We start from the raw sequence: 115,343 nt of genomic DNA, 5'->3' as shown, positions 1-115,343 counted from the left end.
GTATAGGTTAAAAAAAGTTATGTTATTTACTATAGCGTATCTGGTGATGACATTTTTAATAGTTCCATATATTGCTCCGATTTTTGGTAGAGAAAAGATAAAAGATACCAAACAAATAGAATCACATCGTTTTATTACAAAACTATTGAATAGAAATTACGTAAACCCGGAATTATATAACGTTATAAAGAGTATTTCTAATTCACTTCGGCAATCCAATAGAGATATTTCATTAATATATCTGGATGCTAATTTTCCTTTCATAGATGGGTTTCCACTGTTTCCACATTTAAGCCATACTGATGGAAAAAAAATTGATATCTCTTTTATTTATAAAGATTCAATTAATAAAATTACTAATCAGAAACCTTCAATTAGTGGTTATGGAGTATTTGAAGCTCCTATAAAACAAGAATACAACCAAATACAAATCTGTAAAAAAAAAGGGTATTGGTATTATGATTTCACAAAATATATAACTCTAGGGACAGTAAACAATACACTAAAGATTTCTGAAAAAGCTACAAAAGATTTACTTTTGGCAATTATAGCACAACCACAGATTGGTAAGATTTTTATAGAGCCACATCTTAAAAACCGGTTAAAAATACACAACCCAAAAATACGATTTCATGGATGCCAAGCAGTTAGACATGATGATCATATCCATTTACAATTAAAATAAAATTATGCAAGTCAAGACATTATCTTTATATCACATTATTAAAGAACCAACTATAAAAAAAGAAAAAACTCCAGTAATTTTCTTGTTTCATGGATACGGTAGTGATGAAAATGATCTTTTTTCTTTTGCTCCAGAATTACCTGAGGAATTATGTATCATATCAGTACGAGCACCATACCCTATGCAGCCTTCTGGAAATGCATGGTATGCTATTTATTTTGATACTGCCCAAGGTAAGTTTAGTGATGATGAACAGGCTATAGAATCCAGAGATAAAATTGCTGTTTTTATTGATGAAGCAGTACAGGAGTATAATCTAGATGCAGATAATGTTACCCTTCTAGGATTTAGTCAAGGCACTATTTTAAGCTATGCTGTAGCTTTATCTTATCCTCAAAAAATAAAAAATGTCATCGCGTTAAGTGGATATCTTAATGAAGATATCTTAGCTGATGAGTACACTACAAACGATTTTTCAGGTCTTAATATATATTGCTCTCATGGTAGTGTAGATCAAGTAATTCCTGTAGATTGGGCTCGTAAAGCTCCTGTTTCATTAAAAAAACTTGGAATTACAACTTCTTTAAACGAGTTTCCTGTAGGTCATGGTGTAGCCCCACAAAACTTTTATCAGTTTAAAGAATGGTTAAGTTCTAGAATTTAAAATAGTTTGTTCAAACAACTTAACTTTGTAAAATAAGTAATTGATATTCTTCATATTGCTGTAGGAATAAGTATAATGCCTTATTAGCCTAGGTTCGCTATAAGATATACCCTTTAAAAAAGCATCAATTCGAGTGGTCATTCAGAATAAAATAAGGAAAAATTGTATCGAGGGTAGTCTTTTTTGAATAAAAATCACTATTCTCGGTATTAATTCTATTTTGTCGGATAACTCTAATTAATATGATTTTTTTACATCGAAATAAAATTTAATACAACCTTCATAAAGTCATTTAAAACGAGTTTTAAATTCTTCTTTACACCAGTGATTCCACAATATTGTTTTTTTAGCTTTGAGTTTAGGATGATTAGGTGGTTGAGTTATTTCTTTCATAAAATAAATAGAGAAACTTTCTAACTCATTAGGGGTATTGATATATTTTATATTCCAACTATTACAATAATACCTTCCCATTGTTTGGAGATATTTTTCATTGTTTTGATTCCTTACAATAGTGGTCAAATATTTTTGCCAACGTTCATTTTTATAAGTCGCATTAACATTTTTTGGTTTACGATACACAACAGTATCCTTATTATTTAAAATATCAATATGCTTACCGTTTCTAAGTTGCGCATCCATTACAAACCAACCGTCAATTTTCATTGGTGATGCGGCAAACATATTCCATTTTTGCCATGTTCCCGTTATTCTAATCACTTTTTTAAAGAATTCAGGGCAATTGTATCCTACATTAATAGTACTCATATTCCATAAAAATACACTTACTCCTATGAGAATCAAAAACAATGATGATATACCATTTCTTTTTGTATTAAAAACTTGTTCTGTTATTTTTAAATTAAAAACAGGTAAGGCTATCGTTTTTCTAATTTGATTTCTTATTAAAATAAGATGAGAGTATATTTTATATTTAGTACAATGTTTTTCAATAAAGTCAGGAACTAATGGAGGTAGTACAACTATCCACATGATCAATGCTGCCCAAGGGAAATTTCCTAATGCCATAAATAAAAAGAAAGAAAAATGAAGCATTGCAAATAAAAACACTCCTATCAGTCTAAAGTATTTCCAAAAAACTGGAATAAAAAGAAGTATACAACCAAATTTTTCTAAATAGATTGTAACATTTGTTAGAAATTGCATAAGCTCTGGCATATTTTTAAGATATGCTGCCAGAGGTTTGCTAAATATATCTAACTCTAAAGCGTAATATATTGCTGTACCATTTGACCATTCTACACCTGTTTTTAGAATTCCTGAACATACATATATATATACGATTTGTAATATATAAATTACTGTTGCTACAGAGACTATTTTATTAGATTTAGGTAATGAAGATTCTTTAAATTTATCTACTGCATACCTTGCATTAATGGGTAAAAATATAGCGTAAAAAACAAGTAATTTAATAACTAAATCACCTCCGTGAACTATGTATGGATTCCGAACATGAATAGATATTATCAAGAAGTATAAGGAAATTAAGAAAAATTTTGTTCTAAAACCTATTGTTACCATTAGAGCACACAAAATTGTAACTAAAAAAATTATAATTTGACCTTCATAACTACCTGTTATCATGTTAATAGAAAAATTCCAGAGATTCCAGTCATTCTGTAACAAAAGCGCTCTTGGATATATCCCTTGGTCTGTATAAAAGATAGTTAAATCCTGAGAACGATTTATAATGTCAATAATAATTAAAATACCTAATAGTATTCTAAAAACTCCAAGTAGCCGTAAATCGAAGCTAAATATATTTTGTATTTTTTGATGCATCAAATACGATTTAATCCTGATTATATTATTTTATAATGGTATAATATATCTTTGAATAAAATGAGTTTTGAGTTTTTTTAGGATGCTTAGTAGGGGCTCTAGATAGATCTACTTTTATACATTAATGGGTTTTGTAGAACAACATTAATTAGAAAAACAATAGTAATGAATGTCTCGAGTTTATATCTAAAAACTCTACTTTGGATTAGTGTATAACAATATACTTCAAGGTATTTTTAATATTCATATAATAACTTGCATTACTAAAACAAAAAAACTGATCTTATAAGATAATAAAGAAAAATAAAATCATCCTCAGATATATACCTAAGGATGATAATTTATATATCAATAGTCTAAATATGTAAAACCTGATAACATCTAATTCCACATATTCATAGTATCTTGGTATTACTATTTTCCACCATTTCCACCATTTCCGCCATTGTCTCCACCGTTTCCACCGTTATTGCCTCCATTTCCACCATTGTCTCCGCCGTTTCCACCGTTGTTACCTCCATTTCCGCCATTGTCTCCACCGTTTCCACCGTTATTGCCTCCATTTCCGCCATTGTCTCCACCGTTTCCACCGTTATTGCCTCCATTTCCGCCATTGTTTCCGCCGTTTCCACCGTTACTACAAGTACCTATATATCTCCACCCTGAAGATGTTTTTTCAAACAGATCACCTCTATATGTTACTTTATCTCCTATAGCGTAATCAATTCCCGAGGACCATTCATAAAATTGATCACAAGAAATACCTAGATCTGACTTAGAAAAATCAATCAAATTTGTATCAGGCGGTGTTGTACCTTTTTCGATGTTATTAGCTTCACAAGCGATTAAAAAACAAGCTAATAAAAGAGTAAGTGTTAAATGAATTGTTTTCATAATAAATTCTAATTAAAAGTTTTAGTTAATAAATATTTAAGTTTATTGTTATATGAGAAACGTATGTGTTCTTTTTTTTAAACGATTCTCATATTTAATTGATATCTAACAAATACCTATGTAACCCATTTACTTCAGTTTTAATAAGATTTTAGTATTTTACCCTAAAACATTGCATTCTTTTAACATTTTTAAATAAATATCAAAAATCAACACTAGTTTTATAAAAATCTTGTGATATAGGGGTGTATCAAAAATCTATATGCTTTTTTTCATTTTAAAAATCAGATTAGTAGAAACTGTTACCTAGAATAATTCCATTTTTATAAACATTTTAAAAAAAAGCATAGTAACACTAGAATAAATTAAAATATTTCTATAAAAAGATATTGTAGCAGTAGGATGATTTCAATTTAATAGTTTTATAGTGTTCTAAAATTACAATGAAAACAAGGAGTACAAGAAAAAAACATAAATTACAACATCCCATTATTTTTTTAAATCAAAATATATTATGCTTAAAATAGGATGTAATTAAACAAAAAGACTACCTTATAAGGCAGTCTGTTTAGTATATATAGGTTCCATTTTTGCAATAAAGAACTACATTTAAAGGTTGTCATTATTTATATTCTCTATTTTATGAATCATGGTTTTAGCATTTTCATTAGAAGTATTCAATGCTAATGATTTTTTATAGTTTTGGAGAGCTAGATCATATTGCTTATTTTCAAAATATCCTTCTCCTAAACTATCATATGGATTAGAGGATGAAGGAAATTCTGATACTGCCAATTCAAAAATCTTAATAGCATCTTCTATTTTTCCTTTTCTTAGCAGCTTATAACCAATTGTATTGAGTTCTGATTCATCTTTAAAATTATATGTATTTATATGATCTTTTTTTAACTTATTATAATGCGCTATTCCTTGATCTATAGTATCTAAACATTTATAAAAAATAGCTCTTCCTATTGATTTTTTTCCAAATGGTTTTATATCATCTAACACTCCTTCAAATACTTCTCGTATTACCGTGCTCCCTTCTACTCCACCAGAATTAGTAGTTACTGAAATTCCCATTTTAAACTCGGGATATACAAAAAAATATGTATTCATCCCAAATGCTCCTCCATGATGATTATAATTAACACCATCTTCATTATGGTCTATTCTCCAAAAATAACCGATCTCCTCACTTTGGTCAAACGTATAAAGGCTTTTATGAGATTCTTTAACAACTTGCTGTGTCGTATCTAACTGAAACTGCATATACTTAACTAAATCAGGCATTGTTGATTTTAGACCACCCTCTGCTCCCCATAACGTTTTTGATAAAGGAAGGTGAGGTACTAAAACCCCTTTATTATATGCATTTGCCAATTGATCATGTTCTTGGCTATTAAGTTTCATTTTAGTATTTGTCATACCTGATTTCTTAAAGATATAATCTTCTAGTAGTGTCGTATATGATTTTTCATAAACAGTTTCTAATACATGTCCCATCAAATTTGCTCCCATATTAGAATATCGGTATATTGTCCCAGGGAGTGTGTCTATAACAACCTCCTTTAAATGGTTAAAGTATTTCTCTTTGGTATACTGTTTTTCTATTTCATTTAATTTAAAAAATATACTATCATTTTTATGTTTAAATAATTCATCAATTCCTTTATTATTAGATGGTAAACGAGAAGTATGTGTAAGAATATGCCTTATCAAAATAGGGTTACCTTTATATTCTAAATTAGGAAATTCTCCATCAAGGTACTTTCTAATATCATCATCTAAACTTAGTTTATTATCTAATACAGCTTGTGCTATTAGAGTACCTGTCAATGTTTTGGTAAGAGAAGCTATTTCATAAAAAGTGTTGTTTGTGGGAGAATTTTTTTTCCCCTTATCTAACTCTCCATAATGTTCTATATAGGTTTTTCCATCTTTATAAACTCCTATAGATAATGACGTAATAGCTGAATCTTGCAGAGATAAAATCGCATTAGCATCCATTGATATCTTTACAGAATCGATTTCTGTTTTTTGAATAACCTTGTTGTTTGTGTCGTTAGTTTCTTTTTTACAACTTATTAAAAATACAACAATCAGAATAAGGATAAGCTCAGTTTTCATTTTAATGATTTAATATAGTCTTATAGATATTATTTTTTGAGAATTGTTACAGTAACATCGGTTAAATCTTTTTAAAATAGAAACAATCAATATTAAAATATTATCAATTATACTACTTATTAATTAAATAAATCTTAGTTATTTTACATTTAAATTAAGAATAATAAAGTAAATATTAACAAAAGTAACGTCATCACACTTGTAAAAAAGCAAAATATTTTAGAAAAAAAATAGTTATTACTATGTACAATATTTTATTTATTTAAAAAAATAGTTATGAAAATAATATTGAAATCGGTTAGTATTTTATTAGTTTCATTGTCTCTTTCTTTTTGTTCAAGTGATGACAATACTACTTCTCCAAAACCAGATCCTGATGGTGGTGAACCTGTTGAAGCAATAATTACTCTAACGAGTACACTTAGTGTTCCCTGGGAATTAGTATGGGGACCAGATAATTTTCTTTGGGTAACAGAAAGAAACGGAAAGATTAGTAGAATAAATCCTGACAGTAAAGAACAACAATTACTATATACAATCCCTAATGTAGCTCAAGTAGGTGAAAGTGGATTACTAGGTATGGTTCATCATCCCGATTTTGACAAAAACCCTTACTTATATCTTGTCTATACATATACTGGAGATCATGGACTACTAGAACGATTAGTTCGTTTTACTTATACTAATAATAGATTAGCTAATGAAACTATACTCATTGATAAAATTCCCGCTAATTCTAATCACAATGGATCTCGTATACTTATCACTCCTGATATGCATCTTATTATGACTACAGGAGATGCCGGAAATACAAATTTTTCTCAAGACATGAAATCTCTAAGTGGTAAAGTTCTAAGATTAAATTTAGATGGAAGTATTCCTGATGATAATCCTTTTAAAGGAAGTTATATTTATAGTCTAGGACATAGAAATGCACAAGGCCTAGCATTACATCCTAATGGTACTCTATATAGTTCAGAACATGGACCAAGTTCTGATGATGAAATAAATATTATAAAACCAGGCAAAAATTATGGGTGGTCAGAAGTAAAAGGTATAATAGATACCCCTAATGAAAAAGCATTTGCAGCAAATACAGAAGTGATTGAATCTATTTTTGATTGGACTCCTACAATTGCTCCTTCAGATCTTATATACTATACAGGAGATCGAATTCCTGAATGGACTAATAAACTTCTTGTATCTGTTTTAAAAGACCAAAAGATAATTGCACTTACTCTAAGTAAAGATGGAACAAAAATTATCGAAGAAAAAGCATTTTTTGACAAACAATTTGGGCGTATTAGAGATATTGCAATATCTCCAAAAGGGCGTGTTTTCATCGCTACTAATGGTAATTCTTATGGAGATACAAGTAATACTCATCGTATCATAGAAATTAATAAAATTAAATGATTCTATAGTTTATATTATTAAATCAGATGTTCTAATTGTTTGAATGCAATTATGTAACAGAATACAATAAACACTGTATCTCAGCATTTTATAATTCTTAAATTTGCATATATTACGGAAAAACCGTAATATTGTGATGCCCATTTCTTAAAATTGATAAAACCTATGCATAAAATTACTTCAGAACAGCAGTTTAATTCCAAGCAATTAGAACATAAATATAAAGATATCTGGGATCGAGGTATTCACCTATTTACTGTAGATGACAAAAACCGCGATTTTTACTATTCCTTCTTTTATGTAGACTTACTATTTGTGCAAGTAATTTACAATAAAATCACAGGAGATATTATTGCTATTAAAAGTTTTACTGATAAAGGCAAATTGATGTTTTATCTTAAAGAAGATTTTTCTTAAAAACTCCTATATACTTCATGTAATTGGAAGAAAATGTAAATTTAGGATTTCTACTTTTTGCTTTTTTAAATTGGTTTATAAATTCGAATAGATCTAAAACTAACCTTGGTTATATAAGACAAAACGATATATCCATTTGACTACCTACGATACCATGTATTAAGGATCAACCCTAAAATGACTAATAAGGTTCCTAGAATACTCATAATAGGATAGATATCAGAAAACCATAAGAAACCAGTAATCATAGTAAAAACAACTTCAATATATTTTAGAGATACAATTCTATTTGTTGCTTGTGATTGAAATGCTTTAGTCATGAATAACTGTCCAAAATATCCAAAAACCCCAAGACTAAATAACAATATCCACTCTACTCCAATAGGCGTAATCCAATTAAAAATTGAAAGAACACCACCTAGCATCACCGAAATCCACATAAAATAATTTACAATTACAACAGGATGATCTCTCCGACCTATTTTATTAATCAAAACATAAACCATTCCACTAAAAAATGCAGAACCTAAAACTAATAATAATCCAAAAGAATCAATGTTAACGTCAAATCCTTTTATCATTAAAACGCCTATAAAAGCCATTAAAATAAATAACCACTGTATTGGTTTTACTTTTTCTTTAAGAAAGAAAACTGCAAAAATAGTAGCAAAGATTGGTGATAAATACCGTAATGACACTGCAGAGCCAATAGGAAGGTAATGTACTGATGTAAAAAACAATCCCATAGAAGTGACTCCCACTAATCCACGATAGATCAATAGTTTTTTCTGGTTTCCTAATATTGGGATATTATACCATAATAAATAACTCATTGTGAAAATCAATGAACCAAAGGCCCTAAAGAGTACTAATTGAGGACCTCCAAAGCGTACTAAATATTTGACAAGTAAATTCATGGCTGTAAAACAAACAGCACTGAAAAGCATAAAATAGAGTGCTTTCTTCATTTATTTAGTTTAAGCTTTTCTCTATAAAAAACTAACAGCTCCAAAGTAAACTCATGAAGTATGCTCTTTATAAAAAAGGGTTGATTATGAGGCAAAATTTAGTAATTTAATGTTTTTCAATGAAGGATTAAATATAATAAACCATAAGTCTAATCAAGGTAGTTTTTATGATCAATTATTCTTATCATTAGAAATAATATCATCTATTTTTCGTAGAATATTAAAATAAATTATTTGGCATGATAATAGTTCTTATTATAAAAAATCAGTTAGCGTTTTTCTGAGATTATAAATTAACAATATTAGAAAATAGTCTATCAAAAGTTTTTTTAGTATTTTAGATAATTAAAACCCCAAATTACCCTAATGAAAAAGCTGTCATACCTACTACTGCTTTTTTTAGCACAAAGTGTCTATTCACAAACCTATACTGTTTTAGATTCTCTACATAATACTCCAGTATCATATGCTACTATCTCTTTTGGAAATGGAAAAGGTACGTTTGCAGATGGCGATGGTAATTTTAGATTCTCAAAAAAATGGTACCCTGATATAGATTCTCTATACATTTCAGCAGTTGGATATAAGGAAGTTTTACTTTCAACAACTTCATTACCGAATAAAATAATATTAGTTCAAAATATTGCTGAACTTAAAGAAGTATATATAACTGCTGAGAAAAAAAGAAAATACAAAACTAAGAAAATTCCATCCGAAGTACATAATGATTATTTTAAAAGTTGGCTTCCTACCGTAGAATCTGAAATTGCAGTTTTTTTCTCTAAAGATTCTGATAAATCTACCAAAATTGCTTCTGTATATTTACCTATAAAGACAGAATCTTCAAACCGAAATTCCAAAAGAACACAATCATTTTCTACAATATTCAAAATGCAATTTTATAGCAATCATGATAGCTATCCTGATAAAAGACTACCTTATGAAGATATCATATTTAAAGTAACCAATAATGATAAGTCTAATTATGAATTGGATATATCAGAATACAAAATTTTTATCCCAAAAAATGGTATTTTTGTCTCAATACAAGTAATGGGATACACTGATAAAGAAGGTAAATTATTGCAAACTAAAAAATATAGTGAGATTGAAACTAAAAAAGGTATAGTTAAAATTTCTACTACCTTTAGACCACTACTCCCCTTCACAAATAAGATAAGTAAATATAAAACTTTTACTCGCAGAATATTCTTCAAAAATAGAGCTTGGCAACGTTTTGATAAAGAATATAGTACCAATAATAATTTAATTAAAAACAATAATACCAATTATGGTATGGGCTTAAAATTGCATTTATATGATAATGATTAACAATAAATAATTTAGAAATAAAAAAAACATTTGATACGTTCGTTATATTATCATTCTAAAAAAGATCTTCTTTTTGTATTAAACTGTACAGCAGCTTTATGTATTTCTTTATGCTTCGTTCTTTTTTCTGCATAATCAACCGCGTCAGAAATCGTAAGATAATAATGATTCATTCCTAATTCATCAGTAAAACCTGATCGCTTTAAGAAATCTCGCACCGGACCAATTGTTCCCACCATCAATAATTGAATATTTAAACCATCAAGATATTGCTGAATATCTTCTAGAACATGCAGCCCTGTACTATCTATATCATGCATATTAGTATTATCAAGAATCAAAAAAATTGGTAATCGTTTACGCTCAGAAAGATATGTCAAAACAGCATCTTTAAAATAACCTGAATTCCCAAAATACAATTGATTATCAAACCTAATAATCAAATACACATCTGATTGAGTAGCATTCGGAAATCTATTTATATTTCTATAATATTTAGTATCTGGTATGTTTACTAACTCTGCAATATGCGGGCGAGCACTATAATATTGTAAAAAAACAAAAGACAATAAAACTCCTATAAAAATTCCTTTTTCTACTCCAAAAATTAATGTGCCAAAAAAAGTAATTAACATTACAATAAAATCACGTCTTCTAAGCCTAAACAAATAGACCGCTTCACTAAAGTTAATCAATCCAAACACAGAAACCAATATAATTGCTGCTAAAACTGTTTTAGGTATATAATAGAAAAATGATGTTAAGAATAATAAAGAAAGTATCACCATTATTGCTGCTATAATAGATGAAACAGCTGTCTTCCCTCCTGCTTCATCATTAATTGCTGTTCTACTATAACTTCCCGAAGACGGAACTGCCTGAAAAAAAGACCCTATAATTTTAGAAATACCTAAAGCAAATAACTCTTGATTGGGGCGTATAACATGATCTCTATTCTTCATTTCCATCGATTTGGCAATACCTATACTTCCTACATACCCTATAAATGTAACAGTTAATACTGATGGTATAAGAGTAATCAGTGTATCATAGTCCATATTAGGAATACTAAAAGATGGTAACCCACTAGGAACATCTTTAATAACAGACAATCCTTTTGTGTGTAACCCAAAAACATAAGTTGCTAAAGTCATAACAACCAAAACTACAAGTGCTCCTGGAAAAGATTTTTTCCACTTTTTTAATATAATAATAACAGCAATAGAAGATAAACAAATTCCAAATGTAACCCAGTTCACTTCCATAAAATGACTAAGAACATACCAAATTGTTTGATGTGTGTATTTAAAATCAGGAATGGCAATTCCCATACCTTGTTCTAATTGAGAAACGATAATTATAATTGCTGCAGCAGATATAAATCCAGAAATAACAGGTTGAGAAATAAGGTTTACCAAAAAACCCATCCGTAGCACACTCATAATAATTTGCAACACTCCTATAAGGAATCCAGAAAACACAACCAGTTCTATAAACCGTTGCGTAAACGGATCAGCTAACTGGCTTACTCCACTCATTACCAAAATTGCAGTAACAGCTACTGGACCAATACTTAATTGCTTAGATGTACCAAAAAATGCATAAAGTAATAAAGGAACTAAGCAAGCATATAATCCATAAATTGGAGGAACCCCCATAAGTAATGCATAAGCAATAGCTTGTGGTATGAGCACTACTCCTACTGTAATACCAGCAATAGTATCTGATTTAAATAAAGAAGTAGTATACTCCTTATCCTTAAAAATCGTAAGAAACGGAATTATTTTATGTAGTGTTTTAACGCTTGTAGTTATTTTTGATTTATAATGTAAATCTACGATAGTTTAATAAGTTATACCAAAAGAATTTAAAATCACATCAATTTAAACACAAAAATGGCATACATACTCTTCATTAATTTATTTTAAGATCTCATTTTAGTACTGCCGTTACGTATAAAATTTGATCGATTTTAATTTTGATCGAGAAAAATGTATTTTAATTAAGTAATTTAGCTAATGCAATACGATTATGTAGTATTTAAATCCATTGTACATGCCAAATATCTCACTTTTTTTAACATATAGAAAAAATTCTGATGAATGAAATTATACTTCTCTGTATTCTAGCAGTAATCGGTTTTATAGCTGGTGTAATTAATACTATCGCTGGTGGTGGTTCTTTACTTACATTACCTATGCTAATTTTTATGGGATTACCTCCTGCTGTTGCCAATGGAACAAATCGTATAGGTATTTTTATTCAGTCTATTTTTTCTATCGCTGGATTTAGAAGTAAAGGCATCAAACCCAAACTTTTCGGGCTTTATATAGGTATATGTGCACTTATAGGCTCATTGATCGGTGCTCAAATAGCAGTTGACATAAAAGGAGAGACGTTTAATAGAATCCTAGCAATAGTAATGGTAGCTGTAGTGCTTTTTATGGTCTTTAAACCTAAAATGAATGTTCTAGAACTAACCGAAAGAATTACTGGAAAACATCTATGGCTATCGTGTATTGCTTTTTTCTTTATTGGAATTTATGGTGGATTTATACAAGCTGGTGTTGGAATGCTTATATTATTAGCTTTAACTTCTATTAATCATCTAAACTTGGTATCATCCAATGCTGTTAAGGTATTGGTAGTTTTCATATATACTATTGGAGCATTAGCTATTTTTGCATATACTAATCAAATCGATTATCTATATGGGTTCATTCTTGCAATAGGAAATGCTACAGGAGGGTGGTTTGCTAGTAGATGGGCAGTTAAAAAAGGAGATGGACTAGTAAAAATATTCTTAATTATTATGGTCATCGCTATGGCTATTAAATTATGGGTAGATAATTAAGTACACCCCATTAATACTAAGAAACCAAATAAAAATCTTACCTAAGAATGCAAACTTTCTGAATTTACTTTATAGTTGAATTGTATCATTAAGTAAAAGGTTCTTGTATATTTGAAAATTTTTAAATAAATTTTTATAATTAATGACAAATAAAACATTCGGAGCTCATTACTTTCATACAGATATCTCTGATGTTTATGAAAGTGACCTTGATCAACTTTATTTTTTCAAAACCTATATTGGAAATCACAAAATTAATGTAGAAAAAGGAGATTCTATATTCTTTTTTGATGATCAGTTAAAGAACGCTAAAGTTCTAAAAGGACCTTGTTTAATAGAATCTAATCATTTAGCTACTGTTATAAGAGGATATATGCATCCAGAGGCAAGTTCTTCATTACGTGGAGTAACTACGCTTCCTTATGTAAATGGGTGCTCTACTAAACAAATTTTTCACCCAATACGATTAGGAGATCCTACATTGCAGTATTTAAAGATGCCACCTTTTAGTAAAGAGCAAGAACATCATATCCATTCTACCTTTAGAGTAGTACTAATTCTTGATGGATTTGGAAAAAGTATTGTGGGAATTGAGAATAACAATATGGTTACTGATTTAAAACCTGGAACAATATGTATTCTAGAACCAATGTGTCCTCATCATTTCGAAACAAATACAGAAAAACCACTAATAGCAATACCTCTTCATATCTTTTCTTCTGTTGGAAGTCTTGAAAAAAATCACCCTATGTTTAATGGTACAGTAATTATCTAGTCATATGAAAAATGAAAATATCAATCGCATTATAGAAACATTTCTTAGTGATTTTAATGAAATGTGTAAAACCAATCGCAAAGATTTTCTCTTAAGAGAACGTATGGTTACTTATGAATCTGGTTCTTTTATAAAAAAATATAATGTTACCTATAGGTTAAAGCAAAAAAATAACAGTTGGCTTATTGAAGCTGTTAGCAGCGGTTTTTGGATTTTCAAAAAAAGGTTTTTACTGCTGCGAATTACTAAAACTAATAACAAAATAAATTTTTCAGGCCTATATACCTCTTCAATACCTGATTTTGAAGAATCATTAATCGAAGAAAAATTAAAAAAATACATAGAAATCTGTAAATCCTTACCTCAGAATGCCTTTGTTAACTCCTAATAAAAATATTCACTATATCTCCAAAAAAAAGCTTTTTAGCAATAGAATATGGACTAAAAATGCTAATCCAATATATTTAAAAAGCTGTTTGTTTTTTGGAACTACATTAATTGATAGAACAAACACCTTAGATACGGGCATTAATTTTTCAATTATAGACAGTATTCCTATAACTTCAGGCTTCTCTCTTTCTTTCGAAGAATTATGTAATGAAAGAGCCAAAGAAATTATCAATACTACTAATTCTAAAATTAAAATTTTATGGTCTGGAGGAATTGATTCTACTGTAGCGCTTGTTTCTTTAATTAATAACCTAAAAGAAATTAATGAAATTGATCGATTAAAAATAGTATTATCTAAAGAATCAATACTAGAATATCCTACTTTTTATCAAAAAATTATCAAAGATCAACTAGATGTAGAGTTTATACAAACAACTATCTTAAACCATATACACTCCCATGAGGTAATTGTTACAGGCGAACATGGAGATCAGATATTTGGTAGTGATAAGCTTAAACATACTATAATAACAAAAGAAGCATTTAGACCATATGAAGAAATTTTAGAATTCATTATTTCTAGAAAATTAGGTACTGATAAATTTAGTGCTTCAATTATAGATTTTATAGAACCCCAACTAAAAAAATCTCCTATTAAAATTATTACACTATATGACTATCTATGGTGGCTAAATTTTTCCTTAAAATGGCAAACAGTATCTATGAGACTAGTACATGGAATTAATAGAACAGCTATCGATTTAGAATCTAATGTATTTCATTTTTTTAAAAGTGATGGTTTTCAGAAATGGTCAATTTCTAACCACTCTTCTAAAATTAAGAATGAATGGAAATCTTATAAATATGTTGCCAAAGAATATATTTATAAGTTCCATAAAGATGAAAATTATTTAATAAATAAAGAAAAAGAACAATCTTTAAAAGAAGTGTTAGTTACTAAAACTAATTTCTCCTTGCTAAATTACTCAAAAAACTGGATGAACAGAGTAAAATCATACCGCTAGAGAACCCGTAAATCTCTTAGGAGAATATCATTATATAAAATGTTTAAGAAACAAGCATACTGTATAAATCAATAGATCATAAACATCTAAACATACCACCTAATCTTCAATTTACATTATATATTCCATTCATTATTCTTATCTTTTACATCTAATTAAATACTAAAACCAAAATATCATGAAATTCCTACCCCTATATTTTACATTGGTTTGCCTCTTTTTTTTGAATTGTAAATCACAAAAAAAAGAAGAAATAGATATAAGTAACGAAACCATTATAGAAATCCCTAAAAAAACTATAAAAAAACCAGTAAGTGATATCAAAATTGATCCAATACAACATGCTTCGACAATTTTAGAATGGAAAGGAAAAACAATCTATATTGATCCTTCAGGAGGGTTTAAGGCTTTTGAAGAAAAAAAACCTCCAAATTTGGTACTCATTACGGATATTCATAGTGATCATATGGATATAGAGACTTTAGATAGTCTTGACTTATCAAAAGCAGAGATTATTGTTCCCCAAGCTGTTGCCGAAAAGCTCCCTGCAAAATATACTGATCATTTGGTTATTATAAATAATGAAGAAACAAAAGAAGTACAAGGCATATCTATTGAAGCTATTCCTATGTATAATCTCCGTGAAGAAGCTTTAAAATTTCATAATAAAGGAAGAGGTAATGGATATGTAATTACTTTAGGGAAAAAACGTCTCTATTTTTCAGGAGATACAGAAGATATTCCAGAAATGAGAGCTTTAAAATATATTGATATGGCTTTTGTATGTATGAACTTACCCTACACTATGACTGTAGAAAGTGCTGCAAATGCTGTTCTTGAATTTAAACCAAAACAAGTATACCCTTATCATTATCGTGGAACAGAAGGGTATAGTGATATTGTAAAATTTAAAAAACTTGTCTCTAAAGATACAACTATTGAAGTAGTACAATTAGAATGGTATCCTAGTATCGATCATAATGCAGAAAAAAACTAAAATCACACCCAGCTAGAATCAACCCCCTTAGCAAGTCTATAAGATTCCTTAAAAGCGGTAATCTTAATAAATTAAGAATCTATGGGGTATTAAAAAAGGTCTGTAAAAATACAGACCTTTTTTAATTATAATCATTTATAAAATATAGTTATACTTTTTTAACTCGAACTGCATTCATTCCTTTCTGACCTCTCTCTAGTTCAAAAGTAACTTTATCATTTTCTTTAACATCTTGCATCAAACCATTAACGTGTACAAAATATCTTTCTTGGGTCTCTTCATCGTTAATAAAACCATATCCCTTAGAATCATTAAAAAAAGCAACTTTTCCTCTTCTAACCGGATCAAATTCTTCTTTTTCTCTCTTTGGGATTCCGATCTCTATATTTTCAGCTTTAATTTTTCTTTTCTTCGTTGGATCTGGAGGAGTATCAGTGGTGTAACCATTTTCATCAACATAAGCAATCATACTATCTAGTCCATTACCCTTATTAGAATTTGCTTTACGTTCTATCCTCTTTTTCTGCTTTTCTTCGCGCTTTTTTAATTTCTTTTTTTCTTTTTCAATTTTACTAAAAGTCTGTTGTGATTTTGCCATTCGTTTTTATACACTTTTTTATTAAATTTATTTTGCATCTATGAATACCATAAATGTTGTCATTGAAATACTAAACGAACGATTGGAAAACTACAATTTATAAGATTGATTTACCGAATAATTTACCCAGTTGTTGCAATAACCAGAAGATATATACAATATCGTATATACTTCAACCTTTTATACAAAGATAAGTTTTCATTTTTGAATAAAAAAAACTCTTTGCTAAATTAAGAGTTATCCACATAAATATAATGGATTCATCATTAATATTAGTGCTGAAATAAAATGTTAAGTTTTTTTGTTAAAAAATATTTTTTGGATATCATAATATATATACTCAAAACAAATTTAATTATTGATAAAACTTAATTTGTAGATTTGTCAATTATTTTTTTTTCTTAAAGAAATTAACTTTTCTATAAATTTGTAAATGGAACATACTACTGAAAGAAATCATCATAAACATTTTGCTATTTACAAACCATATGGTTATTTAAGTCAGTTCATTAATAATGGTCAAAAACAAAATTCAAAAAAACTCTTAGGAGAATTATATAATTTTCCAAAAAAAATGATGGCTATTGGTAGATTAGATGAGAAATCAGAAGGTTTATTATTATTAACTACAGATGGAAAAACCAGTAATCATATTTGTAGTAGCAAAATAGAAAAAGAATATTATGCTCAAGTAAATGGAGATATTACATCAGAAGCAATTGAACTACTAAAACAAGGGGTTGAAATTGGTTTTGATGGAAAAAAATACACTACTTCCCCTTGCAAAGCTTACAAATTAGATCCATTTCCAAAGTTTCCAGAAAGATCAAAAAAAATACGGGATGATAGACATGGTCCTACAAGTTGGGTTTCTATTACGCTAAGAGAAGGTAAATTTCGTCAAGTACGAAAAATGACTTCGGCCGTTGGGTTTCCTACATTAAGATTGATAAGAATCCGAATAGGAGATATTTACTTAAAAAATATGGAAATTGGAGAGGTTAGAGCGTTAGATCTTACATTTATTTAGCTCGTTTGCTGTAAACTCTCCTTCTTATACTTTTAATAAGCTTATTATAATTTAGTTCATCATAAGATAAATGATTTAAGACCACAGCTCTATTCTATAAAAACATTCAAAAACAATAAAAAATAGGTTCGCCCTCTACTCAATAGTCTTGTTAGTAACTTCGCTATGCATATCCCTTAAAAATCATTAAATTCGCAAAATAACAATACACACATTTTTAAAACATACATAATGAGTAAAGAAGTAGTAATCGTGTCTGCAGCACGCACACCAATTGGAAGTTTTATGGGTAGTTTATCTACTGTTCCTGCGACTCAATTAGGAGCTACTGCAATTAAAGGCGCACTAGATAAAATAAATTTAGATCCTTCTCTAGTAGAAGAAGTATTTATGGGTAATGTTGTACAAGCAGGAAATGGGCAAGCTCCGGCTAGACAAGCAGCATTAGCTGCTGGGGTCAATGAAAATGTTCCTTGTACCACTATAAATAAAGTGTGTGCCAGCGGTATGAAAGCTGTTATGCATGCTGCTCAGGCTATTGCTTTGGGTGATGCCGATATTATTGTTGCCGGAGGAATGGAGAATATGAGTCTGATACCTCATTACGTACGATTAAGAGCTGGGCATAAGTTCGGACCTCAGACTATGGAAGATGGTATGCAAAAAGATGGATTAGTAGACGCATATGATCAAAATGCAATGGGAGTTTGTGCTGATCTTTGTGCAAAAGAATATGATTTTAGTAGAGAAGACCAAGATGCTTTTGCTGTACAATCATATGAGCGTTCTGCTAAAGCTTGGGCAGAAGGTAAATTTGATAATGAAGTTGTTCCTGTCTCAGTTCCACAACGTCGTGGTGAACCAATTTTGGTTACAGAAGATGAAGAATACAAAAATGTAAAAATAGAAAAAATCCCTGCTCTTAGACCTGCTTTTTCTAAAGATGGATCAGTAACCGCAGCAAATGCATCAACTATCAATGATGGAGCTGGAGCAGTTGTAGTGATGAGTGCAGAAAAAGCAGCAGAACTAGGTTTACAACCTCTTGTAAAAATAACTGGGTATGCAGATGCTGCACAAGAACCTAAATGGTTTACTACAGCTCCTGCAAAAGCACTCCCAAAAGCGTTAAATAAAGCAGGAATTACTATTGATGATGTAGATTTTTTTGAATTTAATGAAGCTTTCTCTGTTGTAGGGTTAGCAAATTTGAAAATTCTAGGTCTTAACGACACTAATACTAATATAAATGGAGGAGCTGTTTCTTTAGGGCATCCATTAGGATGTTCTGGCGTACGAATACTAATTACATTGATGAACGTATTAGAGCAAAATAACGCAAAAACAGGTGCTGCAGCCATCTGTAATGGTGGCGGTGGTGCATCAGCTATGGTAATTGAACGTCTATAAATTATATGTTAGAATATAAGGTTTAGATTTTTATATTTCTAAACCTTATACTTTCTATCTTATTTCTTACAATCTTATTGTCTAACATCTAGTGTATAATTAGCTAGTTTCTATAAAAAATCCATGCAATACGGTATTTGCAATCTAAGTATTGTCCCATTACGTTTTGAACCAAAAGATCCTAGTGAAATGGTTTCTCAGGTATTATATGGTGAGCATTTTAAAATACTAGAGCAACGAAAAAAATGGAGTAAAATACGTTTAGCTTTTGACAGCTATGAAGGTTGGATCGATAACAAGCAGTATATAGAAATTACTGAATTAGAGTACCAAAAATTTGAAGGATACTCCCCTTCTATGGTAGGAGATATGGTAGAATTTGTAAGTTGTAAAGATAATCAACTAATGCCAATTCCATTAGGGGCTTCTTTAACAGCATTAGATTTTTTTAAACATCAATATGAAGGAACCAAAATTGTAGAAAAACAAACAAAGGAAAACATTGTTTCTACTGCATTTTTATTCCTTAATGCCCCATATTTATGGGGTGGAAAAACAAATTTCGGCATTGACTGTAGTGGTTTTTCCCAAATGGTATACAAACTTAATGGATATCGACTATTAAGAGATGCCTCGCAACAAGCAACACAGGGTGATCCATTAAGTTTTATTGAAGAAAGTGAACCTGGAGACTTAGCTTTTTTTGATAATGATGAAGGAGTAATCACTCATGTAGGTATTATGATGAAAGATAATTATATTATTCATGCGCATGGTAAAGTGCGAGTGGATCGTATAGATCATACTGGGATTTATAATGTCGAAAAAAGAACTCATACGCATAAATTAAGGGTGATTAAAAAGATTATCTAAGATTTTAACTTATGTAGTAATGATTTCCAAAAAAAATCGAACATACAGGTACAACTTGCGGATAGCCTAAAATTATTAAATATAGGTCGTTAAACATTTTATGATGCTTTTGGCACTCCTCATAATACAGAATAAAATACCAGAGTGATTGAGTTTTATAAAAAAATGGCTATAAAGCTTTTGATAAACACTTGTTTACACTAGGAATAGATATTCAAACAGACTTACGGAAGGAACTATTTTTATAAACTTTATGATTTTAATAACATTACTTACCTTAGTTTTATGTAATTTTGAAACGATCATTTCATTTTAATTATGCCAAAAACAGAAACTTTTAATAGAAGCCAAGTTTTACAACAAGCAACAGAAGTATTTCATAAAAAGGGATATAACGGTACTTCTATGCAAGATTTAGTAGATGCCACTAAACTGAATAGATCTAGTATATATAACTCTTTTGGGAGTAAATTGAATATGTTTCTAGAAGTTTTATCACACTATCAGTCAATACATAATCATAATTTTAGTCAAGGAATAGCAAAATCATACAATGCTTCAAAAGCTATTGAAACAATTTTTGACTTACATCTACAGGAAATTGTAAATGATCAAGATCATAAAGGTTGTATGGTTATAAATTGTAAATCAGAAATGACAAACCAAGAACCTTCAATTAACTCTTTTATGGAAAAGAATCAGGATAAAATGATTGTTATGCTAGAAGATATTGTAAGCAATGGACAAATGGAAAAAATCTTTAATCAAAAACAAACAGCAAACCAATATGCACTATACTTATTTTCATCTATCCAAGGGTTTAGAATGACAGGCATATTAAATAAAAATAAAGAAGAACTTAAAAACCTTATAAACATTATACTTAAGGTATTATATTAATTTTTTTTAACTTAATCTGGAACGATTGTTCCAAATAAATAATTTGAACACAAAAAATAATACAATGAAAAAACTAGAAAACAAAGTAGCTGTTATCACTGGAGCTAATAGTGGAATAGGATTAGCAACAGCTAAGTTGTACCTACAAGAAGGAGCCAAAGTCGTTCTTTCTGGAAGACGACAGGAAGCATTGGATGAAATAACTGCTGAACTCAAAGGGGATTTTATCGCAGTTAAAGCTGATGTAGCTAAACCAGAAGATAACAAAAGATTAATTGAAGAAGCAACCAATGCTTATGGAAAAATTGATATTCTTTTTCTTAATGCAGGTATTGCACCTGTAGCTCCAGCTCACGAAATATCTGAAGAACATTATGATACATTATTTAATACTAATGTAAAAGGACCAATATTAGCAACTAAAGAGGCATTACCACATCTAAATGATGGAGGTACTATATTATTTACCAATTCTATCGTTAGTCAAAAAGGTTTTGATGGATTGGGAGTTTATTCTGCTACTAAAGGTGCATTACGTGCATATCAAAGAGTATTAACTTCGGAAGTAAAATCTAGAAAAATAAGAGTGAATTCTATTGCTCCAGGACCTATTGACACACCTATTTATGGTAAAATGGGACTTCCTACAGATGTTGTAGAAGAAATGGGTAAAGGTTTTGCACAACAAGTACCCTTAGGTCGTTTTGGAACTTCTGAAGAAATTGCTAAATCAGCATTATTCTTAGCCTCAGATGACGCTTCTTACATCAACGGCGTAGAATTAGAGATTGATGGTGGATTAAGTCAGATATAATCTATTAGAGGAGTATCAATATTATTTACCTTTAAAATCAAAAATTCTCACTAATTTTTATGATTAGTGAGAATTTTTTTGCCTGTAATATAATTTAATATTTTTAAATATATTAATAATTTTAAAACTGGGATATTTAATTTGATAATGATGTATTATACAAGATCTATATTATATAAATCCTCTTTTTCGCGCCTCTTCTAATAACATTTGATCATCTGCCTTAGCTATAGAAAACATCTCCTTAATCTGATTTTTTCTCTTCTCTATTGCACTTAATGATAAACTTACATAATTGGGTAAGTTTTTAGTCTTAACACCACGAGATAAATGATATAGAATTTTTAAATTTTTCTCATCTAGAGAAAACTTATTAGTCATCATTTTTCTAAAATGATCATTTACAGTAGCACTATAATATGCTTTACCTTTAATAATATTATTAAACGCCAATAGCAATTCACTAGAAGTCAAATCACTTTTAATCAAAAAACCTGCAGGATTAATATTCTTAAGAATATTATGAATTCTGTGATCCTCTCTGTGCATGGTTAGTATAATAATTTTTGACTTAGGCAGTAATTCTTTAGCATGTTTTGCCAGATCTTCTCCAGAAGTAATAGCTCCGTCTGTAGAAGGGGGTAATTTAATATCGACAAAAAGCATATCATAAGGAACCGTCTCCGAGGATTTTACAATACTTGCGTATGCATCATCACAATTAGATGCGATGTCTATCTTAATTTGATATTCTCTTTGATTTTCTCCTAATAAGGTATTCTTATACCCCTCGATGATCATAGGGTGATCATCAATCATAAGAACTTTTAGCTTTTTCTTCATCTTAAAAATTTATTGTTTTTAGGTTTTAAAATTGTATTCTCATAATATCACTGATATAACATTACGAGTATACATTATTTTTAGTGTAATTCTACTATTTTTGTATGTAATGGCACACTAACTGACACAGTAGTACCTGATTCATTATCACTTACAAAACTAACTACCCCATTCATCTGTTCTACTCTAGATGCAATGTTTTTTAACCCAATTCCTTTTTTAACCTTACCTGTTCTAAATCCTATTCCATCATCTAAAATAGTAAGATTTATGGTATCATCGACATAATCGAAATTAATTTTTATAATCTCAGCACTGGCATGCTTAAAAATATTCTGCATAGATTCTTGTAAAATCCTAAAAAAATTAACCTTTTTCTGGTCATCTATGCCCTCCCAATCAATATCCTCATCATTACTAAATTCGAATTCTATACCATGTACATTACATAAATCCTTAATTAAATTTTCTACTGCATCAATATATGCTACATCAGACGGTAAGGTCTCTGCTCCCAGATCATGGGAGATCAATCGTATTTCTTTTTCTATTGATTTTAGTTCATCTATATATTTATTTCTGGTTTCTGTAAATCCATCATTAGCACGCTGATTGATACCATCTAAGCTTAATCGCACTCCAAATAGCCTCCCCAAAACTCCATCATGCAATTCTTCTGACATACGTTTTTGTTCTAATTGCCTTCCTTCTTCTAGTTTTACCTGCTGATTAAGTAGTAATCGATAAATCTCTTCATTAGACTCTTGCTGGGTCTGCGCAAATAGTAGTTCTTTATTACTTTGTTGTTGCCTAAAAATAATATATCCTAATAAAAACAACGTAGTTAACCCTAATATCGCAATTATTAGAATTTGATTTTCTTTACTGATTTGCTCATTTTTCTCTACAATTTCATCAGTTTCATAACGGATACGAGCAAATTTATCTCTAAACAAACGTTCTTCTTTGACCAAACTATCATTAAGTGCAATATATGTATTGGCATATACTAATCCTTTATCACTATCTGATATTTCTGATAGTAATTGATATGCTTGTAATAATTCTTCATTATTATGTAATTCTAATGATACATCACGAGATTGTTCTGCATACATTCTAGCAGTTTTATAATCATCAATATACCTATAATACTCTGCTAAATGTAAAGTATTCGTAGCAATACCATATCTATCATTGATACTATCTCTTATATTTAATGCTTTATAAAAAAGATCTGGAATATTTGCCATATCGTTTGACAAAAAGTTAACATAAGCTAGATTATCTAATAATTGAGAGTGTCGCTTTGGCTTAGTACTTAAATAATCAGTATAGGACAATGCCTTATGATAATATTCTTTTGCTTTATCATAGTTCTTCTGAGATTTATATATAGTACCTATATTGTTATAAGATATTAAAGTTTGTAATATTTCATTACTTGTACCTTTAGCATAGTCTATAGCTTTTAATTGATAGTCTACCGCTTCATCATATCGCTCCAAATATTTTGCTAATATTCCTAAATTAGTATAACATAAATACAAGAATTTTATATTCTTAGATAATTCAAATTTTTCTATTGATCTTATAGTTAGCGCCTCGCTTTCACTATAATCTTTTGTTTTTTGTAAAATACGAGCCATGTCAAGTAGTACTTTTCCTTGCTCATAATCATTTCCTGAAACTTTTGAATAAATTTGTTTTGCTTGATCAAAATAATAATATGCACTATCAATTTTAGAAGTTCTATAATATATCCCTAAGTTCCTATATGATTTAGCTATACCCAAAGAGTCATTAATTGAACTGGCTATCTTCATTGCCTTCATGTTCATTTTTTTATAACTCCGATAATCTTTTAAAATGTAATAACTAGTTGAAATATCATGAATTTTATTTCTCTTATAAATCCCATCTTCAAACGTAGAACAAATGTTGTATGCTTTTTCTAAGTTTTTTTTCCTTTCATCAATAGGAAGATAATTATTCTGAGAATTTTTTATATAAGATATTATCAAATTAGATTTCAACTCTTTATCATCAACCTTATCGGATTGTCCACATCCAAAAAATATTAGTATAAAAAATAAACTTAAAAACTTACATAAATTAATAATCATAAAAAAACTGTTTATTATCTAAATTAAGGAATTCTACTTCAACAAAAAAGAACTTTAAGTTTAAAGTTCTTTTTTGTTGAAGTAGAATTATTAAGCACATAATTTTATACTACTCTGGAGGAATTTCATCAGCAGCATCTTCTCCTCCTATAATATCTGTTTGTTCTTCAATACCAACTTGCTCATCTACAGAATCTGCTTCACAAGCAATAAATAATGGACTTAATAGTAATACGGCGAATATTATTTTTATAGTTTTCATAATAGTTGTTTTTTTTAGTTATTAGTTTTTTTCTTTTTAATACCTAATATCTTTACTAGGGGATTATTTAATTTATTTTTTCGGGACTATGATGCGCTGCGACTTTATTTTCTTAAGAATACCAACACCTAACTGTTGTTTGGGTTAGTAGTTCTAATTGTACACTACAAATGTAGAATCTTTATCCCCTCGCACCTAATATATTATAGTACATTTAGTAGATAGACCTCTATCAAATGTACATTAACCGATTATACGAGTAAATGAACGGATTTTAGGGATCTTTATATTTGTAGGAAATCATGTACTAAGAGTTTTATAATATTAGTTATTGTTCTTTTTTATAAAACCAATAAGTTATAATAAGATATTGGCTAGTATTTATCAGGTATCAAATTTATATATATATCAAACTTTTCTTGGCTAATGCATCTTTGATCTCTTCTACATTATTTTTATATGATTTAGAAAAAGGGATCATATCATCTATATTTTTAATTGCACATTTTGCTTTTCCAAAATGTATTCTGGATACATAATCCGTATTGATAATATAACTATTATGAATCCGTACAAAATGATCTGGTAATAAATGTTGAAAATGCTTTAAAGTTTTGAACGCTTCTACCTTACTACCATCACTCATTATAAAATCAGTAGTATTGTTATCAGCTTTGAGATACAAGATTTCATCTACATCTACAAATCGATAATCTCCATAGGATCTAAAACACAATGTATTCTCTCCTATCTGATCAAAATCTTTTTTAAACCGCATTAATGTTTTATTAATCTGATTTTTATTAAATGGTTTAAGAATATAATCCATAATTCTGTTACGTATACCCTCTATCGCATATTCTGATGTTTTAGTAATCACTACAAACTCTGGTAATCGAACCATATATTTAGCCAACTCCACCATTAAAGAATACCTTGTAGTAGTACAATACATTCCTGGTACTTCGGGCTCTAAGAAAACAATACGAGGTCTTCTTTCTAAAATTAAATCTAATGCTTCTTGTTCATTTTCTGCTATTCCTGTACAGATGTAATCTGTTTGTTCTTCTAAAAATATTTGAATAGAATCTGCAATTTTATGATCATTATCAATAACAACATAAGGGTATTTCATAGGGTATCTGATTAGTAATTTTGGTGCCGGTCAATAGCTACGATATATTCTATCTACAAGATAATGCATTTGCTCTTTCTCTTGTATGCGGTAAAACCATAATATTAATATGGGTAAACTTTAGTGTAAAAATTTACAAAAACCCCACTTAGCGATGATTATCAGCATTTTATCGAAAAAAAAGCCAAAACAGATTAAATCTATAGATTTAACACTACCCATATAGTTTTGTTAAAAAAGATTAAAAAAGCAATTTAGCAACCAAAAAATCATAATAAAAAAACCTTTTTATATTTTTTTTATTGTATATAGGTAATGTTTTTATTAACCTTAATACTCTAATTAGATTGATATTAAAAAAATATCTGTTAAACAATATTTTACAATAAATAGCACCTCTTTTTTCAATCTTAAAAATGGTTTAGCATATACATTACTTATGGTTATCCCTATCGTATTTATTATTTTCAAAAAAAACACAATTCAACTATTTAATTTACAGTCAATTGAATATTTTTCACATATAAAAGAAATAGCAACTATCTTATCTAGTTACTATATAAGTAGATTTTTAAATATATTTATTGCTACGTATAGACTCGTAAGAAAACACTGTATTGAATTAAACACAATACTACTTTTTATGAATTAGTAAAAACGACTAATAACAGTAAATTTTATGCAAAATATAGTTGTACTCACAGGGGCAGGAATTAGTGCAGAAAGTGGTATTAATACCTTTAGAGGGGCAGATGGATTATGGGAAGGTCATGACATTATGGAAGTTGCTTCTCCGCAAGGGTGGAAAAATAATCCAGAACTAGTATTAGATTTTTACAATAAGAGACGTAGCCAATTACATACTGTAAGCCCTAATAGTGCACATCTTAACTTGGTTACTTTAGAAAAACAATATAATGTAACTATTATAACCCAGAATGTAGATGATCTACATGAAAGAGCGGGTAGTACTACAGTAGTTCACTTACATGGTGAATTACTAAAAGTGAGAAGTCAGTTTGATAAAGAATTAATCTTAGATTGGAAAAAAGATCTTTTATTAGGTGATCATTGTGAGCATAATTCTCAATTACGACCTCATATTGTCTGGTTTGGTGAAGCTGTACCTATGCTAGATACTGCTATTACGATTACAGAACAAGCAGATATTCTGATCATCATAGGTACTTCTATGCAGGTATATCCTGCTGCAAGCTTATTACAGTATGCACGTCCTGAAATTCCTATCTATTTTATTGATCCAAACCCTGCTATATCTCCTTCAAAAAAACTTACCATACTCCCAGAAAAAGCAACAATAGGTGTAGCAAAAATTGTAAAAAAATTAGTGAATTAGAATAGAATCAAAATAATGTATTTCATATGACATTGCTTAATGAAGTGTTAGATAAGGTTAATCATTCTCGCGAAAAAAGAGCATCTTTTGCTAATTTGATTCTTGATAATCCAGCACTACTACCAGATTTACTTACTATTTGTTCACAAGTAGATAATGAAAAATCATGTAAAGCCTCATGGGGGCTCGAGTTTTTATGCAAACATACTCTTGAGGCTATTTTTCCATATCTTGATGAACTTATAGGCATCATCCCAAAAGTTTATCAACACCCTGCTGTAAGACCTATGGCTAAAATAGTAGAATATCTTACAATTGCTTATTATCAAGAAAAGGAAACTAAAATAAGGAAATTTCTAACACTAAAACATCGAGAGAAAATTACCGAAACCTGTTTTGACTGGCTTATTACTGATCAAAAAGTTGCTCCAAAGGCATATTCTATAACATCTTTATACTTATTAGGAACTGAGTTTGATTGGATACACCCTGAACTTAAGACAATACTAGAAAATAATTATAATATTGGTAGTGCTGCATATCAAGCAAGAGCCAGAATGACTTTAAAGAAATTAAGATAACATAATATCACTTTTATTTTCATACAAATCTATAACTTAGAAAGTTCTTGTATAATGGATAAAAAACATTAGTTTATATAAGAAAAAAAGCTTTGGTTTAAAAATCGTAAATCGTAAATCAAAAATCAAAACATATACTTTATATTTGCTTGTTTAAAAAATAAAAGTATGTCATTATTTTCCTTGCAAGCAATCTCTCCTATAGATGGACGTTATGCGTCAAAAACCAAATCCCTTAGTTCGTTTTTTAGTGAAGAGGCTTTAATTAAGTATCGTGTACTTGTAGAAATTGAATATTTTATTGCATTATGCGAATTACCATTACCTCAACTAGAAAATGTTGATACTGCATTATTTGATAAACTAAGAGAAATCTACACTTCTTTTTCTAGTGAAGATGCTAAGGCCATAAAAGACATTGAAAGTGTAACTAATCACGATGTAAAAGCGGTAGAATATTTTATAAAAGAAAAATTTAATACACTCGGATTACAACAATATAAAGAATTTATTCATTTTGGGTTAACATCTCAGGATATTAACAATACTGCTGTACCATTAAGTATTAAAGAAGCTATCACTAGTGTTTATATACCAGAGTATACTGTTCTTTTAGAAAAATTAAAATCTTTGGTTACTGAATGGGCCACTATACCAATGCTTGCACGTACACATGGACAACCTGCATCCCCTACTCGATTAGGAAAAGAGTTTCAGGTATATGTAACCAGAATCGAGGCTCAATTTGATTTGCTTAAAGATATCCCTAGTGCTGCTAAATTCGGAGGAGCTACAGGGAATTATAATGCTCATAAAGTAGCTTACCCTACTATTGACTGGAAAGCTTTTGGAACTCATTTTGTACAAGAGAAATTAGGATTACATCATTCTTTTCCTACAACACAGATTGAGCATTATGACCATATGGCTGCTCTATTTGATGGGCTCAAAAGAATAAATACAATACTATTAGACCTTGATAGAGATATATGGACGTATGTATCTATGGATTATTTTAAGCAAAAAATTAAAAAGGGAGAAGTTGGATCTTCGGCAATGCCACATAAAGTAAATCCTATTGATTTTGAAAATAGTGAAGGGAACTTAGGGATAGCCAACGCACTATTTGAGCATCTTTCTGCAAAATTACCTGTAAGCAGACTACAACGTGATCTTACTGATAGTACTGTACTTAGAAATATCGGAGTTCCATTTGGACATACATTGATTGCTTTTCAGGCTACATTAAAGGGACTAAATAAACTATTACTTAATGAAGAAAAATTTGCTCAGGACCTAGAAAACAACTGGGCAGTAGTAGCAGAAGCAATACAAACAATACTAAGACGAGAGGGATATCCTAATCCATATGAAGCACTAAAAGGTCTTACTCGTACTAATGAAAAAATAAATCAACAATCTATTGCTAATTTTATCGAAACTCTAGAGATTTCTGATTCTATAAAATCTGAATTAAAACAGATCACTCCTTCTAATTACACTGGTATATAGAGATCGTTAATACAGTTTACTTAATAAAAAAAGTGGTTTTGATTCTAAGAATCAAAACCACTTTTTTTATTAAACGTTTTCTTTGAATAAAGAAGAAGCTTAATTAAGCTCTATAGTATTTTCTAGTTTTTTTAAAGCTTCAATATTAATTTTTCCTTTTTCTATTGATTGCATTAATACTGCTATTTTCTCAGGCTTCATATTATCACCTAATATACGTAATAATGCTAATCCTTTTTCTTGATGTGTCGCAAAAATAATAGCTTCGTCGATATCATCATCTTCTCCTTGATATTTAAGTATTGCTTTTATTCCATGAAAGTTAAATCTCATTAAACTTTCGTAATCATCAGAAGCTATTATTTTTTTTATGGCTGCTTGTTCTTTTTCAAATCTACTTTGGTTATCTCCATTAAGGGGTAATGCTAAAAAATTTATCTTTTTTATGCTCTCTAATGCTTCTTGTTCTTCTTCTGTAAGTTTTATCGTTTCTTTACTTAAAAGACTAGATGGTATATCTACTGCTATAAACTCAGCATCATTCTGATGATCTACAAAATACTTTTGTAACGAGGGTTCTTTAGTACAACTTGTTATTAATGATAGACCAATTATTCCTATAATTATAATCACATTCTTCATCTCTATTATTTTTTGATTGACTGTCTTTTGATTGATATTACTTTTAAGTCAAACGTCTTCTCATAGAAAAATAAGAAGACGTAAAAACCTTATATATTTACTATTCTAATTCCCTTTTTTTACATGCTTTAGCTCTTCACTACCAGGAACATTAAGGTGATTTGCTATTTTAGAAACTTGTTTTAGATCAATATTTCCTGTAATAGTAAGTACAACTGTACTAGGTCCTTCTCCTTTATCATTTATCCCATCAAGAAACATAAACAATTCACTCACATGGTCTTCATCTTTCCCTGGCTTAGAGTAAAACTTAACATTTTTGCCTTCACTATTCACTCTCATTAACTCTTCCATTGAAGAATTTTTAAGATATGTTTCTACATCTGTTTTTATCTGTTGTCCTATTCCTTTATTTTCTGTTGCAAAAACTTTTATATTTCTTATATTTTCTACAAGATCCATATATTCTTTTACCTCACTATCTTTACTTTCTAGATCTATCTTACTTAGAAGTTTAAACATTTTACTAGTTACTACAACAGAGGATACATCTTTCATGTTTTCATACTTATCAAAAGTATTTTGTGCATTTGATATATACGGTAGCATTGCTAATACTATAATAATTGTTATTTTTTTCATACTATTCAATTTTAATTCCTTTTATACTATTGTTTAACCAATACTTTTTTAGGATGTATATTTTACTTTAATAATTTATTAGTAGTGTTTTCAAATTCGTTTAGGTACACTAACTCTTGTTTTCCTTCATTCATATATTTTGAAACCATGTTAAGGATTTTCTTGGTTTCTTGTAATGCTATTTCAGGATCCTCAAAAGTATCTTTCGGTTCAGATATCGTAGGTTGTGTTAAAAATATTCCTACAATCAACACTACTGATGCAGCCACACCAACCCACGCATATTTGCTTTTCTTATTCCTTTTAAATTTTAGATCCTTAGCAGCCATTATAGTACTCTCTTCAGAAAAATACTGAAATAAATCTTTATATTTCTCTAGATGTGACGGCACAGTTTCTCTGGTAAAATAAACCTTTAATTCTTTTTCTTCAGAAATGGTCGTTTCGCCTTCGAAATACTTTTCCAGTAATTTTTCAATATTAGACAACTCCATAATTGTGTTTTTTTAATAATTCTTCTCTAATTTTTTTTCTTCCTCTTGATAATGCTACTCTTACTGCTGTTTCATTAATTCCCAGCACTTTTGCTACTTCTGCATTATTATACTGTTCTATATCCCTAAGTTGGATAATCATTCGTTGCTGCTCTGGTAAGTTATCCATAATCTTGCCAACCCAATCTAAACTATCCTTAGCCTCTACTTGTTTTTGTAATGACGTTCGTTCATCTCTATAATTACTATGTACTATCTTTAGATTCTTAGTTTCCTTAGCCTTAAGTTTATCATAGCAATAATTCTTGGTCATTGTCATTGCAAACGCTTCTATATTATTATACTCAGCCATTTTATTTTTATTCCTCCATAGTCTTAATAAGATCTCTTGTGTCGCATCTTCTGCTTCTTCATTACTTACAAGTAAACGTTTAGCCATCCTAAAAAGCTTGTCTTTAAATCCATTTGTCAGTATTATAAATGCTCTTTCTTTCATTATTGGTTGGTGGTTATTCATAAAACTTTGTCAGCTTTATATAAGGGAGACGACTATCTATATAATTTGTTACAATTTTTTTTAAATTACAATAAAGTAGTTACATTTATCGCTATATACTTATTATGGGATATATTTTATTTAGTTTTCCGATATTAAATCGGAATACTTATTGATGGATTTCATGTAACAAATAAAAACAATAAATACGAAATAGATGAAGTACATAAAGTATTTTACACTATTATTAGTTATCATAAGCTCTTTTACAGCATGCTTTAATGATAATGATGATGTAAGACGTGTATCTGATAATACAGAAATTAATAGTTTTATATGGAAAGGTATGAATACTTTCTATTTATATAAGGAAGAGGTGCCTAACTTAGCGAATAATCGTTTTTCTTCTACCCAAAAGTTTCAGGAGTTTTTAAGAAGCTTTGCGTCTCCAGAGGCTATTTTTGAAGCTTTGCAAACTCAAAGAACAGTAGCGGTAGGTACCGAACAAAAAAAAGCTGATGAGTTTAGCTTTTTAGTTAATGACTATGTGAAATTAGAGCAAGCTTTTGATGGTATTACAAGAAATAATGGTATGGAATATCGATTGATACGATACCCAAATAATGCCTCTAATGTATTTGGATATGTGAGATACGTCCTTCCTGACACTGATGCTGAAGCTAAAGGGATAAAAAGAGGAGATATTTTTACTACTATAAATGGTACACAGATAACAGATAAAAATTTTAAACAACTATTAGAACCTGATAACTATACAATAGGACTAGCTACTTTTGATGGTAGTAATTTTACATCGACAGGAGCTTCTCTTTCTCTGACTAAGGTACAATATACAGAAAATCCTATTTTTATATCAAAAACTATTGATGTAGGGGGTAATCCTGTTGGATATCTTATGTATAATTCCTTTACTGGAGATTTTGATCAACAACTTAATGCTGCTTTTGGTAAGTTTTCTTCAGATAAAGTTACTGATTTGATATTAGATTTACGCTATAACGGTGGAGGTGCTGTTACATCTGCAATTGATTTATCTAGTATGATTACAGGACAGTTTAAAGGTAAAGTTTTTTCTACAGAACAATGGAATTCTGATCGCCAAGATGCTCTTGGGAATACCAACTTATTTGATGATAAAATTAGAAATAATGATGCTATTAACAGTCTTAATTTAACAAGAGTATATGTGTTAACATCAAGAAGTTCTGCCTCTGCAAGTGAATTAGTTATTAATGGACTTAATCCATACATAAATGTTATACAGATAGGTGCCACTACAAGAGGAAAATTTCAGGCTTCGATAACATTATATGATTCTAAGAATTTTAGACGTAAAGATGCTAATACAGGACATACCTATGCTATGCAACCTTTAGTTCTTAAATCACTCAATTCTGTTGGTTTTACAGATTATTATAGTGGTTTTACTCCTAGTGTAGAAGTCAAAGAAGATATTTCTAATCCTGGAGGTGTTTCTAACCTCGGAGTTTTAGGTGATCCTAATGAACCTATGTTAAAAGCTGCTATAAATCATATTTTAGGTATTAAAAGTCTCAAAAAGAATAGTATTGCTTTAGAGTTAGAAAGTATTGGTGATAGTAAAATGTTTTCTCCTACTTATGAGCGTATGTATCAAGATCTAGATGTAACCACTATAGAACAATCTGATTTTTAATTCTGTTTCTCAAATTGATTTTAAAAAACTGAGGTTAGATCTAAGGAAAGGATATAGAACAACAATGCTGATTACTGTAAATTAGATGTTTAAACGTTTAGTTTTACATATTCTTTTTCAGGAAAAGAATATGTAAAATCGATGACATCAGAGTAATATGACGAGATATGCTTCTGAAAAATGATATTTTGATTTTAGATTGTTTTCTGGGGAATTACTCCGTCTAAGAAAGATTAAACTAGTAATCTGTTTAGTCATGATCACCAAAATTTCTATCTGTATCATTACATTTAGAATGTATCAAACGGTAAAAAACAGATTATCTGCTTCTTTAGAAGTTAAAAGTTGTTGTAAATAAGCATTACTAATATAATCGAATCATATATCTTGTTAGGTTTTGCTACGCTATTTTCTATACAATTACAATGATCTCGGGAAACTCGTGACAATTCTAATTGCATAGAAAAACGTCCTAGGAAATCTAGGACGTTTTTTATTTTGATAAAATTATTCTAAATAACAATGGTTTAATTTAATAAAACCTATGTCAGTTATTATGATTTTCGACACAATCTGGTCTTTTTTTTTGAGCTAAAATCTTAGATCAAATCTAGATTAAAAACCTCTAAAATTTTAAATTAAATCCTATTCTTACATTTCTTCCTCGGGTATTAAACCCAAAAATTTCTTGATAATCTTCATTAGTAATATTATCCATAGTGCCATAAATACTCAGGTTATCCATCAATTGATGACTGATATAAAAATTTAACAAACCATAATCAGTTAGCGAAACAGGAGTCGAAGTTGCAAAATTAGTATCCTTACGTTCTGTATTATATTGATAGCTTAATGATGTATAGGTTTTTTTATCCAATTGATATCCTAAACTTGCATTTATCATATGTTCAGGAATTCTAATCCCATTATCAATCTTATGGATATTGGTATAAGTGTAATTACCATTTAGGGATACTTTATCATCCAAAAACTTTGTATCAAACACTACTTCTACTCCATCAATATTAATATCCTTAGGAGAATTAAAATTAGCAAAAGTTTTAGGATTAAAGGTGATAAAATTCTCTGATTTACGATTAAAGTAGATAGCACTCATTGTAAATTTTTTATCATAAGAAACCTCTATTCCTCCTTCTATAGTAGCACTCTCTTCTGGTTTTAAATTTGGATTTCCAGAAAGAAATGCTGTATCATATAATTGAAATAATGATGGAGTTATATACGCGGTACTATAAGATGCTAAACTTTTTATATAACTATTACCAAATGTATGGGTATAAGATGGATTTATACTATACACAAAATGATTATCATAAGCACTATGAATATTCAGTCTCGCTCCTGCATTAATATTAAACCCAAAACCTGAAGTATATACAATATTAGCATAAGGGTCAATAATATCAAATTCTGCATCATCTGATTTTATAACTTCTGTTAAAGCAGCTCCATTTTCTAAGCTAAAATCACTATATGAACCATTTGCACCAATAACCGTATACAATACTTCATTAATAGTATACTTATTAAATGCATCAAATGTATGTACCTTACCTTTATATATTGAAGGAAAAGCTGATTTAGTAAGATCTCTTTCTAAGGAGGCATAACTATTCGTAAAGGTAAAACTACCATTAAGGTATGTAAACTCCCAAAAAGAGCCTGCTCTTAATTGTTGGCTGTCAAATGTATTATCTGCCTCTGATCCATCAAAAGCATCATAATCGTTTTTATATGTATCTAAATTACCGAAAAAATGAAACCTAAAGTTTTCACTCCACTGATAACCTAGTTTAGTAGTAAGGTTATATTTTGAGAAAGCATCTTCATGGGCTCCTTCAGTTTCTCCGGCTGATAATCCATCACTAAATTGATTTCCAAAACTAGCCAAATAATGTACTTTTCCTAAAGTCCCATTAATTGATGCCAAATTCACAAATTCATTAATATCATAGTCCTGATCTTCCTGAGATTGATTGGTACCAATAGTGGATTGAAAATTTGCTGAAACTTTTTTCTTACTTCCAGATTTTGTAGTAATATTAATTACCGCCGCGGCAGCTCCCGAACCATATAAAGTACTAGATGCTCCTTTTAAAACCTCTATTTCTTGTACTTGATTGACTGATAATAATCGTAGATCAAATTCTCCAGAAGGAAGTGATGGATCACTAACAGTTACCCCATCAATTCTAATAACTACCTGTCGGTTTCGCCCTCCTCTAGCATAAATACCTAAATCCTGTCCTGCTGCACTACCATTACCATTGATATACAGACCTGATGTTCTGGTTAATAGTGTAGCAACAGATAATCCCTGACTACGTTCTAATTCTTTAGCAGTAATCTTAGTCACTACTTTTCCGCTCTGCTCTGATTTTAATTTAAATTTAGAATCAGAAATAACCACTTCTTCTAATTCATTCACTCTTTCTTCGTTTTGAATCTGCTGTGCAAATACAAAAGAAGATCCCAGCATCAAAAATGCTGCTCCAAAAACCTTTTTTTTGTTCATTTCTTACTACTTAATTATTACAATTACCGGAAAAAAGTATGTAGTTTACCCATACCCAAACCCTTATCCCGAAAGTTTGACCTTGTCGAATAATGGCAGGTCTCCTGGCTTGCGTCTTGTTGTTTACCTTCCCACTTATACTATTTAGTATCTTTTTAAGTACTCTTAAAAAGTGTTAAATATACTCAGCACAAGCAGTGGTTTTATCGTAGTATTAACAACAAACACCAATTTTAAGAACTAAAATATATTTAGTATCTTATCTGGTACAGCTTACAGTTGCGGGAACAGCTCAGGATTAATAATTATTATTAATTAATTCACCTGATTCCCTTTTAATCCTTATCCTCTCTTGGAGGCTTAGAAACCAAAATTCTGCGCGAATGTATTATATTTTGTGGAATTTATAAGATTACTTTAACAAAAAAGTAATTTATACAATTACCTTTGTTCTTTCTAAAAACAAATTTTAATGCTATATTATATTACAGGAGGAGAACGTTCTGGCAAAAGTAATCATGCTCAGAACCTTGCCTTACAATTATCTGATACTCCTTACTATTTAGCAACCTCTCGCATCTGGGATGCTAATCACCAACAGCGAATAGATCGTCATGTAGCTGAGCGTGATGAGCGTTGGATCTCTATTGAAGAAGAAAAAGAACTCTCTAAAGTAATTCCTGATAATAGTGTTGTAGTAATTGATTGTGTAACGCTATGGCTTACTAATTTTTTTGTCGATACCAAAAATGATGTAGAACTATCACTTACACAAGCTAAAACAGAATTTGATAAACTCATCAGTATAAATGCTATAATAATCATTATTTCTAATGAAATCGGAATGGGGGTCCATGCAACTACTGAGGTGGGACGAAAGTTTACAGAGCTTCAAGGATGGATGAACCAACATATCGCTAAACATGCGGATAATGCTATATTGATGGTTTCTGGTATTCCTGTATTGATTAAAGGCACTACTACAGTATAAAAAAGAATCCCTTTTTAATTTTATAAAATTTTAATAGTTTAAAGTAAAACAGTACTACAATGAATTTTACGATAGAACCTATATCTAATACAACTCTAGAAAAGATACTTCAATCCAAAATTGATACTAAAACAAAGCCTATTGGTGCATTAGGAGTTTTGGAAAAAATAGCTTTGCAAATAGGTCTAATTCAAAATACAGATCACCCTAGTTTAGAACAACCTACTATTCTGGTTTTTGCAGGAGATCATGGAATTGCTAAAAAAGGAGAAGTTAATCCCTATCCACAAGAAGTCACTGCTCAGATGGTATATAATTTTATCAATGAAGGTGCTGCTATTAATGTATTTTGTAAACAGCATGATATTACACTACATATCGTAGACGCAGGGGTTAATCATGATTTTGGTAAAATTACAGGAGTTATTGATGCTAAGATTGATTTTGGAACTCAAAACTATCAAGATACTCCTGCTATGACAATGGCACAATGTACCTCTGCTATACAAAAAGGAGCTAATCTTATTACAAAAAGATACAAAGAGGGTTGTACTATTATAGGTTTTGGAGAAATGGGAATTGGTAATACTTCTTCTGCTTCGCTATTGATGTCATATTTTACAAAAACACCTATAACAGAATGTGTAGGCTCTGGTACTGGTCTTACTTCAGAAAAAATTAAGATCAAACAACACATCTTATCCGAAGTATACCAAAACTATACCCCCACATCTCCACTTGAAGCCCTAGCCACTTTTGGAGGATTTGAAATCGCAATGATTACTGGTGCTATCTTAAGAGCTGCTGAACTTAAGATGACTATTATTATAGATGGGTTTATTGTTACTGCTGCGTTATTAGTAGCGCATGCAATGCATAAAAATGTATTAGAGTACTGCATCTTTGCACATACATCAGAAGAGCAAGGGCATCAAAAAATGCATCAATTTTTAAACAAAAAACCATTGATTAATCTTGGAATGCGATTAGGAGAAGGTACAGGGAGTGCGGTAGCATATCCAATTATAGCATCCGCAGTAGCATTTTTAAATAATATGGCTAGTTTTGAAAGTGCTGGAGTTTCTAAAGATCAATAAGTATATAGAAATTATCACTTTAATAAAATGAAAAAAGGAATTATATCTATAGGTGTTGCTATTATTGGGATGTATTTTATCTATCGATATAATCTCAATTTATATGACCATTTTATAACATACATTGATCAACCAAAAGAAAATTCGGAACTTGACACTACTATTTTTGCGATTCATAAAACTGCAAAAATTATAACGTTATGTATTGGATTATTAAGTCTTTATTTTGGAATCATTTCTTTTTTAAATAAAAATAAGATTGGAAAAATAGGAATCATTCTAGCTGTACTCGTTATTATTTGTGCTTTTATTCCTTTTTGGCAGTATTTTGTAGAAGAGGATAGCTTGATTATTAATTTCACTACACCATGAAAAAAGAAATCCATATATTTCTAACAGCAATATTATTTTTTACTCGTATTCCTTGTCCAAAATGGGTTAATCATAATCCAGAATACCTAAAACTTAGTTCTAAATATTTCTCCTTAGTAGGAATACTTATAGGTGGTATTGGCGCTCTTGTTTTTTATGGAGCTTCCTTTCTTTTTCCTGTAGAAGTTTCTTTATTACTATCTATGGTTGCTACAATTTATAGTACAGGAGCATTTCATGAAGATGGTTTTGCAGATGTCTGCGATGGTTTTGGCGGTGGCTGGACTAAAGATAAGATACTTCTTATCATGAAAGACTCTCGACTAGGAACTTATGGTACAATAGGGTTATTATTTATTCTAGGGATAAAATTCACAGTATTAAGAATTATAGAAATACAGCATATTCCATTAGTATTAATCGCAGGTCATAGCCTAAGCCGTTTTATCGCAACTACTCTATTATATACACATCCATATGTAAGAGACACTGAAGATAGCAAATCTAAATCCGCTGCAAAACACATCAACATACCTTCACTAATTATAAGTGGCATTTTTGGTATTACACCTCTGTTTTTCTTCAAAAATCCATGGGTATTCATTACAATTATTACTATGTATGCTTCTAAGCTTTTCTTAGGTTTTAAGTTTAAGAAATGGATTGGTGGACAAACAGGAGATTGTGCAGGAGCAGTTCAGCAATTAAGTGAAATCGTATTTTATCTTACCATCATAGCGCTATGGAAATATATTTAGTTAGACATACAACTCCCAATATAGAGAAAGGGATCTGCTATGGACAAAGTGATATTGGGATCACTGATTCTTTTCCTTCTGAGGTAGAAAAAATACATCAACTCATTCCTATTCATAAAGTTTCTAAAATATATAGCAGTCCCCTACAACGATGTAAATTATTAGCTCAAACATTTAACATCACTACTACTTATGATGATCGGCTTAAAGAAATAGACTTTGGCGACTGGGAGTTAAGAGCATGGAATCATATCAATCAAACAGAATTAAATCCATGGATGGAAGATTTTGTTAACATACAAGTTCCTAATGGTGAGTCATACATAACGCTACAAAAAAGAATTATACGTTTCTACACCTCTCTAGATACAAGCTCTGATGAGGCTATCATTATTGTGACTCATGCAGGACCAATGCGAGCATTACTATCTTATCTAAGGCAAACTGATTTAAAAGACTCTTTTAATATAAAAATAAGGTATGGAGAGGTTGTTAAACTCTAACAATACCACTAATTACTATCAGTACTAGTTTTATTTACTAAAGTAATACGTAGTTTTTACAGGATGATGATCAGATAAATCCTCTCCTTTTTTCTTAAACTGTAGCACCTGCATCTCTGGAATAGAAATGGGTTGCTTATGACCTTTATCTATTAAAATATAATCTAATGTATTATTATAATCAGGATACTCCTCTTTTACTAATGTATTTGTATTAGAGTATGTACCTATATCCACAGAAGAATCAAAATAATATGCTATTTTAGAATTTAAGATACGTTTCATACTAGTATATGCCTCTATATTTGTATACTCTACATTCATATCTCCTGCATAGATTAATGGTTCGGATATTGGTATTTTAAAACCTGTTACCCAGTTCTTAATTTCTTTTAATTGATCTAACCTTACAGAAGTTCCTTCATAACTACCTTGATCAGCCTGCAAGTGTGTTCCTACAATATGATAATTTTTATTATTTTTATTTATTTCTACATAAACTGCTCCTTTATTAGAGTAATAATCTGCTGTTCCATATGCAGAAGCATTAAATACGTACTGATGCTTGGCTACAATAGGATATTTACTAAAAATACGCACACCTCCATTAACTACTAAAATACTATTCGAGCAATTGCCCGCTACAGAATTCCAATAAGAACCACTATTACAATATTTTCCAACAAGTATAGTACTATATGGGTATAGATTAGATAATTTATTAAATAAATGGGTATTTACCTGATTATTAAACCCTTCTTGAAAAACAATAACATCAATAGAAGAAACCATATCTTTTAGGATTTGATATTGCCCTTTTGACCTTTCTACTTCTTTATAATGTTTTATAGATGCTATGCCTGGTAAATGGAATACGTTATAACTCAATACAGTCAAGCTTTCTTTATTTTTATTTGTCTGTAGTTGATATTGTTTTGAGTTTATATCAGTATCTAAATTATTTTCTTCCTCAGAGCATGATACTATTAATGCACTGATTATAAAAATGAGAAATGTATATACGTTTTTCATTGTAAAATGTTTTTAGCTTAAGAGATAACAATTCGTTTAAAATCACAAAAAACGTTTTTTTTAACTTCTTTAATCTTATCATAATAAAAACTAATCATTAAATTTATTGACATATTAGGGTTTTAGTCAAAAAAATGTAATTGAACTATATCAATTTCTATACACAATTTTTAAGCTTAAACTAATCTTTAAGAAACTACAACTTATTTGTTTCTTACAATTATCTGTTTTTTTTAGGCAAACTTTGCTAATTGTAAGCTTTGATTTTTTAAAGTTTTACTTACTTTTGATCCCATATTATTGTATTTGATTTATGAAACTAGCACATCGATTACTGTATTACCTAGGAGGGTTTGGTATAGGTCTTATTCTTTTATTTTTCTTTTTAGGTGGAAAAAAGACCTCTTGTGATTACGGTCCCTCTTCTAGAGTGCTTAAGAATATTAGAATAAAGAAAAGAACTTTTTCTGATCAAGCAGCTACCAATATGCAAAAACACTTAATAGACACTACAGATATTTCTTTTTTGCTCACAGATGGCGATGTTAATTTCTCTAAAAGTAACACTAAATTAGATTCTTGTAAAATCTACTTTATAGAGGGAACTATTAAAGAAAAAAATGTGACTATGCTTGTTGAAAATTGTACTTCTATTGCCAAAATTAATTCAGTAGAAATTAATCAATAGTTTTTATACAAATTTAATTATCACATCACTAAATAAAAAATAGCATTCGTTCTAGTTGATACATTCAATTTAGTAAGGTTACTCTATATTCATTAGATATACCCAATATTTTTTCCCTAATCGCTCAATTTCTTTTACTTTTTCAAACCCTAACTTCTCATACATTAATCGAGCAGTATGCATAAATTCTGATGTGTGTAGTGCTATAGTATGTTCTCTACTCGTCTTCCTAGCATAAATTAAACATAAATCGACTAGTTTTTTCCCAATACCATAATTACGGTATTTTGGATGAACTCCTAAAAATCGAATATAACACCAGTCTGATTGGTATAATTCAGTTGGGTTTCCACTAGGAATAAAATAGATCATACCTATGATATCCATACTAGTTTCGCAAATAAATACTGTCCCTATTTTTATAAGATTCTCTATATTTTTTTTATCATTCAAAATAGTACTTAGCGTATTCCAGTGATCAGAAGTTAGTACTTTAGAATATTCTTTATATGAAATTTTCCCTAATTGATTTAATCTCTCTAAATCTTGTAAAGTGGCTTGTCTATACACTAAATCTTTATTCACTCCGCAATTTTGTTTTCATAGCCCAAAACTCAAATGTTTCATCTCCAATCGTAAAATCATGCTCTCCTGCTATAACATATCCTTTATTTTTATAAAAATTAGTAGCTTGTTCTTTTTCTTTTAAAGTGGATAACCACATATAATCATATCCATTATCGATAGCTGTCTCCACAATACACTCATGTAATTTACTACCAATACCTCGAGCTTCATACCCCTGTAATAAATATATCCGTTGTAATTTACAGACATTTTGATTTTCTATAAACTCGGATGAAGACTTTAATTTTAGTTTTGCATAACCTATTGGCATAGGAGTTTTAGTATCGTTTACTATCCAGTATAAATTTTCAGGATTTTGTACACTATTTGTTATTTTATTTATCGAAAATGACCTATCTAAATACTTCACAAGAGTAGCTCGGTCATTAAAAAAATTACCATAGGACTGGTCAAATGTTTTCTTACCAAGGTAAGAAATTTGTGTAACATCTTTTATTGTTGCTCTTCTAATATGATTCATAATTACCTGTTTCTAGGTTCTACGTTTTCAAAGGTTTCTAAAACTTCTTTAAAAGCATCTTGTTTTATTGGCTTATGTACTTCTATACTACTCACAGGGTATTTTTCTACACAATTACCTGTAGTACAGTTCACAGGTCTTGTTGGTCTTTTCTCAAAACCTCCTCCACAATTCGGGCATACATTATGCAAGATTTCCTCTACGCATGTTCTACAAAAAGTACATTCAAAAGAGCATATCATTGCTTCATCACTATCATTTGGTAAAGCTGTATTACAATGCTCGCATGTAGGTCTTATTTCTAACATATTTCATAAATTGTGTATTTTAAATATACTAATAAATCTATATTTTTTATCAAGTTTAATTTGCTAACTATTTTTTCGTATATATTTTAGTACTGTCTCTGGCACTTCAATTCCTTCTGGCAAGTCGTTATCAGAAACTGCATCAGAAGCCACTTGTCTATTAGGGACTACACCTGCCCATATTGGTAAATCTATATCACTCGGTTCATCAACTACCCCTTCTGCCCTAACCTTTGCTGATGCTGTTTCTATACTAATTGCTATAACTAAAGTTGCATTAAATTCTTTTTCATTAGGATGCCGTACATTATCCCAATGCCCTGGAATCATATGATTTAATATACAAGCTAGTGCTTCCATTTTTTCTTTTGAATCTTTTACTACTTTAATGTTACCAAATACATTTACTGATCTATAATTTGCAGAATGATGAAATGCTGATCGTGCTAGTACTAAACCATCTAGGTGCGTTACTGATATACTCGCTTCTCCTGCTTCTATAAGGCTTAACATCATTCTATTTTTAAGAGACCCATGGATATAGATTTTATCTTCTTTTCTTCCATAAGCCATAGGGATTATAATTGCTTTTCCTTTAAAAACATACCCTACATTACATAAAAAAGCATCATCAAGTATTTGATAGATTGTATCTACATCATAGATTGCTCTTTTAGAACCTCTAACCACTTTATTAAGTTCTGTTTTTGGATATTTTGCCATAATATATTCTTATTTACTATTCAAAATTAGTAGTTTTATGGGGTGCTATAAGAATCCAGTTTATAAATACGTAATAGTCCAGTTATGTTTCCTTTTAAAAATAATATATCTCTTGATAGAAATATCAATCGTAGTTTATATCTCCAATTATGTGACCAGATTATTGGTTATATAAAATCAGGAAAACTCCCTCCTTCTACAAAACTACTAGGGTCTAGAAAATTAGCTGAGGATTTAAATATTCATCGCAAAACAGTGATTTCTGCATATGACGAACTGATTTCCCAAGGGTGGATTGAAACTGTTCCTGCAAAAGGTACTTTTGTAACAAGCTCATTACCTATTATTACACCAAAAAAAATTGATCCTTTAGCATCAAAAACTAACCTTAAAAATAAAAGTGACTTTTCTTTTTTAACAAGACCACACCTAAAACGAAAGTATGCTAATACCTGTAATAAAAATGTTTTGAAAATTGATGATGGCTGCCCTGACCATCGATTAGCACCGATTGAAGAAATTGCTAAAACATATAGAAATATCACTAAAAAAAATTATCATAAGAATTTATTAACCTACAGTTCTGTGTATGGTAATTTAGAATTAAGAAAAGCACTAGTTACCTACCTTAATCAAACCAGAGGATTACATATCACAATAGATAATATTTTGATTACTCGGGGTAGTCAAATGGGGATATATCTAACGAGTCAATTAATACTCCCCAATAACAACAGGATTATTGTAGGTAGCACTAATTACATGACCGCAGATAATACATTTATAGAAGCGGGAGGCTGTATAGAACAAGTACCTATTGATGATCAAGGAATTGTAACTGATGCTATTGAAAAGCTATGCAAAACTAAAACGATTAGTGCTGTATATGTCACATCTCACCATCATCACCCTACTACGGTTACGCTATCTGCAAAAAGACGCATGCAGTTACTACAGCTAGCACAGCATTATAAATTTGCTATCATAGAAGATGATTATGATTATGATTTTCATTACAGTAATGCTCCGATTTTACCCTTGGCAAGTAATGACAATAATGGTAATGTACTATACATTGGTGGTTTTACTAAAATCATTGCTCCTGCAATGAGAATAGGATATCTAATCGCTCCCAAAGATTTTATAGACGAAGCCGCTACATTAAGACGTGTTATTGATAGACAAGGTGACACTCTATTAGAACAAACTCTTGCTCAAATGATCAATACAGGAGATGTACAGAGACATTGCAACAAAGTTTTAAAGATCTATAAAACCAGAAGAGATTTATTTTGTTCATTATTACAAGAAAAACTTAGTAATTTCTTTGATTTTGAAGTTCCTAAAGGTGGAATGGCTATCTGGGTAAAATTACATAGCACATATAACTGGGATGTAGTATATAATGAAATTGAAAAATCATCTATAGCATTCAGTACTCATTGGAAACGTTATGACAATGATAATTCTAAACATAATGGGGTCCGAATGGGGTTTGCTGCTCTAAATGAAAAAGAAATCCATGAAGTTATTAATCAATTGGTAATCGTATTTAAAAAACTATATACTTAACACTAGCGATTCTTATTTAGAATTATTATAATACTTCCCTATTGCTCTGCTATTGAGTTTTGCTGTTTAAAAACACTTACTTTTTCTAACCAAATTATCACAATAAAACCTAAGGTATATGCAATCATATCTGCCCATGAAAAGGAGTTTCCTATAATAATATTTGCTAATCGCGAATGTTGTAATCCTATTATCTGAACAAAATTATAATACTGTAAAATTTCGATAGTATAAGAAAATAATAAAACAGCTATCGCTAATGGTAGTACCTTACAGTTAATAAAGCTTTTAAAAAAACAGTACATCAGAATCACGACTAGAGTATCACCAATATAAGGGCGAATAATTTGATCATCAACAAAAAGTGCAATCATCACTTCTATTAAAAATAAAAGTATCGTTAAGAAAAAATATTTTTTTTGAAACCTAAATGTCATTTTTTTTATTCTATCATAGATTAAATAATAGATTTATTCTACTATCACATCATATTTTATTAATAGTCCTTTAATCCCTTGTAAATTAAATTTTGCTTTTCTTATTGTATTATTTTCTGGGTCTATTTTATAGTTAATCGCTGTTCTAAAATCAACTTTCTCTGCTATAGTTCTTTCAAAAATAGCTCCTTCTAGATTACAATCTTTAAAAATCGAACCAGTTATATTTGTTTCTGTAAAATCTGCTTCTTTTAGGCTACATCCTTTAAATTGTATATTTTTCATCATAAAATTATAAAAAGATGTATAATCAAGATTACAATCTTCGAACTCTACTTCAAACATAAAACTATTACAAGTACTAAAATCTAATCCCAACATTTTACAGCTTATAAAAATAACGTCTTGAAAAGATGTTTCTTTCATCATAGTAGCATTAAAATTGCATGTATCAAATTTACATTCTAAAAAAGTAACTACAGACATATCTGTTTTAGAAAAATTGCAATTAATAAATGTACAATTGTCATATTCTCTTGAAGGTAATTTTTGATTAGAAAAATCTTGATTATCAAACGTTTGATCAATAATTGAAATACTCATATACAGCTATTCATCTAAATATTAGTTTATTCTCCATGGTGGATTCTTTCTATTATCGCCTGCATAATATAAAATAATTTGATTCCCATCTGGATCTTTTAGTCTTGCTTCTCGCCACAAATATGTTTGATCTTCGGGTAATTGATCAAACTCCACTCCTTCGATAATTAGACGCTTTACTTCTGCATCTAGTTTCTCGGTTTCAAAATATACATATACCCCATCACCATCAGGCAATTTTTCTACCTGATGAATCGAAAACGTAGCATCTCCTTCTACACATTCAAAACGGGCATAACGTGGTACTACTTCTACAATAAGACGTAACCCTAATTGCTTATAAAAAGTAATAGATCTAGCAACATCTATAGAAGGTACCGTAATCTGATTTAGGTTCATTTTTATAGTTTTTATATAACTCCCTATTATTCACCTAACTCCTTAGATAATATAACATTATGAAATATACATCATAACTTTCTTCTTTTCTTTTCTTGAGAAAGTAAATTCAATTCTCTACTGGTTTGACCTGCTACTGAGGTGTTTTCTTCTGCTCTACGAATTAAATAAGGCATTACATCTCTTACGGGACCAAAGGGTAAATATTTTGCTACATTATATCCTTTTGTTGCTTGATTAAAACTAATATGATCACTCATACCATATAATTGACCAAACCATACTCTAAAATCATCTTTAGGAATATGAAACTGTTTCATCAATTGCATAGCTTTATAGCTACTTTCTTCATTATGAGTACCTATGAATACAGAAATATCTTTTATATTCTGAAATATATACTCCATTGTCATATCAAAATTCTGATCAGTATGTTGCTTATCTTTACATATAGGAGTTGGATATCCTTTCTCTTTAGCACGTTCATTCTCTTTCTCCATATACGCACCTCGCACAATTTTTACTCCTATTTTAAAATCATAGACTCTTGCCTCTTCATGTAATTGTTGTAGATACGCTAAGCGATCATGCCTATATAACTGCAATGTATTGTATATAATAGCTTTATCCTTATTATATTTACGCATCATCTTAGCTACTAATTCATCTGCAGCATCTTGCATCCAACTTTCTTCTCCATCTATTAATAAAGCGACATCACAATCATATGCTTTTTTACACACAATATCAAAGCGTTCTTCTATACGGTTCCATTCTTTTTCTTCTTCTTCTGTCAGACTTGTTCCTTCAGTTTTCTTTTGCCAGATTAAAAAACGACCTAATCCTGTAGGTTTAAACACGCCAAAAGGCATCGCATCTTTTTCGTCTGCAAACTCCAGAAGATCTATCGTTTTTTTTAATACTGCGTCAAACTGAGCTTCTTCTTCTTTCCCTTCTACCGAATAATCTAATACAGAACAGACTTTTTTAGTATACATCTTATCTACTACAGGCATACAATCTTGTTCACTAACTCCTCCACAAAAATGATCAAAAACTGTTGCTCTAATCAATCCTTGTACTGGTAAGTGAGCTTTTATAGCAAAATTTGTTACAGCAGTACCAATCCTAACCAACGGTTCATTAGAAATCATTTTAAAAAGAAAATATGCTCTTTCTAATTCTGAATCACTTTTTAAAACAAATGCCGTTTCAGTATTATCAAACAAGTTTTTTTGGCTCATTAAAAATTATTTTTTTTTAAGAATCTTTAATCTTAATGTCTATTTATAGAAAATATGATTAATTATCGACTATTTATTAAGTGCTATTTTAAGATATTTGCAAATATAAAACTTGCAGGCATATTTTATTACAAATTCTGCTTAATTTCGCTATCTATAATTCAACTATAAATGAAGCCCATAGTTTCTAAAGATTCAATCGTATATTTTGGTGAAGAATGCTACACAGCATTAAACAAATACCTATCCACAGCCAATCATTCTAAAATATGTATTCTTGTTGATAATAACACACATGAACATTGTTTATCCTTGTTGATGAGTAAAATTGAAAAAGAATATGATATCGAAGTGATTGAAATAGAAAGTGGAGAGATTCATAAGAATATCGAAACATGTAGTGGTATCTGGAATGCACTTTCTGAATTAAACATGGATAGAAAAAGTCTAATGATCAATTTAGGAGGCGGAGTTATTACAGATCTAGGAGGGTTTATCGCCTGTACTTATAAAAGAGGTATCAGTTATATCAATATTCCTACATCGTTATTAGCTATGGTAGATGCTTCTGTTGGTGGAAAAACAGGTGTCGATTTAGGAAATCTAAAAAATATGGTTGGGGTGATCAGTGAGTCTGAAATGGTATTAGTCGATATAGAGTACTTAGATACTTTACCAACAAACCAAATGTGTAGTGGGTTTGCAGAAATGCTAAAACATGGACTTATTCAGGATCGTAACTATTGGGAAAAACTTAGTAACCTTTCTCAACTTAGTTTTGATGATCTAGGACATATGATATATGATTCTGTATCTATTAAAAACAAAATTGTTTTTGAAGATCCTACAGAACAAAATATAAGAAAGTATTTAAATTTTGGACATACTCTAGGGCACGCTATTGAATCCTTTTACCTTACACATCCCGAAAAACCCGTATTACTACATGGTGAGGCGATTGCAATAGGGATGATTATGGAAGCTTTTATATCTACAGAATTATTATCACTAACTATAGCTGATTTAGAATACATTAGTAACGTAATACTGGCTACATTTCCAAAAATAGATATCAATCCCGAAGATTATCAAAATATTATGAATCTTCTTATTCATGATAAAAAAAATGAGAAAGGAATTGTGTATTTTGTACTATTACATACTATTGGAGAGGCAAAGTACAATTGTACTGTATCTGATGAATTAATTCTTCAATCTTTTGAGTATTATAGCAATTTGTAAATATCCCAAAACATTTACTTTTCTTTACATAAGAAAATACTATCAATTGAGTTGACATGATATACTATATTGATTCTGTTAAAAGAGATCGTTTATACAAATAGAAATTTATATTTAAAGTTTTTTTTAATACTCATGTATTACTACCTTTACAGTAAACAAAAAAAGCCCTTTTTACTATGCCTATTAAGATAATGGGAGATAAAGAATTTGAATCTGTCCCTTCAATAAAGAGCAAAGCTTTACGCATTAATCTAAATCAAAATATCTACGGTACCTTTGCAGAAATTGGCGCTGGTCAAGAAACTGTTAGGAACTTTTTTAGAGCAGGTGGTGCTTCTGGTACTATTGCAAAAGCAATGAGTGCTTATGATAAAGATTTTAGTGATGCCATTTATGGTATAGAAGATGATAAACGTTATGTTACTGAAGCAAGGCTAAAAAAAATGCTTCAACATGAAGTAGATCTTATAGAAAAAAGAATTTCTAGAGACAAACATCCTAATAAATTATTCTTTAGCTATGCAAATACTGTGGCTACAATCGACTTTGCTAAAAAATACAAAGGTCATGGTTGGGTAGGTATTCGTTATCAAACTACTCCTAATGAGGATTATAACGAGATATCACTTCATATTCGTTTTCATGAAAATGATGCTAAATTACAACAGATGACTCTAGGGATATTGGGAGTAAATCTAATTTATGGTGCATACTATAAATATGATAATCCTAAAAAATTATTGAGATACCTATACGATCATCTAGATAAAGACCAGATAGAAATTGATACTATTAATTTTTCAGGTCCTAGATTTACTAAAGTAGACAATCGTTTAATGAGTCTACAATTAGTTAAAAATGGTATGACCGAAGCCGTAATGTTTGGTCCTGATGGAAATAATATATTACCAGCAGCAATATTATATAAGAAAAACATATTAGCACTCCGTGGAAGTTTCAGACCAGTAACAAGAGTGAATATGGATATTTATGAAAAATCACTCAATATGTTCTTGAGCGAAAATAAAGTAAATAAAGAAAAGACTGTAGTAATTTTTGAAATAACACTATCGAACTTAAGAGCAGAAGGAGAAATAGATGAAGAAGATTTTATGGCTAGAGCTAGATTATTATGCTCTTTAGGTCAAACCGTAATGATTTCTAATTATAAAGAGTATTATAAATTAGTAGAGTATTTCTCTAACTATACTAAAGAACGTATGGCTCTTGCTATGGGAATAAATAATTTGGTAGATATTTTTGACGAAAAATATTATAGACACCTTAGCGGAGGTATCCTAGAAGCATTTGGAAAACTCTTTTTTAAAGACTTAAAAGTATATTTATACCCATTAAAAAATCATGATACAGGAGAACTAACAGATAGTGATACTCTTAAAGTACATCCTCGAATGAAAGAACTATACAAGTTCTTTAAATATAATGGAAAACTACAAGATATTACCGATTACGACCCTTCTATCATGGGTGTATTTTCTAGGGAAATTCTTCAAAAAATCCAAGAAGGAGAACCTGGTTGGGAAGATAAATTACCTGACCTTATACCTGAAATGATAAAAGCTAATAACTTTTTTGAGTACAAATCAATAGAAGCCACAAAATAAATACTTACTGAAAAAATAGTACCACTAATAAAAAAAAGAGGTCGTCTAAAAATTACTTTTTAGACGACCTCTTTTTTTGTTATTTTATGGTTTAAATATTTTTTTAGTCATTCTAGTGTAAGTCAGAGTAATGGATTTTACATCAATAGCTTAAACTTTTAACCTAATGACATTCACCACAAGCCTAAACAAAAACAGCATACATAATATCAGGTAATGAGTTAAAGAATATTCTAATTTGTCTCTTTTTAGATCATTTCTAAAAAACAAAAAAATACACTCTCTCTTAAAGTATTCTTTGGATAACTCAATAAACAAAGAGCACGAAAGTTTTATATCATTTTATTTAATGATCATATTAACCAAAAAGCTAAGAACATAGAATGTTATTCCAAATACAAGAAAAATCACACTCCAAAAAAGAATAATTTATAAAATAAAAAAGGCATGAAAGATTATTTTTCTAATAAATACACATTTTTTAGAAAATAAAACTTATAGGTGTATTTTTGGAAAAAAGATTATGGGACTTCATATAACAGAACAACAACAATTAGAACAATTATATCATACTATAAAAAATACGACCCAACGTTTTTTAGGATACCCTGTTTCTAAAGATTTTGATTACTCAGAGTTAATGCCTTTTCTACAGTTTCCGTTAAATAATTTAGGAGATCCTTTTAGTGAGTCAACATACCAAGTAGATTCTAGAACCATGGAACGCGAGGTTGTAAATTTCTTCGCTAAACTATTTAGAGCTCATGAAGACCAGATTTGGGGATATGTAACTAATGGGGGATCTGAAGGAAATCTATATGGCTTATATGTAGCAAGAGAGCTGTATCCAAAGGGAATGGTCTATTTTTCTGAGGCTACTCATTATAGTATTCAAAAGAATGTTGCTTTACTTAATATTGATTATGTTATTATTAAATCACTTCCTAACGGAGAAGTAGATTATAATGATTTAAAAAAAACTATTGGTTTTAATAGACATAGACCAGCTATAGTAGTTGCCAATATTGGTACTACAATGACAGAAGCCAAAGATAATACCAAAAAGATAAAATCTATTTTAGAGAATATGGCTATCAAAAAGCATTATATACATGCAGATGCAGCTCTAGCAGGTGGTTTTGCTCCTTTTGTAACCCCAAGGCCTAAATTTGATTTTGAAGATGGAATCGATAGTATATCCATTAGCGGGCATAAATTTATAGGATCCCCTATGCCCTCTGGAGTTGTTATTGTTAAAAAAGATAATAGAGATAGAATTGCTAGAAGAATAGCATATATAGGTAGTTCTGATGCCACTATAACAGGATCAAGAAATGGACATACTCCACTATTTTTATGGTATGCTATAAAAAAAATAGGTCTTGAAGGGTTTAAAAAACGTACAGAACATAGCTTAGCAGTAGCTTCATATACCGAAAACAAATTAAATGGTCTAGGTATTGACGCATGGAGAAATCCTAATGCTATAACTATAGTTTTTCCTGCACCAAGCAAAAAAGTTATAAATAAATGGCAATTAGCTACTGAAAAAAGACAATCTCATATTATTTGTATGCCTAATGTACCATATACTCAGATTGATGAATTTATTGCAGACATAGAATCGGAAATGTGTGTTGTTTAAAACTATATAATTCTACTAGTATAATTATTCATTCAATAACCGCTGAAATTCTTCTAGATATTGACCAATATGATGACCATCCATTAAGCCGTGATGTACATTAATCGATACAGGTAGATTAAGTTTCTTATTTTCTTTAGTGTACTTACCAAAAGAAATTTTTGGAATACTGTCTTTAAATTGAAAATGTCTTGCATGTGTCAATCCTGTAAAATTATACCAAGGAACAGAAGAGTAATGTATCGTATCTATTCGTTTGGTACTATCCGAATGACACAGACCAGTACTATTTTTTATTTTTTCAATCTCTTTTTGTGCTTTGGTTATAAAAATTTCAAAATCTTCATCAAATTCCATAAAAGAAAATCCAAATGTATGATCTTCTCTACCTATGGTAGGGGATGCATGGATTTTATCATATACATATACATGATCACCTTCTATACGGTATCTAAATGGCTCAATAGCATTAGCTGCACTGATGGATTTATGAAGGTAATATAAAAAGTAAGGATACCCTAGGTCTTGTATCTTTTGATATCCAATTGTAAAATCTACAGTAGTTGTTATCCCAAAAAATGGTTCATCAAAACCTCCAAAGAAATCAAAATGTTCTTTTCTATTCCAACTTGTTAGATCGAGTTTGGTTTTCATTTTTATAGTAATTGTAATAACTCACTCGCCTTTGTATAACTTCTAAAATTAGGATGTTCAATCTTTTCATTTACCATTTCATGAGCCCAAGTAGTGTGAAAAGGGATATGAAATGCATGTGCTCCAATATTTAGAACTGGTAAAATATCTGATTTTAAAGAGTTACCTATCATCAAAAATTCATTTTCGATGATATCCAAATGTTTTACCAGTTTCTTATATTGTTTTTCAGTTTTATCAGAGACAATTTCTATATGATGAAAATAATTCTCTAATCCAGATTTGATTAATTTATGTTCTTGATCTAATAAATCCCCTTTAGTAGCCATAACCAATCGATACTTTTTAGACAACTCTTGTAATGTTTCTTCTATACCATCAATCAACACTACAGGTTCATTAAGCATTTCCTTTCCTTTTTCGATCAGTTTTTGTACTAAATCAATTGTCATATTACCATTAGAAATAAGTATCGCTGCCTCTATTAATGATAGTGTAAATGGCTTAATACCATACCCATATAAAGGAAGGTTTTTCATTTCGATATCAAAAAGCAATGCATTTGCTTCTTTTTTAGGCATATATTCTTCTAATAGAATACAAAACTCTTCTTCTGCTTTTCTAAAAATCGTTTCATTCACCCATAATGTATCATCAGCATCAAAAGCGATTACTTTTATATTCCTTAATGGCATTTTACTAAAAATTTGAGTTAATAATCAGTTTTAATTAGAATAATTTTTATTGTAATATATCACAAGATCTTTTACTCCCTCGTGATCCCTCATTGAGGGTTTAATCCCCCAAAAGCTTGGCTCGAAAACAAAATATTTTTTTTCGGAAACATACCTCGAGCTTGCTCCGAGGTTATTTATTTAACAAATCGCACTAAATTATCTATCTAATCAAAATCATCTTACCAACTTTTTATATTTAATACGTTTTGGCATTAAATCACCACCTAAGCGTTTCTTTTTATTCTCTTCATAATCAGAGAAACTACCTTCAAAGAAATATACTTGAGAATCTCCTTCAAAAGCTAATATATGTGTACATATTCTATCAAGGAACCAACGATCGTGAGAAATTACTACAGCACATCCTGCAAAATTTTCCAATCCTTCTTCTAATGCTCGTAGTGTATTTACATCTAGATCATTAGTAGGCTCATCTAGTAGTAACACATTTCCTTCTTCTTTTAGAGTCATTGCAAGATGTAATCGGTTACGTTCTCCTCCAGAAAGAGCAGATACTTTTTTGTTTTGTTCGCTTCCGCTAAAGTTAAAACGACTTAAGTATGCTCTGGAATTTACTTGTTTACCTCCCATTAGTACTAACTCTTGCTCATCACTAAAGTTTTGCCAAATTGTCTTATCTGGATCTATATTACTATGGGTTTGATCTACATAAGCAATCTTAGCGGTATCTCCTACACTAAAACTACCTTTGTCTGGTTGTTCTTCTCCCATTATCATTTTAAATATAGTAGTTTTACCTGCTCCGTTAGGACCAATAATGCCTACAATACCTGCCTGAGGAAGATTAAAATTTAAATCCTCATATAGTAATTTATCATCAAAAGCTTTACTTACTCCACTAGCTTCAATCACATTAGTTCCTAATCTAGGACCATTAGGAATATATATTTCTAATTTTTCATCAACTTGTTTTTGATCCTGATTTAGTAATTTATCGTAGTTACTTAAACGTGCTTTTTGTTTTGCCTGACGTCCTTTAGGAGCCATACGAACCCATTCTAACTCCCGTTCTAAGGTTTTTTGACGTTTAGAAGCTTGTTTTTGTTCTTGTGCTAGTTTCTTAGATTTTTGATCCAACCAAGAAGAGTAATTTCCTTTCCAAGGTATTCCTTCTCCTCTATCAAGTTCTAATATCCAACCTGCTGCATTGTCTAAAAAGTACCTATCGTGTGTTACGGCAATAACAGTACCTTTATACTGCTGTAAATGGTGCTCTAACCAATGTACTGATTCTGCATCTAAATGGTTAGTCGGCTCGTCTAATAATAATACATCTGGTTCCTGTAATAGAAGACGGCACAGTGCTACTCTTCTTCTTTCTCCTCCTGATAAAACACCTATTTTCTTATCAGAATCTGGAGTACGAAGAGCATCCATTGCAATTTCTAATTTAGTATCTAATTCCCATGCATTACTAGCATCAATCTGATCTTGTAGATTCGCTTGCTTATCCATAAGCTCCTGCATCTTGTCTGGATTCTCATACACTTCTGGCAAACCAAACATATCATTGATTTTATTATATTCGTCTAAAACAGCTACCGTTTCTGCTACACCTTCTTTTACAACTTCTAGCACTGTTTTTTCAGGATCCAGTTTTGGTTCTTGTTCTAACATACCAACTGTATATCCTGGAGCAAACACTACATCTCCTTGATAATTTTTATCTATCCCTGCTATAATCTTAAGTAATGTAGATTTACCAGATCCATTAAGTCCTAAAATTCCTATTTTAGCTCCATAAAAAAAACTTAGATATATATTTTTAAGAACAGGAGTATTTGCACTTTTATACGTTTTACTCAACCCTGACATTGAGAAAATTACCTTTTTATCGTCTGACATAAGCCTTTTAAATTGTTATTTTATTAGATGATTATATCTTATTAAGAGTTAAACTCTTCCTTTTAAAGCATTAAAAACCCAAGCTATTGCAAAAAAGCCAATACCAACAGCTGCAAAACCATATCCTGATACATCTCTATATCTAAAAGCTCCTAATGCAATAAGTGCTAACCCGACTAAGACCATTATAAAAGTTGCCCAAGCCAACACTGTGTTTTTATTCATTCCCATAAATTATTTTTTTAGTTTAGTACAATTTCACTGACATTTTTACAAATAAGTGAATGCAAATATCGGTATTTTATCGTCAAAAAACAGGTTTTTATAGAGATGTTAAAATGTAAAAACAGAAGATCACTTATATTATAACAAATTATAAATGAATTTTTAAATAAAAACAGAGGACTCATCATTGAGTCTCCGTTTTATAAGTATCATTATAAATGGAGTCTATTACTAATTAAAAAATGTGTTATCTATTCTTGATTCTAACACTGACTCAATAGCGTTAGGTATATTTTCAAAAAGATCATATCCTGTCAGTTTTTCGATAGTATTTACGGTTGTTCTATACTGCTTCCAATCACTATTAACTTTTTGATTATTAGGAATTTTTACAGCAATAACCCTAGTAGAAGTAGTAACTCTACCAATATCATTAGCTCCATTAGGTAATACCAAGGCTACTTTCCAAAAAGAATCAGGAACAGTAATCGCTCCATCACTAATCGTAGTTCTATATCCTTTACTTCCTGTTCCTCCTTTTCCTACAACTCCCGAAACTATATGAATTTCATTACCCTCTAAAGTTAGTGATCTCAAATATTTTTCGAAACTAACCCATGTTCTTCTATTGTTATTAGGAGCTTGTGGCGCTATATTAGTCATGTAATATGTATTCGCATTAGATTCTGAATTTCCATTTCTGTCTGCTGATGGACATAAATGACCTCTATCAAATCCTGACCCTCTATAATCATTTTTAGTAGCTCTAAAAAAATGACTCGGTAATGACCGATCTTCCTTAAAACAATTACACCTGGGAGTACTCCCTGTCCAAGCACTACTTAGATGCCAACTCACCCAATTTGCAATCCCTTTAGTAGCATTATATGACAATGTAAAATCAGGCTTTGATAAAAAGTAATTCATAGAAGAAGAATTTGCGTTTGATGGATTACCAAAGGTTAAATTACTATCTTTAGATGCCTCTCCTCCATTATTTCCTCCATCTGTATCCCCTGTAATAATTTCTATATTATCTATGTTAACCCTATTAGAACCTCCTGTAATTTTTTGAATCCCATATCTAACTGTATTGGATTCATTAACATTAAACGTTACTGTATGTAATCTAGTAGAACTTGTTGTAACCGTATTACCTACATAAGTCCAAGAAGAACCTTTATCATAAGATGCTACCAAACGCCAAGAAGAAGCTCTATCATTACCGTATTTTGCATGACGAATTCGTACTGTCTTTACTCCATTATCTAGATCAAATGACATTTTAATATACCCATTTTTTCGTATACGAACAGATTTTGATCCATATTTTCTATCATTAGATAGTGTTCCTAGTAGCGCATTATCTAAATACCAAACACCAGAATGAGATAACGTTACACTCTCTGCTGAATAACTTCGCTTAGAAGCAGACTCAAAAACTTCTGTAAAACCACTTCTTCTACTTTTAGAATGATCGTGTGGTCCTTGATTATCATAATGGTTAGTTTCTACATTTAATTCTCCTTCAATAACTAAATAAGAATCAATACGTTGATACATAGAATCATCACTTGTATTACACCCCGTAATAGTCAAAGAGATACTAAAAAGAATAGTAGCAAAATTAATACTTGAACGTCTCATAGGTTTAATTATTAGGTTATTTGTGTAATTCTATTTACTATCAAAATAACTCTAACTGTGTTATACCACTGTTAATTACCTACCAAAAAAAAGTTACTAAATTCCTAAAAATCAAAATGTTAAATGACATAAAAATAACATAATTCAGCTATAAGAATTCCTGTTTTTAAATTAAGAGTATTACTTATATAAATTCAGTGTTTTTTGTATTTTCGTGCAAACAATACACACAAATGGATATAAACTTCAATAAGAACGAAGATCATAACAAGCTTTTAGTATCAGCATTACGACAAAGGTTAACCAAGGTAAAACTAGGAGGTGGCGAGAAGCGTATCGAAAAACTTCATGCTAAAGGTAAAATGACTGCTCGAGAGAGAATTGAATACTTACTCGATGATGATTCTAAATCTATCGAGATTGGGGCTTTTGCAGGAGAAGGAATGTATGAAGAACATGGAGGATGCCCTAGCGGAGGTGTAGTAGTCAAAATTGGGTATGTTAGCGGAAAACAATGTATCGTTGTTGCCAATGATGCTACAGTAAAAGCTGGAGCTTGGTTTCCCATAACCGGAAAGAAAAATTTAAGAGCTCAAGAATTATCTATAGAAAATAAATTACCTATAATTTATCTAGTTGATAGTGCTGGAGTATACTTACCAATGCAAGATGAAATTTTCCCAGATAAAGAACATTTTGGAAGAATATTTCGTAACAATGCTGTAATGAGCAGTATGGGAATTACCCAAATCTCTGCAGTTATGGGTAGTTGTGTTGCTGGAGGCGCTTATTTACCTATTATGAGTGATGAGGCTCTTATTGTAGATAAAACTGGTAGTATATTTCTTGCAGGAAGCTATTTAGTTAAAGCAGCTATTGGAGAGAGTATTGATAATGAAACTCTGGGAGGAGCTACTACACACTGCGAAGTTTCTGGAGTAACTGATTATAAAGCTAAAGATGATGCAAATGCTCTTGATACAATTAAAAACATTGTATCAAAGATTGGTGATTTTGACAAAGCTGGTTTTAATCGTATAAAACCTACTACCCCAAAAGATAAGCCTGAGGATATTTATGGCATTTTACCAAAAGCTCGAAACGAGCAATATGATATGATGGAAATCATCAAACGATTAGTTGATGATTCTGATTTTGAAGAATATAAAGCAGGATATGGGCAAACAATACTTACTGGATATGCACGTATCGATGGATGGGCTGTGGGGATTGTAGCAAATCAACGAAAAATTGTAAAAACAAAGAAAGGAGAAATGCAATTTGGAGGTGTCATTTATTCTGATTCCGCAGATAAAGCCACACGTTTTATTGCGAATTGCAATCAAAAGAAAATACCGTTAGTATTTTTACAAGATGTAACAGGTTTTATGGTAGGTAGTAAAAGCGAGCACGGTGGAATTATTAAAGATGGTGCCAAAATGGTAAATGCAGTAAGTAATAGTATTGTCCCCAAATTTACTATCGTTATTGGTAATTCTTATGGTGCTGGTAATTATGCAATGTGTGGTAAAGCATATGATCCTAGATTAATAGCTGCATGGCCAAGTGCAGAACTTGCTGTAATGGGAGGGGCACAAGCCGCTAAAGTATTATTACAAATTGAAACTGCTTCTCTAAAAAAGAAAGGAGAACAATTATCCGAAGAAGACGAAAAAGAATTATTTAACAAGATTAAAGCTCGATATGATAAGCAAACATCACCATATTATGCTGCTGCAAGAATATGGACAGATGCTATCATCGATCCATTAGATACCAGAAAATGGATATCAATGGGGATTGAAGCTGCTGATCATGCACCTATCGAAAAGAAATTTAATTTAGGAGTAGTACAAGTATAAAAATGAAAATAATATATATCATAACTTTATTTATAACAGTCTGCAATATATATACAATACATTCGCAAAATGATACTAATAAAGTTCTGGAAATACAGCAAAATCTAAAAAAATCCAAAGAGTTGATCCATAAAAACTTGGACAGCTCTTTATTTTATTCAGATAAAGCTATACAATTATCCAAACTAATCATCAATGATACACTCATCTCAAAATCAAATTTACAGAAAAGCAGTGTCCTAATTTATAAAAAAAAGTTTTCTGAAGCTGATTCATTACTTCAATATAATTTAACAAAAAAATTACCCAAGCATATTGAAGGGCAAACTTGGCATAATATAGGAACTATTCAATACTACAAACAAAATTTTAAAAAAGCATTAGGCATTTATATTAAAGCTTCAAAAATTCTTGAGCAAGTAAAAGAATCTACACAATTAGTAGATACCTATAGTAATATTGCAACGATTAATGCCTCATTAAAAAACTTCGCTAATGCAGAAAAATACTTAGAAAGAGCTCTTTCGATTAGTAGTGATTCTAATAAAGCAGCTCGATTAAAAATTCTAGTAAATCTTTCTATTATTTATCACGAGCAAAAACTATTCAAAAAATATATTAGTAGCATATCAAAAGCAGAAAAATTAGCAGAAAAATATAATTCTAAAAATGCACTCTCTATAATTTATACCAATCAATCTAAATATTATTCTGATACAGGTGATAATTATGATTACGCTATTGAATATGGAAAAAAAGCTATTGCGATAAAAAAAGAATTAAAAAGAATTCAAAACTTATATTTTACGTACAACAACGTAGGATATTCTTATTTAAAAAAAGAAGAATATAAAAAAGCAATTGTATACTTAGATAGCGCTTTACACAATGCACAACCCACGGCAAAACCTATTATATATAACAATCTAAAAGATGCCTATTCTGGGTTGAAAAATTATAAATCCGCAGTACATTATGCGAACTTGAAAGATCAAATAAAAGATTCTATTACCAGTGCGCAACAAAAGGAAAAAGTAGCAGAATTAACAGAAAAATTTGAGTCCGAAAAAAAACAACAGCAAATTAATATCTTAGATACTAAAAATGAATTACAAGCATTTACTATACAACAACAAAACTATCTATTAGTTGTCTTAGCTGTTTTTGTAATTCTATTCTTAATTCTAGGGTATTTTGGATTTAAAAATTATAAAACTAAACAGCAGTTAAACACCCTATTACTTCAACAAAAATTACGAAAAACCCAACTTAACCCTCATTTTTTATTTAATGCATTACAAAGTATTCAAAACTTTATTTATCAAAATGATAAAGAAAAATCGAGTTCATATCTCACTAGTTATTCAAAATTAATTCGATTTATTTTAGAAAAATCTGATGATAATTTTAGCAGTGTATCAGAGGATCGTTTAGCATTAGAATCATATCTTAATTTACAACAGCTCAATAACAATAATTCTTTTTCATATACCGTAACTGTAGAAGATACTGTGGATGAAGATTTTGATATGCTCCCTACCTTAATTACACAACCTTTTGTAGAAAATGCAATACTACATGGACTAAAAAATAACTCTAATGGGGTGATTGCCGTAAAGTATTATAAAAACAATAATGATTTATATATTTCTATAATTGACAATGGAAAAGGGTATGATGCTCCTAAAGAGGATTCTAAACGATTACATAAATCAATGAGCATGAATATCATAAAAGAGCAATTAAAAAATCTAAATAGAACTTCTGGTAATTTTAAAGGAATTATTGATATTCAATCATCTCCTAAAGGAACAAAAGTATCCTTAAAATTCACAACAGTAAACTAAGTAAAAAGTACAGTACCTTTACCTTATGAACAAAATATCTTGCTTTATTGTAGAAGATGACCCACAAGCATTAGAATATGTATCATCTATCATACAAAACTATGGCGAAATACGTATTTTAGGGAATTCCGATAAGATCAATGAAGCCTACACTCTGATAAAAAAACTACAACCAGACTTTATTATTCTAGATATTTTTCTCACCGATGGTACAGCTTTTGATTTTTTAACTTTATTTGATGAAATTAATTTCAAAATTATCTTTACTACCTCGTATGCAAAATATGCAATTGATGCCTTTAAATTTAGCGCATTAGATTATTTATTAAAACCATATGAAGAAAAAGAAATGATTTTGGCTCTAAAAAAAGTATCCGAAAATATTCATAAACAAAATCAACAACAACAAATACACACTTTACTACATAATCTTTCTGATAAAAACGAACCAAAAAAAATTATACTCAAAAATGCTGATGCAATACATATTGTAAAAACAGAAGATATTCTTTATGCAAAATCAGATAATAATTACACTACTTTTCTTTTATATAGTGGAAAAGAAATACTGGTGTCTAAACCTCTAAAATCTTTTGATGAACAATTAACAACATATAATTTTTTCAGGGTTCATCAAAGTTTTTTAATTAACTTAATACATATCTCTTCATTTAATAAGCGAGAAGAAGTAATCATTCTAAATGAAATTCATACTATTCCTGTAGCACAAAGTAGAAAGCGTCTATTAATTGAATATATCAATAAGCTTAACTAAAAAATTCTAATTTTTGACATTTACTTTCTAAAAATACCAAGGCTAATTCTCACTTCAGCAATTATTCTACAGTTTTAATAGTATTTTAATTTACATCAAACCTCTCTCATGATTGGTATAAAAGCTATTAAATCATAAATTGATGAAAGAAATATTTTTATTACTATTAATATTAACGTTGATTTCTTGTGGAAAAGATAAAAATAACAAAGAAGAATTTGGAGTATTTGATATAACTGAAGATGTATCTGATCTAAATACAATAGCTAATGAAGCTGAAAAAATTGAAAGAGAAAGTAAAAAATTAAAAGAATCTACTCCTATCACTACTGAGGAATTGAAAACATTCATCCCAAAAAAATTAATCGGTTATTCGAGAAAAGAGTTCTCTATAGGTAATGAGTTTATGCCTGATATGACAATAGCAGACGCTAAATATGTAAGTCAGGATAATATTGTACTATCATTCTCTATTATAGATGGTGCTGGAGAAACAGGAAGTGTAATGGTAACACTTGCCCGTTTAGGTTTTATAAAAGGTTTTGAGGAACAGAATAATCACGGATATAGAAAATCTATTACAATCAATGGTTACAAAGCTATAGAAGAAATTAAAATTAATAATGATATTGAAAGTTCTATTTTAGAACTTTTGATATCTAATCGTTTTATAATTACTCTCGAAGGACAAAAAATTTCTTTAAAACAGTTAAAAAATGCGATTAACGAATTGAATCTAAAAATTCTAGAACAGAAAACCAAGTAAGCATTTGTGTATTTTTTAATAATAAAAAATTATAAAAAAAATATTGAAAAGGATAAAAATAAAATCTTCAATATTTATATGTACTCTTAGGAAGAGTATCAATTAGTTAACAATCCATATTTCTTTATTTCTGCATCTGTCATAAAATGTATTTTACTAGCGGAAGCAGCATTTATTGTAAAATAATAAAAATCTTCGGCTTGTTTTTGTGTAAACCCTACAGAAACATAATACTTTATATATGGTAGATGTTTTACGTGTCCTTTAGGGTAATCTGTTGCTTGTTTTTTATCTTTCCCTTCTTCTTCGCTCCACGAATGCACTCCTATTTTGGTATTTTTACCTTTTGTCCTTTTTTTGCCTGCGATAAAAAAATCAACTCCACCAGAAGCTATTAATCCATTATCTAACAAATGAATATTTATCCCTAGTTTATTAACTTTAGAGGATAATTTTAAATTAATATCATCGTTATTAGATCCATCACATTGTCTGATGTTTATTTGTTTTATATTTTTAAAAGAGATTAATAATGCATTAAAATTCTTCAAAGAAGAGTCATTAATAACGCCATTCATTTCTACAGTCCCCTTATCATCTAATATTTTAAAAATTCCAAACTGTTTTTGCTGAGGCTTATTATCATCGTCATTACTACATGATGCTGTAATACTAGTAATAAATAAAGAAACAAAAATTAATTTCATGATGTTTATAGACATAACTGTTTTTATATTATTTTAAAAGTTAAACACTTTACATAATTAATATAATAACAGTTAATTTTAAATATTCCCTATTTCTTTATTTTAGATAAAATCTGTTACTATGATTTATTGTATATTTTAATTCTAAAATACTAGAATTTAATAAACCATTATGGATTTAAAATCCATAGTTTTAAATAAAAGAATGGAATTCTTTTTCTAGCGTAAGATTGTCATTTCTGCGTAGGCAAGAATGACATACCAACTTATAATAATAAATTGATGAGAATTGATCTCTTTATTATCAATAACATACAAGAGATATTATAGATGTAATAGTTAGTTATATTAAAACATTACACATATTTTAATTAATAGAAAAAGTCTTCCAAGTTCTTTATCTCTAGTTTACCAAAACCTAGCCTTTATATTCATCATCCCAATTTTTTACATTAGGTTTTCCAAGTTTTCCTACAGATTTTGCTACAATCATAGCAACAGTTGCATCACCTGTAACGTTTATTGTAGTTCTAAGCATATCCAATGGTCTATCTACTGCAAAAATTAACGCTAAACCTATCGGTAATTTATCTGATGGAAAACCTATAGCTTCAAGAACAATAACCAACATTACCATCCCTGCTCCTGGAACAGCGGCTGATCCTATCGAAGCTAATAGAGCCGTCAATACAATTGTAATCTGGTTACTAAACGTAAGCCCTTCTGGCCATAATACTTGCATAATAAATACAGAAGCTACTGCTTGATATAAACTTGTACCATCCATATTAATTGTTGCTCCAACTGGTAAGACAAAACTTGATACTTCTTTATCTACTCCAATATGTTCCTCTACTCTTTCCATTGTAACAGGAAGCGTCGCAGCACTAGAACTTGTAGAAAACGCTAATAACTGTGCTGGGCTTATTTGTTTTAAAAACCATAATGGAGATTTTTTAGTAATGACAGCAACCAATATACAATAAAATGCAACCATTAATACCAGTCCAAATATAACTACACCTGCATATTTCAACAAGGCTAATAATATATCAGGATCATCAGAAGTAACTACTACATTAGCTAATAATGCAAAAACAGCATATGGTGCTGTTAGCATAATAAGATCAACCATTTTTAATACGACATCATTCAGGCTATCAAAAAATTTCTTAAGAGGTTCTGATTGCGAAGGGGTAACTAACAACATACTAATACCTAGAAAAATCGCAAAAAATATTACCTGTAACATCTTCTTATTATCTCCCATAGCTTTAAAAGCATTCTGGGGTACCATATCTACAATAAATTGTAACGGTCCGCTTTCTTTCTGTCTACCCGCTTCAGCAATACGCTCAGATATTTTTGCATTACCAGCATATTCTGTAGTCAATTTCTGTATCGTCTGTTCTGTAATACCATTACCTGGCTTAATCGTATTCACTAATAAAAGTCCTATGGTGATTGCTATTACAGTGGTTAAAATATAAATAATAATAGTTCTCCCTCCTATCAATTTAAATTTTGAAATATCTTTTAAATCAGAGATCCCCTTAATCAAAGAAGCTAATATTAATGGAACTGCAATAAGCTTTAAAAGACTTACAAAAATAGTTCCTAAAGGTGCTATCCAATCTGCTGTAAATCCCTTTCCCCACGAGAATGTTGTCATTAAAAATCCAAATACTATACCTAGTATCATTCCGATCATAATTTGCCAATGCAGTGCGATTTTTTTCATGCGAATAATTTAATTTGTAATCAAAGAGCGTCGAAGATATTAATTAAAAATAAAAAAACGGCAATCCTATTAAGATTACCGCAGTTATTAATCAATAATTTTATAAATTATCTTTTCACTGTTCTATTCATTAGCCAATAATCTACTAATACCAAAGCTGCCATAGCTTCTACAATAGGTACAGCTCTAGGCACTACACAGGGATCATGCCTTCCTTTTCCTTGCATAGTAACAATATTACCTTCTTTATCAATTGTCTCTTGATCTTGCATAATAGTAGCTACAGGTTTAAAAGCTACATTAAAGTAAATATCCATCCCATTAGAAATCCCTCCTTGGATACCTCCAGAAAGGTTCGTTCTAGTTGTACCATCCTCATTAAAGAGGTCATTGTGGTCACTCCCTTTTAATCCTGCTCCTGCAAAACCACTTCCATATTCAAATCCTTTAACTGCATTAATCGATAGCATAGCTTTCCCTAATTCTGCATGTAATTTATCAAATACCGGCTCACCTAATCCTATAGGCACACCAGAAATAGTACAACTTACAATCCCACCAACCGTATCACCTTCTTTTCGAATTTGCTTTATGTAAGCTTCCATTTCATCTGCTTTTTTAGAATCAGGACACCGTACTATATTACTTTCTGTCAATGAAAAATCAAGTTCAGTATGGTTTTTTTCTAATTTTATCGCTCCAACTCCACTTACATAAGCATTAAAACTAATACCTGATAATACTTGTTTCGCTATTGCTCCTGCTACTACCCTACTAGCTGTTTCTCGAGCAGAAGAGCGTCCTCCACCTCTATAGTCTCGAACACCATATTTTTGATCATAGGTATAATCCGCATGAGAAGGGCGATATGAATCTTTTATATGAGAATAATCCTTAGATTTTTGATTAGCATTCTTAATTACAAAACCAATAGGAGTTCCCGTAGTAACTCCTTCAAAAATGCCTGAATAAAATTCTACTGTATCTGGTTCTTTACGCTGTGTTACGATAACAGATTGACCTGGTTTACGACGATCTAATTCTACCTGAATTGCTTCTAAATCTAATACAACACCTGCTGGGCATCCATCGATAATTCCACCAATCGCTATGCCATGTGATTCTCCAAAAGTAGTTACTCTAAAAAGGTTTCCAAATGTATTTCCTGCCATTAAAAATGATTTTACACAAAAGTAATTTTTAATCTTTACATACGAAAGTCAACAGCACGCATTTAATAATCACAAATACAACAAAAAACAGTTCCTCATTTTTTATATAGTTATAATCATAATACAATAAAAAAAGAGAGGTATAATTATAAAATATTAAAAAAATCAACCCCTAATCGAAAATCTGTATTAAAACAACATGACATCCATTAACATAAAACTAACATATAGCACTTATTGTTAAAAACCACATAACAATATGCTTATAATTAGGTAATCTAAGATTTACCATACGTCCTTTAATTTGTATAACGATTGTATTTTTGATGAAAAAACGTACTGTAGAACTTGTTGTAGTTTCTGATACCCATCTAGGCACTTATGGGTGTCAGGCTAAAGAACTTCTTAATTATTTAAATAGTATCAAGCCTAAAACCCTTATTCTTAATGGTGATATTATAGACATTTGGCAATTTAGAAAGCGATATTTCCCTAAAGCGCATCTCAAAGTGATTAAAAAAATAATTTCTTTTGCTTCAAAAGGTACAGAAGTTATTTATATCACTGGTAATCATGATGAAATGCTCCGAAAATTTAGTGATACTACAATGGGAAACTTTAAACTGGTAGATAAACTTGTCTTAGAATTAGATGGCAAAAAAGCTTGGTTCTTTCACGGAGATATTTTTGATGTATCAATCCAAAATGCAAAATGGCTAGCTAAACTAGGTGGTTGGGGATATGATATGCTTATTCTTCTTAATCAATTTATTAATTGGTTTCTGGTACGAATGGGTAAAGAAAAATTCTCTTTATCTAAGAAAATAAAAAATAGTGTAAAAAAGGCTGTAAAATACATTAATGATTTTGAAGATGTTGCTTCAGAATTAGCTGTAAAGAACAAATACAATTATGTTGTCTGTGGCCATATTCATCAGCCACAAATGCGAGAATATAAAAATAAAAATGGTTCTTGTTATTATCTAAATTCTGGTGATTGGATAGAAAATTTAACTTCTTTAGAATATCATAATAAAGAATGGAAACTGATTCATTATGAAAGTGAATCCATGGAAGTTTTTGCTGATACAAATGAAGAAGTTGAAGACTTAAAAATTGATCCTGAAGCATTGCAAGCCTCTTTTATGATGAATCAGATAATTACACCTTTAAAAAAACCTTAGTGTACTCTAATTAACTACGTATTCAATCATAAATATTTACTCACATGAAACATTTTAAAAATTTATTTCTAGTGGCATCTCTGATGCTCTTTTTTTCTTGTCATTTTATTGATGATATGTCTGGTGAACCCATATCAGTACCTCCTCAGTTAGTATTAGAAGAGAATACACAATATGAATTACCGTTTTCTACCTTATCTACTACAGAAAATAATGTCGAAATTCGTAATGGAGGATATGGGTCTGGAGCAACTGCACACCCCAGAAGAAAAGGTGAGTTTTATGCAATAACAGATCGTGGTCCTAATACTGACTTTTTAGATGGAAAAAAATTTCCTGTTGCAGAGTATACTCCTAGAATTGGACATTTTTATATTGCTCCTAATGGGAAAATAAATCTTAAAAAAGATATCCTTCTAAAAAACCCAGAAGGTATTCCTATTTCTGGTATTCCTAATCCCAAAGGAAAAGGCGCTACAGGAGAAATTCCTTATGATATTAGCGGTAATCAACTTCCTTTTGATGATTTTGGATTAGACCCTGAAGGGTTAGTAGCCTTAAAAGATGGTACATTTTGGATATCTGATGAATATGGACCACATATCGTACACTATTCAGCAGAAGGTATCGAATTAGAACGTATTTCTCCTATCGGAGTTAATGAAGGTAATGGAGGAAGAAAAATACCTGCTGTTTTTGCAAAAAGAAGACCTAATAGAGGGATGGAAGGTCTAGCTATAACTCCAGATCAAAAAACATTAGTAGGTATTATGCAATCTACATTATACAACCCTACTAAAATTAAGACTGATCTTACTCGTATTGTAACATTTGATTTACAAAATGGAACTACCAAACAATATCTGTATAAACAAGAGAAATCTAACTTATCGAATTCTGAAATTGTTGGATTATCAAACTCTACTTTTTTAGTTGTAGAGAGAGATGGCAAATATTCTGGTGAAGGAGTAGTTCAAAAACATATTTATAAAATAGATATCTCAGATGCTACAGACATCTCTGGAGTTGATATAAAAGCCGAATTTGGGCTACTCATTAATGGAAAGACTATCGAAGAATCTACTTGGGAAGAAATTAGTACCGCTGGTATTAAACCTGTAAAAAAAGTATTGGTTGCTGATTTAGTTAGTAAAACAGGATATCCACATGATAAGTTAGAAGGAATTTGGCTTATCGATAAAAATACATTAGGATGTCTTAATGATGATGATTTTGCTGTAACCGATGAGGATGACAATGGAATTATTGAGCAAAAAATACTACCAGGAACTCACCCAAAAATAGATGCAAGTTCTCTATATATGATTAATGCTGATTTTTAAAGAATGCTAGTATTAAAAAAATGAGATAGGGAGGATATCAACTATGATACTCTCCCTATCTTTTTTAACCTTTTATATTCAGGTATATTAATTAATAATAACATTAAAATTTCATACTTCCTTTTTAGAAAAAACAATGTTCCATTAAAACGTTACTGCCTCATATAATGTATTATACATTTTTATATTCTTGTTAGTTTTCTATTTATCGACACTTGTATAGTTACTATTTTTTAAATATTTTTTTCTGTATAGAAGAGCTATTGTCTACAAAATGAATATCACACACATAAGTACCTGATGACAAATTTGCTAGATCAAAAGACTGCCATGTTTTATTAATGCCTTCGGTTTTTAAAACAATTTTAGAAAATAAATCATAAATAACAACTTTCGAAATCTCTTTTTGAGCAATTACCGTAACATTATTAACAACTGGATTTGGATAGACCTGAATAGTATTAGAAACACCGACTAATTCTAGGCTACCTTTTTTGGCTTCAATCTCTAAATCAAAATCAGTACTTATTTTTAAAATTTTTGTTAGCGTTTTAGTTTTTAATGATTTTTTTGAAGTTACTTTCACTTTTATTGTATATATATTAGGATATAAAAACTCATCAATTATAAATTCATCATTACTACTGGTTATTTTAGTATTTTCAATTAATTGCCAACTATAATCATATTCAGAATTAGGATCAGAAGATAAAATTTTAAAAGAAGGTGATGATTTACCAATAATATATTCTTTGGCACCTATGATTTTAATTTGAAAATCTGCATCTAATGGTTTTGAATTAAGTTTTTGAGAAGCTTTTTTATTTAGCTTAACATTAACAATGCTTCCACTTTTAAAATGAGTTCCAGGATATAGTGTTATTTGATTTCTTGCTATAAGGTTTACATTTGCTTTATTTTCAACAACAACATTACCTGAATTAAAAATTTTTGTATCTCTAGTATTAATATCATTTCCTATATTAATAACATTATTTGCTTCAAAATCTCTATCATTAGTGATAACCTTATTTTGAATATCTAAATTTTCAAACATAAATTCGTCTGCTATGATAGTTCTAAAGTTTGTAATATCATCACTAGCAAAAAAAACGTGATTGCTATTCCATGCTTTAGAATACACTTCATCAAAAGGTATTTGATTATTTCTAATAAAATCATCTATTACAGTACTGTTTATAATTGCTCTTAAGCCTTTAGGGTCAGTGGAGGAATTATATGCATCATCAGATAAATCAATTGAACTTACTGTAGGTACAAATGCTATATTTGCAGTTATATCAAAAGGTAGACTTCGTAAACCAGGAAGTGTAGATCCCGGAGCATTATCATAAGAAGCCCCATTAAAACTATAGTTCCTTTTTTTATTAATTAAGTTGGTAGTAGCACATTTTAATCCAACCTTTACTTTTACAGGAACTTTACCTCTTAATTTACATTTACCAAAGATTTTAACAATACACCTGTTTTCCCATCGGATTCGTACATCTGGTACTTTTATACCTACTTTTAATATAATCTGAGAAACTTTAGCAGTTGTATTTACTGGTGAAGACCAAGCATTCAATGAAAATTCGTTACAATCTGTTCGCCATAGAGGAAATCGAATTAATTGTTCTCCTGGAGTAAATGTAGCACCATCTAATCTTTTTTGTACATCCCTACTCTCGTTACTTCCATTAATAAGAGCTATATTACGTGAATTAGAAGGGTAACCTAATCTTTTGAGATTATTTTGAGCTGCATTAAAATAACCATCAGTACTTATATGTCTAACCAACATTGATTTAGCAGCGACAGAATTAAGAGCTGCTAATGCTTTATGCGCCATATTTATCTTAAGTACATCTCTTAATTGAGGAATTCTATCCTCTGTAAATGGAGATATAACGAAATTAGTTATATCTATTATTGTACGATCTATAATCCCAATTCTAGAACTAATATCACTAACTGTACGAGACTCCATAATATCTTTAAAAAGATATTGTATTCCTGGAGGTAAATTAGCACCTTGATGTGGAGCATCAAATGAAACATAGAGTCCCACTCTATGATCATAACTTTCATTCTCCAATTGTTTTAAAGCCATTCTTGATAGTAATCCTCCCATACTCTCTCCTATCACTATAGATTCAAAATTTCTTTGTTTTTTAGAATTAATTTGTTGTATCAAATCTTTAACAACATTTGTATTGTCTTGTAATGACAGGTTCGTGTTATTAAATATTAGATAGACAATATCATAGTTATTATTTCTTAAGCCTTTTTCAAAATTTGAATATTTTTTTCTTTGTTCATCAACAGTTATGGTACCTATTGGGTCAAAACCTTGGACTATAATTATAGGTTTATCAAACACCTTATCATTTCCTAGATAAAGATGAGCATGCCCTCCATAGTTTTTGATAATAGAACCAGTCTTTGTTTCTGATGATTTGGGGCTTATAGTACTTTTTAAAACTGTTGTAGAATTTTCGGTGTTATTAGCTTTTATAGTTATAATAAAAGAACTACCGATTTTCATAGAAACACCATTGAGAGTAGCATTTCTATAAACTCTTATTAGTTTTTCTCCAAAATCAGTATAGTTTACAGGTATTACACCTTGTGAAGAGTTATATTTTTGAACTCCTCTACCATCAGCAAAATCAATAAAAACTTCAGATTCTTTCTTATAAAATCCAGATAAATAGTTTTCTGATTTCAATTCGAAATTAATCCTTTTCTTATAACTTATACTTGTATAACTAATAGCTCCAAACAGGTGAACTTCGTTGTAAGAGTTTTCTTTTGGTAAATTTTCAATTGAATTTTTGATATCTGTATCTTCTAACAATTCTCCTTTTACATCAAAAATTAGTATCGGAATACTTGATGAGGAATTGTTATTTTCTAATCTAGTATTTAACTCTTCTACTGAAGGTAATTTCGAAGACACACTTACCTCACTCTCTTTCAAACGGCTATATATTTGCATCCAAGACATTCCATCCATTTGACTTATCGGGGGAATAACCTGATTAGTTTCCTCATCATATGTTTCAATAAATTGATGTAAAGAATTAATCTCATCATCATCTATAAAACCTTTATTTAAAACATAACCTGTCTTAAGATCACTTATATCGATATTCGATATATAATCATGGTATAATTCTCTGGATGTTTTTTCATTAGTCTGCGCATGTATAGAAAATTTTATACCTGTTATAAAAATCATATACAAAGCTATCTGCATGTATTTTAAAATCATTTTTTTATGTATTTTCATCTAAATATTTAGCATTAGAGTTTCTATTTTTATAGAAACAGAGTTACCTCTTAGCTTATGTTTTTTTATGCTAAAAAGTTATGAATGTAATTGATATGATTATTTTTTTGATTCAAGTAGCTGTTTAACTATTAATTTTAATTCTTCAATATCATTAGCTTGTTTGTTTAGTTTCTTTTCTTGGGCAATAGTATAAAGAGTTAATTCCTCTTCAACTAACAGCATACCATTTTGTTTAAATTTCTCAGCAGATGATATCTCTGGTAAATGATTATTATTTTCTAGTTTTATTTTTTGTTGAGCGCTTGAGAAAAAAATAATCCCAAATAATGCTAGTATTAGTATTTTTTTTCTAATCATTCTATTTTATCTATTTATATTAAAATTTAGCTATATCTATATATGTCTTAATAAGTATAAATGTTACTCTTTATATTTATTTTACTTAGATATATCTTATAAATCTAAAGAAAAAAAAGCCGTAACAAATATAGTTGTTACGGCTTTTCTAGTGTTTTTTATAAGTTAACTTTACATGTTCATTTAAAAAAAAATAACTGTCTGTTAGTATTTAGAATTAAGCTTTAAAATACTAAAACTCTCTATTTACATCCCAAGCTTCTAGATAGTCTTTTACACGTTGTACAAACTGACCTCCTAAAGCTCCATTTACTACTCTATGATCATAAGAGTGCGATAAGAACATTTTATAGCGTATGCCTATAAAATCCCCTTCTGGCGTTTCAATCACTGCAGGAACTTTTCTAATTGCTCCTAATGCAAGTATAGCAACTTGTGGTTGATTAATTATTGGAGTCCCCATAATACTTCCGAATGTACCAACATTAGTTACTGTATACGTACCTCCTTGTATGTCATCAGGTTTTAATGCATTATTACGCGCACGATTTGCTAAATCATTAACTGCTTTAGTCATCCCAACTAGGTTTAGTTGATCTGCATTCTTAATTACAGGTACAATAAGATTACCATCTGGCAACGCTGCTGCCATACCTAAATTTATATTCTTTTTCTTAATGATCGTATCTCCAGAAATAGAAATATTAATCATTGGAAAATCTCTAATAGCTTTAGCAACCGCTTCCATAAAGATTGGAGTAAACGTAAGGTTCTCTCCTTCTTTAGCCATAAAACCAACTTTCACTTTCTTTCTCCAGTTCCATATATTTGTTACATCTGCCTCTATAAAAGATTGTACATGAGCTGACGTTTGTACAGAATCGACCATATGATGCGCAATAAGTTTACCCATTCTGGTCATTTCTATAATTTCATCCTCTCCTGATGCCACTACTGGAGACGCTTTAGAAACTTCTTTTTTAACTGAAGTCGTAGGTTTTTTAACCTCTTCTTTTACAGTTTTGATCGTTGATTGCTCTGGTATTTTCCCATCCTTACGATCATCTACAAACTTTAAAATGTCATTTTTGGTAACACGACCATCTTTACCTGTACCAGAAATTGCTTCTAGTTCATTTAACGATACATTTTCTGTAGCTGCAATATTTTTAACTAATGGAGAATAAAATTTGCTGCTTTCTGAAAAATCAGTAATTCCACTTGTTACACTACTATTTTCTATTATTTGTTCTTCTAATATAACTACTTCTTCAGGAGTCTGTTCCACTTCTATAACTGTTGCTTCTGGAGTAGTATTTACAGTATCTTCTCCTTCAGTTTCTATTATAGCGATAACCTGACCTACCTGTACTACATCATCGACTTCAAAAAGCTTTTCAATCAGTACACCTTCTACCTCACTAGGAACTTCACTATCAACTTTATCTGTTGCTATTTCAACAACTGCTTCATCCATTTCAATAGTATCTCCTATTTCTTTTAACCAAGTTGTTATTGTTGCTTCTGCAACACTCTCACCCATTTTTGGAAGTTTAAGCTCAAATTTTGCCATATCCTTAATAAAAAGTGTTTATTAGTTATTATTTTTGCGAAATTAATTAAAATTACGCTTAAAAATTAATTTTTCTCTATTAAAAATTACTTAAAGTACTATTGATTTCTATTTTTTATTATAAAAATCACTAACAATCAAATAATTACAATATTTATATTCAATATTAAAAGGATTTTATCTCACTTTTATAGTATTTTTTTATGTACTATAAATAGGAAAATAATATCTTATGAACTCTTTAATGCATTCTCAAAAGGTATTCGATTGCGTATACTTCTTCCTAAAGTTACTTCATCTGCATATTCTAGTTCGTCATTAACTCCGATTCCCCTAGCAATTGTCGATGTTTTTACATCCAGTCCTTCTAATTGTTTATATATATAGAAATTAGTTGTATCACCTTCCATAGTTGCACTTAATGCAAATATCAATTCCTTTACTTCACCAGATTTAGTTTTCTCAATCAATGCATCGATCGTTAATTCTTGTGGACCAATACCATCAAGTGGACTTATCTTACCTCCTAACACATGATATACTCCTCGATATTGACCAGTGCTTTCGATTGCCATAACATCACGGATATCTTCAACTACACAAATAATCTTATGGTTACGATTAGGGTTACTACAAATATCACAAATAGCTACATCACTAATACTATGACACTTATTGCAAAATTTTATGTCTTGACGAAGTGTATCTAAAGCATTAACTAGATGTGTTGTTTGGGTTTTAGGTTGTCTAAGCAAATGTAGTACCAAGCGCAGTGCAGTACGCTTTCCTATACCTGGCAACTGAGACATTTCATAGACAGCGTTTTCTAATAATTTTGAAGAAAATTCCATAACACAACAAATTTAGCATTTTTAATGAAAATTGCTTTACAAATACTATAGTAATATCATTTTATAGGGTTGAATTAATATTACACATCATAATTGAAAGCTTTTTTCTATTTTTACTAACTAAGTGAGATTTTAATGCTGTGAGGCTTGTCTCGATACCTAAAATATTTTTCAAACAAATGCCTTGTGGGCTTGCTCTGAGGTAGTTTACTTAAAAAGTAAAAAAACAATGCTAGAAGCTCTTTCTGAAGAAAATCAACTTATTTTAATGATACTAGGTATTGCAATCTTATTCATTGCTGTATCATGGAATACTAAACGTAATAAAAATAAGTTGTATAATCGTAAAGACCGCAGTTATAAAAAAAATTATTTCGAAAAGAAAAAAATGAATAAGAATAAATGAAAGTATATACAAAAACAGGTGATAAAGGTACTACAGCTTTATTTGGAGGTACTAGAGTACCCAAACATCATATTCGTATAGATAGTTACGGAACTGTTGATGAGCTAAACTCACATATAGGACTTATCAGGGATCAAAAAATTGATGAACTCAGTAAAAAAACATTAGTTAATATTCAGAATAAGCTTTTTACTGTTGGAGCTGTTCTAGCCACAGATCCTGAAAAAGCTATTTTAAAAAACGGTCAAAAACGATTAAACATACCTACAATTTCTATAGAAGATATTGAATTATTAGAAAAAGAGATTGATTTTATGAATGAGTCTTTACCAGCAATGACACATTTTGTATTACCTGGAGGGCATCAAACCGTGTCATTCTGTCATATTGCTCGCTGTGTATGTAGACGAGCTGAGCGCTTAGCTACTGAATTACAAGAGATTAGCCCGTTTGAAGCAACAACATTACAATACTTAAACAGACTATCTGACTATCTTTTTGTACTGGCACGAAAGTTGTCTCATGACCTTAAAGCAGACGAAATTGAATGGATTCCTGAAAAGAATTCTTGAAGTTATTAGCTGTAGAATTTATAAATAAACGCAAAAAAAAATCACGTTCTTATAATTATTGTTTAAATAATTAATTTTTTACTTGACTTTTTAAACTAAAAAATTATTTTTGCAAAAAATTAAACCAGTAAATATATGTATTGGACTTTAGAATTAGCATCATATTTAAGTGATGCACCTTGGCCAGCTACAAAAGACGAATTAATCGATTATGCAATTCGTACTGGAGCACCTTTAGAAGTTGTAGAAAACCTACAAGCAATTGAAGATGAAGGAGATTCATACGATTCCATAGAGGAGATATGGCCCGATTATCCTACAGACGAAGATTATCTTTGGAATGAGGATGAGTATTAAAAAATGAAATAATATTAAAAGTCTCGAAAGAGGCTTTTTTTTTGCGTAAATTACGCCGTTTTTATGCCTATTTTATAATAGAAAGCATTGTATAACAACATAACCGTTTAGGTTCTGAGATGATCGCAGATTCCATAAGAATCTTGCTTTAATATTACTTTATACAAAAAGGTAATTAATTAGTTTTATTGATAAAACTAACATTTCATATAAACACACAACCATAGATTATGGGAATTTTAGATTCTGTATTAAAAGTATTTGTTGGAGATAAATCCAAAAAAGACATTAAAGAAATTCAACCAAAAGTTGAATTAATAAAACAAGCGGAAAAAGCTCTCGAAGCTCTTTCTCATGATGAATTACGTGCCAAGACTGTTCATTTTAAAGAACAAATAAATCAAGCTCGTACAGAAATCAATACTAAAATAGAAGCGCTTACTCAAGAAGCTAACAATACCGAAGATATCGATAGAAAAGAAGATATTTATGGAGAAATTGATGCTTTAAAAGAAGAAGCCTATAAAATTACAGAAAAAACTTTAAATGATATTCTACCAGAAGCATTTGCTGTAGTTAAAGAAACAGCAAAACGATTTGCTAAGAATAAAACTATCGAAGTTACCGCTTCTGCATATGATCGTGAGCTTTCAGGCACCAAAGATCATATAACACTTAATGGTGAGCAAGCAATTTGGGCTACAAGCTGGGATGCTGCAGGTAAAGAAGTAAAGTGGGATATGGTACATTATGATGTACAACTTATAGGTGGTATTACATTACATGAAGGTAAAGCTGCTGAAATGCAGACTGGAGAAGGAAAAACATTAGTAGCAACGCTTCCTGTTTATCTTAATGCATTATCCGGTAACGGTGTTCATTTGGTTACTGTAAATGATTACCTTGCTCGTCGTGATAGTGAGTGGATGGCTCCTATTTTTCAGTTTCATGGACTTACCGTAGACTGTATTGATAACCACAGACCTAACTCAGAAGAACGTAGAGCCGCATATAACGCAGATATAACCTACGGTACTAATAATGAGTTTGGTTTTGATTACCTAAGAGATAATATGTCTCATGCTCCAGAGGATCTAGTACAACGCCCACATAACTATGCAATCATTGATGAAGTAGATTCTGTTCTTATTGATGATGCACGTACTCCTCTTATAATTTCTGGTCCTATACCAAAAGGAGATATACATGAATTTGATGAACTAAAACCAAAAATTAATGATATTGTAGCCATACAACAAAAATATCTTACTACTGTTTTAGCAGAAGCAAAAAAATTAATTAAAGAAGGAGATACTAAAGAAGGAGGTTTTAAATTATTACAAGTATATCGAGGAATCCCTAAAAACAAAGCACTGATTAAGTTTTTAAGTGAAGAAGGAGTTAAATTATTACTTCAAAAAACTGAAAACTTTTATATGCAAGATAACAACCGAGAGATGCATAAGGTTGATACGGACTTATACTATGTAATAGAAGAGAAAAATAATCAAATTGATCTTACTGATAAAGGAGTAGAATATCTCTCTGGAAAGGACGATCCTAATTTCTTTATTTTACCAGAAATTGGTATGGAAATTGCCAAAATCGAAGGTTTAAAATTATCTAAAGAAGAAGAAGCAGAAAAGAAAGAAGACCTTTTTAGAGAATACAGTGTAAAAAGTGAACGAATCCACACATTACGCCAATTACTAAAAGCATACTCTTTGTTTGAAAAAGACGTAGAATATGTTGTAATGGATAACAAAGTAAAGATAGTTGACGAACAAACAGGTCGTATTATGGATGGCCGTCGATACAGTGATGGACTACACCAAGCTATTGAAGCTAAAGAAAATGTAAAGATTGAAGATGCAACACAGACTTTTGCTACAGTAACACTCCAGAATTATTTCCGTATGTATGGAAAATTATCCGGAATGACAGGTACTGCAGTAACTGAAGCTGGAGAGCTTTGGGAAATTTATAAATTAGATGTTGTAGAGATACCAACAAACAGACCCATTGCCAGAAAAGATATGGAAGATTTGGTTTACAAAACCAAACGAGAAAAATATAATGCTGTCATAGAACAAGTTACAGAACTATCTCGTGCAGGAAGACCAGTACTAATCGGTACTACTTCTGTAGAGATTTCTGAATTATTGAGTCGGATGTTAACCATTCGTAAAGTACCACACAATGTATTAAACGCTAAACTTCATAAAAAAGAAGCTGATATTGTTGCAGAAGCAGGTAATCCTGGTATTGTAACTATTGCTACCAATATGGCTGGTCGTGGTACCGATATTAAATTATCAGATGAAGTAAAAGCTGCTGGAGGACTTGCAATAGTAGGTACAGAACGTCACGATTCTCGTCGTGTAGATAGACAATTGCGTGGTCGTGCTGGACGTCAGGGAGATCCAGGAAGTTCTCAGTTCTATGTTTCATTAGAAGATAATCTAATGCGTCTATTTGGTTCTGAGCGTATTGCCAAAATGATGGATAAAATGGGACTGAAAGAAGGAGAAGTAATTCAGCATTCTATGATCTCTAAATCCATTGAAAGAGCTCAGAAAAAAGTAGAAGAAAATAACTTTGGAGTTCGTAAGCGATTATTAGAGTATGATGATGTAATGAATGCGCAACGTGAAGTAGTATACAAACGCCGCTATCATGCATTATTTGGAGAACGTCTCCGTGTAGATATTGCTAATATGATCTACGATACTGTAGAAGTCATTACAGAAGGAAACAAAGCAGCACTAGACTTTAAAAATTTTGAATTTGAGCTGATTCGTTATTTTTCTATGAGTAGCCCGATCTCTGAAACAGAATTTGAAAAAATGGATCCGCAAAAGATTGCTGGAGAAATTTATAAGGTTGCTTATGAACATTATCAAGATAAAATGAAACGTAATGCAGAAACTGCATATCCTGTAATCAAACAAGTATATGAAGATCCTGCTAGTCAATACGAAAGAATTTTAGTACCGTTTACAGACGGTGTGAAAAATATAAATGTAGCCACTGATTTACAAAAAGCATATGAATCCGAAGGCAAGCAATTAATAACTGATTTTGAAAAAAATATAACACTTGCCATTATAGATGATGCTTGGAAAACGCATCTTCGTAAAATGGATGAATTAAAACAAAGTGTACAATTAGCTGTTCATGAACAAAAAGACCCTTTATTAATCTATAAGTTTGAAGCTTTTGAGCTTTTTAAAGCAATGCTTGAAGAAGTTAACAAAGATGTGATTTCATTCTTATTTAAAGGAGAACTTCCAACTGGTGACACACAAGATATTTCTGAAGCTAGACAAGTTAGAAGAAAAGAAAATCTAGAAATGTCTAAAGAAGAAATTCCTAATATGGATGAACGTGATGCACAAAATAGAGCAGCGGGGCAAACACAAAACCAACCTCAAGTTACTGAAACTATTGTACGGGAGCAACCAAAAATTGGTCGTAACGATAGAGTCACCATTAAACATGTAATGAGTGGGGAAAATAAAACTGTAAAATATAAACAAGCTATCCCATTACTAGAAAGAGGAGAATGGGTAATCGTAAATGAGTAAAAAGAATTTTTACTTATAAATCAAAAAACCCTGAAGTATTACTTCAGGGTTTTTTGATTTATAAGTAATTAAATTTTCAATAATAAATTTGGATCTGGACAATTTTGCAAATAATATTTTAAATCTTTTGTATTAGAAACTCCAGGGTAATCCCCTACATTACCATCTATATCTATGATAATCTGAAAATGTAAATGAGGTGCATAATCTCCATTAACCGCAGATTCTCCTAAATCAGCTATTATTTGTCCCGCTTTTATATCCTCACCTATTTCTATATCTGTAATTGACAGCATACTTAGGTGACCATATAGCGTATAAAAAGTAATCATATGTATAGTATGCTCTATAATAATTGTTGGTCCATAATCCCCATGATTAGTATTATTTTTAAAACTATGAATTTTACCTCCTAATGGAGCTACTATCTTAGTTCCTGCATCACACCAAATATCTATTCCTAAATGAATATTACGTTCTGTTACAGAATTCTGGGTGTTAAAATGAGTACTTCTTTTATAAATCCCTCTTATTTCGTTATATCCTCCATAAGCAATTTTAGCATTATGATTAATTAGATATTCTTTTATATATTTTTCAAAAGCTTTAGAAGAAGAAATATCTATTGTACTAAGATCCGTATTTGTTATAGAAAGGTCGATTAAAATATAATCTTCTTTTGTATACCCAAAAACAATAGAAGTAAATTCATTAGACAGATTTTTAAAAAATTGCTGTAATTCATCAATCATTACTAGGTATTTTAGACAGTAGCTACACAATAGCTTCACCCCTTCTTATTTAAACACTAATCTCATATAATAAAAATCATAAAAAGAATTTTTTGAGCATTCTGATACTTTCTTATCATATTAAGAAAAGCTTTTATCTATCCTTCTTTTTAAGAAAGATACTTGAATAAAAAATAAAACTGCAAGAAATACAATACCATACACTGTAGTTTTATAAAATTTAAATCCCGAAAAGAAATCATTTATTTTTATAATCTTTACTATTGACAAGTTAACTTCTGAGAAAATTGAGTTTTTAGTATCTGGCAAAAATAAGGTTAAACAAATCAAACTAATCACTCCCATAGCAATCACTAACCAAGATCTTTTAGAAATTAATGGTTTATACGCTTTTTCTTGATAATTTTTGATCGTTTCAACATTACACATCACATTATTCAAAAAGTTAGCAGAAGGAGTATTTAATCCTGCTTCTTTCACTAAACATTCAACATCTTTAAATTGCTCTTCCATTTTTATCACTTATTTCTATAGAAATATGGTATTTAAGTATCGAATATAGCTTTTTTCTACTTCGATATAATTTTATTTTTATATTATTTGCCGTTAATCCTACTATTTCCACAATTTCTTTTACACTCTTTTCTTCAAAATAGTACAATGTTACAATTGCTGCTTCATCCGCAGGAAGTTTCATAATACTATTGGATATAATCTCTTTTTTTTCTTTGGCTTGTAAAAAACTTAATGCATCACCTACCAAGCCTATTTCTGATTCGCTTATCTCTTCTATAAGCTCCGAGGTCATTATTCGTTTATTTGCTTTTATTGCATCTAAACTCTTACGATATGCTATGACATATAGCCATGTAGAAAATTTAGCATCGCCTCTATATGTACCTAAAGATTCAAATGCTTTAATAAAACTATCCTGAGCAACCTCTTCTGCCTGCTCTTTATTTTTGACCATTCGAAATACAACAGTGTATACTATTACCTTATAGCGCTCAACTAATACAGAAAAAGCATTTACATTACCTTCGATAACTTGGTTTATATAATATTGATCTGATGGATGATTCATTATTGCATTGGACGATGTAATAGAGATTCTAGTTACAAAAAACTGTCCTTAAAGTACTTTTCTTGTCTATTCTTTTGTAACCAACTTGTAGATACAGTCGTCTTAATTAAAAAACGAACAGTAATAATCTTTTAAATTAAAAAAAACATGGGATCAGAAGTAATTATAATACCGGCAATCTTTGGTGTACTTTTTGGAATCTATTATTTATTTATTTCTGCTAGAAATAAAGAACGTATGGCATTAATAGAAAAAGGTGCTGATGCTTCTATATTTTATAGCAGTAAGAGTAAAAGAATAACCCCAATATGGAAAATTCTTATCTTAAACATTTCCTTATTATTAATGAGTATCGGAATAGGGGTTTTCATAGCCGGAATTTTACATTTAACCTTAGGGGTTGAGGATGATATAGCATATCCTGGTACTATTTTTTTAATGTCAGGAATTGGATTATTTACCGGCTTTAATATGACTAAAAATCTGGATAATAAATAGTTTTGATTTTGATGACAACAAAATACCCAAACCATAATAATGATCTGGGTATTTTACTTCATTAAAAATTATAAAATCAAATATTTACTTTTTCATAAAGAAGAGTTATTTCATTGAATATTTTGGTTAATTGATTACTCATTTTATACACCTCTATTTCTTCAAACTCTTGATTTTTTAGTTTAGACACATTTTTTTTAATCGTATTCCATTTAGAAAAAGCAAGTCCTATTTTTTCATCTATCTTTGGGGTATTAAACTTAGACACTAATAATTTATTAATAGCTCCATCTAATTCATAAAAAACGTTACTAAGCATTTGAACTGAACTTTTACTTTTAAGTTCAACTCGATTTGCAAAATAATAAAATGCCAATCGCTGTGACAACATTCGTTGTCTTCCACTTATATTTATTGTACTTTCTAGCTCCAATATATCTTCTATAGAATCAGAATCATCTAGGTTGTTTTTAGTACCAGTAATAGATTTTTTGGATTCTGCTATAATAGATTCTACAACTGCATTAGTAGCTTTAAGTAGATCTGTATTTGTGTCTATAATCTTTTTAGCATTGTCATAATTTGGTTGAACATTAATAAGGTTTTTAAAACGCACCCATAATTCATTAACCATTTTTAATTTATCATTAACTTCTTTAAATCTACTATTTTGAATAAGGATTCTATTTTGTTCTTCAAAAATTATTTGACTAGATAATAAATCTTTTTTTGCTTGTGCATTACTTGCATTATTTAGCAAATATAAATATGCTTTGGATATCTTTTGCGTAAGCATACGTTGCTTACCTGATACATTAATTGCATTTTTAAAAGATAATGATCCATATTTTTCATTTTTTTGGGCATAGAGATTATCGGAAACAGATAACATTAATCCGATTACAAAAATCAGTAGTATTGATTTATACATATGTATTTTGTTTTTCATTATATAGGTTTTAAAGTTTTATATAGATTTGTATTTGTGGTTTTTTTGTTAACTGTTTATATTCTATAAAATTTTAAAATATACTTCGTCAATTAGGTCACAAAAGTATCTTAGATTAAACTAAAGAAATATGACTTTTATCAGTTTATAATTGCTTTTAAAAAGATATGTCCAAACATTAAAAAACTGTTTATCAACGTTATTCTTTTTATAATTTTAAATATGAATTTTAGTAGATTATTATTTAGGAAAAAATTCATTTAACCCTCATATTTCAGTCTCTGATACTATTTTAAATCTTATTGATTATTTCATCAGGTTAGTAATAATCGATATACTTCAATTATCAAAATATATACGTATTATCATTTATCATACATAGGGTAGAAATTTTAAAAATTTTCTCCCATTTTTTCAGGATGTAAAAATATAGCATAAAAAAAACCGTCTAAAATTCTTTAGACGGTTGGCTCTTTTACCTTTATGTTTTTTTTGTATTCCCCTAAGTTTACTCTACTATTTCAGAGTATTGTGTATTATCTTCTTCTAATTTTTCTATCACAACGGATTTTCCTTTATTATTTTCAAGAACATATACTCCTACTGGTAATTGACTAAGGTCTACAACATTTGTTGTTTTTGATAACACATGTACTGTATTTTTTACTTCGAATAATTTTATTTTATCACCTTCTTCAAAATCATCTACTGTAATAAAATTTCCTTCTCTTGTTATTGATAAAAGGTTGGTTTCTGCATTATCATAATAATGAATGTATTCTTTTTCAATATTAATCTCTGCTGGCATGTACATTCTTTCACTATCATTTTCTATAACAAAATCGTTATCTAATGCTTCTGTAATATTAATATCTTCTTCTAATCTTTCGATAATTACAGATTCTCCTTCACTATTCTCTAATAGATATGCACCTACTGGCAAAAAACTAAGATCAACCTCTCCTCTTGTTTTAGATAAAACATGATCACCACTTTCTACCTCAAACAATTTTATCTTATCTCCATCTTGAAAATTTACAACAACAACAACAAGTCCTTCTTTTTCTACTTCTAAAGAATCATCTATACCATTTGCATATGTAGATAGGGCTAAAAATAAACTAAAAAAATATAGTATTGATTTCATTGCTTGTTTATTAAAATAAAGGATTACTGCTTTATTGATATGGTTTTACCGTACAATGATATTACTTAATTGTAGTTAAAAAAACTAAAAAATAGACTTTTAGATCAAATGAAAGTAATTTTCGATAAAAAACACAAAAAACGTTAAATAAGTGTTTATTTAATGTTAATCAGCTGATTATTAGTTTTTTAAAAATAAAACAACTAAAAAATCATAGATAAAACACCTAATTAGACAGATTAAAGGACACACCCTATTATATTCTTACATCTGTTATCTATTATAAAGTAATTAGCAGTACATTAATGTTAAGAAAAAAAACCCTACCGATAGAGCGTATCTATTGATAGAGTTTTTCTGTAACTAACACTATATTAAATATGAAAAAACTTTATTTATTATTATTCAGTACAACTTTACTATACTTAGCATTAATTGTAATCATTTTATCAGTACTACGAGTATTTTGAAACCCATTAACCACTACATTTCCAAAATTATTTCTAGTATTTATGTCTAGAGTTTCAGGCAAAGAAATTACGCTTTGTGCTCCATTATAAGATAAATTAAATGATGCTTTAGGTAGCTTTAGCTTAAAATCACTATTTTGGATTGCCAAATCTAAAGTAGAAAAAGACTCTCCTAGATTTGCTATAGTAATGACTCCAAAACTTCCTGATATTGCTCCATTATCATTAAGCTCTTGAATAAAAACATTACTAGAGTCTGCATTAACAAGAAGATTCTTAGCTTTCTGTATTCTACAATTTTTCACATAGTTTACGACTAATCTACCATTATTCCATTGGCGAACAGAGACTGGAGAATAAGAAGATTTGATATAGGTCTGATCCCCATCTATAATATTAGCAGAAAGCGTAGTATGAGATAAAGAAGCTTTAATATTATTGGCTATTTCTGCTAGTTGGATATTTCCATGTCGAATATTAAGTCTTAAATTAGCTCTCTTAGGTATACGTATTTTTATAGTCTTACTGATATTATCTGCGTTTATTTTATTAGTAGTATTATATCTGCGATAAACAGTAATATTAGTGATTCCTGGTTGTTGATTTCCAACATCCTTTATCAATTGAGATGCCCATGCTTGCATTTGTCTGTCATATTGCTCTCCCCAAGCCTCTAAGCGAACCTTCATCTGCCCTGGTGATAATTGCTCTGAATTAGTATTTTCAAATTGTTTTATCCATTTTTGTTTTTCAAGAGCTGCATCTTCTTTAAATTTTTCTCGTATTTGGCTTTCCCATTGCTGAACATATTTTTTATCTTCTTTATAAGAACCATTATTATAATTTACATTAGAATGGTTTTCTGTAAGAGCATTTGGCATAGGGTTTTTAGCCATATTTTTCATAATAGGTTCTAACATACTAACAATCATAGGTTCTAACATCTTCAACTCTTGTAAACTCCTTCTATTCAATGCAATAGTAGAGTTTGCTTCATTTTTTCCCCATAAATTACCTGCAGAAGAATTAATAGTAACGTTTTGTTGATCTCCCAATACATTTACTTGCCAACTATCAAGAATACGTTTATTATTTTCTTCAGAAAGATTTCCTTCCAAATAAGCTTCTACTGCTATTGTATTTTTATTCCATGTTTCAAATATAATATTCGTATGGCTTGTATTAAGAGTTAAGGTAACATCATTGTTTACCATCAATTTTTCGCTTAATTTATTTTGTTTATCCTGAGCATTTAACCCTATACTACCAATACAGGATAACACACTAAATGTTATTATATTAAGCTTGTATCTCATTGTAATTTTCATTTTCAATACGCTCTAATTCTTTTAATTTATCTTTTAATCTATTTAAAAGAGATAATCTTATGGTTAAATTCTCCATCATAGCCTCTATACTTTGTACATTAGGACCTACTTCTATCAGTTCTTTATTAAGTTTTTGATATTCTTTATCCAAATTACCTAGTCGAACTTTAAAGCTTTCTACTAACTCTCTATTCGTATCGTCAATTGTTATTTTTGATAGCTGAAATTTTATACTCGTCAATATACTACTCTCTACCTTTTCATACTCGGGAGATATCTCTGCTAAAGATGAAGACTGTTTTGCTAGTATTACAGAAGAGTTTTTTACATTATTATCCAAACCTACAACCTCTGTTTCCTGAGGTTTATTACCCCCGAATTGATTATATGAGATTAATGAAATGGAAAAGATAACAATGATACTTGCTGCAATATTTATCCATTTATAATTAAAACTCCTAGTTTTCTTAGGCAATTCTTTTTCTAACTTAGACAAAAACCGTTGTTGATGCCCTTCTCTTATCTGTTCTGAAGGAATTTGCTTATCCTGTCTTAACAGTTCTCTAATATCCTGTGCCATCTCTCAAATGTTTTAATTGTTCTTGTAACTGCTTTTTCCCTCTATGTACTAATGTTCTTGATGAAACGGGAGTAATATTTAATATCTCACTGATTTCGTTATGATCATACCCTTCTATCAAAAATAACATGACTGCATATTTATATTTTTCGGGTAATGTTTCGATAGCTTTTTTCACTTCATCTACGGTAACAGAATCAGATACTGACCAATCATTTTGCTCCTCTACTGTAGTCATAACCTGCTCATTAATCGCTACCATATTCATCTTCTTTGCCTTTAACATATCAATACTTTTATTAATTACAATCCGCTTAAGCCAAGCTCCAAAAGTAACATCTCCAGTAAATTGATGAAGTCTTGTAAATGCTTTAATAAAAGATTCTTGCATAGCTTCTTCTGCTTCAAATGGATCTTTAAGAAAACGTAATGCTACATAATACATACCATCACAGTATTTATTATAGAGTTTCATCTGCGCTCTACGATCGTTAGTCCTACATTGTTCTATTAGCTCGCTTTGTAACAAACTTCTTTACTTTTGGTTAATGATTATTATTCAAAAATAGTATTAAATTGTATTCATCTAAAAAGACGAAAACAGATACTTTATGTTGCAAAATTATAGATAAAAACTTTATTCAGGCTATAAAAAAACTGATTACTAAACAATTAACATTAAGTCATTCAATGAATTATATTACTTTTTGTACCGTTTTAATGACATAACATATAATATCATAACAGTTTTAAAGCATTTTTTCTTATTTAGAACTTAATAACCATATGTTTAAACAGTAAAAGAATTATATTTAAAATCAAAAAGCATCATGTCAAAACTTTTAAAGCATATACTGTTTATTGTATTGGGATTAATAATAACAGGAATAACTGGTATGTATCTTATAAAACAAAACACAAAAAAACATAGTCCTGAACAAACAATCTCCCATACCGTAAAAGATGCAACCTTCAGTATATTTTATAATCGACCATATAAAAAAGAAAGAGTAATTTTTGGAGAATTAATTCCTTATAATAAAGTATGGAGAACTGGAGCTAATGAGGCTACTACATTTACAACTGATAAAGATATCATCATCGATGGAACTCCTATTAAATCTGGCACTTATACCCTATGGACAATCCCAAACTCTAAGTCATGGAAAGTAATTTTTAATAGTAAACACTATAATTGGGGTGTTCATATGGATGGTACAGCAAAACGAGATCCTTTATATGATACTCTTATTATAGAAGTCCCTGTACAACCTCTACTAAATGTGGTAGAACAATTTTCGATTTATTTTGAAAATGCAAATAACTTTACCATATTATACCTTGCTTGGGATAGAACAGCAATCGCAGTTCCAATAAAAGTATAATTCTCTTTTTAATATACTTCATAAGAATAAGAACTCCTTATTAATTTTAGGGTTCTAAAATGAATTTATAACTTTGTCATAAAACCATTCTGTGCCAAAAAGTCTATCAAACATATTAATTCTTTTTTTAAAGTGATTTCAAATACTAATAGTAAAGCAATTGATCGATTTAAAAAACTACAACAGAAAATAGTTTCAGTCGATACTATGTTTAAAGCAATCATTGCTAAAGATACTGCTGCTTTAAGTAAAGGAATTACATTAATAGAGAGCACTCAATATGATCATTCTGAAAAAGCGCAACAACTTGTTGAAATGTGCCTCCCACATGCTAATAACTCTGTAAGAATAGGAATTACTGGAGTTCCGGGAGTAGGTAAAAGTACTTTTATTGAAGCTCTAGGAAATTTATTATTACAAAAAGGAAAAAAAGTTGCTATCCTAGCAATCGATCCTAGTAGTAGTATATCACATGGTAGTATTTTAGGTGACAAAACCAGAATGGAATCTCTAGTACGGTCTAATGATGCTTTTATTCGCCCTTCTCCTTCTGGTAAATCTCTGGGAGGGGTAGCCCAAAAAACTAGAGAATCTATTATTCTTTGTGAAGCTGCAGGGTATGATGTTATCATTATCGAAACTGTAGGTGTAGGACAAAGTGAGACAGCAGTACATAGTATGGTTGACTTTTTTTTATTACTAAAATTAGCAGGAGCTGGGGATGAATTACAAGGAATAAAAAGAGGTATTATTGAAATGGCTGATGCCTTGGTTATTAATAAAGCTGATGGAGATAATTTTATTCCTGCACAAAAAGCTAAAAACCAGTTCACAAAAGCTCTTCATTTATATCCACTTGCTCAGAGTAGTTGGACTCCAAAAGTATTAACTTGTAGTGCTATGGAGAATACTGGTATTGAAGATGTCTGGAAATTAATTCTAAAATACCTAGAGATTACTTCTACAAATGGTTTTTTTGAAAAAAATAGAACTCAACAAAATAAATTTTGGCTCTTACAAACTATAGAAGAGCAATTAAAAACATCATTTTATAATAATATAAAAGTAAAAGATAAGCTAGCTTCGCAAATTGATGCTGTACAAAAACATAAAATCACACCTTTTACTGCTGCAAAATATTTATTAGAAATTAGTAAAGATGATCTAGGATAACTATGACTCAAAAACTTACTTCTTCTTTTTCTTATATTTAAAACGATATACATATCCTAAACTAAGTTCAGAAAAATCTGCCTGTCCTAAGTTAGCATTGATGCTTGCCCCTAAAAAAAAGTTGTTTTTATGAGTATGATGAGCGTTAAATAAATAATATTTAACACTAAGTCTACTTGATATTGTTCGTTTCACTTCGTAATACCAATCTAATTCTCCTAAAGTATATGTGTTATTGTATGTTTTACCCTGAGTAAGCTGCCAATCAATTTTATAAAACGGTTTGTGAATATTAAGACCTAAATCAAATTCAACTCCTACATGACCTATAAAAATTTCTGCGGTAGAAAAAAAACCATAATTACTAGCATAAACAAAAGGTTTTTCTTTAAAAAAAGATACTTGATCATCTATCAATTCTTCATTATTCTTTATATGATCATAATAATGTTCATAAAATCTACCATAAAAACCTACTCCAAATTTAAAAATCTTATGTACCACTTTACCTACAGAAAATGCGACAGAGTATACTTCTTTTTTAGAATTAAAGGTTTCTGAAAGAACATTTTGACCTATTCCGCTACGAAATGAAAAATAAGTTTGTGATGATTTGGTACGTTCTTTTTTTAATGCAATAAAATCTTCTGTAGAACTCTCTTCTTGTTCTCCTATAGAAGCTGATGCACTAATCATAAAAGAATTTAACCCTTGATTAGGAAGTTTTGTATGCCCATTAGAATAATGTCCATATCCTAATCCTAGTCGCCATTTTATTGGTTTACAACTCAGTACATCATAGTACAAAAAAGATTTAAACGACCAATTAAAACTTGTGGTAATTGCTTTATTAAAAGGATTGGTTTCTGGATGGTATTTTGTATCGATATAGGAACCTCCAAACCCCATATTAAGATGCCATTTATTCGTTCTTCTAGAAAACAACCCTATTTCAACGAAAGGCATTAACGCATATGCTCTACCTACTTTTTCTTTGTTTCCAAAATCGGTTATCCCTAATGAAATCCCTGTTTTTGGGTATCCTAGTCTAGAAGCCCACTGCTTATCAATTGCTTTATTATAAGCTCCAATACTTATAAAAATAGATTTTAATAGTTTAGTCTTTGGAAAACCAGTATTAGGTTCTGTTGTTTTTCCTAATAAAACTTCTGGTGTAATAAAAAACGAAGTTTTATGATCTTCATTAGATGTCTGCCCTCTTAGTTGTATTCCAATAAAAAACAGAAGCAGGTAACAATACAGTTGTGTCATTTATATATTTTACCAGATAATCTAATTGATATAGTAAACTCTTTTACAATTCAATCATAAATCTGGGAATTTAATTAAATCATTTTTTTAACACGTCAAATATATAAATATATCTAAATAAAATGTTAAAAAAATAATTTCTTATAGAACAATGATAAGTTTATTAATTAAATTCTGGAATATATCTCTTATAATAATAAAAAATCAAAAACATAGTTATAAAAACAAGTATTACCTGTATCTTCTTCTTCTTGTAAAAAACACTTTTAGCTTATAATCCTAAAACAAAAACTAAATACTCTAGATATTTTAACTATCCATATCTAACACTTTATCTTTATGCTCTGTTTCTGAAATTGAATTCATAGTATTAGTCTCCTCCTCCTCTTCTTCAAAACTTTGCATAGTATCAGATAAACGTTTACTAATTTTTACTAGATATATAGTTTCTTCTGTTCTTACCTCTACCGCTTCAATAACTTCATTATACTGGTTTTTAAACGAAATGATGTCTTTATCATCATATCCATCAGGAAACTTCTCTACCAAGAGGTTTAAAATTCTTTTATTCAGCTTTTTATAATCAACAATTACTCTTCTCATAACTTTTAGGTTTTAATGTAAATGTATATATGATATCAAAAAATAGTATCCTTATCATAAATCTTGAGGTCTTATACATCATATACAATAACCTCAAGTTATTTTTAATTGAGTAAGAATCATTTCACTGAGAATGTATTACAAGTCTACTTAAAAAAAATGAAACGAATATAAAATCAACTTTAATAATCAATTATTTTTTTCAATTTTTTACTTGTTAAAAAGCAGTTATTTTTACTTTAAAACAATATAGTATGATTTTTATATATAAAAACAGTATAGTTCTTATTTTACTTTTATAGTCTTATGCTAAATCATCAACCCCCTTCTTATGCCATTTTTTTATAAGAATAAAAAACATAATTTATTAGATTGATTAAATCAAAAAGGTTAAATAAAGTTTATATATAAAACGGTAGTCTTTTTAATTTAAGAAAAGTGTTTTTGTTTAAAAAATAACTTTACTAATAACTTCTTATTTATTAATTGAAGATTTTGAATTACTCTTTACCTAAATGAGTTATCAAATATAAATATCGTGTAGAGGAAGCTATACCTCTATTTTTTTTAGAGATGTATAACAAAAAAAAGGGGCTGATTACATATGATTTTTTTAAAGTTTAGGCTAGTATCACCTTCTTACCACAAAATACCTATCCGTATTTTTTTACAAGGAATGTATGTAATTTATAAGCTCCAAATCCTAATAAAACACCGATTATCATACCAGTAATAATATCTCCGGGATAATGCACTCCTATATAGATTCTACTATAACTTACGACGATAGACCATACTACCATAAAAGGAAAAATATATTTTAGATGTTTGCGTAACGTTAAACCTGTAAAAAAAGCTAATGCCATAGAGCTTGCTGCATGACCAGAAAAATATCCATGTCTCCCACAGCGCTCTGCTATAAAACGAGTAAAGTCAGCTACACCAAGAGCTCTACAAGGTCTAGGTCTCATAAATAATACATTTTTAAACAGATTAGATAATTGGTCTGTAGCAGTGATTAATAATGCTACGGTAATTAGAGTAATGATAGTACCTCTGATTCCAAAATATTTATAAAAAAAGAATAATAATACCGCATAAAGTGGTATTTGATACAATTTTTCGGTCATAAACAACCAGAATCCATCCCACGCTGGTATTCCTAAATTATTAAGATATAAAAAAAGGTCTTTATCTAATTGTATCAGTTCTTCCATTTCTTAAATGTATATAATATATTATTCGTCGTAACGTTCTATCTCGCGATCATAAAAATCATTAGCTGCCTTCAAAAAGTTTTCTGCCTCTGATAATAATTCTTTTTCATCATCCTTATCAAATTCTTCTAGCCATTCTACCTCATCATTTTCTAGATTAATAATGCATCTAGGAAATTCTGTATGAATTACAAAAATAGCATTAGGATAATCTGTATTATCACCTAGTAAGAATTTCGGAAAGTCCATAGTAAATACTTAAAATTATAAAGCTCAAAGGTACTACCTTTTTTAGGTTAACTCGAAAATTATTTCGCTCTAATCATTACTCTATCTTAATTTCAACTCTATTGTTAGATTCTGGATCTAGATTAGAATTTTCTGTAACTATAGGCTCTGTATTTCCTGCTGCTATAACTTCAATTAAGGGTTCATCTATCCCTTGTTCTACAAAGTATTTTTTTACATTATTAGCTCTCATAGCAGACATAATTTCATTTTCAAAAGAGGAACCTCCATCATCTGCATGACCAATAATTTTTACTGTTGTTACTTTAAATATCTTTACATACTGAATATAAGAATCTAATTTTTGTTGGATTTCTTTATATGCTTCACTCTCTCCTATTAAGAATTCTACTGGTAAAAAATCAAGCGCCATGTTACAAACTTGGCTTGCTACAAGATTTTTAGGATCTCTCATTTCCATTAACAAAACATCATCTATAAAATAATATGCTGTATCAAAGTCTTTTCCTTTTACCGATTTACCTTTTGGGCTATCTGAGAAATATCCTAAAGAAATATATTTTTCAGTTCCTTTTGCTTTATATACCCCACAGACTTTAGCCCATCCTTTTGTGTCACATACCATTTTGGAAGATTTTATATGTAAAGGAAACTTTGCTGTAGCTGTTATTTTAGGGCTTCTTGCTGTAAAATATGATCCGATCGATGATGTACAAGAATTAGATACTCCTTCTGCCAAAGAAACATACATATGGAAATAATAATATTTTCCAGGTGATAATGGTTGTTTTAGTTTAGCAGTTATTCCTTCTTTATAGGCTCCTCCTGCAATATACATTCCTACTTTTCCATCTCCTGTTTTAGGATCTTGATTTCCAAACTGTTTTAAAAAATTTGGTGCTTTATGACTAAATCTGATCTCTTTTAGCCTAGGATGATAAGCATCAGGAGAATTAATAGCTGCTTTCCAATCTTTGATGATGCCAAAATTTTGCATTGCCATTTCTAATCTTGCAATAGCTGCATTAGTAGCTTCAAAACTAGGATTAGGAATTAAGTTTTGGGTTTTACTATGAATAAAATTTTGACCTATACTGCTTTGAGTAACCATTATGGTAAAAATAATAAGCAGTACATAAAATTTAGAATTTGGGACTCGCATTTTTGTATTCTGTTTTTTTGGAAAGATAGTTAATTATTAGTTAATACCAAATAAACGTAAGATGTCACAAAATGGTATTTTGCCATTGTTTTTATTTAAAAAAAATATGAATATTTAATTTCAGTGACCTATACCAACTTTTTAGAATGTATCTTTTTCATGAATTAAATTCTTAGTTAAATACTGAAATCTAATATACAATAATACTGCAGAAACTGTAAGACCTGCTAGTAACCCTATCCAAATCCCAGAGCTTTTATACGATGTATATAACCCTAAGTAGTAGCTAATGGGAAATCCTACTACCCAATATGCTATAAATGTTATCACAGTTGGAATTTTAACATCCTGAAGTCCTCTTAGTGCTCCTAATACTACTACTTGAATTCCATCAGAAATCTGAAACAATGCTGCCACAATCAAAAGTTTAGCTGCTATAGCAATCACTTCTGTAGTATCTAATTGATTGGCGATATCATCTACATCTAAATAAATCTGAGGTAATATCTCATTACATAATGTAAAAAATAAAGCAAAAACAACTTCTATTAAAAAAGTTAATAAAAAAATGGAAATAGCAATTCTTTTTAATTCTTTAAATTGCCGAAGTCCCTTTTGGTTACCAACACGTACCATAGCAGCAACGCTTAATCCCATAGCTATCATAAAGGTCATAGAAGCTAAGTTTAAAGCAATTTGATTGGCAGCTTGAGGGTTTTTTCCTAAAATACCAGATAACCATACTGCTGCAGTAAAAATACCTACCTCAAAAAACATTTGCAAGGCAGAAGGAAAACCTAATGCTAGTATTTTATTTATAGCACTACGCTCTAAACTAAAAAAATTAACCCGTGTAACATAAGACTTAGATTTTTCTTTTTTCTTTAGAAAAACCCATAAAAACACAACCATTACTATTCTTGATACTAATGTTCCTACAGCTGCTCCTACAATTCCCATTTCTGGAAATCCAAATTTCCCAAAAATTAGTACATAGTTTAATAACACATTAACTAAATTCGCAACTAGTGTTGCATACATAGGGTATTTAGTCATGGATAGTCCGTCTGAAAATTGCTTTAATGCCTGAAAACTTATTAATGGAATTAAAGAGAATGCAACCAAATCCAGATATGGTATTGCTAATTCTACAACTTCTGGAGGTTGTTTCATTAAATACATCAAAGGTTTTGCTACCAGAATTATCAAGAATAACACAACCCCTAGAGTTGTACACAAAAATAACCCATGCTTAAATACTGATTTACCACGATCAAAATTACCTTCTCCATCTGCCTCTGCTACTAATGGTGTTATTGCTGTAGAAAACCCAATACCTAAAGACATTGCTATAAACATAAAACTATTACCTAAAGATACTGCTGCTAATTCTGCCGTACCTAGTTGCCCCACCATTATATTATCTATTAAACCCACAAAAGTATGTCCCAACATACCTAACATTACTGGTGCTGCTAGTTTTAGATTATATCGAAATTCTTTAGTGTATTGTTGTAACATTTTACAATTTTGAAGATGCAAAGGTATTAGAACGCGACTAAACTAAATCATTATTATTGCATATTTAACGTTATTTAGTTTTTTTCTAAACGAAGGGTATTCACTAGACTATTTAGTAGAATACTAAAGTATGTTTTTAGATTATTTTCTTTTTAGGTAAGCATATCACTTAATCCTTCTTTTTCAAAAAGTATCTTGCCGATCTTTAATTCTGACCAATCTTCTTTTATTTTATAAGTAAATTTTGGCAGCTTGTTTACAAACTCACAATCTATATAATAACTTGAAACACCTGGTATTGTAGCGCTTTTTTGTAACCGTTGTATATGAGTAGAAATAAAAAATATTGAATTCTTAAACTTAGATAACCCTTTTATAGTTGCTGTACATATTTCGAATGCATCCTCTTCATTAGTACCACTAAACAATTCATCAAAGACTGCAAAACATTTCTCTTCTTTCCTAGCCTGATTCACTACATTCTTTAAATTTACTATTTCTGTCATAAAATGACTATAGCCACTAAGAATATCATCTCTATGATGTAGTGCTACAGAAATAGTTTTAAAGAATGGAATTTCTGCTTTACTAGCGGGTATAGCAATTCCTATTTGACCTAAATACATACATATACTTATTGCTTTTAAAAAAGTAGATTTACCGGACATGTTAGGTCCTGTTAACAAAATAACAGTATTCGATGTTTTAAAACTATTTACAACAGGTTTTTTTAGTAATGGGTGAAAAAAATTATCAACAGATAAACTATTTACAGAAAATTGAGGAAAAATAAAGTTGCGCTCTATAATCCCTTTACTTATAGATAAATATGCTTCAAACTGAAATAAATTATCCCAGAACAATGCTATCGCTCCTTTTGATTCCTTTTTTAATACTATTTCAGAAAGCTCAATAATATGGGTATCTTTTAATGAAGATTCTCTGATTAATTTTTCATAATCACTTAATGAAAAACTTTCAAAAAAATCCATGATTTCTTTAAGTTTACATTGGTATGACTCTGGAAAACATGTAGTATTTATTCTTGAAAAATAGAATACTTCTAACCGATGAAACAATAATATGAGTTGAGCAAATCGACTTTTGAGTATTGCTTTATCTTTTTTTGAAGTCTGTATTCTATATTTTAATTTCTTTTTTGGTAACTCTTGTAACGTATAACTATTTAAAAACTCATAAACTTCTCTGAGATATAAAATGGGATAAGAATATCCATTCAGAACAACTCCATTTTCTATAAAACCTTTTAATATATTTTGCCTCTGAATACTTTCTTTTTCTGAAATTAAAGGTGTTTTTAATATTTTAAGAAGTCTATTCCTAGCATATAAGTTAATAGTGTAATCAAAAAGCGGTAACAACTCTTTTTTTATATGTAAATCCTTAGTAGCACTCATATAGTTTATTATCTCTATAAATTTTTCGACATAATATTTGAGGTAAACTTCTAGATAAGTCTTTTTGTATATTAAACTCATAGAGTTCCTCAAACGTTCTAAATTCTCAGTGTTAGTAAAAAAATAAAAAAATCTTTAGCATAATACTTAACTATTTATAAATACTATGTTTAATCTCTAAATCATAGGTATCTAAATTAAGGTACTGTATCCCTTCATCTTTATATTTTCTCTGAGTTGCTTCTTCCAAAAATTTTAAGTCTAAATACCTTTTAGACATATCTTGTTTATCAATATAAAGAGTTGTTTGTTTTTTTTGATAGAAATGTATCAGTAGATTTTTTTCTTGAATATTGTCAACGCAAATTAAATGAGGGAAAAGCTTATTTTTGTATTTAAACTCAAAGACTCCTCTATTTTTATATTCGGTATACTTTTTTGATTTATCCGATTCTAATAAAATATCTCTTTCATAAGGCATAAAATCAAAATTTTCTTTTTGACTAGATTGATGCCTAAACTCTATTTCTTGTAAATCAACAGTGATTTTATCTGCTTGTTCTTTAAACTTTTGTAAAGAAGCAGAGTCTTTAATCACAAAATCTTCTGTAGACATTTTGATATTTCTAGTTATTCTATAAATTAAATAACAAAACCCTAGTATACTACTAAAAAGGCCGTAAAAAAATAAATTATTCTCCATTGGTAATTTTTAAAATTTAACAGGAATGTTTTTAAAAAAAGTCTTTTGAGTATCTCTATTATAAAATTCCATTCTAATAAACCCTTTTAGGCTGTCTGGTATTTTTTCTAATAAAAAAGAAGGAACATCATTGATCATACCAATATTATACACTTCTTTTTTGTGGTAAAATTATAGATTTCTTCTCCTTATTCATCATAACTCTTCTATCTTCTTATGGATTTCTTTTTCTGGATATTGTTTGTTGTATTTATTATGCTGACTACCAAAAAATACGGGTACGTGTTCAGCGGGTGTAGTATCATAATCATTAATAATTGTTGTACCCAATGTTGAAAGACGTTTTAAATTTGGTAAGTTTTTTACAAATTTGATGCTTTCAAGGTTTTTGCAATCTAGTAACTCCAGTTCTTTTAGTTTTTTAAGTTCTCCAATGGGGCTAAAGTCTTTTAGTTTCCAACAAATATCAAACTCTAAATGCTTAAGGTTTTGTAATGCTGTAATGTCTGAAATATCCGTAAGACTTCGTACACCTCCAAAAGATATACGTTCTAAATTGGTTAGCATTTCGATGCCCTTTAAAGATTTGATTTTAGAACGGGTTACACTCAACCCTTTTAGATTGGTAAGCCCACTTAATTTTGTAAGATCTTTTTCGTCAAAGTCTGCAACGTACAAAACTTCTAAATCTGTATCGTTTAGAGCTTCTAGATTAATGATATGCTTTTTTGACCAGACACTCAAATTTAAAGAATAAAGGCTTTTTGGTAGTCTTGAGCAATCTAGTATGAAGTTACTATCGTGAAAAAGTGATATTGCTAAACCTTCAAGTTTTGAAAACTCATATATGAATTTTTCATCTGCATTACCTGTATAATTACCAATATCTAGTAAGGTTGTATTTCTAAAAATAGTTATAAAATTAGATATAAATTCATTAGAATATCCGTTCCCAAATAATCTAATTTTATAATCTTTTTTCAATAATTCTTCGTCAACTAATTCCAAATTGGAATCTGGTTTTATCATTAAATAAGGTTCGTTAGGAACGCTCGTTTGTAAATACATATCAATTCAATATTACTTGCTCAAATTCTTCTGGTAAGCTATACTTTTTTGCTATTTCTTTAGCTTTTTTAATTAATTTATTCTGTCCTTCTTTTGTTTTCATACTATAGCGCCTTCCTACAGGATTCACTTTATTTAAAAGTTGATGAAATTTACCACTTCCTTTTCTTGAAATATCACCTCCATATTTTTCTAAAATAATAAACTGCTCATATATTTCTCGTTCTAATTTGGTAGAGCCTTTCATTTTATGAACTATACCTCCTATTACTTCTAGGGAGTTCTTTTTTTATAGTATTACCTAAGTTTCCAAACTCTACGGTGTGATCGAAAGAAAATGCATCATCGTGGTCGTCATATCGAATTGATAGTCGTTCATTTATAGCTCTTCTATCTTCTTATGGATTTCTTTTTCTGGATATTGTTTGTTGTATTTATTATGCTGACTACCAAAAAATACGGGTACGTGTTCGGCGGGCGTAGTATCATAATCATTAATAATGGTTGTACCTAATGTTGAAAGACGTTTTAGATTTGGTAAGTTTTTTACAAATTTGATGCTTTCAAGGTTTTTGCAATCTAGTAATTCCAGTTCTCTTAGTTTTTTAAGTTCTCCAATGGGGCTAAAGTCTTTTAGCTTCCAACAAATATCAAACTCTAAATGCTTAAGGTTTTGTAATGCTGTAATGTCTGAAATATCCGTAAGACTTCGTACACCTCCTAGTGATAGGTTTTCTAAACTAGTAAGAGTCTCTATCCCTTTAAGGGATTTGATTTTGGCTGTAGCAAAACTTAAGCTTTTTAAGTTAGTAAGAGAACTTAGCTTGGTTAGGTCTTTTTCGTCAAATCCAGATATTGTCAAATATTCAACATGCTTATTTAATGAATCAAAATTTATAATTTTTTTCTTTGTATATACTGTTAGCCAAAGCGTATTTATGGATTTTGGCAAGGTGTTACAGTCCAATATAAAACCAGTATCTTTCCATAAAGATATGGAAAGAGTTTCTAAATTTGGCATCTGATATACATAAGATGATTTAGCTTTATAATAATAACAGGTAGATAGATCTAATGATGTTATCTTTTGAAATTTACACATAAATTCTTCGAGATATTCTTCTGAAAAATCCTCATTCAAACGAACACAGTATTTACCTTCTGTAAATTCAGGCTTAGCGTCATTTAAATTTGAACTTGCTTTAATCATTAAATATGGGTCTGTTTGGATACCTGATAAATACATACTAATTCAATATTACTTATTCGAATTTGGTTGGTAGGTTATATTCTTTTGCAACTTCCTTTGCTCGTTTTTTAAATTTTCTCAATCCTTCTACAGAGTCTAAATCAAATCTACCACCAACGGGATTAACTTTATTTAGAAGTTTTTTAAATATACTTTTTTCTTTTATAACGCCCCCATATTTCTCTATAATAATAAACTGCTCATATATTTCTCGTTCTAATTTGGTAGAGCCTTTCATTTTATGAACTATACCTTCTATTACTTCTAGGGAGTTCTTTTTTTATAGTATTACCTAAGTTTCCAAACTCTACGGTGTGATCAAAAGAAAATGCATCATCGTGGTCGTCATATCGAATTGATAGTCGTTCATTTATAGCTCTTCTATCTTCTTATGGATTTCTTTTTCTGGATATTGTTTGTTGTATTTATTATGCTGACTACCAAAAAATACGGGTACGTGTTCGGCGGGTGTAGTATCATAATCATTAATAATTGTTGTACCTAATGTTGAAAGACGTTTTAAATTTGGTAAGTTTTTTACAAATTTGATACTTTCAAGGTTTTTACAATCTAGTAACTCCAGTTCTCTTAGTTTTTTAAGTTCTCCAATGGGGCTAAAGTCTTTTAGCTTCCAACAAATATCAAACTCTAAATGCTTAAGGTTTTGTAATGCTGTAATGTTTGAAATATTCGTAAGACTTCGTACACCTCCTAGTGATAGATTTTCTAAGTTAGTAAGGGTTTCTATACCTTTAAGAGATTTGATCTTGGCTGTAGCAAAACTTAAGCTTTTTAAGTTAGTAAGAGAACTTAGTTTGGTTATGTCTTTTTCGTCAAACTCTATAATCTGTAAATTTTCTAATTTTGAAAGGGTATCAAAATTAGAGATCATTTTTTTGTTCCACCAAACGGATAAGGCTTGTAAGCTTCTTAAATGTTCAAAATTTATATCATACATTGTATGTAGATGTAGTGATTTTAAATTTTGCATTTGATACAAAAAATCATACGATACTCCATTCCCATAAGCCGAAATACCTAAACTTTCTATATTACCAAAATATTTTAAAAATTGTTCAAAAAAGTTAGATTTTTGTATCTCTCGTGATATATTTACCCCTTCATTATTCTTAATATAATATTGCTTTGCAGCTTTAAAATCTGCCCCTTCTCTAATATCCATTTTTTATATTTTAATTAAAAACTTTTGTAAATGTTTTAGGTAAATCATATTTATCTGCTATTTCTTCTGCCATTTTATAAAACTTATCTCTGCCTTGTGGAGTATTCAAGTTAAATCTACCTCCTACTGGATTTACCTTATTAAGAAGTTTTTTCCATAAATTACTATTCTTTATCACATTTTTTCTATATTTTTCTAAAATAATAAACTGCTCATATATTTCTCGTTCTAATTTGGTAGAGCCTTTCATTTTATGGAGTACACCGCCTATTACTTCTTCTGTTTTTTGTCCTAATTTACCACTTTTGCCAAAATGCTGCTTTAGTCTTTTAAAAATATTTTTTGATTGCCCTACATATGCTTGCTCTAGATCATCAGCATTTTTAATGATTAGGTCATAAATCCCTTTGTTATCAACTACTTTACTTAGTTTTTTTGCTTGTTTAGCAATAGTTGCAGCGACTCCAAACCCTGGTACCATTGCTGCAAAACTGAGTGCTGCATCGCCATAATTACCTCTTGCTAATGATATACATCCATTGGCTAAATCAGCAATTTCTCCAAGACCAGGAACAAGCCCCGCAATATCTAATCCTGTTTGTAAGCTATCTGCCCAATCATCCCATGTGGTAGGTGCGCCTCCATTATCTTCTGCATCGTATTTGCTAATTTCTTGCCATGTTACCGTCTGATCTGGTGTTACTTTGGGTAGGTTTTTAAATTCTGGATTACTACGATCAACACTATCAGCTACTTGTAAGTCCGAAAAATCTACATTAGGAAATAGACGTTGTGCATCTGCTAAAGAGCCCTCAAAAGTACCTAGTGAGTTATCGTAGAAAAATACGTCTTCGCCCCGTGATGAAATTTCAGATTTTAACTGACTTACTAGTATCGTCCCTCTGTCGGTAACCTTGGCAGTAGTAGAGCGTTTTACTTGTGCAACAGTTTCGCCTACTACAATAGCTTGGTGATTGATATGTAGTAAGCCTTTACCATCATCATCGGTATAGGTGATATTGGTCTGTACGGGCTTGTCTACGACATCACCTCCGCCAAGCTGTACTTTCATACTTGTTTGGCTAACGACCTTACCCCTATGTATGATCTTAATCGTATTCTTACCGTATTGATTCTTATAGTTATTGCTCATCTTTGTAGTTTTCTGAGATTACTTCTAATGGAATTTTTTCTTCATCGATATTAATTGTATAGTCTTTGATGATGTTATCTTGTAAGCGTTTACTACGATATAAAAGTGGCACTTCGAATTTAGAAAGATCAATATCTATAGTTTCGTTAACCATATGTTCTGATTTGATAACGCAATATATTTCGTGTCCTCGTTGGTATTGATTGAGTTCTACGTCGTTACGATCAGTGATGTACTGTTTAATGATCCTTGGATTTAGCTCTTCTGCTTGCTGTATAGGTTCATTTCTTATATTAGGATCTTTTATACGCCACCACTTAGAGGTAATGACCTCTCCATTACGGATTACGGTGGCAGCTGATAGTGTTAGAGTATAGATTGCTCCATCGTATCCACCATCTTGATACTCTAGGCGAGTGCAGTAGGTATCCCATAGCTCTAGGGTTTTAAACATTGTAGTACCTTGTATGGATTGGGTTTCTATCTTACATTCTTTTCGCATGGTGGGGGATAGTGCCCAATTGTCGAATAGGTGTGTCCATCTGCCTATATCGGGGACTACTAATTGATAGATGCCACTGCCGTATGGTATACTAGAGGGCATGCCGTTATAATTGGTTTGTTGTTGTATGATTTCTCTATATGCTAGTACGGGTAGGCTATGACCGTCTATATAGAATCTAGTAGTGTGCTGTGTAGACATTGCTGTTTTTTGATTAGGTTTATAAGAGATATTGGTATTGGTTTATAAAGCTTTGATCATTAGGGTGGGGATTTTTAATGATTATGACTTTATTTTTAGACAATTCTATGCACTGTTTAACCATGGGGAGGATGTGGTGCGTCTTTTTGACGAAGTGTTTGGCTGGGTTTGCTTATTTTTTAACCCTTTGGGTTAAAATTTCGACTAAATGTGTTGAAATTTTAACGACAAAGGTTAATTTTTTAATACAGTAAGCTAAAAACTTCGTCTTTTTTGCTAAACGGAACGTCTTTTTGACGCAACAGAGCGTATATCTTGCTAAATGGAGGGGTACTCCTCTGGTTCGGTATTGATTTTTTTGGTATGGGCAAAGAACTGCTTAAGTTCTGCTACTTTTTCTGTAAACCCTTCCTTACTTGCATCTCTGCTATACTATGAGTAATGTTTTTTTTTCGGTTAGGGCAGATAGCTTGTCTATAAAAATGGACTCTAGCTGTGCTACTAGATGTTCTGCTTTTTGTCTTTCCTCTTGGGGAAGTAAATCTTCGACAACATTTCTCATGTAATATTGATTTTTGTGTAAATTAGTAATGATTGTATTAAGTGGTTATTACTATGTATATTCTACCTCAAAAATAAGGGATTATACTAGAATAGAAAATCTTTTTTACACTATGGGGAAAATTCCCTTAAACGGAATATGCTGATTTTCTATTAGATAAAAATGATTGTGTAGCGTATTGTGAAGTATGTGATAATGGAGATGGAACGTTTAGTGTAGAAGGAGGTACAGCTCAGAAAATCCCAGAAGGATCAATTTTTGAAAATCAATTTAATGTAGCATGCCCTCAGATAGGAGCAAAGTAATATAAATATATCATGTTATGCACTTTATTTTTTCAGCATTCGTATAGCTTCTCTGGTTACAGTTAAGCTAAGTCCGCAAAGTCTATCTGTTTGAAAAAAATACTTGGACTGCCAGAGTAGCATATCATTGTTATCATCTAAAATGATGAAATCCGTATAATTCAAAGGTTTTGTTCCAATTACCTTGCGGTTGTCTTTACACCGTTTGAGTATTTCATTCCCTCTCAAAGTGTAATTATTATCTTTTTTCAAGTCTGGTGTAAAATCAATTAAATCACAGTTAATTCCAACTCTAGAGAAAATACTTTTCATTTCGCCCAACGAGTGTTTTAATCTCCATGTTGAAGTCAATACTATACTATTTTGGATTCTGTTTCGCTAATTATTTTATTCAATAAGTTAACCGTATTGGGGTCAAACATTTTTTCAGGATATTCTCCATTAATGTATTCATCAGATTTTTCCCAAGTATCAGAATTTAAAACTCCATCAATATCTAAAAAAATAATTTTCATATTAATTCTGATCGTGCATAACATATAGATAAACAGGAAAGTGATCGCTATACCCACTTGTATAGGCACATGATTAGCATTTATTTATAATAATGAAGTAAGTAATTTATTTCACTCCATAGGTATCAAAAAGATATACTAAACTTGTCATCGTGGCAGCTCCTAACTCTAATTCTCGTTTATTAACGGCATCAAAAGTATCATTCTTAGCATGGTGGTAATCAAAATAACGTTGCGAATCTGGTCTAAGTCCGGCTAAAACCATTTTTTCTTTTTTTAATGGTCCAATATCTGCTCCACTTCTTCCCTTCACAAAATAATGAATCAAGTAAGGCTCGAAAAGAGGTTTCCAACTTTTTATCTGATCAAAATTAGCGGTATCACAATCAAAAGAAAACCCTCTAGGAGTAAATCCTCCTGCATCGCTTTCTAAAGCAAAAACATGGTTTTCTCCTTTATTTTTTGCTACTGCTGCATACTTTTTACCTCCTCGTAATCCATTCTCTTCATTCATAAAAAGTACTACTCTAATAGTTCTTTTTGGTTTATATCCTATTTCTTTAAGCAAACGTAGCACCTCCATTGACTGCACTACTCCTGCTCCATCATCATGAGAACCATCTCCTAAATCCCATGAATCTAAATGACCTCCAACTACCATATATTCATTAGGTAATGTAGTTCCTGTAATTTGACCTATTACATTATAGGATTGTACATCTTTCCATGTGCGACAATTCATATTAAAATTAAATTTAATATTCGGGTTTAGTTTTAACATAGAGCTTAGTAAATCGGCTCCGTTGGTACTAATTGCTGCAGCTGGGATTTTGTCTTTATTTTTAAGAGTTCCATAACTCATAGACCCTGTATGTGGGAAATCATCTTTTCTAAGATTCATAGAACGTACAATTACTCCTACTGCTCCATATTTAGCTGCCTCAGCTGCTCCGGAATATCGCTGATCCACACAACCTCCATAAGCACTAAATGTACTAATTAGATCTGCTTGCATTGGACGGTTATAAAATACAATCTTTCCTTTTACTTGGTCTATTCCTAATTTCTCAAGATCTGATAAATGTTTAACCTCTATAATTGGCGCTTTGGTTCCTCCTATAAATGTAGGTACAGATCCTCCTAATGCGCATATTGGTACATTAGTGGTTTTACCTGGTTCTGTTTCTATATATGCAAACTCTGTTACTCCTCGGGTCCACTTAGGCACCATAACGGGCTGTAACCATACCTTGTCAATTCCAATTTTTTTCAACTCTTTCTCTGCCCATTCTACTGCTAATTGTGCATTTATAGAACCAGAAAGCCTTCCTCCTATCTGATTAGATAAATAATCAAGCCACTGATAACTATTACCATTAAGCAATGATGTGCTGTATATTTTTTTTAAGATAATCGAATCTTCTTTTACATCATTTTGTGCAAAGGCACTACATGATACTAGAATACATACGATAGAGGTTAGTATTTTTAACATAGTATATTTTAATAGTTTCTTTTATTCACGCTCTAATTGAGCTCTATATAGGTCTAGATTAGCTTTTGTTTTATCGTCTAATTCTGGTTCTTGGATATCATCATACTCCTTTAATGTATCATATAACGTTTTGGCTACTATATATCTTGCTACAGGTTTATTATCTGCAGGGATAACATACCATGGCGCATATGAAAATGATGTCTTATTGATAGCATCCTGATAACAATATTGGTATTGATCCCAAAGTTTTCGTTCTTTTAAATCTCCTGCAGAGAATTTCCAATTTTTCTCTTTCTTATCTAACCTACGTAGCAGTCTATTTTTTTGTTCTTCTTTAGACAGATGTAAATAGAATTTATAAATCAGTGTTCCATTATCTGCAATATGTTTTTCAAAATTTCTTATTTGTTCAAAACGTTGATCCCAAAATCTATCATCTATAGCATCAACGGTATTAATATGAGGAATATTCTCTCCTAATATATATTCTGGATGTACTCTTGTTACCAAAACATTCTCATAATGTGTCCTATTAAAGACTCCAAATTTACCTCGTTGTGGCAAGGCTATATAATGCCTCCATAAGTAATCATGAGATTGCTCTAATTCTGTAGGTACTTTAAAACTATGTACTATAATCCCACGAGTATTAAAATCCTTAAATACTTCTCTGATCAAACTATCTTTACCAGAAGTATCCATCCCCTGAAGACATATCAATACGGCATACTTACCATGAGCGTATAACGTATCTTGTAATTCTCCTAGTTTCTCTCGTACTTCTTCGAGCTCTTTCTCTATTTTTTTTTCGCTCTCTTCGAGATCTAAGGTTGTAGAAATCGTAGATAAGTTTATAGTGTCAGACACTTTAAAATCTTCGTGATGTATCTTCTTCATACTATAATTTATATTAACACCCGAAAGATACTAAAGTTTTCTGTGGTCTAAAAAAACTATCTCATACATTACTTAATGGAGTAATGCCTTTTTTAAAATAGTTACTGGGTGTAATGCTAATCGATTTGTTCCATCTTTTATTTGATGCCTACAACTTGTACCTACTGCTGCAATTGTAGTGCTTTCTGGTGCTTTTCTAACTGCAGGAAACAAGGTTTGTTCTCCTATTTGCATACTTATATCATAATGCTCTTTTTCATATCCAAAAGATCCTGCCATACCACAACATCCTGATGGAATGATAGTCACTTTATAGTTTTGTGGTAAATTTAATGCCATAAATGTATGATCTACTCCTGATAATGCTTTTTGATGGCAATGTCCATGCAATTTTATCGTTTTACCCTCTGTAGTAAATTGATTAGAAGATATATTTCCTTTTTTTATTTCAGCATTTAAAAACTCATCAATCAAAAATGTATGTTTTGCAATAGTATCAGCTTTTTCTTTATCATCTGCTAGTCGATGGTATTCATCTCTAAAAGTCAATATCGCAGAAGGCTCTAAACCTATTAATGGGGTTTGCGCTGTTATTAGGTCTTTAAATATTTCAATATTATGATTTGCTAGTATTTTTGCTTTTTCTAGTATTCCTTTAGAAATAAAAGTACGTCCACTTTCTTTATGAGTCACTACTTTTACTTCGTAATTTAATCTCGTAAGCAATTCTATTGCATCAATCCCTATTTCTGCATCTAAATGATTTGTAAACTCATCTATAAAAAAGTAAACTGTCTTCACAGGGTTTTGAGGTTGTACTTTTTTTATGTTTTGATCACACCAGCTTCGTAATGATTGTTTACTTAATAATGGCATATCTCTCTTCTTAGCAATACCTAAAGTTGTTTTTAGGATTCTTGATGTTAGTTTATTTTTAAAAAAGAAGTTTGTTATTTTAGGAGCTATACGCCCCAAATTATTTAATGTATTAGAATTTGCAAAAATTTTGGTTCGCAATGATGTTCCATTTTCTTTTTGATATTGGTATTCAAATTCTGCTTTTAATGTAGCGATATCAACATTAGATGGGCACTCACTAGAACACCCCTTACAACTTAAACAAAGATCAAAAACATCTTTTAATTCTTTAGTATTAAACTTATTAGGCTGCGTGTTATTGGTTAAAAATTCTCGTAATGTATTCGCTCTACCTCGTGTTGTATCTTTTTCATTTTTGGTAACTCGATAACTAGGGCACATAGTTCCACCGGCTTCTACAGATTTACGACAATCACCACTTCCATTACATTTTTCTGTAGCTCTTAAAATCCCTAGTGAATCTGTAAAATCTAGTATGGTATTTATCTCTGGTTCCTTACGATCTGTCTCATATCGTAATTGCTGATCCATAGGATACGCATTAATGATTTTACCTGGATTAAAAACACAATTAGGATCAAATGTATTTTTGATTCGTTGTAAAATCTTATAGTTTTCTTCTCCAATCATAAACGGTATATACTCCGCTCTTACAATACCATCTCCATGCTCTCCACTCATAGAGCCTTGGTATTTTTTTACCAAAACTGCTACATCATCTGTGATTTTTTTAAACAAGCTTACATCATCACTTTTTTTGAGATCAAGAATAGGGCGAAGATGTATTTCTCCTGCTCCTGCATGCGCATAGTATACTGTTTGCTGATCATATGCCTTCATTAAATCAGTAAACTCTGCTATATAATCTGCTAGATCAGATATCGCAACTGCTGTATCTTCTATACATGCTACGGCTTTTTTATCTCCTATAATATTACCCAGTAATCCTAACCCTGCTTTTCTAAGTTCTAATGCTTGATCGATTTCTGATCCTTTCAGAATAGGGTTTGCGTAACTTAATCCAGAGTCTACGAGTGTTTTTAATAATTTTTGTTCTTGCTCTTGTAAACTTGTTATATCATTAGCTCTAAGTTCTAACATCAATATTGCTTCTGGATCATCAACAATAAAAAATCGATTCTTTAGCTGCTCTATATTATTCTTTGTACAATCCAAAATGGTCTTATCCATCATTTCGCAAGTAAATAATGAATGTTTCATTACAGGCACTACTGCTTTCATACAATCATCAATACTTGTAAAATGTGCCGCAATCATCAAAGACTCCTTAGGAGGTAAATCATCTAATTGTAAAGTTACTTGTGTTGTAAATGCTAATGTACCTTCACTTCCTGATAATAGTTTACACATATTAAAAGGTGTCGTTGTATCAGAAAATATATCAGAATCGATTAATTCATCAATGGCGTATCCTGTATTACGACGATGAATTTCTGGTTTAGGAAAATGTGTTAAGACTTGTTTCTGAACTTCTTTAGGAGAAAGTTCTGTATATATTTGTTTATAAATTTCTCCCTCTAAAGTATTTAGATTCTTTTTTAGTTCAAAATCATTTTTTGATAGTTCTGAAAATGTAACCTCACTACCATCAGACAATATAATCTGCATTGCTACTACCTTATCCCTTGTTACTCCGTATTGAATTGAGGTAGTACCGCTACTATTATTCCCTATCATTCCTCCAATCATACATCTATTAGAGGTTGATGTATTAGGACCAAAAAATAATCCGTATGATTTTAGAAATCGATTAAGGTCATCTCGGATCACTCCTGGTTGAACAGTAACTGTTTTTTTTACTTTATCTACTGATCGTATTTTGGTAAAGTATTTAGAAACATCTACTACAATACCATCACCAACACATTGCCCTGCCAGAGAAGTCCCTGCTGTTCTAGGAATAAGTCCAAGGTTATACTTTGCTGCAAATAAAATTATCTTTTTTAAGTCTCTTATTGATTTTGGAAAAGCAACTGCCAAAGGGATTCTTCTATATACTGAAGCATCTGTTGCATACAAAGATTTAGTAAGTGTATCAAATTGTAATTCTCCCTCAAGGTTTTTATGTAAAGAAACTAATGTACTATTATCTATCATAATCATTTTTCTTTCCTAAAGAATCGAGAGAAACCTGTCTTTTAAAATTCGTATCAAAACATATAAAACTATCTGTCCCAGCTACCCCTTCGATTTGGTGAACCTGATCATATAGTATTTTTCTTAAATGCTGATTATCATAGGTAAAAATAAGAAAGAAAATTGCATATTGACCAGAAACATAATTACATTCTAATATCTCAGGAATTTTCTGTAAACCTTCTACTACTGATGATGCATATCGTGCTTCTTTAAGCTGTATGCCAACGTATGATTTTGTTCTGAATCCAATCCGTTTTTCATCTACTACAAATTCTGCTTTATTGATAACTTCTGATTGTTTTAATTTTTTAATTCTCTGATGTACCAGAGAATTAGATATTTTTAAATCTTCTGCAATCTGAGAAAAAGGTTTTCTCGCATCTTTTCGTATTTGTAATAATATTTGCTGATCTATATAATCAAAATGACTCATAATAATTAAAAATTTAAAACATCAATAGTCAAAATGAAGATAGAAATAACACAATACATCAATTTGACATAAAATAGAATATACAAGTATCAAAAATAACATAAATATATCATTTTAGTAATCAAATACAATAATTTTGTAGAAAAATAAAAACATATATTACAATGGATTTAAATAGTTTTTTTGAAGAACTTTGGAAACAATATACTTTAAAAACCCCATCAGCAAAAACGATAAAATCTTTATTAGAAGCAGAGGGTAATACTGTTTTTAATGATCATATTGCTATACGTACTTTTAATGATCCTAGAGTAGCTATTGATGTTTTAGCAAAGCCCTTTATCAATATGGGATATGAACCAAAAGATGAATATCATTTTCAATCAAAAAAACTGTATGCCAGACACTTCGAACACAAAAATGATCCTAATGCTCCAAAAATATTTATTAGTGAATTGCTCTTAGAAGAGTTTTCTACAGAACTAAATACTACTATTAAGGCTATTTTAGATTCAGTAGATCCTCAATTGTTCTTACAAAATGATCTTGTTTTAAAAGGTAGAGTTTGGTCAACACCAAGTATTAAAATCTATGAAGATCTTCTTGCTGTATCAGAGTATGCTGCTTGGATGTATGTTAATGGTTTTTGTTCCAATCATTTTACAGTAAATGTTAATCAATTAAACAGTTTTAAAAGCCTTACTGAAGTGAATGGTTTTCTTAAAGATAATGGTTTTAAAATGAATACTTCTGGAGGTGAGATAAAAGGTTCTCCATCACAATTATTAGAGCAATCCAGCATCTTAGCAGATGTAATAGAAGTAAAATTTAAAGAAAATGTTAAAAAAATAACCTCATGTTATTACGAGTTTTCTTATCGATATAAAGATCCTGAAAACACCATTTTTAATGGCTTTATTGCAGATTCTGCTGATAAAATATTTGAAAGTACAGACATGCAATTACAGAAAAATAACTCATAATTATTAACAAAAAATTAAGACCTCTACTTACAGAATACGAAATTTGTGACGTTATATTTCGAGAACTAAATATTAAACCTATTTACTATGATTAAACGTATTTTTATTATTACAACTTTCTTATTAGGTGCTGTAAGTACAATTCAATCACAAGAATTTTCTAAGCATGCTCTTGGGCTACGATTAGGGGATAATGATGGTTTTGGCATAGAGGTTTCTTATCAACTGGGATTAAACAGTGAAAATAGATTAGAATTTGATCTAGGATGGAGAGATGAAAGATATTTTAACGCTATAAAAATGGCTGGTATATACCAATGGGTATTTAACTTAGATAAAGGTTTTAATTGGTATGTTGGACCAGGAGGTGGATTAATCTTTGTAGATTATGATAATGACACTATTAAAGGTGATGATAGTGATGCTTTTGTTTTTATAGCTGGTGATATTGGTATCGAGTATAATTTTGATATTCCGTTACTTATCTCATTAGACCTAAGGCCCGAAATAGCTTTTGGGGATAATCATCATGATGATTTAGATTTCGATATAGGAATAGGAATACGTTACCAATTTTAATTCCTAATTGAAGAATATAATTAATTTTACGTAGGCTTACTTGCCTAGACGACAATCAAAATAATCCAAAAAAACCTCATAAAGTTTATTATGAGGTTTTTTTTATACAAAAGATACATCTTTATTTAACTATGCATACCCCAATCCAATAAAGAAATAAAAAAACTTAAAGAGACATAGAGCGTATTGTTTTCATTACAAATAAAAATTTATACAATGGTTGTTTTTGATATATGCTCTATATAAAATGGTAGGTTGTACATTTTTTGGTGATCATATTACAGCTCACAATAGCTATTTCAATCTTTTCAGAAAGATACTTATAACTCTTTAAATAATTTGGAAGACTTGGTTTTATATAGGCATAGTAATATTTATATGTGTAATCATTAAAAATAATGCTAACTTATTCTAAATTATGAGTTGTTCAACAGCTATTTATCTTTCATTTCTTTTACACCTCATTTTTCATGTTTTATCTAAACAAACAAGTCTATAGTCTAATATCTTTTGATTGGCAATCAACAAATATTACTTCTAGAATATTGCCAATGCACTCTCGTATAGGGCTATATATTTAGGAACGATTGTATTAACATCAAATTTTTTAGCTTCATTATATGCATTTTGTTTAAACCTTTCTAATACATTATCATCTTCCAAAATTCGAATTGCATTTTCGGACATTTCTTTCACATTACCTACATCACTTAGATATCCTGATACCCCCTGTGTATTTACTTCTGGAATTCCACCCGCATTACTGGATATCACAGGCACCTTATTTACCATTGCTTCTAAAGCTGCTAATCCAAAGCTTTCTCTTTCTGAGGGTAATAAAAATAAATCTGAAAAACATAAAATCTTATCTATTTCATTACTATTCCCAAAGAAAACTACCTTATCTTTTATCCCTAATTCTTTACATTTTTTTTCTGCTGGTCCACGCTCAGGTCCTTCTCCTACCATCAATAACTTAGCAGGAATTTTTTTCTGAATATTATAAAATATATCTACAATATCCGAAATACGTTTTACTACTCTAAAATTACTTATATGAGTTACAATACGTTCTTCTGGGGTTGCCATTACTTCTCGTTGGCAATCTGTAAAACTAGTTTGTCTTTGACTTACATCAATAAAATTAGGGACTACTTCTATATTTTTTTTAATATCAAATAAGCGTAGTGTATCGTCTTTAAGACTTTGGGATACAGAAGTGACAATATCACTTTTATTAATACTAAACGTTACTGCGGGTTTATAAAAAGGATGATTACCTACTAATGTAATATCAGTACCATGTAATGTCGTTACCATAGGAATATGAATTCCTTCTTCTTCTAACATCTTTTTTGCCATATATCCTGCGTAGGCATGTGGTATAGCATAGTGTACATGTAGGATATCAATATTATATTTTTTAATCGTCCCAACCAGCTTACTAGATAATGCTAATTCATAGGGTTGGTAATGAAAAAGTGGGTATGCAGGAACACTAACTTCGTGAAAATGAATATTAGGATTCAATAAATTTAAACGAACGGGTTGTTTATAGGTAATAAAATGAACTTCATGATTCAATTTAGCCAAAGCAATTCCCAATTCTGTAGCAACTACTCCACTACCTCCAAAGGTAGGATAACAAACAATAGCAATTTTCATGTATTTAGATTTCTTTCGTCCACAAGGTACAAGAAAATTAGTATTGTTAATTGTTAAAGATATTTTAAAAAGTCTATTATCCTCTTCTCTAAACACTCTTAATATAATTCAATCTACTGAAAATATACACTTTACCATATAAAACAAATTCTATTTTTTATTTTTATTCTCAGAAATTCTACTATAGAACTTAAAACATTAATTTATCGTATTACTAAAATCTACCATCATTTCTATAGTATATATTTTAATTAACCTATATTTAGACGCAACATTTTCTATAAAATGCATCTATTAAAAAAAAGCAAATGAAAATATATTTTCTAATTTCTGTTATTGGAATATTACTTCTAAGTTGTACAAATGATGATGATTCAGAACAATCTTCATTTATTGGAAAAACTTTTGATCATCTTTATTTTAAAACTGAACAAGAATGTACAAATGCACAAACTAATCAAGATTTTTTCATAAACTGTCATCAAGAATTAAGTTTTACGGATAATAAAAAGGCAGTGATTATGCTAACAGACATAAGATACTCTGTTAATTATACTATTGAAGGTAATAAAATAATAATAAACGCATCACCTAGCACATCGGGTTTTCTGAATAACATGACGTTTGAAATCATAAATGCATCTTCTCTAAAACTTATTAATGATCATACAACCTGGAATGAACGTATAGGTAATACTTTATGGGATTAGGGGGTATAAACTCAATTCAAAAATAACTCGATTCTAGATATACAGATAGATATTCATTTCCTGAATGTAAATGTCTATTTCTTTAGTGTAAATACTAATTTCCTGAATGTAAATGCCTATTTCTTTAATGTAAATGTTAATTTCCTGAATGTAAATGCCTATTTCTTTAGTGTAAATACTAATTTCCTGAATGTAAATGCCTATTTCTTTAGTGTAAATACTAATTTCCTGAATGTAAATGCCTATTTCTTTAGTGTAAATACTAATTTCCTGAATGTAAATGCCTATTTCTTTACAATAGAAATGATATCACTCGTAAAATTATAGAAGTATAAAAGAAAAAAGCAGATCATAAGCCGGATTCTGTGTATTCGTATACTACGAATATCCTTATCATTTATCTAGGCAATTAATTACTTAATAGCTCTAACCGCCTACCCTCCAACATTAGGCGCACAACCCTTAAAAGCTGGTATACATGGCGTTGCACCGCATAGAGTTTACCTGGTTTCACTACAGCATTACCTGTACATACTTTCTGTTGCACTTGTCCTCATCTCGCGATGGACGGGCGTTACCCGCTATACTGTGCTACGGTGTCCGGACTTTCCTCTCTTCGCATATGCGAACAGCGATAAAGTGATCTGCTTTGATGCAAAAGTATTATAATTATAATGGTAGTGTTTAAAATTGAAGATTATTTTTTAACTGTTAATAACTATACATAAAAAATGAATGTTATCATTTCTTATTTATATGCAATTTTTAACTTTGTATCGATGGAGCATTTTATAGTATCAGCACGTAAATATAGACCTCAGACATTTAGAGATGTTGTAGGGCAACAGGCTATTACTAATACATTACTAAATGCTATAGATAATAATCACCTTGCTCAAGCATTATTATTTACTGGTCCTCGTGGTGTAGGAAAAACGTCTTGTGCCAGAATTTTGGCAAAAACTATTAATCAGGATGGAGAACAGCACCCTGATGAAGATTTTGCTTTTAATATTTTTGAACTGGATGCTGCTTCGAATAATTCTGTAGACGATATCCGAAGCCTTATTGATCAGGTACGAATCCCTCCTCAAGTAGGAAAATATAAGGTAT

The 115,343-nt window shown here is 30.1% G+C and carries 114 protein-coding genes, 1 other RNA gene and 1 riboswitch (2 of these 116 cut by a window edge); of the genes, 47 read left to right on the top strand and 68 right to left on the bottom strand.

The genetic code is table 11. The features are described 5' to 3' along the window. A protein-coding gene (locus tag N456_RS13320; protein WP_148639325.1) for a hypothetical protein crosses the window boundary here: on the top strand, positions 1 to 685 show its 3' portion. 116 nt of this gene lie to the left of the window's left edge; 685 of the gene's 801 nt are visible here — the last part of the coding sequence; the start codon falls outside the window, past its left edge; the stop codon is at positions 683 to 685. Between the two features lie 4 nt (positions 686 to 689). After that, a complete protein-coding gene (locus tag N456_RS13315; RefSeq protein WP_062057964.1) occupies positions 690 to 1,349 on the top strand; it encodes an alpha/beta hydrolase in 660 nt (219 codons plus the stop codon). 288 nt (positions 1,350 to 1,637) lie between these two features. Here the strand turns inward: N456_RS13315 and N456_RS13310 are convergent, their stop codons facing one another. The 3 genes from N456_RS13310 to N456_RS13300 all read right to left on the bottom strand — a co-directional run bounded on the left by N456_RS13310 (position 1,638) and on the right by N456_RS13300 (position 6,179). Further along, positions 1,638 to 3,155 (bottom strand): HTTM domain-containing protein, encoded by a 1,518-nt coding sequence (locus tag N456_RS13310; protein WP_062057961.1) that lies wholly within the window; start codon positions 3,153 to 3,155, stop codon positions 1,638 to 1,640. Positions 3,156 to 3,569: 414 nt separating this feature from the next. Then, the gene (locus N456_RS24875; RefSeq protein WP_062057958.1) at positions 3,570 to 4,049 is read right to left on the bottom strand and encodes a hypothetical protein; all 480 of its coding nucleotides are present in this window, start codon (positions 4,047 to 4,049) and stop codon (positions 3,570 to 3,572) included. 609 nt (positions 4,050 to 4,658) lie between these two features. Next, positions 4,659 to 6,179: a serine hydrolase domain-containing protein gene (locus tag N456_RS13300; protein WP_062057955.1), complete on the bottom strand. Its 1,521-nt coding sequence runs from the start codon at positions 6,177 to 6,179 to the stop codon at positions 4,659 to 4,661. A 276-nt stretch (positions 6,180 to 6,455) separates the two neighbouring features. Here N456_RS13300 and N456_RS13295 point away from each other — a divergent pair, with 276 nt between their 5' ends. Next, the gene (locus N456_RS13295; RefSeq protein ID WP_062057952.1) at positions 6,456 to 7,595 is read left to right on the top strand and encodes a PQQ-dependent sugar dehydrogenase; all 1,140 of its coding nucleotides are present in this window, start codon (positions 6,456 to 6,458) and stop codon (positions 7,593 to 7,595) included. Positions 7,596 to 7,760: 165 nt separating this feature from the next. Next, entirely contained in the window at positions 7,761 to 8,012 is a 252-nt protein-coding gene (locus tag N456_RS13290; RefSeq protein ID WP_062057948.1) for a hypothetical protein, read from the top strand. Between the two features lie 140 nt (positions 8,013 to 8,152). Here the strand turns inward: N456_RS13290 and N456_RS13285 are convergent, their stop codons facing one another. After that, positions 8,153 to 8,980 (bottom strand): DMT family transporter, encoded by an 828-nt coding sequence (locus N456_RS13285; protein WP_240315531.1) that lies wholly within the window; start codon positions 8,978 to 8,980, stop codon positions 8,153 to 8,155. A 366-nt stretch (positions 8,981 to 9,346) separates the two neighbouring features. Between N456_RS13285 and N456_RS13280 the strand changes: the two genes are divergently transcribed. Further along, positions 9,347 to 10,312, top strand: a complete 966-nt coding sequence (locus tag N456_RS13280; RefSeq protein WP_062057945.1) for a peptidase associated/transthyretin-like domain-containing protein — start codon at positions 9,347 to 9,349, stop codon at positions 10,310 to 10,312. Between the two features lie 50 nt (positions 10,313 to 10,362). Here the strand turns inward: N456_RS13280 and N456_RS13275 are convergent, their stop codons facing one another. Next, positions 10,363 to 12,006 (bottom strand): SulP family inorganic anion transporter, encoded by a 1,644-nt coding sequence (locus N456_RS13275; RefSeq protein WP_240315530.1) that lies wholly within the window; start codon positions 12,004 to 12,006, stop codon positions 10,363 to 10,365. On the opposite strand from N456_RS13275, the gene N456_RS25025 reads away from it, so the two are divergent. From N456_RS25025 to N456_RS13250, 6 genes are all read left to right on the top strand, one after another. Further along, complete coding sequence (locus N456_RS25025) at positions 11,999 to 12,139, top strand: hypothetical protein (RefSeq protein WP_240315529.1); 141 nt, start codon at positions 11,999 to 12,001, stop codon at positions 12,137 to 12,139. The two genes, N456_RS13275 and N456_RS25025, sit on opposite strands and share 8 nt — an antisense overlap. 271 nt (positions 12,140 to 12,410) lie before the next feature. After that, a complete protein-coding gene (locus N456_RS13270; protein WP_062057939.1) occupies positions 12,411 to 13,166 on the top strand; it encodes a sulfite exporter TauE/SafE family protein in 756 nt (251 codons plus the stop codon). A 142-nt stretch (positions 13,167 to 13,308) separates the two neighbouring features. After that, a complete protein-coding gene (locus tag N456_RS13265) occupies positions 13,309 to 13,941 on the top strand; it encodes a cupin domain-containing protein (RefSeq protein ID WP_062057936.1) in 633 nt (210 codons plus the stop codon). A gap of 4 nt (positions 13,942 to 13,945) precedes the next feature. Beyond that, positions 13,946 to 14,329: a hypothetical protein gene (locus N456_RS13260; RefSeq protein ID WP_062057933.1), complete on the top strand. Its 384-nt coding sequence runs from the start codon at positions 13,946 to 13,948 to the stop codon at positions 14,327 to 14,329. After that, a complete protein-coding gene (locus N456_RS13255) occupies positions 14,310 to 15,356 on the top strand; it encodes a hypothetical protein (RefSeq protein ID WP_062057931.1) in 1,047 nt (348 codons plus the stop codon). Before N456_RS13260 ends, N456_RS13255 begins: the two co-directional genes overlap by 20 nt. Before the next feature lie 178 nt (positions 15,357 to 15,534). Continuing rightward, positions 15,535 to 16,353: an MBL fold metallo-hydrolase gene (locus tag N456_RS13250; protein ID WP_062057928.1), complete on the top strand. Its 819-nt coding sequence runs from the start codon at positions 15,535 to 15,537 to the stop codon at positions 16,351 to 16,353. A gap of 148 nt (positions 16,354 to 16,501) precedes the next feature. Here the strand turns inward: N456_RS13250 and N456_RS13245 are convergent, their stop codons facing one another. Beyond that, positions 16,502 to 16,951 carry a cold-shock protein gene (locus N456_RS13245; protein WP_062057925.1) on the bottom strand — a complete coding sequence of 150 codons (450 nt, stop codon included), beginning with the start codon at positions 16,949 to 16,951 and terminating at the stop codon, positions 16,502 to 16,504. 433 nt (positions 16,952 to 17,384) lie between these two features. On the opposite strand from N456_RS13245, the gene N456_RS13240 reads away from it, so the two are divergent. The 5 genes from N456_RS13240 (at position 17,385) to N456_RS13220 (ending at position 21,978) form a co-directional block, all read left to right on the top strand. Continuing rightward, on the top strand, positions 17,385 to 17,981 hold the full coding sequence (locus N456_RS13240) for a pseudouridine synthase (RefSeq protein ID WP_062057922.1): 597 nt from the start codon (positions 17,385 to 17,387) through the stop codon (positions 17,979 to 17,981). Positions 17,982 to 18,212: 231 nt separating this feature from the next. Continuing rightward, positions 18,213 to 19,391, top strand: a complete 1,179-nt coding sequence (locus N456_RS13235) for an acetyl-CoA C-acyltransferase (protein WP_062057920.1) — start codon at positions 18,213 to 18,215, stop codon at positions 19,389 to 19,391. 123 nt (positions 19,392 to 19,514) lie between these two features. Continuing rightward, positions 19,515 to 20,264 carry a C40 family peptidase gene (locus tag N456_RS13230; protein WP_062057917.1) on the top strand — a complete coding sequence of 250 codons (750 nt, stop codon included), beginning with the start codon at positions 19,515 to 19,517 and terminating at the stop codon, positions 20,262 to 20,264. Between the two features lie 318 nt (positions 20,265 to 20,582). Then, complete coding sequence (locus N456_RS13225; protein WP_062057914.1) at positions 20,583 to 21,164, top strand: TetR/AcrR family transcriptional regulator; 582 nt, start codon at positions 20,583 to 20,585, stop codon at positions 21,162 to 21,164. 64 nt (positions 21,165 to 21,228) lie between these two features. Further along, the gene (locus N456_RS13220; protein ID WP_062058630.1) at positions 21,229 to 21,978 is read left to right on the top strand and encodes an SDR family NAD(P)-dependent oxidoreductase; all 750 of its coding nucleotides are present in this window, start codon (positions 21,229 to 21,231) and stop codon (positions 21,976 to 21,978) included. Between the two features lie 171 nt (positions 21,979 to 22,149). On the opposite strand, the gene N456_RS13215 is transcribed toward N456_RS13220, so the two are convergent. The 4 genes from N456_RS13215 to N456_RS13205 form a co-directional block, all read right to left on the bottom strand. Then, entirely contained in the window at positions 22,150 to 22,821 is a 672-nt protein-coding gene (locus N456_RS13215) for a response regulator (RefSeq protein ID WP_062057911.1), read from the bottom strand. Between the two features lie 80 nt (positions 22,822 to 22,901). After that, positions 22,902 to 24,947, bottom strand: a complete 2,046-nt coding sequence (locus N456_RS13210) for a tetratricopeptide repeat-containing sensor histidine kinase (protein WP_062057908.1) — start codon at positions 24,945 to 24,947, stop codon at positions 22,902 to 22,904. A gap of 109 nt (positions 24,948 to 25,056) precedes the next feature. Further along, a complete protein-coding gene (locus N456_RS24490) occupies positions 25,057 to 25,209 on the bottom strand; it encodes a hypothetical protein (protein ID WP_158447889.1) in 153 nt (50 codons plus the stop codon). Positions 25,210 to 25,606: 397 nt separating this feature from the next. Next, complete coding sequence (locus tag N456_RS13205) at positions 25,607 to 26,344, bottom strand: LytR/AlgR family response regulator transcription factor (protein ID WP_062057905.1); 738 nt, start codon at positions 26,342 to 26,344, stop codon at positions 25,607 to 25,609. Positions 26,345 to 27,023: 679 nt separating this feature from the next. Between N456_RS13205 and N456_RS13200 the strand changes: the two genes are divergently transcribed. From N456_RS13200 to purB, 3 genes are all read left to right on the top strand, one after another. Continuing rightward, positions 27,024 to 27,701 carry an SIR2 family NAD-dependent protein deacylase gene (locus N456_RS13200; protein WP_062057904.1) on the top strand — a complete coding sequence of 226 codons (678 nt, stop codon included), beginning with the start codon at positions 27,024 to 27,026 and terminating at the stop codon, positions 27,699 to 27,701. Positions 27,702 to 27,727: 26 nt separating this feature from the next. After that, the gene (locus tag N456_RS13195) at positions 27,728 to 28,282 is read left to right on the top strand and encodes a hypothetical protein (RefSeq protein ID WP_062057901.1); all 555 of its coding nucleotides are present in this window, start codon (positions 27,728 to 27,730) and stop codon (positions 28,280 to 28,282) included. 168 nt (positions 28,283 to 28,450) lie between these two features. Continuing rightward, a complete protein-coding gene (gene purB / locus N456_RS13190) occupies positions 28,451 to 29,794 on the top strand; it encodes an adenylosuccinate lyase (protein ID WP_062057898.1) in 1,344 nt (447 codons plus the stop codon). Positions 29,795 to 29,893: 99 nt separating this feature from the next. Here the strand turns inward: purB and N456_RS13185 are convergent, their stop codons facing one another. From N456_RS13185 to N456_RS13170, 4 genes are all read right to left on the bottom strand, one after another. Beyond that, positions 29,894 to 30,436: a DUF4252 domain-containing protein gene (locus tag N456_RS13185; RefSeq protein ID WP_062057894.1), complete on the bottom strand. Its 543-nt coding sequence runs from the start codon at positions 30,434 to 30,436 to the stop codon at positions 29,894 to 29,896. Positions 30,437 to 30,541: 105 nt separating this feature from the next. Further along, positions 30,542 to 31,078 carry a DUF4252 domain-containing protein gene (locus N456_RS13180; RefSeq protein ID WP_062057891.1) on the bottom strand — a complete coding sequence of 179 codons (537 nt, stop codon included), beginning with the start codon at positions 31,076 to 31,078 and terminating at the stop codon, positions 30,542 to 30,544. Positions 31,079 to 31,140: 62 nt separating this feature from the next. Beyond that, the gene (locus N456_RS13175; protein WP_062057888.1) at positions 31,141 to 31,572 is read right to left on the bottom strand and encodes a hypothetical protein; all 432 of its coding nucleotides are present in this window, start codon (positions 31,570 to 31,572) and stop codon (positions 31,141 to 31,143) included. Continuing rightward, positions 31,559 to 32,068: an RNA polymerase sigma factor gene (locus N456_RS13170; protein ID WP_062057885.1), complete on the bottom strand. Its 510-nt coding sequence runs from the start codon at positions 32,066 to 32,068 to the stop codon at positions 31,559 to 31,561. Before N456_RS13170 ends, N456_RS13175 begins: the two co-directional genes overlap by 14 nt. Before the next feature lie 217 nt (positions 32,069 to 32,285). On the opposite strand from N456_RS13170, the gene N456_RS13165 reads away from it, so the two are divergent. Continuing rightward, positions 32,286 to 33,764, top strand: a complete 1,479-nt coding sequence (locus N456_RS13165; RefSeq protein WP_062057882.1) for a S41 family peptidase — start codon at positions 32,286 to 32,288, stop codon at positions 33,762 to 33,764. 625 nt (positions 33,765 to 34,389) lie between these two features. Here N456_RS13165 and N456_RS13160 read toward each other — a convergent pair. Continuing rightward, entirely contained in the window at positions 34,390 to 36,300 is a 1,911-nt protein-coding gene (locus tag N456_RS13160; protein ID WP_062057879.1) for a TonB-dependent receptor plug domain-containing protein, read from the bottom strand. Positions 36,301 to 36,377: 77 nt separating this feature from the next. Further along, positions 36,378 to 36,687, bottom strand: a riboswitch (cobalamin riboswitch). An 85-nt stretch (positions 36,688 to 36,772) separates the two neighbouring features. Between N456_RS13160 and N456_RS13155 the strand changes: the two genes are divergently transcribed. The 5 genes from N456_RS13155 to cobC are packed head-to-tail and all read left to right on the top strand — an operon-like array spanning position 36,773 to position 40,021. Beyond that, entirely contained in the window at positions 36,773 to 37,291 is a 519-nt protein-coding gene (locus N456_RS13155) for a bifunctional adenosylcobinamide kinase/adenosylcobinamide-phosphate guanylyltransferase (RefSeq protein ID WP_062057876.1), read from the top strand. A 59-nt stretch (positions 37,292 to 37,350) separates the two neighbouring features. After that, entirely contained in the window at positions 37,351 to 38,388 is a 1,038-nt protein-coding gene (gene cobT, locus N456_RS13150; protein WP_062057874.1) for a nicotinate-nucleotide--dimethylbenzimidazole phosphoribosyltransferase, read from the top strand. 27 nt (positions 38,389 to 38,415) lie between these two features. Continuing rightward, a complete protein-coding gene (locus tag N456_RS13145) occupies positions 38,416 to 38,760 on the top strand; it encodes a hypothetical protein (protein ID WP_062057871.1) in 345 nt (114 codons plus the stop codon). After that, a complete protein-coding gene (locus N456_RS13140) occupies positions 38,757 to 39,518 on the top strand; it encodes an adenosylcobinamide-GDP ribazoletransferase (protein ID WP_062057868.1) in 762 nt (253 codons plus the stop codon). The genes N456_RS13145 and N456_RS13140 overlap by 4 nt, the downstream gene beginning before the upstream one ends. Further along, the gene (gene cobC, locus N456_RS13135) at positions 39,503 to 40,021 is read left to right on the top strand and encodes an alpha-ribazole phosphatase (RefSeq protein WP_062057865.1); all 519 of its coding nucleotides are present in this window, start codon (positions 39,503 to 39,505) and stop codon (positions 40,019 to 40,021) included. Before N456_RS13140 ends, cobC begins: the two co-directional genes overlap by 16 nt. 30 nt (positions 40,022 to 40,051) lie before the next feature. Here cobC and N456_RS13130 read toward each other — a convergent pair whose 3' ends face one another. After that, positions 40,052 to 41,053 (bottom strand): sphingomyelin phosphodiesterase, encoded by a 1,002-nt coding sequence (locus N456_RS13130; RefSeq protein ID WP_062057861.1) that lies wholly within the window; start codon positions 41,051 to 41,053, stop codon positions 40,052 to 40,054. Between the two features lie 313 nt (positions 41,054 to 41,366). On the opposite strand from N456_RS13130, the gene N456_RS13125 reads away from it, so the two are divergent. Further along, a complete protein-coding gene (locus N456_RS13125) occupies positions 41,367 to 41,741 on the top strand; it encodes a DUF4258 domain-containing protein (protein ID WP_062057857.1) in 375 nt (124 codons plus the stop codon). A 78-nt stretch (positions 41,742 to 41,819) separates the two neighbouring features. Here N456_RS13125 and N456_RS13120 read toward each other — a convergent pair whose 3' ends face one another. The 4 genes from N456_RS13120 to N456_RS13105 form a co-directional block, all read right to left on the bottom strand. After that, entirely contained in the window at positions 41,820 to 42,326 is a 507-nt protein-coding gene (locus tag N456_RS13120; RefSeq protein WP_062057854.1) for a GNAT family N-acetyltransferase, read from the bottom strand. After that, the gene (locus N456_RS13115) at positions 42,319 to 42,849 is read right to left on the bottom strand and encodes a GNAT family N-acetyltransferase (RefSeq protein WP_062057851.1); all 531 of its coding nucleotides are present in this window, start codon (positions 42,847 to 42,849) and stop codon (positions 42,319 to 42,321) included. Before N456_RS13115 ends, N456_RS13120 begins: the two co-directional genes overlap by 8 nt. A 2-nt stretch (positions 42,850 to 42,851) precedes the next feature. After that, a complete protein-coding gene (locus N456_RS13110; RefSeq protein WP_062057848.1) occupies positions 42,852 to 43,157 on the bottom strand; it encodes a DUF1272 domain-containing protein in 306 nt (101 codons plus the stop codon). 63 nt (positions 43,158 to 43,220) lie between these two features. After that, positions 43,221 to 43,880 (bottom strand): pyridoxamine 5'-phosphate oxidase family protein, encoded by a 660-nt coding sequence (locus N456_RS13105; protein WP_062057845.1) that lies wholly within the window; start codon positions 43,878 to 43,880, stop codon positions 43,221 to 43,223. Between the two features lie 84 nt (positions 43,881 to 43,964). Here N456_RS13105 and pdxR point away from each other — a divergent pair, with 84 nt between their 5' ends. Further along, positions 43,965 to 45,452, top strand: coding sequence for a MocR-like pyridoxine biosynthesis transcription factor PdxR (gene pdxR, locus N456_RS13100; protein WP_062057842.1), 1,488 nt, complete (start codon positions 43,965 to 43,967; stop codon positions 45,450 to 45,452). Between the two features lie 38 nt (positions 45,453 to 45,490). Here the strand turns inward: pdxR and N456_RS13095 are convergent, their stop codons facing one another. From N456_RS13095 to N456_RS13080, 4 genes are all read right to left on the bottom strand, one after another. After that, complete coding sequence (locus tag N456_RS13095) at positions 45,491 to 45,889, bottom strand: ribosomal maturation YjgA family protein (protein WP_062057839.1); 399 nt, start codon at positions 45,887 to 45,889, stop codon at positions 45,491 to 45,493. A gap of 33 nt (positions 45,890 to 45,922) precedes the next feature. After that, positions 45,923 to 46,492, bottom strand: coding sequence for a pentapeptide repeat-containing protein (locus N456_RS13090; protein ID WP_062057837.1), 570 nt, complete (start codon positions 46,490 to 46,492; stop codon positions 45,923 to 45,925). A 21-nt stretch (positions 46,493 to 46,513) separates the two neighbouring features. Beyond that, positions 46,514 to 46,891 (bottom strand): VOC family protein, encoded by a 378-nt coding sequence (locus tag N456_RS13085; RefSeq protein WP_062057834.1) that lies wholly within the window; start codon positions 46,889 to 46,891, stop codon positions 46,514 to 46,516. A 71-nt stretch (positions 46,892 to 46,962) separates the two neighbouring features. Next, positions 46,963 to 48,135 (bottom strand): proline dehydrogenase family protein, encoded by a 1,173-nt coding sequence (locus tag N456_RS13080; RefSeq protein WP_062057831.1) that lies wholly within the window; start codon positions 48,133 to 48,135, stop codon positions 46,963 to 46,965. 171 nt (positions 48,136 to 48,306) lie between these two features. Here N456_RS13080 and aroB point away from each other — a divergent pair, with 171 nt between their 5' ends. The 3 genes from aroB to N456_RS13065 all read left to right on the top strand — a co-directional run bounded on the left by aroB (position 48,307) and on the right by N456_RS13065 (position 52,650). Continuing rightward, complete coding sequence (gene aroB / locus N456_RS13075; RefSeq protein WP_062057828.1) at positions 48,307 to 49,377, top strand: 3-dehydroquinate synthase; 1,071 nt, start codon at positions 48,307 to 48,309, stop codon at positions 49,375 to 49,377. Between the two features lie 179 nt (positions 49,378 to 49,556). Further along, a complete protein-coding gene (locus N456_RS13070) occupies positions 49,557 to 51,005 on the top strand; it encodes a hypothetical protein (protein WP_062057825.1) in 1,449 nt (482 codons plus the stop codon). A 523-nt stretch (positions 51,006 to 51,528) separates the two neighbouring features. Continuing rightward, positions 51,529 to 52,650, top strand: coding sequence for a histidine decarboxylase (locus N456_RS13065; RefSeq protein ID WP_062057822.1), 1,122 nt, complete (start codon positions 51,529 to 51,531; stop codon positions 52,648 to 52,650). Positions 52,651 to 52,674: 24 nt separating this feature from the next. Here the strand turns inward: N456_RS13065 and N456_RS13060 are convergent, their stop codons facing one another. From N456_RS13060 to N456_RS13040, 5 genes are all read right to left on the bottom strand, one after another. Then, entirely contained in the window at positions 52,675 to 53,304 is a 630-nt protein-coding gene (locus tag N456_RS13060) for a chloramphenicol acetyltransferase (protein ID WP_062057819.1), read from the bottom strand. Between the two features lie 2 nt (positions 53,305 to 53,306). Then, positions 53,307 to 53,999 carry an HAD family hydrolase gene (locus N456_RS13055; protein ID WP_062057816.1) on the bottom strand — a complete coding sequence of 231 codons (693 nt, stop codon included), beginning with the start codon at positions 53,997 to 53,999 and terminating at the stop codon, positions 53,307 to 53,309. A 216-nt stretch (positions 54,000 to 54,215) separates the two neighbouring features. Next, positions 54,216 to 55,907 (bottom strand): energy-dependent translational throttle protein EttA, encoded by a 1,692-nt coding sequence (ettA, locus tag N456_RS13050; RefSeq protein WP_062057813.1) that lies wholly within the window; start codon positions 55,905 to 55,907, stop codon positions 54,216 to 54,218. Between the two features lie 48 nt (positions 55,908 to 55,955). Next, positions 55,956 to 56,132 (bottom strand): CAL67264 family membrane protein, encoded by a 177-nt coding sequence (locus N456_RS24770; RefSeq protein ID WP_205410273.1) that lies wholly within the window; start codon positions 56,130 to 56,132, stop codon positions 55,956 to 55,958. 231 nt (positions 56,133 to 56,363) lie between these two features. Then, complete coding sequence (locus tag N456_RS13040) at positions 56,364 to 57,779, bottom strand: DNA/RNA non-specific endonuclease (protein ID WP_062057807.1); 1,416 nt, start codon at positions 57,777 to 57,779, stop codon at positions 56,364 to 56,366. Between the two features lie 233 nt (positions 57,780 to 58,012). On the opposite strand from N456_RS13040, the gene N456_RS13035 reads away from it, so the two are divergent. The 4 genes from N456_RS13035 to N456_RS13020 all read left to right on the top strand — a co-directional run bounded on the left by N456_RS13035 (position 58,013) and on the right by N456_RS13020 (position 63,029). Then, on the top strand, positions 58,013 to 59,641 hold the full coding sequence (locus N456_RS13035; protein ID WP_062057804.1) for an acyl-CoA carboxylase subunit beta: 1,629 nt from the start codon (positions 58,013 to 58,015) through the stop codon (positions 59,639 to 59,641). 2 nt (positions 59,642 to 59,643) lie between these two features. Beyond that, the gene (locus N456_RS13030; RefSeq protein ID WP_062057801.1) at positions 59,644 to 61,488 is read left to right on the top strand and encodes a tetratricopeptide repeat-containing sensor histidine kinase; all 1,845 of its coding nucleotides are present in this window, start codon (positions 59,644 to 59,646) and stop codon (positions 61,486 to 61,488) included. Positions 61,489 to 61,513: 25 nt separating this feature from the next. Next, complete coding sequence (locus N456_RS13025; protein WP_062057798.1) at positions 61,514 to 62,263, top strand: LytR/AlgR family response regulator transcription factor; 750 nt, start codon at positions 61,514 to 61,516, stop codon at positions 62,261 to 62,263. Between the two features lie 142 nt (positions 62,264 to 62,405). Further along, complete coding sequence (locus N456_RS13020; RefSeq protein ID WP_062057795.1) at positions 62,406 to 63,029, top strand: hypothetical protein; 624 nt, start codon at positions 62,406 to 62,408, stop codon at positions 63,027 to 63,029. 98 nt (positions 63,030 to 63,127) lie between these two features. On the opposite strand, the gene N456_RS13015 is transcribed toward N456_RS13020, so the two are convergent. The 3 genes from N456_RS13015 to aroC form a co-directional block, all read right to left on the bottom strand. Continuing rightward, on the bottom strand, positions 63,128 to 63,736 hold the full coding sequence (locus tag N456_RS13015) for a hypothetical protein (RefSeq protein WP_062057792.1): 609 nt from the start codon (positions 63,734 to 63,736) through the stop codon (positions 63,128 to 63,130). 418 nt (positions 63,737 to 64,154) lie between these two features. Next, a complete protein-coding gene (locus N456_RS13010; protein WP_062057787.1) occupies positions 64,155 to 65,477 on the bottom strand; it encodes a dicarboxylate/amino acid:cation symporter in 1,323 nt (440 codons plus the stop codon). A 107-nt stretch (positions 65,478 to 65,584) separates the two neighbouring features. Continuing rightward, positions 65,585 to 66,649: a chorismate synthase gene (gene aroC, locus N456_RS13005; protein WP_062057784.1), complete on the bottom strand. Its 1,065-nt coding sequence runs from the start codon at positions 66,647 to 66,649 to the stop codon at positions 65,585 to 65,587. 326 nt (positions 66,650 to 66,975) lie between these two features. Here aroC and N456_RS13000 point away from each other — a divergent pair, with 326 nt between their 5' ends. Together N456_RS13000 and N456_RS12995 are read left to right on the top strand one after the other, a co-directional pair. After that, positions 66,976 to 67,833: a UDP-2,3-diacylglucosamine diphosphatase gene (locus N456_RS13000; RefSeq protein WP_062057780.1), complete on the top strand. Its 858-nt coding sequence runs from the start codon at positions 66,976 to 66,978 to the stop codon at positions 67,831 to 67,833. 44 nt (positions 67,834 to 67,877) lie between these two features. Next, the gene (locus tag N456_RS12995) at positions 67,878 to 69,176 is read left to right on the top strand and encodes an esterase-like activity of phytase family protein (RefSeq protein ID WP_240315527.1); all 1,299 of its coding nucleotides are present in this window, start codon (positions 67,878 to 67,880) and stop codon (positions 69,174 to 69,176) included. 226 nt (positions 69,177 to 69,402) lie between these two features. Here the strand turns inward: N456_RS12995 and N456_RS12990 are convergent, their stop codons facing one another. From N456_RS12990 to recR, 4 genes are all read right to left on the bottom strand, one after another. After that, entirely contained in the window at positions 69,403 to 72,453 is a 3,051-nt protein-coding gene (locus N456_RS12990; RefSeq protein WP_158447888.1) for a T9SS type A sorting domain-containing protein, read from the bottom strand. A 117-nt stretch (positions 72,454 to 72,570) separates the two neighbouring features. Then, the gene (locus N456_RS12985) at positions 72,571 to 72,831 is read right to left on the bottom strand and encodes a hypothetical protein (protein WP_062057771.1); all 261 of its coding nucleotides are present in this window, start codon (positions 72,829 to 72,831) and stop codon (positions 72,571 to 72,573) included. A 232-nt stretch (positions 72,832 to 73,063) separates the two neighbouring features. Continuing rightward, the gene (locus N456_RS12980; RefSeq protein WP_062057768.1) at positions 73,064 to 74,404 is read right to left on the bottom strand and encodes a dihydrolipoamide acetyltransferase family protein; all 1,341 of its coding nucleotides are present in this window, start codon (positions 74,402 to 74,404) and stop codon (positions 73,064 to 73,066) included. A gap of 230 nt (positions 74,405 to 74,634) precedes the next feature. Continuing rightward, positions 74,635 to 75,255: a recombination mediator RecR gene (gene recR, locus N456_RS12975; RefSeq protein WP_062057765.1), complete on the bottom strand. Its 621-nt coding sequence runs from the start codon at positions 75,253 to 75,255 to the stop codon at positions 74,635 to 74,637. A gap of 229 nt (positions 75,256 to 75,484) precedes the next feature. Here recR and N456_RS24485 point away from each other — a divergent pair, with 229 nt between their 5' ends. From N456_RS24485 to secA, 4 genes are all read left to right on the top strand, one after another. Continuing rightward, positions 75,485 to 75,661 carry a hypothetical protein gene (locus tag N456_RS24485; RefSeq protein WP_158447887.1) on the top strand — a complete coding sequence of 59 codons (177 nt, stop codon included), beginning with the start codon at positions 75,485 to 75,487 and terminating at the stop codon, positions 75,659 to 75,661. Next, positions 75,658 to 76,233 (top strand): cob(I)yrinic acid a,c-diamide adenosyltransferase, encoded by a 576-nt coding sequence (locus tag N456_RS12965; protein WP_062057758.1) that lies wholly within the window; start codon positions 75,658 to 75,660, stop codon positions 76,231 to 76,233. Before N456_RS24485 ends, N456_RS12965 begins: the two co-directional genes overlap by 4 nt. Before the next feature lie 135 nt (positions 76,234 to 76,368). Continuing rightward, entirely contained in the window at positions 76,369 to 76,590 is a 222-nt protein-coding gene (locus N456_RS12960; RefSeq protein WP_008272287.1) for a DUF2795 domain-containing protein, read from the top strand. A 230-nt stretch (positions 76,591 to 76,820) separates the two neighbouring features. Continuing rightward, on the top strand, positions 76,821 to 80,177 hold the full coding sequence (gene secA, locus N456_RS12955) for a preprotein translocase subunit SecA (protein ID WP_062057756.1): 3,357 nt from the start codon (positions 76,821 to 76,823) through the stop codon (positions 80,175 to 80,177). Between the two features lie 68 nt (positions 80,178 to 80,245). Here the strand turns inward: secA and N456_RS12950 are convergent, their stop codons facing one another. The 3 genes from N456_RS12950 to N456_RS12940 form a co-directional block, all read right to left on the bottom strand. Next, positions 80,246 to 80,929, bottom strand: coding sequence for a peptidoglycan DD-metalloendopeptidase family protein (locus N456_RS12950; protein WP_062057753.1), 684 nt, complete (start codon positions 80,927 to 80,929; stop codon positions 80,246 to 80,248). 120 nt (positions 80,930 to 81,049) lie between these two features. Continuing rightward, on the bottom strand, positions 81,050 to 81,442 hold the full coding sequence (locus N456_RS12945; RefSeq protein ID WP_062057751.1) for a hypothetical protein: 393 nt from the start codon (positions 81,440 to 81,442) through the stop codon (positions 81,050 to 81,052). After that, positions 81,426 to 82,013, bottom strand: a complete 588-nt coding sequence (locus N456_RS12940; RefSeq protein ID WP_062057748.1) for an RNA polymerase sigma factor — start codon at positions 82,011 to 82,013, stop codon at positions 81,426 to 81,428. The genes N456_RS12945 and N456_RS12940 overlap by 17 nt, the downstream gene beginning before the upstream one ends. A gap of 147 nt (positions 82,014 to 82,160) precedes the next feature. Here N456_RS12940 and N456_RS12935 point away from each other — a divergent pair, with 147 nt between their 5' ends. Further along, entirely contained in the window at positions 82,161 to 82,511 is a 351-nt protein-coding gene (locus N456_RS12935) for a DUF6249 domain-containing protein (RefSeq protein WP_062057745.1), read from the top strand. Between the two features lie 76 nt (positions 82,512 to 82,587). Here the strand turns inward: N456_RS12935 and N456_RS12930 are convergent, their stop codons facing one another. From N456_RS12930 to N456_RS12910, 5 genes are all read right to left on the bottom strand, one after another. Further along, positions 82,588 to 83,460, bottom strand: coding sequence for a type IV pili methyl-accepting chemotaxis transducer N-terminal domain-containing protein (locus tag N456_RS12930; protein ID WP_082422529.1), 873 nt, complete (start codon positions 83,458 to 83,460; stop codon positions 82,588 to 82,590). A gap of 508 nt (positions 83,461 to 83,968) precedes the next feature. Next, a complete protein-coding gene (locus N456_RS12925; protein WP_062057739.1) occupies positions 83,969 to 84,607 on the bottom strand; it encodes a hypothetical protein in 639 nt (212 codons plus the stop codon). Positions 84,608 to 84,998: 391 nt separating this feature from the next. Beyond that, positions 84,999 to 86,393, bottom strand: a complete 1,395-nt coding sequence (locus N456_RS12920) for a hypothetical protein (protein WP_148639324.1) — start codon at positions 86,391 to 86,393, stop codon at positions 84,999 to 85,001. Continuing rightward, positions 86,377 to 86,985: a hypothetical protein gene (locus N456_RS12915; protein ID WP_062057733.1), complete on the bottom strand. Its 609-nt coding sequence runs from the start codon at positions 86,983 to 86,985 to the stop codon at positions 86,377 to 86,379. Before N456_RS12915 ends, N456_RS12920 begins: the two co-directional genes overlap by 17 nt. Further along, a complete protein-coding gene (locus N456_RS12910; protein WP_062058628.1) occupies positions 86,969 to 87,460 on the bottom strand; it encodes an RNA polymerase sigma factor in 492 nt (163 codons plus the stop codon). Before N456_RS12910 ends, N456_RS12915 begins: the two co-directional genes overlap by 17 nt. A gap of 355 nt (positions 87,461 to 87,815) precedes the next feature. Here N456_RS12910 and N456_RS12905 point away from each other — a divergent pair, with 355 nt between their 5' ends. Both N456_RS12905 and meaB read left to right on the top strand, forming a co-directional pair. Then, positions 87,816 to 88,370, top strand: a complete 555-nt coding sequence (locus N456_RS12905; protein ID WP_062057730.1) for a DUF2911 domain-containing protein — start codon at positions 87,816 to 87,818, stop codon at positions 88,368 to 88,370. Positions 88,371 to 88,502: 132 nt separating this feature from the next. Beyond that, on the top strand, positions 88,503 to 89,543 hold the full coding sequence (meaB, locus tag N456_RS12900) for a methylmalonyl Co-A mutase-associated GTPase MeaB (RefSeq protein WP_240315526.1): 1,041 nt from the start codon (positions 88,503 to 88,505) through the stop codon (positions 89,541 to 89,543). A gap of 15 nt (positions 89,544 to 89,558) precedes the next feature. On the opposite strand, the gene N456_RS12895 is transcribed toward meaB, so the two are convergent. The 22 genes from N456_RS12895 to N456_RS12800 all read right to left on the bottom strand — a co-directional run bounded on the left by N456_RS12895 (position 89,559) and on the right by N456_RS12800 (position 110,293). Continuing rightward, complete coding sequence (locus tag N456_RS12895) at positions 89,559 to 90,815, bottom strand: acyloxyacyl hydrolase (RefSeq protein ID WP_062057724.1); 1,257 nt, start codon at positions 90,813 to 90,815, stop codon at positions 89,559 to 89,561. A gap of 309 nt (positions 90,816 to 91,124) precedes the next feature. Then, a complete protein-coding gene (locus tag N456_RS12890) occupies positions 91,125 to 91,418 on the bottom strand; it encodes a hypothetical protein (RefSeq protein WP_062057721.1) in 294 nt (97 codons plus the stop codon). Between the two features lie 653 nt (positions 91,419 to 92,071). Beyond that, positions 92,072 to 92,635 carry a phosphatase PAP2 family protein gene (locus tag N456_RS12885; RefSeq protein ID WP_062057719.1) on the bottom strand — a complete coding sequence of 188 codons (564 nt, stop codon included), beginning with the start codon at positions 92,633 to 92,635 and terminating at the stop codon, positions 92,072 to 92,074. A gap of 21 nt (positions 92,636 to 92,656) precedes the next feature. Then, positions 92,657 to 92,884: a hypothetical protein gene (locus tag N456_RS12880; protein WP_062057716.1), complete on the bottom strand. Its 228-nt coding sequence runs from the start codon at positions 92,882 to 92,884 to the stop codon at positions 92,657 to 92,659. Positions 92,885 to 92,960: 76 nt separating this feature from the next. After that, positions 92,961 to 94,046, bottom strand: a complete 1,086-nt coding sequence (locus N456_RS12875; RefSeq protein ID WP_082422527.1) for an OmpA family protein — start codon at positions 94,044 to 94,046, stop codon at positions 92,961 to 92,963. Positions 94,047 to 94,187: 141 nt separating this feature from the next. Further along, the gene (locus N456_RS12870; protein ID WP_062057709.1) at positions 94,188 to 95,567 is read right to left on the bottom strand and encodes an MATE family efflux transporter; all 1,380 of its coding nucleotides are present in this window, start codon (positions 95,565 to 95,567) and stop codon (positions 94,188 to 94,190) included. 152 nt (positions 95,568 to 95,719) lie between these two features. Beyond that, positions 95,720 to 96,985, bottom strand: a complete 1,266-nt coding sequence (locus N456_RS12865) for a MutS-related protein (protein ID WP_062057706.1) — start codon at positions 96,983 to 96,985, stop codon at positions 95,720 to 95,722. A gap of 151 nt (positions 96,986 to 97,136) precedes the next feature. Next, positions 97,137 to 97,601, bottom strand: a complete 465-nt coding sequence (locus N456_RS12860) for a hypothetical protein (RefSeq protein WP_062057704.1) — start codon at positions 97,599 to 97,601, stop codon at positions 97,137 to 97,139. A 282-nt stretch (positions 97,602 to 97,883) separates the two neighbouring features. Further along, the gene (locus tag N456_RS12855) at positions 97,884 to 98,756 is read right to left on the bottom strand and encodes a hypothetical protein (RefSeq protein WP_062057702.1); all 873 of its coding nucleotides are present in this window, start codon (positions 98,754 to 98,756) and stop codon (positions 97,884 to 97,886) included. A 1-nt stretch (position 98,757) separates the two neighbouring features. Beyond that, complete coding sequence (locus N456_RS12850; RefSeq protein WP_062057699.1) at positions 98,758 to 99,003, bottom strand: hypothetical protein; 246 nt, start codon at positions 99,001 to 99,003, stop codon at positions 98,758 to 98,760. 132 nt (positions 99,004 to 99,135) lie between these two features. Next, positions 99,136 to 100,002, bottom strand: coding sequence for a hypothetical protein (locus N456_RS12845; protein ID WP_062057696.1), 867 nt, complete (start codon positions 100,000 to 100,002; stop codon positions 99,136 to 99,138). Between the two features lie 16 nt (positions 100,003 to 100,018). Then, positions 100,019 to 100,243: a hypothetical protein gene (locus tag N456_RS12840; RefSeq protein ID WP_062057693.1), complete on the bottom strand. Its 225-nt coding sequence runs from the start codon at positions 100,241 to 100,243 to the stop codon at positions 100,019 to 100,021. A 132-nt stretch (positions 100,244 to 100,375) separates the two neighbouring features. After that, positions 100,376 to 101,188, bottom strand: a complete 813-nt coding sequence (locus tag N456_RS12835; RefSeq protein ID WP_062057690.1) for a leucine-rich repeat domain-containing protein — start codon at positions 101,186 to 101,188, stop codon at positions 100,376 to 100,378. Between the two features lie 10 nt (positions 101,189 to 101,198). Continuing rightward, a complete protein-coding gene (locus tag N456_RS12830) occupies positions 101,199 to 102,341 on the bottom strand; it encodes a GIY-YIG nuclease family protein (protein ID WP_148639323.1) in 1,143 nt (380 codons plus the stop codon). Beyond that, entirely contained in the window at positions 102,331 to 103,044 is a 714-nt protein-coding gene (gene tssD, locus N456_RS12825) for a type VI secretion system tube protein TssD (RefSeq protein ID WP_062057685.1), read from the bottom strand. Before tssD ends, N456_RS12830 begins: the two co-directional genes overlap by 11 nt. A gap of 427 nt (positions 103,045 to 103,471) precedes the next feature. Continuing rightward, entirely contained in the window at positions 103,472 to 103,606 is a 135-nt protein-coding gene (locus N456_RS25180; RefSeq protein WP_262482839.1) for a hypothetical protein, read from the bottom strand. Between the two features lie 329 nt (positions 103,607 to 103,935). Continuing rightward, complete coding sequence (locus N456_RS25175) at positions 103,936 to 104,223, bottom strand: hypothetical protein (protein ID WP_148639322.1); 288 nt, start codon at positions 104,221 to 104,223, stop codon at positions 103,936 to 103,938. Positions 104,224 to 104,264: 41 nt separating this feature from the next. Next, positions 104,265 to 104,426, bottom strand: a complete 162-nt coding sequence (locus tag N456_RS25170) for an HAD domain-containing protein (protein WP_158447885.1) — start codon at positions 104,424 to 104,426, stop codon at positions 104,265 to 104,267. A gap of 106 nt (positions 104,427 to 104,532) precedes the next feature. After that, complete coding sequence (locus tag N456_RS12815; RefSeq protein WP_062057679.1) at positions 104,533 to 105,921, bottom strand: M20/M25/M40 family metallo-hydrolase; 1,389 nt, start codon at positions 105,919 to 105,921, stop codon at positions 104,533 to 104,535. A 21-nt stretch (positions 105,922 to 105,942) separates the two neighbouring features. Further along, the gene (locus tag N456_RS12810; RefSeq protein ID WP_062057676.1) at positions 105,943 to 106,821 is read right to left on the bottom strand and encodes a PPK2 family polyphosphate kinase; all 879 of its coding nucleotides are present in this window, start codon (positions 106,819 to 106,821) and stop codon (positions 105,943 to 105,945) included. A gap of 72 nt (positions 106,822 to 106,893) precedes the next feature. Further along, complete coding sequence (locus tag N456_RS12805; protein ID WP_062057673.1) at positions 106,894 to 109,824, bottom strand: FAD-binding and (Fe-S)-binding domain-containing protein; 2,931 nt, start codon at positions 109,822 to 109,824, stop codon at positions 106,894 to 106,896. Beyond that, on the bottom strand, positions 109,808 to 110,293 hold the full coding sequence (locus tag N456_RS12800) for an Lrp/AsnC family transcriptional regulator (RefSeq protein WP_062057670.1): 486 nt from the start codon (positions 110,291 to 110,293) through the stop codon (positions 109,808 to 109,810). The genes N456_RS12805 and N456_RS12800 overlap by 17 nt, the downstream gene beginning before the upstream one ends. A gap of 164 nt (positions 110,294 to 110,457) precedes the next feature. Between N456_RS12800 and N456_RS12795 the strand changes: the two genes are divergently transcribed. Beyond that, positions 110,458 to 111,276 (top strand): DUF1338 domain-containing protein, encoded by an 819-nt coding sequence (locus N456_RS12795; RefSeq protein WP_062057667.1) that lies wholly within the window; start codon positions 110,458 to 110,460, stop codon positions 111,274 to 111,276. 90 nt (positions 111,277 to 111,366) lie between these two features. After that, on the top strand, positions 111,367 to 111,855 hold the full coding sequence (locus N456_RS12790; RefSeq protein ID WP_062058627.1) for a hypothetical protein: 489 nt from the start codon (positions 111,367 to 111,369) through the stop codon (positions 111,853 to 111,855). A gap of 537 nt (positions 111,856 to 112,392) precedes the next feature. Here N456_RS12790 and bshA read toward each other — a convergent pair. Next, the gene (gene bshA, locus N456_RS12785) at positions 112,393 to 113,520 is read right to left on the bottom strand and encodes an N-acetyl-alpha-D-glucosaminyl L-malate synthase BshA (protein WP_062057664.1); all 1,128 of its coding nucleotides are present in this window, start codon (positions 113,518 to 113,520) and stop codon (positions 112,393 to 112,395) included. Positions 113,521 to 113,828: 308 nt separating this feature from the next. Here bshA and N456_RS12780 point away from each other — a divergent pair, with 308 nt between their 5' ends. Next, positions 113,829 to 114,230, top strand: coding sequence for a hypothetical protein (locus N456_RS12780; RefSeq protein WP_062057661.1), 402 nt, complete (start codon positions 113,829 to 113,831; stop codon positions 114,228 to 114,230). Positions 114,231 to 114,567: 337 nt separating this feature from the next. On the opposite strand, the gene rnpB is transcribed toward N456_RS12780, so the two are convergent. Continuing rightward, an RNA gene (gene rnpB, locus N456_RS12775) (RNase P RNA component class A) lies at positions 114,568 to 114,881 on the bottom strand. 128 nt (positions 114,882 to 115,009) lie between these two features. Here rnpB and N456_RS12770 point away from each other — a divergent pair. Beyond that, on the top strand, positions 115,010 to 115,343 hold the beginning of the coding sequence (locus N456_RS12770; protein WP_062058626.1) for a DNA polymerase III subunit gamma/tau. Its footprint extends 1,469 nt past the window's final position; 334 of the gene's 1,803 nt are visible here — the first part of the coding sequence; the start codon lies at positions 115,010 to 115,012; its stop codon lies off the right edge, out of view.

This window comes from Aquimarina longa SW024 (assembly GCF_001401755.1).
GTDB lineage: Bacteria > Bacteroidota > Bacteroidia > Flavobacteriales > Flavobacteriaceae > Aquimarina > Aquimarina longa.
Note: the sequence above shows the minus strand (reverse complement) of the source record. Positions and strands in the feature narration are given on the sequence as shown.

What these genes read in the sequence shown, in the direction of transcription:
- N456_RS13315 (WP_062057964.1), top strand. Translation starts at nt 690, where the DNA reads ATGCAAGTCAAGACATTATCTTTATATCACATTATTAAAGAACCAACT.
- N456_RS13310 (WP_062057961.1), bottom strand. Translation starts at nt 3,155, where the DNA reads ATGCATCAAAAAATACAAAATATATTTAGCTTCGATTTACGGCTACTT.
- N456_RS24875 (WP_062057958.1), bottom strand. Translation starts at nt 4,049, where the DNA reads ATGAAAACAATTCATTTAACACTTACTCTTTTATTAGCTTGTTTTTTA.
- N456_RS13300 (WP_062057955.1), bottom strand. Translation starts at nt 6,179, where the DNA reads ATGAAAACTGAGCTTATCCTTATTCTGATTGTTGTATTTTTAATAAGT.
- N456_RS13295 (WP_062057952.1), top strand. Translation starts at nt 6,456, where the DNA reads ATGAAAATAATATTGAAATCGGTTAGTATTTTATTAGTTTCATTGTCT.
- N456_RS13290 (WP_062057948.1), top strand. Translation starts at nt 7,761, where the DNA reads ATGCATAAAATTACTTCAGAACAGCAGTTTAATTCCAAGCAATTAGAA.
- N456_RS13285 (WP_240315531.1), bottom strand. Translation starts at nt 8,980, where the DNA reads ATGAAGAAAGCACTCTATTTTATGCTTTTCAGTGCTGTTTGTTTTACA.
- N456_RS13280 (WP_062057945.1), top strand. Translation starts at nt 9,347, where the DNA reads ATGAAAAAGCTGTCATACCTACTACTGCTTTTTTTAGCACAAAGTGTC.
- N456_RS25025 (WP_240315529.1), top strand. Translation starts at nt 11,999, where the DNA reads ATGAGCACTACTCCTACTGTAATACCAGCAATAGTATCTGATTTAAAT.
- N456_RS13270 (WP_062057939.1), top strand. Translation starts at nt 12,411, where the DNA reads ATGAATGAAATTATACTTCTCTGTATTCTAGCAGTAATCGGTTTTATA.
- N456_RS13265 (WP_062057936.1), top strand. Translation starts at nt 13,309, where the DNA reads ATGACAAATAAAACATTCGGAGCTCATTACTTTCATACAGATATCTCT.
- N456_RS13260 (WP_062057933.1), top strand. Translation starts at nt 13,946, where the DNA reads ATGAAAAATGAAAATATCAATCGCATTATAGAAACATTTCTTAGTGAT.
- N456_RS13255 (WP_062057931.1), top strand. Translation starts at nt 14,310, where the DNA reads ATGCCTTTGTTAACTCCTAATAAAAATATTCACTATATCTCCAAAAAA.
- N456_RS13250 (WP_062057928.1), top strand. Translation starts at nt 15,535, where the DNA reads ATGAAATTCCTACCCCTATATTTTACATTGGTTTGCCTCTTTTTTTTG.
- N456_RS13245 (WP_062057925.1), bottom strand. Translation starts at nt 16,951, where the DNA reads ATGGCAAAATCACAACAGACTTTTAGTAAAATTGAAAAAGAAAAAAAG.
- N456_RS13240 (WP_062057922.1), top strand. Translation starts at nt 17,385, where the DNA reads ATGGAACATACTACTGAAAGAAATCATCATAAACATTTTGCTATTTAC.
- N456_RS13235 (WP_062057920.1), top strand. Translation starts at nt 18,213, where the DNA reads ATGAGTAAAGAAGTAGTAATCGTGTCTGCAGCACGCACACCAATTGGA.
- N456_RS13230 (WP_062057917.1), top strand. Translation starts at nt 19,515, where the DNA reads ATGCAATACGGTATTTGCAATCTAAGTATTGTCCCATTACGTTTTGAA.
- N456_RS13225 (WP_062057914.1), top strand. Translation starts at nt 20,583, where the DNA reads ATGCCAAAAACAGAAACTTTTAATAGAAGCCAAGTTTTACAACAAGCA.
- N456_RS13220 (WP_062058630.1), top strand. Translation starts at nt 21,229, where the DNA reads ATGAAAAAACTAGAAAACAAAGTAGCTGTTATCACTGGAGCTAATAGT.
- N456_RS13215 (WP_062057911.1), bottom strand. Translation starts at nt 22,821, where the DNA reads ATGAAGAAAAAGCTAAAAGTTCTTATGATTGATGATCACCCTATGATC.
- N456_RS13210 (WP_062057908.1), bottom strand. Translation starts at nt 24,947, where the DNA reads ATGATTATTAATTTATGTAAGTTTTTAAGTTTATTTTTTATACTAATA.
- N456_RS24490 (WP_158447889.1), bottom strand. Translation starts at nt 25,209, where the DNA reads ATGAAAACTATAAAAATAATATTCGCCGTATTACTATTAAGTCCATTA.
- N456_RS13205 (WP_062057905.1), bottom strand. Translation starts at nt 26,344, where the DNA reads ATGAAATACCCTTATGTTGTTATTGATAATGATCATAAAATTGCAGAT.
- N456_RS13200 (WP_062057904.1), top strand. Translation starts at nt 27,024, where the DNA reads ATGCAAAATATAGTTGTACTCACAGGGGCAGGAATTAGTGCAGAAAGT.
- N456_RS13195 (WP_062057901.1), top strand. Translation starts at nt 27,728, where the DNA reads ATGACATTGCTTAATGAAGTGTTAGATAAGGTTAATCATTCTCGCGAA.
- purB (WP_062057898.1), top strand. Translation starts at nt 28,451, where the DNA reads ATGTCATTATTTTCCTTGCAAGCAATCTCTCCTATAGATGGACGTTAT.
- N456_RS13185 (WP_062057894.1), bottom strand. Translation starts at nt 30,436, where the DNA reads ATGAAGAATGTGATTATAATTATAGGAATAATTGGTCTATCATTAATA.
- N456_RS13180 (WP_062057891.1), bottom strand. Translation starts at nt 31,078, where the DNA reads ATGAAAAAAATAACAATTATTATAGTATTAGCAATGCTACCGTATATA.
- N456_RS13175 (WP_062057888.1), bottom strand. Translation starts at nt 31,572, where the DNA reads ATGGAGTTGTCTAATATTGAAAAATTACTGGAAAAGTATTTCGAAGGC.
- N456_RS13170 (WP_062057885.1), bottom strand. Translation starts at nt 32,068, where the DNA reads ATGAAAGAAAGAGCATTTATAATACTGACAAATGGATTTAAAGACAAG.
- N456_RS13165 (WP_062057882.1), top strand. Translation starts at nt 32,286, where the DNA reads ATGAAGTACATAAAGTATTTTACACTATTATTAGTTATCATAAGCTCT.
- N456_RS13160 (WP_062057879.1), bottom strand. Translation starts at nt 36,300, where the DNA reads ATGAACAAAAAAAAGGTTTTTGGAGCAGCATTTTTGATGCTGGGATCT.
- N456_RS13155 (WP_062057876.1), top strand. Translation starts at nt 36,773, where the DNA reads ATGCTATATTATATTACAGGAGGAGAACGTTCTGGCAAAAGTAATCAT.
- cobT (WP_062057874.1), top strand. Translation starts at nt 37,351, where the DNA reads ATGAATTTTACGATAGAACCTATATCTAATACAACTCTAGAAAAGATA.
- N456_RS13145 (WP_062057871.1), top strand. Translation starts at nt 38,416, where the DNA reads ATGAAAAAAGGAATTATATCTATAGGTGTTGCTATTATTGGGATGTAT.
- N456_RS13140 (WP_062057868.1), top strand. Translation starts at nt 38,757, where the DNA reads ATGAAAAAAGAAATCCATATATTTCTAACAGCAATATTATTTTTTACT.
- cobC (WP_062057865.1), top strand. Translation starts at nt 39,503, where the DNA reads ATGGAAATATATTTAGTTAGACATACAACTCCCAATATAGAGAAAGGG.
- N456_RS13130 (WP_062057861.1), bottom strand. Translation starts at nt 41,053, where the DNA reads ATGAAAAACGTATATACATTTCTCATTTTTATAATCAGTGCATTAATA.
- N456_RS13125 (WP_062057857.1), top strand. Translation starts at nt 41,367, where the DNA reads ATGAAACTAGCACATCGATTACTGTATTACCTAGGAGGGTTTGGTATA.
- N456_RS13115 (WP_062057851.1), bottom strand. Translation starts at nt 42,849, where the DNA reads ATGAATCATATTAGAAGAGCAACAATAAAAGATGTTACACAAATTTCT.
- N456_RS13110 (WP_062057848.1), bottom strand. Translation starts at nt 43,157, where the DNA reads ATGTTAGAAATAAGACCTACATGCGAGCATTGTAATACAGCTTTACCA.
- N456_RS13105 (WP_062057845.1), bottom strand. Translation starts at nt 43,880, where the DNA reads ATGGCAAAATATCCAAAAACAGAACTTAATAAAGTGGTTAGAGGTTCT.
- pdxR (WP_062057842.1), top strand. Translation starts at nt 43,965, where the DNA reads ATGTTTCCTTTTAAAAATAATATATCTCTTGATAGAAATATCAATCGT.
- N456_RS13095 (WP_062057839.1), bottom strand. Translation starts at nt 45,889, where the DNA reads ATGACATTTAGGTTTCAAAAAAAATATTTTTTCTTAACGATACTTTTA.
- N456_RS13090 (WP_062057837.1), bottom strand. Translation starts at nt 46,492, where the DNA reads ATGAGTATTTCAATTATTGATCAAACGTTTGATAATCAAGATTTTTCT.
- N456_RS13085 (WP_062057834.1), bottom strand. Translation starts at nt 46,891, where the DNA reads ATGAACCTAAATCAGATTACGGTACCTTCTATAGATGTTGCTAGATCT.
- N456_RS13080 (WP_062057831.1), bottom strand. Translation starts at nt 48,135, where the DNA reads ATGAGCCAAAAAAACTTGTTTGATAATACTGAAACGGCATTTGTTTTA.
- aroB (WP_062057828.1), top strand. Translation starts at nt 48,307, where the DNA reads ATGAAGCCCATAGTTTCTAAAGATTCAATCGTATATTTTGGTGAAGAA.
- N456_RS13070 (WP_062057825.1), top strand. Translation starts at nt 49,557, where the DNA reads ATGCCTATTAAGATAATGGGAGATAAAGAATTTGAATCTGTCCCTTCA.
- N456_RS13065 (WP_062057822.1), top strand. Translation starts at nt 51,529, where the DNA reads ATGGGACTTCATATAACAGAACAACAACAATTAGAACAATTATATCAT.
- N456_RS13060 (WP_062057819.1), bottom strand. Translation starts at nt 53,304, where the DNA reads ATGAAAACCAAACTCGATCTAACAAGTTGGAATAGAAAAGAACATTTT.
- N456_RS13055 (WP_062057816.1), bottom strand. Translation starts at nt 53,999, where the DNA reads ATGCCATTAAGGAATATAAAAGTAATCGCTTTTGATGCTGATGATACA.
- ettA (WP_062057813.1), bottom strand. Translation starts at nt 55,907, where the DNA reads ATGTCAGACGATAAAAAGGTAATTTTCTCAATGTCAGGGTTGAGTAAA.
- N456_RS24770 (WP_205410273.1), bottom strand. Translation starts at nt 56,132, where the DNA reads ATGAATAAAAACACAGTGTTGGCTTGGGCAACTTTTATAATGGTCTTA.
- N456_RS13040 (WP_062057807.1), bottom strand. Translation starts at nt 57,779, where the DNA reads ATGAGACGTTCAAGTATTAATTTTGCTACTATTCTTTTTAGTATCTCT.
- N456_RS13035 (WP_062057804.1), top strand. Translation starts at nt 58,013, where the DNA reads ATGGATATAAACTTCAATAAGAACGAAGATCATAACAAGCTTTTAGTA.
- N456_RS13030 (WP_062057801.1), top strand. Translation starts at nt 59,644, where the DNA reads ATGAAAATAATATATATCATAACTTTATTTATAACAGTCTGCAATATA.
- N456_RS13025 (WP_062057798.1), top strand. Translation starts at nt 61,514, where the DNA reads ATGAACAAAATATCTTGCTTTATTGTAGAAGATGACCCACAAGCATTA.
- N456_RS13020 (WP_062057795.1), top strand. Translation starts at nt 62,406, where the DNA reads ATGAAAGAAATATTTTTATTACTATTAATATTAACGTTGATTTCTTGT.
- N456_RS13015 (WP_062057792.1), bottom strand. Translation starts at nt 63,736, where the DNA reads ATGAAATTAATTTTTGTTTCTTTATTTATTACTAGTATTACAGCATCA.
- N456_RS13010 (WP_062057787.1), bottom strand. Translation starts at nt 65,477, where the DNA reads ATGAAAAAAATCGCACTGCATTGGCAAATTATGATCGGAATGATACTA.
- aroC (WP_062057784.1), bottom strand. Translation starts at nt 66,649, where the DNA reads ATGGCAGGAAATACATTTGGAAACCTTTTTAGAGTAACTACTTTTGGA.
- N456_RS13000 (WP_062057780.1), top strand. Translation starts at nt 66,976, where the DNA reads ATGAAAAAACGTACTGTAGAACTTGTTGTAGTTTCTGATACCCATCTA.
- N456_RS12995 (WP_240315527.1), top strand. Translation starts at nt 67,878, where the DNA reads ATGAAACATTTTAAAAATTTATTTCTAGTGGCATCTCTGATGCTCTTT.
- N456_RS12990 (WP_158447888.1), bottom strand. Translation starts at nt 72,453, where the DNA reads ATGATTTTAAAATACATGCAGATAGCTTTGTATATGATTTTTATAACA.
- N456_RS12985 (WP_062057771.1), bottom strand. Translation starts at nt 72,831, where the DNA reads ATGATTAGAAAAAAAATACTAATACTAGCATTATTTGGGATTATTTTT.
- N456_RS12980 (WP_062057768.1), bottom strand. Translation starts at nt 74,404, where the DNA reads ATGGCAAAATTTGAGCTTAAACTTCCAAAAATGGGTGAGAGTGTTGCA.
- recR (WP_062057765.1), bottom strand. Translation starts at nt 75,255, where the DNA reads ATGGAATTTTCTTCAAAATTATTAGAAAACGCTGTCTATGAAATGTCT.
- N456_RS24485 (WP_158447887.1), top strand. Translation starts at nt 75,485, where the DNA reads ATGCTAGAAGCTCTTTCTGAAGAAAATCAACTTATTTTAATGATACTA.
- N456_RS12965 (WP_062057758.1), top strand. Translation starts at nt 75,658, where the DNA reads ATGAAAGTATATACAAAAACAGGTGATAAAGGTACTACAGCTTTATTT.
- N456_RS12960 (WP_008272287.1), top strand. Translation starts at nt 76,369, where the DNA reads ATGTATTGGACTTTAGAATTAGCATCATATTTAAGTGATGCACCTTGG.
- secA (WP_062057756.1), top strand. Translation starts at nt 76,821, where the DNA reads ATGGGAATTTTAGATTCTGTATTAAAAGTATTTGTTGGAGATAAATCC.
- N456_RS12950 (WP_062057753.1), bottom strand. Translation starts at nt 80,929, where the DNA reads ATGATTGATGAATTACAGCAATTTTTTAAAAATCTGTCTAATGAATTT.
- N456_RS12945 (WP_062057751.1), bottom strand. Translation starts at nt 81,442, where the DNA reads ATGGAAGAGCAATTTAAAGATGTTGAATGTTTAGTGAAAGAAGCAGGA.
- N456_RS12940 (WP_062057748.1), bottom strand. Translation starts at nt 82,013, where the DNA reads ATGAATCATCCATCAGATCAATATTATATAAACCAAGTTATCGAAGGT.
- N456_RS12935 (WP_062057745.1), top strand. Translation starts at nt 82,161, where the DNA reads ATGGGATCAGAAGTAATTATAATACCGGCAATCTTTGGTGTACTTTTT.
- N456_RS12930 (WP_082422529.1), bottom strand. Translation starts at nt 83,460, where the DNA reads ATGAAAAACAAAATACATATGTATAAATCAATACTACTGATTTTTGTA.
- N456_RS12925 (WP_062057739.1), bottom strand. Translation starts at nt 84,607, where the DNA reads ATGAAATCAATACTATATTTTTTTAGTTTATTTTTAGCCCTATCTACA.
- N456_RS12920 (WP_148639324.1), bottom strand. Translation starts at nt 86,393, where the DNA reads ATGAGATACAAGCTTAATATAATAACATTTAGTGTGTTATCCTGTATT.
- N456_RS12915 (WP_062057733.1), bottom strand. Translation starts at nt 86,985, where the DNA reads ATGGCACAGGATATTAGAGAACTGTTAAGACAGGATAAGCAAATTCCT.
- N456_RS12910 (WP_062058628.1), bottom strand. Translation starts at nt 87,460, where the DNA reads ATGAAACTCTATAATAAATACTGTGATGGTATGTATTATGTAGCATTA.
- N456_RS12905 (WP_062057730.1), top strand. Translation starts at nt 87,816, where the DNA reads ATGTCAAAACTTTTAAAGCATATACTGTTTATTGTATTGGGATTAATA.
- N456_RS12895 (WP_062057724.1), bottom strand. Translation starts at nt 90,815, where the DNA reads ATGACACAACTGTATTGTTACCTGCTTCTGTTTTTTATTGGAATACAA.
- N456_RS12890 (WP_062057721.1), bottom strand. Translation starts at nt 91,418, where the DNA reads ATGAGAAGAGTAATTGTTGATTATAAAAAGCTGAATAAAAGAATTTTA.
- N456_RS12885 (WP_062057719.1), bottom strand. Translation starts at nt 92,635, where the DNA reads ATGGAAGAACTGATACAATTAGATAAAGACCTTTTTTTATATCTTAAT.
- N456_RS12880 (WP_062057716.1), bottom strand. Translation starts at nt 92,884, where the DNA reads ATGGACTTTCCGAAATTCTTACTAGGTGATAATACAGATTATCCTAAT.
- N456_RS12875 (WP_082422527.1), bottom strand. Translation starts at nt 94,046, where the DNA reads ATGCGAGTCCCAAATTCTAAATTTTATGTACTGCTTATTATTTTTACC.
- N456_RS12870 (WP_062057709.1), bottom strand. Translation starts at nt 95,567, where the DNA reads ATGTTACAACAATACACTAAAGAATTTCGATATAATCTAAAACTAGCA.
- N456_RS12865 (WP_062057706.1), bottom strand. Translation starts at nt 96,985, where the DNA reads ATGAGTGCTACTAAGGATTTACATATAAAAAAAGAGTTGTTACCGCTT.
- N456_RS12860 (WP_062057704.1), bottom strand. Translation starts at nt 97,601, where the DNA reads ATGTCTACAGAAGATTTTGTGATTAAAGACTCTGCTTCTTTACAAAAG.
- N456_RS12855 (WP_062057702.1), bottom strand. Translation starts at nt 98,756, where the DNA reads ATGTATTTACAAACGAGCGTTCCTAACGAACCTTATTTAATGATAAAA.
- N456_RS12850 (WP_062057699.1), bottom strand. Translation starts at nt 99,003, where the DNA reads ATGAAAGGCTCTACCAAATTAGAACGAGAAATATATGAGCAGTTTATT.
- N456_RS12845 (WP_062057696.1), bottom strand. Translation starts at nt 100,002, where the DNA reads ATGTATTTATCAGGTATCCAAACAGACCCATATTTAATGATTAAAGCA.
- N456_RS12840 (WP_062057693.1), bottom strand. Translation starts at nt 100,243, where the DNA reads ATGAAAGGCTCTACCAAATTAGAACGAGAAATATATGAGCAGTTTATT.
- N456_RS12835 (WP_062057690.1), bottom strand. Translation starts at nt 101,188, where the DNA reads ATGGATATTAGAGAAGGGGCAGATTTTAAAGCTGCAAAGCAATATTAT.
- N456_RS12830 (WP_148639323.1), bottom strand. Translation starts at nt 102,341, where the DNA reads ATGAGCAATAACTATAAGAATCAATACGGTAAGAATACGATTAAGATC.
- tssD (WP_062057685.1), bottom strand. Translation starts at nt 103,044, where the DNA reads ATGTCTACACAGCACACTACTAGATTCTATATAGACGGTCATAGCCTA.
- N456_RS25180 (WP_262482839.1), bottom strand. Translation starts at nt 103,606, where the DNA reads ATGAGAAATGTTGTCGAAGATTTACTTCCCCAAGAGGAAAGACAAAAA.
- N456_RS25175 (WP_148639322.1), bottom strand. Translation starts at nt 104,223, where the DNA reads ATGAAAAGTATTTTCTCTAGAGTTGGAATTAACTGTGATTTAATTGAT.
- N456_RS25170 (WP_158447885.1), bottom strand. Translation starts at nt 104,426, where the DNA reads ATGAAAATTATTTTTTTAGATATTGATGGAGTTTTAAATTCTGATACT.
- N456_RS12815 (WP_062057679.1), bottom strand. Translation starts at nt 105,921, where the DNA reads ATGTTAAAAATACTAACCTCTATCGTATGTATTCTAGTATCATGTAGT.
- N456_RS12810 (WP_062057676.1), bottom strand. Translation starts at nt 106,821, where the DNA reads ATGAAGAAGATACATCACGAAGATTTTAAAGTGTCTGACACTATAAAC.
- N456_RS12805 (WP_062057673.1), bottom strand. Translation starts at nt 109,824, where the DNA reads ATGATTATGATAGATAATAGTACATTAGTTTCTTTACATAAAAACCTT.
- N456_RS12800 (WP_062057670.1), bottom strand. Translation starts at nt 110,293, where the DNA reads ATGAGTCATTTTGATTATATAGATCAGCAAATATTATTACAAATACGA.
- N456_RS12795 (WP_062057667.1), top strand. Translation starts at nt 110,458, where the DNA reads ATGGATTTAAATAGTTTTTTTGAAGAACTTTGGAAACAATATACTTTA.
- bshA (WP_062057664.1), bottom strand. Translation starts at nt 113,520, where the DNA reads ATGAAAATTGCTATTGTTTGTTATCCTACCTTTGGAGGTAGTGGAGTA.
- N456_RS12780 (WP_062057661.1), top strand. Translation starts at nt 113,829, where the DNA reads ATGAAAATATATTTTCTAATTTCTGTTATTGGAATATTACTTCTAAGT.